Source organism: Pseudomonas sp. SG20056, assembly GCF_031764535.1.
Taxonomy (GTDB): domain Bacteria; phylum Pseudomonadota; class Gammaproteobacteria; order Pseudomonadales; family Pseudomonadaceae; genus Aquipseudomonas.
Genome location: NZ_CP134499.1, coordinates 448263 through 563605 on the forward strand (window position 1 = coordinate 448263; position 115343 = coordinate 563605).

The window sequence follows — 115343 nt, forward strand, 5'->3', positions numbered from 1 at the left end:
AAAATAATAGTGGTTTTCCGGTTTTCTTTTTTAAATCTTTCAGAAAGCTTTCTTGAGTTATTTGTAAAGAAATTCTTCCCGTCGTTCATCGCTATGAATAGTTCCGCTGGCTCAGATAAATCCACGCCAACTGCCTCCATGTTATTTTCATAGATTATTTTTTCTAGGCCAATTTGTTCTATCTGAAGGAATTTTGGAAATTTATTGTTAATTAATTCGGTGACTTCATAGTTTGTAGTGGCGGCGGTCTTTTTGTTTGTAAAGTATGAGACAGTTAACGCCACGAAAAGAGCTGTACCTATTGTGATGGATATTTTCAGGTATGGTTCTGCAATATTGAATCCAATTGGCGCCACAACCAGTGCTAAAAAAGCGACAACACCCCATAGTGCAATATTCTTTTTTAGCATCACTAATAATGAATCATGGCTGTCTTTTTTATTCACATGTCTCTCCTATAAGTTTTGTGGAGATAAATAAATATAACGTTTGGTTAAGGGGCGGGCTTTAGCCCGTCCCAGTGAGCGAAGCGAACGGTTTGAACCACTAATTAGGTGCTGCACTACGGTTCTTCTTTCGAACGTACAGGTAAGACGCAACAACCATGAGCAACGGAATTAGTGAGGTGATATAGCTTTGTGGAATATATAGGCTGCCTAGCTCTGCGATGATTGCTTTGGCAAGACTTTGATCCGATGCTAAATCAATTGTTGCGCTTAAATGAAGTGCTGAAAATGCCACGCCCAAGAGTAGAAACCACTTTTTCCAAAGTGTTAGAGCACTTGCCACTAGCCCGGAAAGTAGCGCCACAGTCCACATATTTGATACGGGCGCGATTTTGTCAGATACCTCAGCGTTGGCGCTGCATGCGAAGAACATAAGAAAGAGTGGGATGTGGCGACGATCCATGTGGCACCTAACTATTAATTATGCGACATACCAATGTCGCGTTTATCTGTCGTATAACGCCGCTTTGCCTGCTGCAGCCTGCTTGTATCCCGCACCGTATGTCGCAAGCCAGCAGGATTAGGCGAGGGTTAGACGACCACCTGGCCATTACTCAGCCACCATGCCCCTAACCCTATCCACCCCCATCTCCCCCTGTCTAGAACATTCTTCCACCACCATTTCGCGCCCACAAAAAAGCGGGCCGTAGCCCGCTTCTATAGTGAGGTGCAGCCTTGGCTTATTTAAGCCATTCAGCGACGCGCTCTGGGTTTTTGCTGATCCAGTCTTTGGCGGCGTCTTCCGGTTTGGCGCCTTCGCGGATGGCGAGCATCACGGCGCCGACTTCTTCACCGCTCCAGGAGAATTTCTTCAGGAAGGCAGCGGCTTCTGGGGCTTTGCTGTTGATGCTGGGGTTGGCGACGGTGTCGACGTGTTCGTCATCGCCGAAGACTTTTTTCGGGTCTTCGAGGAAGCGCAGGTTCCATTTGGCGAACATCCAGTGCGGGATCCAGCCGGTGACGACGATGGCTTGTTTGTTTTTCTCGGCGCGGGTCAGGGCGGTGGCCATGGCCGGGCCGGAGCTTGGCATCAGTTTGATGTCGGTGAGGGCGTATTCCTTGATGGCTTCTTCGGTGCGGCGCATGACGCCGGCGCCGGCGTCGATGCCGGTGATTTTGCCGTCGAAGTCCTTGGCGTAGGTTTGCAGGTCGGCGATGGTTTTGGCTTGTACGTAGTCCGGCACGATCAGGCCGATTTTCGCGCCAGCGTAGTTGGTGCCAAGCACTTCGACCTTGTCTTTGAGTTTTTCAAAGTATTCGCCGTGGGTGGCGGGCAGCCAGGCGGAGAGGGTGGCGTCGAGGTCGCCGCGTGCTACGCCTTGCCACATGATGGCCGGTTCTACGGGCTTGAGTGCAACGGTGTAGCCGAGTTTGCTCTGGAGGATTTCCCCGGCGACAAAGGTGGCGGCGACGCTGTCGTCCCAACCGTTGACGTAGCCGATGTTCAGGGTGGGTTTGTCAGCCGCCATGGCGGTGCTCATGCCGATGGCCAGAGCGGCGACGCCGAGGCTTTGCAGGCAGAGGTTCTTCAGGTTTCGCATAGGTTGTGCTCCGTCAGTGAGAGTGGCAGTTCAGTGAGTTACTGGCGCGTTCTTCTTGCGGGCCTAGCTGGGTGTTACAGGTTGCGTGGTATGGCTTGCTCGGGAGGGGTTGTGTGTTGCCCCTCTCTCTAACCCTCGGCTCTGGCATCCTGCGGCGCCCTACTTCCTGCATCTATGCAGTCGTTTCCCCAGTGGGGTGAGGGGTTGATCGGTGTTGCTCAGGTGCTGCGTGTTAAATCCGGGCTGCAACAAACCCGGCGATGGCCGTGTGGCCTCGCGGGTGTGGTGCTGATTCAGGTGCTTTAACTAGCCGCGCCGCCGGCAGATCACTGGGGCGGCGCGGTGTGGCTTACATGCCGAGGTGTTTCTTCACGGCTGCAACGCCGTTCTGGCCGTCATAGGTGGTAACGCCGGCCAGCCACTGGTCGAGGATCGCCGGGTTGGCTTTGATCCAGTCGGCCGCGACTTTGGTTGGGTTCTGTTTTTCCAGAACCTTTTCCATCAGCTGGCTTTCGATTTCCACGGTGAACTGCAGGTTGTTCAGCAGTTTGCCGACGTTGGCGCAGCGCGCTTCGTAATCCGGCGGTACTACGGTGTAGACCTTGGCGGCGCCGTAGTCGGGGCCGAAGACGTCATCGCCGCCTTCCAGGTAGGTGATGTCGAACTGGGTGTTCATCGGGTGCGGTGCCCAGCCGAGGAATACGGCAGGTTCTTTCTTTTTCACCGCGCGTTGCAGCTGAACGAGCATGCCGGCTTCGCTGGACTCGACCATCTTGAATTCGCCGAGGCCGAACTGGTTGCTCTTGATCATGCCGTCGATCAGCAGGTTGCCGTCGTTACCCGGCTCGATGCCGAAGATTTTGCCGCCCAGCTGGTCCTTGAACTTGGCGATGTCGGCAAAGCTTTTCAGCCCGGCTTCTGCGGCGTAGGTCGGCACGGCGAGGGTGTATTTGGCGCCTTCAAGGTTGGCCTTGGGCAGCACTTTGACGCCGCCATCCTTTGTGAAGGGTTCAATCACAGCGTCCATCGAGGGCGCCCAGTAACCGAGGAAGACGTCGATCTGGCCGCTTTTCACCCCGGTAAAGGCGATAGGTACGGAGGCCATGATCTTGCGGGTCTGGTAGCCCAGGCCTTCGCTGAGGGTCATGGCGACACCGGTGGTGGCGGCGATGTCGGCCCAGCCAATTTCGGCGAAGCGCACCATTTTGCAACTCTCCGGCTCTTGCGCCCAGGCGCTTTGCAGCATGGCCACGGAGAGCAGGCCGACACCTGCGAGCTGTTTAATCGTTTTCATCTGCGATTCCCTGTGATGGTTAAATTTAGATTACTGGCGTTGAAGCTTGCCGCTGAACCAACTGAACAGACTGCTGCGTTTGGCGGTTTGCGGGGTACCGAAACTTTCCGTGATGCGGTCGAGAATGATCGCCAGCAACACCACGGCCATGCCGCTTTCGAAACCGAGGCCGATGTCCAGGCGCTGGATACTCGCCAGTACGTCGTTGCCCAGGCCGCCTGCGCCAACCATCGAGGCGATAATCACCATCGACAGGGCCATCATGATGGTCTGGTTGACCCCGGCCATGATCGACGGCATGGCGTTGGGCAGCTGGACTTTGAACAGTAGCTGACGCGGGGTGCAGCCGAAGGATTGGCCGGCTTCGATGATCTCTTTATTTACCTGGCGGATGCCCAGGTTGGTCAGGCGCACCGCCGGTGGCATGGCGAAGATCACTGTGGCGATGATCCCCGGCACGCGGCCGAGGCCGAAGAGCATGGCGGCGGGAATCAGGTAGACGAACGCCGGCATGGTCTGCATGAAGTCGAGAATCGGCCGGATGATGGTCGCTACCCGCTCACTGCGCGCTGCCCAGATACCCAGCGGTATGCCGAGTAGCAGGCTGATCAGCGTGGCGGAGAAGGTCAGGCCGAGGGTGACCACGGTCTGTTCCCAGAAGCCGGTGAGCACGATCAGCACAAAGGCCACGGCGGTGAAGATGGCGAACTTGTAGCCGATACGCCACAGGCCGAGGCCGACGAAGATGGCAATCAGCAGCCAGGCCGGTGGCAGCATCAGCAGCCATTCGATGCCTTCGGAAAAGCCGTTGACCACGGCGCCGATGCTGTCGAAGCCATCGCTGTAGTTGTCCAGCAGGTGCTGCACCACATCATTGACCCAGCTGCCCAGGTCGAGCTGTTTCTCACTCATGGAACTCTCCCTGCAGGCGGGTCAGCAGGCGACCTTTGCTGATGGCGCCGCTGTAGCGGCCATTGCTGTCGACCACCGGGATCGGCCCTTCGTTGTCCACCAGGCGTTCAATCACCTGGTCCAGCGGCAGGTCTTCGGGGATCGGTTTGATTGGCTTGAGCACCTGGCCGTCGAGGCCGCAGGTGGTACCACCCTCGACCAGCAGGGCGATCCGCTCCAGGCTGATGGAGCCCTGGAAGGTGTTCTGCTCGTCGACGATAAAGGCGTAGTGCTTGTCCAGCGCCTGCAGCTCCTGGCAGACCGTCTGTGCGTCCGGCGCTTTGCCGTTGTGCACGTAGATCGGCACGCTGTCGGCCATCAATTGGCCGGCGGTGAGGTAGCGGTTGGTGTCGACGGTGTTGAAGAAGTTGCGCACGTAATCGTTGGCGGGGTTGTCGATCAGCTCCTGCGGGGTGCCGACCTGAACCAGTTTGCCGCCTTCCATGATGCCGATGCGGGTGCCGATGCGCATGGCTTCTTCGATGTCGTGGGAGACAAAGATGATGGTGCGGCGATCGGTTTTCTGCAGCTCCAGCAGCACGTCCTGCATCTCGCGGCGCTTGAGCGGGTCGAGGGCGGAAAACGCCTCGTCCATGATGATCATTGACGGGTCAACCGCCAGGGCGCGGGCCAGGCCGACGCGCTGTTGCATGCCGCCGGACAGCTCATGCGGCATCTTGTGCGCAAAGGTGTCCAGGCCGACCTGCTTGAGTACCTGCATGGCGCGCTGTTCGCGCTCCTTCTTGCTCTTGCCGGCCACTTCGAGGCCGAAGGCGGCGTTGTCCAGCACGCTGCGCGAAGGCATCAGGGCGAAGGACTGGAAGACCATGCTCATGTCGCGGCGGCGCAGATCGATCAGCTCCGCCTTGGGCATCTTGGCGACGTTCTGCCCGTCGATGTAGACATTGCCGCCGCTGGGTTCAACCAGGCGGTTGATCAGACGGATCAGGGTGGATTTGCCGGAGCCGGAGAGGCCCATCAGCACGAAAATTTCACCTTCCTCGACGCTGAAAGACACGTCGCTGACGCCGATTACCGCGCCTTTTTCCGCAAGAATTCGTTCCTTGCTCCAGCCCTGTTTGAGCAGGTCGATGGCTTCTTGTGGCTCTGCGCCGAACACCTTGTAGAGGTTTTCGACGACGATTTTTCCAGACTGCATGGGATGATTCCCCTTCAGTAGACATCCAGATCAGTGCTGCGGAACCGCGCCTACGCCAGCTGGCGTACGTACGGTGATGCCGACTGTTCTTGCCTGTGTGGGTTTACTGGGTTCCGGGGTCGGGGCCGTGCCTTGCCGCGCAACACATTCAGGGTGCTCAGGCACAACCGCTGTAACGCTCCAGTTGCCTTGTGGGCAATGGACGCTATGGGGGCGTACTGTCGAGTCAACCTTGCTGTGCCGTGCTGCAAACCGCGTTCCAAACCCTCTGGCAGTGTTACGAAGTCCCATCCTTGGGTTTTACACACCTCGACCCGAGGTGCGCGTACATCCGAAATTTCTTGTTGGGCTGGCACCCATCACGTGGTGAGCCAGCGCTTATATATTCTTCGGTCCGGGGCTGTGGGCGCCCGGTCTGTCGACCCTGCTAAGGCGACAGCGACGAAATCGGCTGACTCAACGATATAGTCTTCGGCCTGTCGCAATTGTCGGTTTGCGACTCTGACGTGTTGCGCGGCGACAGACTCTTTAAAAACCATAACAGACTTTTTTGCTCGGTTGCCAAGGCTGCAAGCCACAGCGGCCGTGGTTTGCAGCGTTTCAAATGGCCACAGGCACGATGAGCTGGGGGCTGCGCGCTGTTCGAAAAAAATGACAAATTAATTTCCATCAGCGAGGTTTTCGGTGGTTTTTATTGATTGACCGTTCAGTCTTGTTACGCCCACTAGCCAGGATTCGAGTACTTCTGGATTGGCTTTCAGCCACGCCTTGGCCTCGCGTCGCGGATTGGTGTTTTTGTTGAGAATCGCCTCCATCAGGTCGTTCTCCATCTCCAGGCTGAAGCGTATGTTCTTGAGCAGCCGGCCGAGATTCGGACATTGGCTGACAAGGCCCTTGCGCACGGTTGTATAGACCGTGGCGCCACCGAGGTTGGGGCCAAAGTAGTCATCGCCGCCGCTCAGGTAGCGCATGTTCAGCTGGTTGTTCATTGGGTGGGGTTCCCAGCCGAGGAACACCGCCCATTTGTTTAGATGCTCCGCCCGTTTTACGTGCAGGATCATCTCGGACTCGCTGGATTCCACCAGTTTGAAGTCGGCGAGGCCGAAGGCGTTCTTGTCGATTATTTGCTGGATCAGCTGATTGCCACCGTTACCCGGTTCGATTCCGTAAATCTTGCCGTCGAGCTGTTGGCTGAATTTGGCGATATCGGCGAAATTCTTGAGACCGGCATCGTAGGCGGCCTTATTGACTGCCAGGGTGTACTTGGCACCCTCCAGATTGACTGTCAGCAGCTCCACCGAGCCGTCGTCCAGGTAGGGACGGATATCCTTCTCTGAGCTGGGCAGCCAGGTGTCGAGAAACACGTCGACTTCATTGTCGTGCAGCGCCTTGAAGGTCTCTGGTAGCGATAGACGCTTGAGCTGCGAGCGATAGCCCAGCTCGCTGAGTACCAGGCGAGTTACTGCGTTAGTCGTGATCAGGTCAGTCCAGCCGACGTCGGCGAAGCGAATCAGCTTGCAGCTGGGTGGGTCTGCGGCCTGCGCCATCAGGGGTGTAGCCATGGCGGCCGCCAGCAGCCAGCGTCTATAGAGTTTCATCAAGCCTCTCCCGGTTGCGGTGACAGGGCGCGCCTGGAGCAGGCGCTTCATAGGGTGTCAGGGGCAGCGGGGGACATTGCGGCTGCCGATCCATGAGCGCCGCGATCATGCCGACAGATTTCCTTCACTGCCTATGCGTGAAGTCGTAACTGGAATGCTGGTGTCGTGATTTACTGCGGTGGCGCTTGAAAAGTGTGAACCCGTAGCACGGATGAAGTCCGCAGGAATTGGGCGGCTGGCTGCGCTGGAGTGGCGATGGCCAGCGCCACACGACTGGAGCGTCACCTAACCCACCCCAGGTAAACGCCACAGGCGATCCGTCGCGTGGCTGATCAGCTGACGGATTTAGGCATGGGCAAGTCGGTGTGGGGCGACTGCGCACTGGGGAAATCCTGATCATGGCCTGCACGTAGCATCAGTGCAGGAGAGAGTCGTGGCTATCAGCGTGTTTGACTTGTTCAAGATCGGCATCGGGCCGTCCAGTTCGCATACCGTCGGGCCGATGCGCGCGGCGGCGCTGTTCAGCGGTGCATTGGCCGAGCGGCGTTTGCTGGAGCGTACGGCGCGGCTGCAGGTACGCCTGTACGGTTCGCTGTCGGCCACCGGTGTCGGCCATGGCAGCGATCGCGCGGTGATCATGGGGCTGATGGGTGAGTGGCCGGATCAGGTCGACCCGAGCAGCATCGAGCCGCGTATCGCTGAGTTATTGGCCAGCGGCCAGTTGCAGCTTGGCGGGCGTGTCAGCATCGCCTTCGACTGGGCGCGCGACATGCTGCTGCTGGATGAAAATCTGCCCTATCACCCCAACGCCATGACCCTCAGTGCGTTTGCCGCCGATGGCAGCCTGCTGCACGAGAATACCTATTACTCGGTGGGCGGCGGTTTTGTGGTGGATGCCGAGCAGGCCGCCAGCGGCCAGCTGGATCAGGATCACACCGTATTGCCCTATGACTTCAACAGCGCCGAACAGCTGTTGCAGCTGTGCAAGGAGAACGGCCTACGCGTCTCCGAATTGATGATGGCCAACGAGAAGGCCTGGCGCAGCGAGGCGGAAATTCGCAGCGGCCTGATGCGCCTGTGGCAGGCCATGCGTGAGTGCGTCGAACAGGGGCTGCAGCACGAGGGCATTCTGCCCGGAGGGCTGAATGTGAAGCGCCGCGCCGCCAAGTTGCATCGCAGCCTGCAGGAAATGAGCAAACCCAATGTGATCGGCTCCACCCTCAGCGGTATGGAGTGGGTCAACCTGTTCGCCCTGGCGGTGAATGAAGAAAACGCCGCCGGCGGGCGCATGGTCACCGCGCCGACCAATGGCGCGGCCGGGATCATCCCTGCGGTGCTGCATTACTTTGTGCGCTTCAGCCCGGCGGTCAGCGAAGCCAATGTGGTGGATTACCTGCTGGCTGCTGCCGCCATCGGCATCCTATGCAAGAAGAACGCGTCTATCTCCGGGGCTGAAGTCGGCTGCCAGGGTGAAGTCGGGTCGGCCTGCGCGATGGCGGCGGCCGGGCTGGCGGAAATTCTTGGCGCGACGCCGGAGCAGGTGGAGAACGCTGCCGAGATCGGCCTGGAACATAACCTCGGCCTGACCTGCGATCCGGTCGGCGGCTTGGTGCAGGTGCCCTGTATCGAGCGCAACGCGATTGCCGCGGTGAAGGCGATCAATGCCGCACAGATGGCCTTGCGCGGTGACGGCCAGCACTTTATCTCGCTGGACCGAGTAATCCGCACCATGCGCGACACCGGCGCGGATATGCATGACAAGTACAAGGAAACCTCGCGCGGCGGGTTGGCCGTCAGCGCTGTTGAGTGCTGATGGGCGCGTTCGAACCGCCGTGCACATTTGTGGTGCGTGGCTGTTTGGCGCTGCGGCCAAGGGCAGTGCAAGGCTGCTGAATCTGGCTTGACCGTTGGTCCGTTACCGCGCGGTTTTTACCCTGCGTAGCGGGGTGACAAAGCACCTGCCTGGCAGTGCTACCGAAATGCTCAAGCGCCCGCCGAACGGGCGTTTGCGGTCGTAATCAGGATGCTTCTGTCGCTCCTGCCAACGCCTAGTGGCACTAGCGTTGGGCCGGCCCATCTATTTTTAATTGAACGCCCAATCAATTTAGGCACGGCCTTTGCGTTGTGTTGGTAGTCGATCTGGCGTTGTGCAGTCCCAGAACCATAAAAAGAGCCACCGCATAGAGGGGCTCACTACCGTGCTTTGCTTCGCGTGAGGGTTTACCTGATGTCACAGTTCACTCAAGGGGCACAACCCCAGAGCCGTGCTCCGCAGTCCATCGGCTTTCTCCTGCTCGACAACTTCACCCTGATTTCCCTGGCGTCTGCCGTCGAGCCGCTGCGGATGGCCAACCAGCTGTCCGGCAAGGAGTTGTACCGCTGGCACACCCTCAGCCAGAGTGGCCTGCCGGTCAGTGCCAGTGATGGCCTGCAGATCACCCCCGACGCCAGCCTGGTTACGGCGCCGCGTCTGGATGCGGTGATCGTTTGCGGCGGTGTGGACATTCAGCACAGCGTTACCCGCGAGCATGTGCAGTGGCTGCAAAGTCAGGCGCGCCACGGTGCGCAACTGGGCGCGGTATGTACCGGCAGCTGGGCGCTGGCCAAGGCCGGGCTGCTTGATGGTTTTGATTGCAGCGTGCATTGGGAATGTTTGGCCTCGATGCAGGAAGCCTTCCCGCGCGCAGGTGTCAGCACTCGCCTGTTCTCGATTGACCGCAACCGCCACACCAGCTCCGGCGGCACTGCGCCGATGGACATGATGCTGCATGTGATTGGCCGTGAGCATGGCCGCGAACTGGCGGCGGCGATTTCCGAGATGTTTATCTACGAACGCATTCGCAACGAGCAGGATCACCAGCGCGTGCCGCTCAAGCACATGCTCGGCACCAACCAGCCGAAGCTGCAGGAAATCGTCGCGTTGATGGAAGCCAACCTGGAAGAACCGATCGATCTCGATCAGCTGGCGCTGTATGTCGATGTGTCGCGTCGTCAGCTGGAGCGGCTGTTCCAGAAGTACCTGCACTGCTCACCGTCGCGCTACTACCTCAAACTGCGCCTGATCCGTGCACGCCAGCTGCTCAAGCAGACCAGCATGTCGATCATCGAAGTGGCTTCTGTCTGCGGCTTTGTTTCTACTCCGCACTTTTCCAAGTGCTACCGCGAATACTTCGGCATCCCGCCGCGTGACGAACGCGCCGGCCAGCAGGGCGGCAATGTGGTGGCGCTGCTGCCCATGCCGGAAGACCTCATGCGTCCTTCGCCGTCCTCGGCCATGGCCGCGTTGACGCGGGCGCAGGGGGAGTCAACCTTTGCCAGCGTCAGGCTTTAAGCCACGGCCACTATCTCCGTAGGAGGCGCTTTAGCGGCGAGCGGTTAATCGCTTGTCGCGGCTACGACTGCATGGATGCAGGGGTAGCGCCGCGCCCGCTCCCGGCGGGCTTGCGGCATTCACCACATCCCTGTGGATTGCGGAGCAGGATGCCAGAGCCGAAAGCCCCTCCCACGGGATTGGTAGCACCAAACAAAAACGCCGCACCGGCCTTGATGGCGAGTGCGGCGTTTTGCTCTGTGCGCGGTGGTCGATAGCGGTGCTTAGTACTCGATCGCCACATCCCCCTGCGGCACGCTGCAGCAGGACAGGATATAGCCCTCGGCGACGTCTTCGTCGGTGATCCCGCCGTTGTGTTCCATGCTCACTTCGCCTGAGGTTTTCATTACCTTGCAGGTGCCGCAGATGCCCATGCCGCAGGCCTTGGGGATATGCAGACCAAGCTTGGCGGCGGCAGCGTGCACGGTTTCGCCCGGGTCGACGCGGATGCTCTTGCCGGTGCTGGTGAATGCCACCTGATGCTGCTCGGCAGCGGGTACGGCTGGCGCGTCGGCGGCTTCGGCGGCCAGTTCCTTGACCTCGGCGCGCACTTCCGGCGGCGTCGCGCCGAAAGATTCTTCGTGGTAGCGGCTCATGTCGTAGCGATTGGCTTCGAGCAGGCGCTTGACCGCGTTCATATAGGGTGTCGGGCCGCAGCAGAAGATCTCCCGCTCCAGATAATCCGGGGCAATCAGCTCCAGCATCTTCTGGTTGAGGTAGCCACGATAACCGGCCCAGGCCTCGCCCAGGCCATGCTTCTCGCAGATCACGTGCAGGCTGAAGTTGTTGATCCGCGCGGCCATATGTTCCAGCTCGCGGTGGTAGATGATGTCTTTCGGTGAGCGCGCACTGTGCACGAATACCATGTCGACATTGGCGTTGGTGTCGTAGAACCAGCGCGCCATCGACATCACCGGCGTAATACCGACGCCGCCGCTGAGGTAGAGCACCTTCTCGGCGGGAAAGTCGATGGCGTTGAACAGCCCGACCGGGCCGTGCACCGGCAGCTCGTCGCCTTCATTGAGGTTGTCGTGCAGCCAGTTGGAGACCTTGCCGCCCGGCACCCGCTTGATGGTGATGGAGAAGCTGTAGGGCACCGAAGGGGAGCTGGAAATGGTGTAGGAGCGCATCACCGGTTGGCCGTCGATCTCCAGTTCCAGGGTGACGAACTGCCCCGGTTTGAAGAAGTACAGCACCGGTTGATCGGCCATAAAGCAGAAGGTGCGCACGTCCCAGGTCTCCTGGATGACTTTGACGCAGCGCACCATATGCCGACCATTGCTCCAGGTCTGCGTGGTAACCGGGTTGAGGAAGTCGTTCGTCGTCATGGACGTCTCTCCGCACGGCCGGACATCGGCCTTATATGGGGCGGATTGTGCGTACTGGCCGGCACGCTCATTTATCTGCCAGCGACATTTACATGCTTATCGCGACCTGCCGCGCGGGCCTTGGTTTGCCGCGTCGGAAACGGATGTGGCCATGTCGCCCATAGATAAGGTTTCGCTCACGTCGAGCGCCACACTCGCAGCCAGCCGAAGCAAAAGGTCACGAGCGAATTCCGCGTTCATTCAGGCGCCATCGGCAGGCGCAGAGCGGGGCAATGACGCCACCTTGCGTAGCAACCGATCAGCCACTTTTACGGCCGTCGCACTAGACGATGAGCCATTGAGGAGTTACCGATGGACGTCACTTCCACCCTGAGCCTGGGCGATCCGCTGGAGCCCGCACGCAAGGCCGCCGCAGAGATGCTGCAGACCCGCGAGCGCACCTTTTCCCTGCCACAGCCGTTCTATAGCGATGAGCGTCTGTTCAAGATCGATATGCAGGAGATCTTCCACAAGGAATGGCTGATCGCCGGCATGACCTGCGAAATCCCAGCCAAGGGCAACTTCCTCACCCTGCAGCTCGGCGACAACCCGATCATGGTGATTCGTGGCGCCGACGGTGTGGTGCATGCGTTCCATAACGTCTGCCGTCACCGCGGCTCGCGCCTGTGCACCAGTGAAAAGGGCAAGGTGGCCAAGCTGGTCTGCCCTTATCACCAGTGGACCTACGAGCTGGATGGTCGCCTGCTGTTCGCCGGCACTGAAATGGGCGCGGATTTCGATCTCAAGGACTACAGCCTCAAGCCGGTCAACTGCAAGGTGGCGGGCGGCTACATCTTTATCTCCCTGGCGGAAAACCCGCCGGCCATCGATGACTTCCTCAGCACCCTGGCTCACTACATGGAGCCTTACGACATGGAAAACACCAAGGTGGCGGTGCAGACCACCTTGATGGAAAAAGCCAACTGGAAGCTGGTGCTGGAGAACAACCGCGAGTGCTACCACTGCAACGGTTCGCACCCGGAGCTGCTCAACACCCTGCTGGAGTGGGATGACGTCACCGACCCGCGCGCCACTCAGGCGTTCAAGGATCAGGTGGCGGAGTGCACGGGCCGTTGGGACAAGGACAACATTCCTTATGCCCACGCCAGCTTTGGCCTGCGTAACCGTATCGTGCGCATGCCGCTGCTCAAGGGCACCGTGTCGATGACCATGGACGGCAAGCCGGGCTGCAACAAGCTTATGGGCCGCATTACCGACCCGGATCTGGGTTCGATGCGCATCCTGCACCTGCCGCACTCGTGGAATCACTGCATGGGCGATCACATGATCGTCTTCACCGTGTGGCCGATCAGCGCCCAGGAAACCATGGTCACCACCAAATGGCTGGTGCACAAGGATGCTGTGGAAGGTGTTGATTACGACGTGGCCCGCCTGCGTCAGGTGTGGGACGCCACCAACGATCAGGACCGTCGCCTGGCTGAAGAAAACCAGCGCGGTATCAATTCCACCGCTTACCAGCCCGGCCCGTACTCAAAGACCTACGAGTTCGGCGTGGTCAACTTTATCGACTGGTACAGCGAGCGCGTGCTGCACAACCTCGGCGCGGCGCCGGCGCCGTATCTGCGTCAGGTCGGCGCTGAGTAAGCCGGCATGACGTTTGGCCTGTGGCTGCTGCTCGGCCTGACTGCTTACGGTCTGCTGGCCGCGCGGCGCAGGCCTGTCACCTCTGCAACACACTGAGACCCACCTCAAGGGTCACCTTGGCCCCTGCCGGATACCCCCAGGCAGGGGCTTTTTTTATTGGGCTGTTTGCCGCTGGGCGGGCTGTCGCGGGCTTTGTCGGCGACATATCCGTCTGCGACCCGGCTTTGACGCTTTCGGCAATACCCCGGTCGTTTTTGCACCGGGTCGCCCGAGCCCCCAGGGATATGCTCAGTCCAAAGCGCCAACAACGGGTTTGGCGACATCGCTAAAAGGGGACTGCCTGATGAGCCCAGCCGAATTACACGCCGACAGCATCGTTATTGACGGGCTGATCATCGCCAAGTGGAACCGCGAGCTGTTCGAGGACATGCGCAAAGGCGGCCTGACCGCCGCCAACTGCACCGTATCGGTGTGGGAAGGCTTCCAGGCCACGGTGAACAACATCGCCGCCAGCCAGAAGCTGATCCGCGAAAACAGCGACCTGGTGATGCCGGTGCGCACCACCGCTGACATCCGCACCGCCAAGGCGCAGGGCAAGACCGGCATCCTTTTCGGCTTCCAGAACGCCCATGCGTTCGAAGACCAGATCGCTTACGTCGAGGTGTTCAAGCAGCTCGGCGTGGGCATTGTGCAGATGTGCTACAACACCCAGAACCTGGTCGGCACCGGCTGCTATGAGCGTGATGGCGGGCTGTCCGGTTTTGGTCGCGAGATCGTTGCCGAGATGAACCGCGTCGGCATCATGTGCGACCTCTCGCATGTGGGCTCGAAGACCAGCGAGGAAGTCATCCTCGAATCGAAAAAACCGGTCACCTATTCCCATTGCCTGCCGTCGGGGCTGAAAGAACACCCGCGCAACAAGTCCGATGCAGAACTGAAATTTATCGCCGACCACGGCGGCTTTGTCGGCGTGACCATGTTTGCGCCGTTCCTGGCCAAGGGCATCGACTCGACCATCGACGACTACGCCGAAGCCATCGAATACGTGATGAACATCGTCGGCGAAGACGCCATCGGTATCGGTACTGACTTCACCCAGGGCCACGGCCAGGACTTCTTCGAGTACCTGACCCACGACAAGGGTTACGCCCGCCGCCTGACCAGCTTCGGCAAGATCATCAACCCGCTGGGCATCCGCACTGTCGGCGAATTCCCCAACCTCACCGAGACCCTGCTCAAACGCGGCCATTCCGAGCGCGTGGTACGCAAGATCATGGGCGAGAACTGGGTACGGGTTCTGAAAGACGTCTGGGGCGAGTGATGAATACCTCCGGAGCCTACTGCGCCCACCGATAGCTGCGTCGCGTCCTCGCGACAAGCTCGCCGTACATGCGTACTGCTCTCGCTTGTCGCTGCGGGTCTCCTTGCTCTCGGCGTGCTCGCTACGGCCCCACAGGCATTCATCGGCACCTTTCAAATACGCAAGACAACGAATTCTGGAGCACTGAACACATGGCCACCCACGCACCCGAAATGCCTATCCAGGTCGACGACGAAACCGGCGTCTGGACCACTGACGCGCTGCCGATGCTCTATGTACCGCGGCATTTCTTCGTCAACAACCACATCGGTATCGAAGAGGTACTGGGTGCTGAGGCCTATGCCGAGATTCTCTACAAGGCCGGCTACAAATCCGCCTGGCACTGGTGCGAGAAAGAGGCCGAGTGCCATGGTCTGTCCGGCGTGGCGGTGTTCGAGCATTACATGAAGCGCCTGTCGCAACGCGGCTGGGGGCTGTTCGAGATTGAAGCCATCGACCTGGCTGCCGGCACCTGCTCGGTACGCCTCAAACACTCGGCCTTTGTCTACGTCTACGGCAAGTGCGGGCGCAAGGTCGATTATATGTTCACCGGCTGGTTTGCCGGCGCCATGGATCAGATTCTTCAGGCCCAGGGCAGCGCTATTCGCACCGTGGCCGAGCAGGTCTATGGCGGTTCCGAAGAGGGCCACGACGATGGCCTGTTTGTGGTCAAGCCACGCTAAAGACAACCCTGTGTGGGAGGGGTTTTAGCCGCGACGGGCATACCGCTATCGCCGCTGAAGCGCCTCCCACAATCCTTAGTTCCGTGAGGGTGCCGTAATGGCTTTCGAAGCAATGTTCCAGCCGATCCAAATCGGCAAGCTGACCATCCGCAACCGCGTGCTCAGCACCGCGCACGCTGAGGTGTACGCCACCGACGGCGGCATGACCACCGAACGGTATGTGCAGTACTACGAAGAGAAGGCCAAGGGCGGCATCGGCCTGGCGATCTGTGGTGGCTCCTCGGTGGTGGCCATCGACAGCCCGCAGCAGTGGTGGAGTTCGGTCAACCTTTCCACCGACCGGATCATTCCGCACTTCCAGAATCTTGCCGACGCCATGCACAAGCATGGCGCCAAGATCATGATCCAGATTACCCATATGGGCCGTCGCTCGCGCTGGGACGGCTTCCACTGGCCGACCCTGATGTCGCCGTCTGGTATCCGTGAACCCGTGCACCGTGCCACCTGCAAGACCATCGAGGTCGAGGAAATCTGGCGGGTGATCGGCAACTACGCACAAGCTGCACGCCGCGCCAAAGAGGGCGGGCTGGACGGCGTCGAGCTGTCCGCCGTGCACCAGCATATGATCGACCAGTTCTGGTCGCCGCGCGTGAACAAGCGTACCGACGAATGGGGCGGCACCTTCGAGGGCCGCATGAAATTCGGTCTGGAAGTGATCAAGGCTGTGCGCAAGGAAGTCGGTGACGACTTCTGCGTCGGCATGCGCATCTGCGGTGACGAATTCCACCCGGACGGCCTGTCGCATGAGGACATGAAGCAGATCGCCGCCTATTACGACGCCACCGGCATGATCGACTTTATCGGCGTCGTCGGCTCGGGCTGCGACACTCACAACACCCTGGCCAACGTCATTCCGAACATGAGCTACCCGCCGGAGCCGTTCCTGCACCTGGCGGCCGGGATCAAGGAAGTGGTCAAGGTACCGGTGCTGCACGCACAGAACATCAAGGACCCCAATCAGGCTACGCGTATTCTCGAAGGCGGCTATGTCGACATGGTCGGCATGACCCGCGCGCACATCGCCGACCCGCACCTGATCGCCAAGATCAAGATGGGCCAGGTCGACCAGATCAAGCAGTGCGTCGGTGCCAACTACTGCATCGACCGCCAGTATCAGGGCCTGGATGTACTGTGCATCCAGAACGCCGCAACCAGCCGCGAATACATGGGCCTGCCGCATATCATCGAGAAAACCAGCGGGCCGAAGCGCAAGGTGGTGATTGTTGGTGGCGGCCCGGCCGGGATGGAAGCCGCGCGGGTGGCAGCAGAGCGCGGCCACGACGTGACCCTGTTCGAGAAGAAAGACAGCCTCGGTGGGCAGATCAGCCTGGCCGCCAAGGCCCCGCAACGCGATCAGATGGCTGGTATCACCCGCTGGTTCCAGCTGGAGCTGGCGCGCCTGAATATCGACCTGCGCCTGGGCACCGGCGCGGACGAGGCGAGCATCATGGACTTGCGCCCGGATATCGTGGTGCTGGCCAACGGTGGTCATCCGTTCCTGGAGCAGAACGAGCATTGGGGCGCGGCTGAAGGCCTGGTGGTCAGCAGCTGGGACATCCTCGATGGCTCGGTCGCCCCAGGTAACAACGTGCTGGTCTACGACACCATTTGCGAGTTCACCGGCATGTCAGTGGCCGACTTTATTGCCGAGAAGGGCGCGAAAGTTGAAATCGTCACCGACGACATCAAGCCAGGTGTGGCTATCGGCGGCACCAGCTTCCCGACCTACTACCGCAGCCTGTACCCGAAAGAAGTGATCATGACCGGCGACCTGATGCTGGAGAAGGTCTACCGCGAAGGCGACAAGCTGGTGGCGGTGCTGGAGAACGAATACACCGGCGCGAAAGAGGAGCGGGTGGTCGATCAGGTGGTGGTGGAGAACGGCGTGCGTCCGGATGAGCGCCTGTACTACGCGCTCAAGGATGGCTCACGCAACAAGGGTCAGATCGATGTGGAAGCGCTGTTTGCCATTCAGCCGCAGCCTTGTTTATCCGAGGCGGGCGACGGTTATCTGCTGTTCCGCATCGGCGACTGCGTGGCCCAGCGCAACACTCACGCGGCGATCTATGACGCGCTGCGGTTGTGCAAGGACTTCTGATCTAAACGCTGAACCGGTGTGGGAGGGGCTTTAGCCGCGACAAGGTTAAAAGCATCGCGGCTAAAGCCCCTCCCACCAGCCCCACCTTCGGGATTGAGGATGTCCTCGATGTTAAACACCCTACTCCCCATTCTGCTCTTCGCAGCCCTGGCCCTTGCGGTTATTGGTGCGGCGAAGCGCTTGCTGATGTGGCGCCGTGGCCGCCCGGCCCAGGTCGACTGGCTCGGCGGGCTGTTGGCCATGCCGCGTCGCTATATGGTTGATCTGCACCATGTGGTGGCCCGCGATAAATACATCGCCAACACCCACGTGGCCACGGCGGGCGGCTTTGTCCTGGCGGCGGTGCTAGCGATTCTGGTGCACGGCTTCGGCCTGCAGAGTCGCATTCTCGGCTTCGCCCTGCTGGCGGCGACTACGTTGATGTTTGTCGGCGCGCTGTTTGTCGCCAAACGCCGCCTCGACCCGCCATCGCGTTTGTCGAAAGGCCCGTGGATGCGTCTGCCGAAAAGCCTGCTGATGTTTGCCGGCAGCTTCTTTATCGCCACGCTTCCTGTTGCCGGTATTCTGCCGGAAGGCTTTGGCGGCTGGATTCTCGCGCTGCTGCTCACCGTTGGCGTGGCCTGGGGTGTGTCCGAGCTGTTCTTTGGCATGACCTGGGGCGGGCCGATGAAGCACGCCTTTGCCGGTGCTTTGCACCTGGCCTGGCATCGCCGCCGTGAACGCTTTGGTGGCGGCCGTTCGACCGGCCTCAAAGCGCTGAATCTGGATGACCCGAAAGCCCCGCTGGGCGTGGAAAAGCCTACCGATTTCACCTGGAACCAGTTGCTCGGCTTCGATGCCTGCGTGCAGTGCGGCAAGTGCGAGGCGGCCTGCCCGGCCTTCGCCGCCGGCCAGCCGCTGAACCCGAAGAAGCTGATTCAGGACATGGTGGTCGGCCTGGCCGGTGGCAGCGATGCCAACTTTGCCGGTTCGCCTTACCCAGGCAAAGCTATTGGCGAGCATAGCGGCGGCCCGCATCTGCCCATCGTCAATCTGAATGGCAAGGCGCTGGTCGATGCCGAAACGCTGTGGTCGTGCACCACCTGCCGCGCCTGCGTTGAGGAGTGCCCGATGATGATCGAGCACGTCGACGCCATAGTCGATATGCGCCGCCATCTCACGCTGGAAAAAGGCGCCACGCCCAACAAGGGCGCTGAGGTGCTGGACAACCTGATCGCCACCGACAACCCCGGCGGTTTCGCACCGGGTGGCCGGTTGAACTGGGCGGCGGATTTGAACCTGCCGCTAATGAGCGACAAGCAAAATGTGGATGTGCTGTTCTGGGTCGGCGACGGCGCCTTCGACATGCGCAATCAGCGCACCCTGCGCGCCTTTGTCAAAGTGCTGAAAGCCGCCAAGGTCGACTTCGCCGTGCTAGGTCTGGAAGAGCGCGATAGTGGTGACGTGGCCCGTCGTCTGGGCGATGAAGCGACCTTCCAGCTGCTGGCCAAACGCAATATCGCCACCCTGGCCAAGTACCAGTTCAAACGCATCGTCACCTGCGACCCGCACAGTTTCCATGTGCTGAAAAACGAATACGGCGAGCTGGGCGGTCGCTATTCGGTGCTGCACCACAGCACCTATATGGATGAACTGATCAGCGGCCAGAAACTCAACCTCGGGCAGCACAAAGGCGGCTCGGTCACCTATCACGACCCGTGCTACCTGGGCCGCTACAACGGAGAGTACGAAGCACCGCGCAATGTGCTGAATGCCATCGGTATTGAAGTGAAAGAGATGCAGCGTTCGGGCTTCCGTTCCCGTTGCTGCGGCGGTGGCGGGGGCGCGCCGATCACCGATATCCCAGGCAAGCAGCGGATTCCCGATATGCGCATGGTCGATATCAAGGAAACCGCCGCCGAGCTGGTCGCAGTAGGTTGCCCGCAGTGCACCGCGATGCTCGAAGGTGTGGTCGGCCAGCGCCCCGAGGTCAAGGATATTGCCGAGCTGGTGGCCGATGTATTGATCGAGGGCGTGGTCGAGGTGAAGGTGTCTGCACCCGCCCCGCGTGAAGCAGCCGAGGTAAGCCCATGAGCGACATCATCCGCCGCGACCCACGGGCCGAATGGATTGCCCGCAACCGCCTGCACCCGCTGCATGCCGCCGCACAGCCGGTGATGGCCAGCTGGCTGAGCGCCGCTGGAGTGCTGCGTAAGAACCCGCATGCCGTGGGCTTTGTCGGCCCCAACGGGATTAAACGTATCGACCGCTCCGGCGCGCAGCAAGGCGGCGCGGGCAAGCGCTCGACGGCCAGTGCCGTGGTGCAATTGCCCCTGCATGTGATCGAGCAACCGGCGTTTTATATCGCCGTGGTGCCGGATATGCTCGGCGGCCGCCTGAGCGCGCATGACAAGGACCTGCTCGGCCTGGCGCACAAGCTGGCTGGCAGTGACGGCGCGGTGGTGGCGGTGATCTTTGGTGAGCATAAGGAAAGCGCCTTTGACAGCAACGGCGTGGATCGTCTGTTGCAGTTCGCTGGTGACGATTTTGACGGCTACGCCCCGGAAGCGCGGGTGTTGGCACTCGGCGCAGTAGAACGGCAATTGTCGCCGCGCCACTGGTTGCTGCCCGACAGTCGTAGCGGTGGCGGTGAGCTGGGCCGACGCCTGGCCGCCAAGCTTGGCGAACGTCCGGCCACGCGGGTTTGGCAGGTGGCCGATGGCATGGCCAGCGGACGTGCCGGTGCCGGACGGCAAGATTTGGTGCAACAAGCGCCACGCCTGATTCTGGCCGCCGTGGAGTGCGCCGAACCGGTCAGCGAAACCCGCCATGAAGTGCGGCTGCTGGCGCTCAGTGAAGCGCTGGTCAGCCACTTGCCCCGGATTCAGGATTTGGGCGCGGTGGCGGTCGACCCGGCGCAGATCCCCATGGCCGAGGCCGAATTTATTCTCTCTGGCGGCAACGGCGTGAAGGATTGGGCGCTGTTCCATCAGGCCGCTGCGGCGCTGGGCGCCACCGAGGGTGCCTCGCGGGTGGCAGTGGACGATGGCTTTATGGGCCGCGAACGCCAGGTCGGCGCGTCCGGCATCTGGGTCACGGCGCGGGTCTATGTGGCCGTGGGGATTTCCGGGGCGATCCAGCACCTGCAAGGCATTGGCGCTTGCGACAAGGTGGTGGCGATCAACCTCGACCCGACCTGCGACATGATCAAACGCGCCGATCTGTCGGTGATCGGCGAATCCGCCGCGATTCTGCAGGCATTGATCGAGCGGGTCGCCGCCCACCGCCAGGGAGCAGAACGCGATGCGGCATGAATCTAAGCACTATTGCGCGGCGGATATGGTGGGAGGGCGTTGTTATGACTGACTTGAATATCGTCGCCCTGGTTTCGGTTGGCGCGCATCCCACCTCGGGCCGGCCACGGCGTGCAGAGCAGGACGCCCGCGCGGTCGAGCTGGGCCTGCGTCTGGCTGGTGAGCGCTTGCAGGTGCTGCATGCCGGCGATCCGCAGCAGGAGGCGCTGCGCGCTTACCTGGGCATGGGCCTTGCGCAGATCAAGATTCTCGAACAACCGGCGCATAGCGATGCGCTGCCGGTGCTGGCCGACTACCTTGCCGACTCCAGCGCGCAGCTGGTGTTGACCGGCAGCCAGGCGGAAACCGGCGAAGGCTCCGGCATGCTGCCTTACATGCTGGCGGAACAGCTCGGCTGGCCGCTGGTGGTCGGGCTGGCGGCGGTGGAACAGGTCAGCAATGGTGTGGCCCAGGTGCTGCAAGCCCTGCCGCGCGGTCAGCGCCGGCGTTTGCAGGTGCGTTTGCCGTTTGTTGCCAGCGTGGATAACGCCGCGCCCACCGCCCGCCAAAGCGCCTTCGGCCCGGCACGCCGTGGCCTGTTGACGGCCGAAGAGGTGGGGTTGGTTACCGATCCGTTGTTTGCCAGCGCCCAGCTGCAGCCGGCCAAGCCCCGGCCCAAGCGGCTCAAGGTGATCAAGGCCAAGACCGGCGCCGAACGTATGAAGGCGGCGACGGCCAAGGCATCCGGCGGTGGGGGGCAGGTGCTCAAGGATGTCTCGCCGCAAGCGGGCGCGGAGGCTATCTTCAAATTGCTGTTGGAAGAAGGCGTGCTGCGCTAGCACGCCACCAAAGGAGGAATTGACCATGATGCACGCCGACCTGATCGATCAGGAGGACCTACGCGAACGCCTGGTGGCGCTGGGGCTGTCGATTCCGCCCGGTGTCACCGCCGAGCAGGCCTGCGAGCATGCCGTCAGCGGGCTCAGCCCGGAGCGCGCGCTGGCCCTGCGCAGGTTGGTGGAGGAGTTGCTCGGTGGCAGCGCGACGCTGTTGCCGAATGTGCGCGAGGCGATCTCGCGCACCTTGCTGCCAGCGCTGGTTCCCCGTCCTTCCTGATGGCTGGTGCTGATGCAGGCGTCAGTGGCCGTCTGCATCAGCCAGCCGCCTGAGCATCTTGCTTAGCTGGCCGTCATCGCCTGGCGAATATCCCCCGCCAGCTGGCGCACTCGCGCTTCGTCGGTGTCCCAGGAGCACATAAAGCGTGCGCCGCCGGCTCCGATAAAGGTGTAGAAGCGCCAGCCCTGGCCGCGCAGGATTTCCAGCGCCGCTTCTGACATCTGCAAAAACACGCCGTTGGCCTGCACCGGGAACATCAGGCTGACCCCTGGAATATCGTTGACCAGCTCGGCGAGCAGTTGCGCGCAGCGGTTGGCGTGCTGGGCGTATTTCAGCCAGGCATCGTTCTGCAGGATGCCGACCCAGGGTGCGGACAGGTAGCGCATCTTCGAGGCCAGCTGACCTGCCTGTTTGCAGCGGTAGTCGAAGTCTTCGGCCAAGGCTTTATTGAAGAACAGGATGGCCTCACCCACGGCCATGCCGTTCTTGGTGCCGCCAAAACACAGCACGTCTACACCGGCTTTCCAGGTCAGCTCGGCCGGGCTGCAGCCAAGAGAGGCGCAGGCGTTGGAAAAGCGCGCGCCGTCCATGTGCAGGTGCAGGCCCAGTTCTCCGCACACCGCGCTGATCGCCCGGACTTCGTCGGGGCTGTAAACGGTACCGACTTCCGTGGCCTGGGTCAGGGTGACCACGCGGGGTTTTGGGTAGTGGATGTCCTGGCGCTTGAGGGCGATGTCGCGGATTGCCTCGGGCGTCAGTTTGCCGCTCTCGGTTTTCGCCAGCAGCAGTTTGGAGCCGTTGGAGAAGAACTCCGGCGCGCCGCATTCGTCGGTTTCGACGTGGGCGGTCTCCGAGCAGATCACGCTGTGGTAGCTCTGACACAACGACGCCAGGGCCAGGGAGTTGGCCGCCGTGCCGTTGAAGGCGAAGAACACTTCGCAGTCGGTTTCAAACAGGCGGCGGAAATGGTCGGCGGCGCGCGCGGTCCATTCGTCGTCGCCGTAGGCGCGTTGGTGGCCCTGATTGGCTTCGGCCATGGCTGCCCAGGCTTCCGGGCAGATACCGGAGTAGTTGTCGCTGGCGAATTGTTGCGAGAGATCGGGCATGGGAGCTTCCTTGTGGGCGCTAACGCTAAGCCGTTTGGGATGCTTCTACTGTATCTGCGGTCACGCCCGCGTGCAGATACGGGGGCGACATCCTCTGCCATACAGGCGAAGCCGCAACGCTACCTGTGCGTTTGCGACGCATGCATGTCGCAAACGCAATCCCCCGTGGCGTGCCTAGGCATCTGACCGATCAGGGCCAGTCATACCATCGGCTCACAAGGGCTCAGCCCGCTATCGACACAGATGCGCTGCCCAGGCGCCGCAGGAGATCCGCGATGTTCAGCAAGCACGACCAGATTCAAGGCTACGACGACGAATTGCTCAGCGCCATCAACGCCGAGGAGCGCCGTCAGGAGCACCATATCGAGCTGATCGCCTCGGAAAACTACACCAGCCAGCGGGTCATGGAAGCGCAGGGCAGCGGCCTGACCAACAAGTACGCCGAAGGTTATCCGGGCAAGCGTTATTACGGCGGCTGCGAGCATGTCGACGTGGTTGAACAGCTGGCGATTGACCGCGCCAAGGCGCTATTCGGTGCCGATTATGCCAACGTCCAGCCGCACTCTGGCTCGTCGGCCAACAGCGCGGTGTACCTGGCGCTGATCAATGCCGGCGACACTATTCTCGGCATGAGCCTGGCCCATGGCGGCCACCTGACCCACGGCGCCAAGGTGTCGTCCTCGGGCAAGCTGTACAACGCCGTGCAGTACGGTATCGACACCGCCACCGGGCTGATCGATTACGACGAAGTCGAGCGCCTGGCCGTTGAGTGCCAGCCGAAGATGATCGTCGCCGGTTTCTCGGCCTACTCGAAAACCCTGGATTTCCCGCGTTTCCGCGCCATTGCCGACAAAGTCGGGGCGCTGCTGTTTGTCGATATGGCCCACGTCGCCGGCCTGGTCGCCGCCGGCCTGTACCCCAACCCGATTCCCTTTGCCGATGTGGTCACCACCACCACCCACAAGACCCTGCGCGGCCCGCGTGGCGGCTTGATCCTGGCCAAGGCCAATCCTGATATCGAGAAGAAGCTCAACGCTGCCGTGTTCCCCGGCGCTCAGGGCGGCCCGTTGATGCATGTGATTGCGGCCAAGGCGGTGTGCTTCAAGGAAGCCATGGAGCCTGGCTTCAAGGACTACCAAGCGCAGGTGATCAAGAACGCCCAGGCCATGGCCAAGGTGTTTATCCAGCGCGGCTACGACGTGGTCTCCGGCGGCACCGACAACCACCTGTTCCTGGTCAGCCTGATCCGTCAGGGCCTGACCGGCAAAGACGCCGATGCCGCCCTGGGCCGCGCCGGCATCACGGTCAACAAGAACGCCGTGCCGAATGACCCGCAGTCGCCGTTCGTCACCTCGGGCCTGCGTATCGGCACCCCGGCGATTACCACGCGCGGTTTCAAGGAAGCACAGAGCATCGAGCTGGCCGGTTGGATCTGCAACATCCTCGACCACCTCGGCGATGCCGATGTTGAGGCACAGGTGGCGACTCTGGCGGCAGGTTTGTGCGCCGATTACCCGGTTTATCGCTGAACGCAATGACCCTGTAGGAGCGGGCCATGCCCGCGATTCCACGGGGTCCGCGGGCATGGCCCGCTCCTACGGTTAAGTTTTCGTATCAGGAGTACCCACTGATGCAACGTTATTCCGGCTTCGGCCTTTTCAAGCACGCGTTCAGCCACCACGAAAACTGGCAGCGCATGTGGCGCAACCCAACGCCCAAGCCGGTGTACGACGTGATCATCGTCGGCGGTGGCGGTCACGGTCTGGCCACGGCCTATTACCTGGCCAAAGAGTTCGGCGTGAAGAACGTAGCGGTGATCGAGAAGGGCTGGCTGGGCGGCGGCAACACCGCGCGCAACACCACCATCGTGCGCTCCAACTACCTGTGGGATGAGTCGGCGCATCTCTATGAGCATGCGATGAAACTGTGGGAAGGCCTGTCCCAGGACCTCAACTACAACGTCATGTTCAGCCAGCGCGGTGTCTACAACCTGTGCCACACCCTGCAGGACATGCGCGACTCCGAACGTCGCGTCAGCGCCAACCGCCTCAACGGTGTGGATGGCGAACTGCTGGATGCCAAGCAGGTGGCCGCAGAGATTCCGTACCTCGATTGCAGCAAGAACACCCGTTACCCGGTGATGGGCTCCACCGTGCAGCGCCGTGGTGGCGTGGCCCGTCACGACGCCGTGGCCTGGGGTTATGCCCGCGCTGCCGATGCCTTGGGCGTGGACCTGATTCAGCAGACCGAGGTGATCGGTTTCCGCAAGGAAAACGGCGTGTGCATCGGCGTGGAAACCAATAAGGGCTTTATCGGCGGTAAGCGCGTTGGCGTGGTCACCGCCGGTAACTCCGGGCATATGGCCGGCCTGGCGGGCTTCCGCCTGCCGCTGGAATCCCATCCGCTGCAGGCGCTGGTGTCCGAGCCGATCAAGCCGATTATCGACAGCGTGATCATGTCCAACGCCGTGCACGGCTACATCAGCCAATCGGACAAAGGCGACCTGGTGATCGGCGCCGGTATCGACGGCTACAACGGCTACGGCCAGCGCGGCTCCTACGGCACCATCGAACACACCCTGCAGGCCATCGTCGAGATGTTCCCGGTGCTCTCGCGGGTACGCATGAACCGTCAGTGGGGCGGCATCGTCGACACCTCGCCGGACGCCTGCCCGATCATTTCCAAGACCCCGGTACCCAACCTGTTCTTCAACTGCGGCTGGGGCACCGGCGGCTTCAAGGCCACCCCGGGCTCGGGTCACGTGTTCGCCGCCAGCTTGGCCAAGGGCGAGATGCACCCACTGGCCAAGCCGTTTGCGATGGATCGTTTCCACACTGGCGCACTGATCGACGAGCACGGCGCTGCTGCCGTGGCTCACTAAGAGGGCTTACCCATGTTGCATATCTTCTGCCCTCACTGCGGCGAACTGCGCTCCGAAGAGGAATTCCACGCCAAGGGCCAGGCGCATATTCCGCGCCCGCTGGACCCAGCCGCCTGCACCGATGCCGAGTGGGGCGAATACCTGTTCTTCCGCGATAACCCGCGCGGCATTCACCACGAGCTGTGGGTGCATTCCGCCGGTTGCCGCAAGTACTTCAACGCCACCCGTCACACGGTGACCTACGAAATTCTCGAAACCTACAAGATCGGCGAGAAGCCCAGCGTCACCGCTGCCGGCACTGCCGAGAAAAAGGCCATCGACCAAGGAGTAACGGCATGAGCCAGGTCAATCGTCTTGCCAGCGGCGGCCGCGTTGACCGCAGCCAGCCCCTGACATTCAGCTTCAACGGGCAGAGCTATCAAGGCTTTGCCGGCGACACCCTGGCGGCCGCCTTGCTGGCCAATGGCGTGGATATCGTCGGCCGTAGCTTCAAGTACTCGCGGCCACGCGGCATCGTTGCCGCTGGCGCGGAAGAGCCGAACGCCGTGCTGCAGATCGGCAGCACCGAAGCGGCGCAGATCCCCAACGTGCGCGCTACCCAGCAGGCGCTGTATGCCGGCCTGGTCGCCAGCAGCACCAACGGCTGGCCGAGCGTCAACACCGACCTGATGGGCATTCTCGGCAAGGTCGGCGGCAAGATGATGCCGCCGGGGTTCTACTACAAGACCTTTATGTACCCGCAGAACCTCTGGCTGACCTACGAGAAATACATCCGTAAGGCCGCCGGTCTTGGCCGTGCGCCGACTGCGGTGGACCCGGACAGCTACGACTATATGAACCAGCACTGCGACGTGCTGGTGGTCGGCGCCGGCCCGGCAGGCCTGGCCGCTGCTTTGGCTGCCGCGCGCAGCGGTGCGCGGGTGATTCTCGCAGATGAGCAGGAAGAGTTCGGCGGCAGCCTGCTCAGCACCCGCGAAACCCTCGACGGCAAACCCGCCGCCGACTGGGCCGCGCAGGTGATTGCCGAGCTGTCCGGCATGCCTGAAGTCACCCTGTTGCCGCGCTCCACGGTCAACGGTTACCACGACCACAACTTTCTCACCATTCACCAGCGCCTGACCGATCACCTCGGCGAGGTCGCGCCGATGGGCATGGTGCGTCAGCGGATGCATCGTGTACGCGCCACACGTGTGGTGCTGGCCACTGGTGCTCATGAGCGGCCGCTGGTGTACGCCAACAACGACGTGCCGGGCAATATGCTCGCCGATGCGGTGTCCACCTACGTGCGCCGTTATGGCGTGGCGCCGGGCAAGCAGCTGGTGCTGTCGACCAACAATGATTACGCCTACCGCGTGGTGCTCGACTGGCTCGACGCCGGCCTGCAGGTGGTGGCGGTGGCCGATGCCCGCAGCAACCCACGCGGCACCTGGGTGGAAGAGGCGCGCAAGCGCGGTGTGCGCATCCTTACCGGCAGCGCCGTGGTGGAAGCCGCTGGCAGCAAGCGGGTCAGCGCTGCGCGCATCTGCGCCATCGATGTGCAAAGCCACAAGGTCAGCAGCCCCGGCGAAGTGCTCGACTGCGATTTGATCGTCAGCTCCGGCGGTTACAGCCCGGTGGTACACCTGGCGTCGCACCTGGGCGGCCGGCCGACCTGGCGTGAAGATATTCTGGCCTTTGTGCCGGGCGAGGGCGGCTTCCAGAAGCGTCTGTGCGCCGGTGCAGTGAACGGTGTGTTCAGCCTTGGTGATGCCCTGGCTGATGGTTTCGAGGCGGGTGTGTCGGCGGCTGCCGAAGCCGGCTTCAAGGCGGTCTCCGCGAGCCTGCCGCAGGTCGCGCCACGCCTGGAAGAACCGTCTTTGGCGCTGTTCCAGGTGCCGCACGACAAGCCGACGGCGCGTGCGCCCAAGCAGTTTGTCGACCTGCAGAACGACGTCACCGCGGCCGGTATCGAGCTGGCGACGCGCGAGGGCTTTGAGTCGGTCGAGCACGTCAAACGCTACACCGCGCTGGGCTTTGGCACCGACCAGGGCAAGCTGGGCAATATCAACGGTCTGGCGATTGCCGCCCGCTCGCTGGGCATCAGCATCCCGCAGATGGGCACCACCATGTTCCGCCCGAACTACACGCCGGTGACCTTCGGCGCGGTTGCCGGCCGTCACTGTGGCGCGCTGTTCGAGCCCAAGCGTTACACCGCGATGCAAAGCTGGCACCTGCAAAACGGTGCCGAGTTCGAGGATGTCGGCCAGTGGAAGCGCCCGTGGTACTTCCCCAAGGCGGGCGAAGACCTGCACGCCGCCGTGGCCCGCGAATGCCTGGCCGTGCGCAACGCGGTGGGTATTCTGGATGCCTCGACCCTCGGCAAGATCGACATTCAAGGCCCGGATGCCCGCGAGTTTCTCAACCGCGTTTACACCAACGCCTGGACCAAACTGGATGTGGGCAAGGCGCGCTACGGCCTGATGTGCAAGGAAGACGGCATGGTCTTCGACGACGGCGTGACCGCCTGCCTGGCCGACAATCACTTCCTGATGACCACCACCACCGGCGGTGCTGCACGTGTGATGGAATGGCTGGAAATCTACCACCAGACCGAGTGGCCGGAGCTGAAGGTGTACTTCACCTCGGTCACCGATCATTGGGCGACCATGACCCTGTCTGGCCCCAACAGCCGCAAGCTGCTGGCCGAGGTCACTGACATCGATCTGGACAATGATGCCTTCCCCTTTATGACCTGGAAGGAAGGCCTGGTCGGCGGTGTGCCGGCGCGGGTGTTCCGCATCTCCTTCACCGGTGAGCTGAGTTACGAAGTCAACGTGCAGGCCGACTACGCACTGGGCGTGTGGGAAAAAATCATCGAAGCCGGCAAGAAACATGGCCTGACGCCTTACGGCACCGAGACCATGCACGTACTGCGTGCTGAGAAGGGCTTCATCATCGTCGGTCAGGACACCGACGGCTCGGTCACCCCAGACGACCTCAATATGGGTTGGTGCGTAGGGCGAACCAAGCCGTTCTCGTGGATCGGCTGGCGCGGCATGAACCGCGAAGACAGCCTGCGCGAAGACCGCAAGCAATTGGTCGGGCTCAAACCCGTCGACCCGAACAAGGTGCTGCCGGAAGGCGCGCAACTGGTGTTCGACCCGAAACAGACCATCCCGATGCAGATGGTCGGCCATGTCACCTCCAGCTACATGAGCGCGGCTCTGGGCTATTCCTTCGCCATGGGTGTGGTCAAGGGCGGCCTCAAGCGTATGGGTGAGCGGGTGTTTGCACCGCTCGCCGATGGCAGCCTGATCGAAGCCGAAATCGTCAGCTCCGTGTTCTATGACCCGAAAGGGGATCGCCAGAATGTCTAATTTGATCAACGTTTATCAACAACGCCCGGCTGCGGCACATGCCGAGTCGCCGCTGTTCCACGCCGGCCTTGAACAGCTGGCGGGTAAAGGTTCGGCCAGCGCCGGGGTGACCGTGCGCGAGAAGAAGCTGCTCGGGCACCTGACCCTGCGTGGCGACGCCAAAGACCCGGCGTTTGCCGGCGGTGTACATAAGGCCCTGGGCCTGGAACTGCCGGTGGCACTGACCCTAGTGGCGGCCGGCGACACCTCGCTGCAATGGCTGGCGCCGGATGAGTGGCTGCTGATTGTGCCGAGCGGCAGCGAGTTCGCGGTCGAGCAGAAGCTGCGTGAAGCTTTGGACGGCCAGCATATTTCGATCGTCAACGTCAGTGGCGGGCAGACCCTGCTGGAACTGAGCGGGCCGAAGGTGCGTGAAGTGCTGATGAAGTCCACCAGCTATGACGTGCATCCAAGCAACTTCCCGGTGGGCAAGGCGGTGGGCACCCACTTCGCCAAGTCGCAACTGGTGATCCGCCACACCGGCGAAGACACCTGGGAACTGCTGATTCGCCGCAGTTTCTCCGATTACTTCTGGCTGTGGCTGCAGGACGCCAGCGCCGAGTATGGCCTGGCCATCAAGCCCTGAGTTGTAGGGTGGACGACGCGTTTTCGTCCACCAGAGGCCCGCAAAGGTGGATGGATAAAGCGCCATCCACCCTACGCCCAGATGGCAACAAACATCCTGTGGGAGGGGCTTTAGCCGCGACTGCTTTTCGCGGCTAAAGCGGAATGCCGCCCAGCCCCTCCCACGAGTTCTAACGAGGGCCCAATTATGAGCCGCACCCCAGACACCTGGATTCTCACTGCCCACTGCCCGAGTGTGCTCGGCACGGTGGATGCGGTGACGCGCTTTCTGTTCGAGCAGCGCTGCTACGTCACGGAGCACCATTCCTTCGATGATCGGCTGTCGGCGCGCTTCTTTATCCGTGTGGAGTTCCGCCAGCCGGATGACTTTGACGAGCAGGCCTTTCGTGCTGGCCTGAACGATCGCTTGAGCATATTCGGCATGCAGGTCGAACTGACCCCGCCGGGTTACCGCGCCAAGGTGGTGCTGATGGTCAGCAAGGCCGACCATTGCCTGAACGACCTGCTCTATCGCCAGCGTATCGGCCACCTGGCCATGGACGTGGTGGCGGTGGTGTCTAACCATCCAGACCTGGAACCGCTGGCGCGCTGGCACGACATTCCCTATTACCACTTCCCGCTCGACCCGAAAGACAAGCCGGCGCAGGAGCGCAAGGTGCTGCAGGTGATCGAGGACACGGGCGCCGAGCTGGTGGTGCTCGCCCGCTATATGCAGGTGCTCTCACCTGAGCTGTGCCGCCAGCTGGATGGCTGGGCGATCAATATCCACCATTCGCTGCTGCCCGGTTTCAAGGGCGCCAAGCCCTATCACCAGGCCTACGAGAAGGGCGTCAAGCTGGTCGGCGCCACTGCCCACTACATCAACAACGACCTCGACGAGGGGCCGATCATCACCCAGGGCGTAGAGCCAGTTGACCATGCCCACTACCCCGAAGACCTGATCGCCAAGGGCCGTGACATCGAGTGCCAGACCCTGGCCAAGGCCATCGGCTATCACCTTGAGCGTCGCGTCTTTCTCAATGACGGCCGCACGGTGGTGCTGCACGCCTGAACCGCAGTTTCTGAAATCTTCACTATGGGTGGACTGACCGACTGCCAAATCCTCGGGCCACCCGGCAACAGACTTAAACGCTCCAGTACAAGGCCGCGCGACCGTTGGCTGCGCCTTTGTATTCACAACAAGAAAGGAGAAATACGTATGTCTGGTAATCGTGGCGTCGTCTATCTCGGCGCTGGCAAGGTCGAAGTGCAGAAAATCGACTATCCGAAAATGCAGGACCCGCGCGGTCGCAAGATCGAACACGGGGTCATCCTGCGTGTGGTTTCCACCAATATCTGTGGTTCCGACCAGCACATGGTGCGTGGCCGTACCACGGCGCAAACCGGCCTGGTGCTGGGCCACGAGATCACCGGTGAGGTGATCGAGAAGGGCCGCGACGTGGAGAACCTGAAGATTGGTGATCTGGTCTCGGTGCCGTTCAACGTTGCTTGCGGTCGCTGCCGTTCGTGCAAGGAACAGCACACCGGTGTGTGTCTGTCGGTCAACCCGGCACGTGCCGGCGGTGCTTACGGTTATGTCGACATGGGCGACTGGACTGGTGGCCAGGCTGAGTACGCGATGGTGCCGTACGCCGATTTCAACCTGCTGAAGCTGCCGGACCGCGACCGTGCCATGGAGAAGATCCGCGACCTGACGTGTCTGTCCGACATCCTGCCCACCGGCTACCACGGCGCCGTGACGGCCGGCGTTGGCCCTGGCAGCAGCGTGTATATCGCCGGTGCTGGCCCTGTGGGTTTGGCGGCCGCCGCCTCGGCCCGTTTGCTCGGCGCTGCCGTGGTGATCGTGGGCGATGTTAATCCGGTGCGTCTGGCCCATGCCAAGGCTCAGGGCTTCGAGATTGCCGACCTGTCTCAGGACACTCCGCTGCACGAGCAGATCGCCGCGCTGCTGGGCGAGCCGGAAGTGGATTGCGCGGTGGATGCGGTGGGCTTCGAGGCCCGTGGCCATGGTCACGCAGGCGTGCAACACGAAGCGCCGGCCACAGTGCTCAACTCGCTGATGGGCGTGGTGCGGGTGGCCGGCAAGATCGGTATTCCTGGTCTGTATGTCACCGAAGATCCGGGCGCGGTGGATGCGGCGGCGAAGATTGGCTCCCTGAGCATTCGCTTTGGCCTCGGCTGGGCCAAGTCGCACAGTTTCCATACCGGCCAGACCCCGGTTATGAAGTACAACCGCCAGCTGATGCAGGCGATCATGTGGGACCGTATCAATATCGCCGAAGTGGTGGGCGTACAGGTCATCAGCCTGGACGACGCACCGCGCGGTTACGGCGAGTTCGATGCCGGCGTGCCGAAGAAATTCGTTATCGACCCGCACAAGATGTTCAGCGCCGCCTGATTGCCCTCAGGGATGCAGGCGGGCAGTCAGATTGCCCGCCTGTCGTTGTATGCACGGGTCCTCAACCGAGGCGCCTGCTCGCTTTCTGCCTGCCTTCTGCTCCGTCCATATAGAACCTGAAAAGTGGCTAAAGTAAGTGCACGGCACGGCTGCTCAGTGCCCACTTTCCAGGGCAGGATCTTATGCGGGCGATATGCGTCACTCTCTGTTGGCTTTGGATCAGCGGCCTGGCGTGGGCTTCGGACTGGTACCCCGTGGAGGTACTGGCCGATGGCGTATCGCAGCAGTACCAGCCGTTGTCGCAAGCGGCCAAACCCTGGCGGGTGTGCGCATTGTTGCCGCATGGCAAGGATCGCTACTGGTGGGGTGTGGCCTGGGGCCTGGATGAGGAGGCCGCGCGCCAAGGTGTGCGGCTAGGCATCTATGAGGCCGGGGGCTATGAAAATCCACAGGTGCAAGCGCAGCAATTGCGCACCTGTCAGCAGCGCAATGCCGATGCCTATGTGATTGCGGCGATCGATGCCCTGGCTCTCTGTGAGCCTATCGCTCAGTTGGTCGAACAGGGCAAGCCGGTTATCGATCTGGTCAATGGCATCGACTGTCCGGGGCTGAGCGCCAGCTCCAGCGTGGATTTTGCCGATATGACCGGCGCTGCTCTGGCCTATATCGATGACCATCGCTCGTCGGGGCCTTTCAGCCTGGGCTGGTTACCCGGGCCGCAAGGCGCTGGTTGGGTTCTGGATTCAGAAAAGAAGCTGCGCCAGGCCGAACAGAACAAACCGATGACCGTGCAACACGGTGGCTATGGCCCGGTGGATCGCGCCAGTCAGGCGCAACTGGTGCGCGAGCTGCTCAGGCAGCATCCGCGCCTCGACTTCCTGCTGGGCAATGCTGAAGCTGCCGGCTTTGCCGCGCAGCTGGTGCAGACCTCAGGGCAGAACTACCAGGCGCGGGTTCTGGCCACCTACACCACCGAACGAATTGTCGAGCAGATTCGTGATGGGTTTATTGTTGCCGCGCCCACCGACTCCCCGGTGCTGCAGGCGCGGATTGCCGTGGACCTGGCGGTGCGCGCGCTGGAAGGTCGCGCACATGCGCGGCGGGTCAGTCCGGTGATCGAGATGCTCGACCAGACCAGTCTGGAGCTGTTCGATATCAGCCGTCTGATGCCGCCGCCGGAGCACTGGATGATTCGCCGTGAGCTGCCGCAGTAGTTGAGCGGCAGCGGTGCCTGGTCAACCGGGCTGTTCGCCGCGAATCTGCGCTATCCGCGCATCCTTGTCTTGCCACATCGTCGTAACCCAGTGCTGCACAAACTGGCGGAATACCGGGTCGTTTTCGTAGTCACCCTGCCACAGTGCCGGGTCCAGTTCGCGGGTCTGGATATCGACGATCACCTTGTCCACCTGGCCACTGATCAGCTCCCAGAAGCCGGGCACATGCGTGCCTGGATAAACCACCGTCACATCCAGCACTTTATCCAGCTGCTCACCCAGCGCCGCCAGAACAAAGGCCACGCCACCGGCCTTGGGCTTGAGCAGATACTGATAGGGCGAGCCTTGCTGCGCCTGTTTGGCTGGGGTGCAGCGGGTACCTTCGAGGTAGTTGACCACGGTCACCGGCAAATCCTTGAACTTGTCACAGGCGCGCTTGGTGATCTCCAGATCCTGGCCCTTGAGCTCGGGGTGCTTGGTCAGAAACGCCTTGGAATAGCGGCGCATAAAGGGGTAATCCAGCGCCCAGAACGCCAGGCCGAGGAAGGGCACCCAGATCAGCTGCTGTTTTAGGAAGAATTTGAAGTAGGGCGTCTTGCGGTTGAAGGCCTGTACCAGCGCAGGAATATCGACCCATGACTGGTGGTTACTGATCACCAGGTAGGAGGTGCTCTGACGCAGGTCCGCACTGCCGCGAATATCCCAGTGCACCGGTAGCAGCGTGGCGAAAATCAGCTTGTTGAGCTCTGCCCAGGTTTCTGCCACCCACATCACCCCGCGCGAGCTGGCCGTTTTCAGCGCCTTGCCGGGCAGGACGAACTTGCCGAGGGCGATTAGCAGCAGCGGGCCGATCAGGATCAGCGTGTTGAGTAGCAGCAGAATAATGACGCTAAGACCGGTCAACAGGCGGCGCATGGCAACTCCTTCGGTGCGCTTGAGCGGCAATGATAAGCAGTCGTGCCAAGGCTTCCAAGCCGCTAATCTGCGACCGATGTCCTATGGCCATTAGTTGCTCCAAGTCAGCATAATGCTGGCGATTGTTCATCTACGCTTGTCTGACAATCGCCGGGTTAATTCCTCATCCGAGTGCAATCCATGTTGAAGTGCATCGCTGTGGCCGACGTACGTGTCGGTATGTATATCCACGAGTTCTGTGGCGCATGGATGGACCACCCCTTCTGGAAATCCAAGTTTCTTCTCAACTCTGAAAAAGACCTGCAGCGTATCAAGGCCAGCAGCATTGGCGAGCTGTGGATTGATGTCAGCAAGGGCCTGGATGTCGAGGTCGGTACCGTCAGTGTCAGCCCCGAAGAGGTCGCCGCCGAAGCCGAAGCCGCCCTTCTGGCTGCGGTACAGAGCCCGCCAGTCAACCTGGCGGTGTCGATGGAGGATGAGGTGCGGCGTGCGGCCAAGCTCTGCGAGCGTTCCAAAGCTGCGGTGGTCAGCATGTTTGGCGATGCGCGCATGGGCCAGGCCTTGCAGTTCGAGCAGGCCGGGGAGTTGGTCGAGGAGATTTCCGACTCGATCATGCGTCATCCCAATGCGCTGATCAGCCTGGCGCGGCTAAAAAATGCCGATGAATACACCTATATGCATTCGGTGGCGGTCTGCGCCTTGATGATTGCCCTAGCGCGTAATCTGGGCTTGAACGAAAGCCAGGTACGCGAGGCCGGGCTGGCCGGGCTGCTGCATGACATCGGCAAGATGGCGATTCCAAATGATGTACTGAACAAACCCGGCAAGCTGACCGACAACGAGTTCGCTACGGTGCGCAATCACCCCGAAGCCGGTTCACGCATGTTGATTGATAGCAAACAGGTCAGCGCGCTGGTGCTGGACGTGTGCCTGCATCATCACGAAAAGGTCGACGGTACGGGCTACCCGCATCGTCTGGAAGGCGAGCAGATCAGCCTGTATGCGCGCATGGGCGCGGTCTGCGACGTGTATGACGCGATTACCTCGGACCGCCCCTACAAGCGTGGCTGGGACCCTGCCGAGTCGATCCGCAAGATGGCTGAATGGAAAGGCCATTTCGACCCTGTGGTGTTCCAGGCCTTTGTCAAAACCGTGGGTATCTACCCGGTGGGTTCACTGGTGCGTCTGGAGAGTGGGCGCATCGGTGTGGTTTTGGAGCAGCAAGCCAAATCCCTGCTTATGCCCAGGGTCAAGGTGTTCTTCTCGGCCAGATCGAAAACCCCGATCCCGCAGGAAATCCTCGACCTGAGCAAGCTGGTTGGGCGCGACAAGATTGTCAGTCGCGAATCTGCCGAAGAGTGGGGCTTCCGCAATGTCGAGGAACTCTGGAGCGGTATTTCCCGCTAGGTTTTCGACCGCTAGCGCTGCTCGCGACCGGGTAACGGGCTGTGGTCCGGTCACTCATCTATGCTCATTACACATTACCGCCTGCAGGCGCGCTGCTTGGGCGTGCTTCTTGCTTGAAGTTTTGCTTTGGCGCGCCCCTGAAGTTGGCGCGCTCAACAGGTTGAGGTGTGTATGGCTGGAGTACTCAAACCGGGTGTGCGGTTACTGGAACGTTTCAGTTTCGCGCGCAAGTTTCAGTTGGTGTTTGTCTTGTTCGCCCTGCCGCTGGGCTTTTCTCTGTGGGTGATCTGCAGCAATTATCAGGATCGACTCAATTCCATCGACAACGAACTGGAAGGCATCAGTGCCCTGCAGGGTATGGCTGGCGTGCAGCAGGAGCTGATTGAGCAACGCACGTTGCTGTCACGCTGGAAGGGCACCGAGAAAGCCGCCGAAGCACTGCTGCGTGAACACGCCAATGGTCTTGGTCCCGCTCTGCAAGCACTGGAGCAGCCGCTTCAATCCGCGTTGTTGAGTGATCAGGCGCGCCAGCACTTGCAGAGTCTCAGCGCCGGCCAGGCCGAGCTGAGTGTCGATGTACTGGGTAAGCTGGCCTTGCCTGATGCCCTCGAACGTTACCAAAAGAACCTGTTGAGCCTGCTGGCCCTGCGCGAGCAGGTAGCCACCGACAGCGGGTTGATCCTTGATCCGCAGCTCGACACCTACCTGATGATGGAGCAGCTGACCTACACCTTGCCGCGTCTGCTCGAACAATTGGGCAGCTTTACCAGCCAGGGTTATGGCGCGGTGGTGTCGCAGCACTTCACCTTGCAGAGCCGGGTGCTGATCCGCGATCTGCGCCGTAGCCTGGATGAGTCGCGCAGCCAGCTGCTCAAGGCCCAGGCCACGCTCAAGCTGGAGGCACCGCGTGCCATGCGCCAGTTGCAGGGGCCCTATGATGAGGCACTGCAGGGTTACGAAGCCTTTCTCGCGGGCATTGACCGCGACATGTTCGAGGCCAGCCCCATGGCCCTGACCCCAGAGCAGTTTGTGCAACGCACCGATGCCCTGCAGGGCCAATTGCTCGGTCTGCAGGCAGCGTTGTACCAGCAGTTTTCAGCCAGCCTAGGTGATTACCGGCGCAAAGCCCTGAGCGCGATGATCGAAGTGGTCAGCGTGTTCAGCCTGCTGACCCTGCTGGCGCTGTATGTATTGTTCTGCCTCAACGCGTCGATACGTCGTAGCACCGCGGGCATCATTGAGGCCGCCGAAGGTCTGCGCGATGGTGATCTGCGTGTACGCATGCAGGTGCATGGCGAGGACGACCTGGCGAGTATCGCCATGGCGTTGAATACCGCCGTCAGCCAGTTGCGCGAGTCCATGCAGGGGGTCAATCAGCAGAGCCAGCAACTAGGCGGCACCGTGCAGATGCTCAACGGCGAGGCGCGCAATGCCCTGGAGTCGGTGGAGCAGCAGCAGGCGCAGATGAGCCAGATTGCCGCTGCCGCCACCGAAATGGCTGCCACCGCGCAAAGCGTGGCGCAGAGCTGCGAGCAGGCTGCGGTGGAAGCCAGTCAGACCCGTGAGATTGCCAACCAGAGTAACCAGCGCAGTGCGCGTACCAGTGAAAGCATGCGCCAGCTCAGCAGTCGCCTGGGTGACAGCGCCACCACGCTGCAACAGTTACGCAGCCAGACCGAGCAGATCACCCGCGTGGTGGACGTAATCAAGGGCATCGCCGAGCAGACGAACCTGCTCGCGCTCAACGCCGCCATCGAAGCCGCCCGCGCCGGCGATCAAGGCCGCGGCTTTGCCGTGGTGGCCGACGAAGTACGTTCGCTGTCGCAACGCACGCAGAACTCCACGGCGGAAATCGCCGAAACCGTGGCCAACCTGCATCGCGTGGTCGGCCAGTCTGTCACCCAGATGGAAGACGCCGTGCGCCAGGCCGAAGGCGATGTCGGCAGTGTGCTGGCCATGGGCGAAGACCTGAATGCCATCGTCGAATCGGTGCAACTTGTCACTGACCGCCTGGCGCAGATCGCCACAGCCGCCGAGCAGCAGGCGGCTACTGCCGATGAAGTCAGCGGCAATATCCAGCAGGTCGATCACGCGGCCAGTGCCCTGCTTGAAAGCGCTCAGGGGGTGAGCAACGCCGCTGAACAGTTGCGCCAGGGCAGCCAGGTGTTGGAGCAGAATACCGCGCGCTTCAAGCTCGACTGAGGGTCTGTCTATGATCTGCTGCGCGTCGGCCCTGCTGCGTTAAAAACAGGCTGGTGCGCCAGCCCGGTCGGAAGCCACTTGTGGCTAACGCGCTTCAGCGTGATCCCGAAGGGGCGAGTGAAGCGAGTAATGCTCATGTACAAAATTACACTCGCGTGCGAGCCCAGTCCGCTTCCTCGCTTGTTTTGACCAGCCGGAGGCTGTTACTAACGCAGCGCCTTGCAGGACTCTAGCTCGCAGATCTTTAAAAGGTTCTAAGGCTACGGCCTGTTTATAGGAGCAGGCCGCGCCCTTGACGCTGGCAGCGGCCTGCCGCAGGCTCCTCGCCGAGTTGCCACGAGCAGGACGCCCATGCCGCATATTCTGATTGTCGAAGACGAAGCCTCCATCGCCGATACCCTGATCTTCGCCCTGCAGAGCGAAGGTTTTACCACCACCTGGCTGAGCCTGGCCGAGCAGGCGCTGGCCGAACAGCAGCGCAGCCCGGCGGACCTGCTGATTCTCGATGTCGGCCTGCCGGATATCAGCGGCTTCGAGGCCTGCAAGCGGCTGCGGCGCTTCTCCGAGGTGCCGGTGATTTTTCTCACCGCGCGCAGCGAGGAGATTGATCGTGTGGTCGGTCTGGAAATCGGTGCTGACGATTACGTGGTCAAACCCTTTAGCCCGCGGGAAGTGGCGGCGCGGGTCAAGGCCATTCTCAAACGCATGGCCCCGCGTGAAGCTGTTGCTGTGGCGACGGCTCAGGGGCCTTTTCAGGTGGACAACGAGCGGGTGCAGATTCACTACCACGGCCAGTTGCTGAGCCTGACTCGCCACGAATTCCGTCTGCTGCAAAGCCTGCTGGCGCAGCCCGAGCGGGTGTTCTCCCGCGAGCAGTTGCTCGACGGCCTGGGCGTGGCTGCCGATGTCGGTTACGAACGCACCATCGATAGCCATATCAAAAGCCTGCGTGCCAAACTGCGCCAGGTGGCCGCTGAGGCTGAGCCGATTCAGACCCATCGCGGCCTGGGTTACAGCTACTCGCCGAGGCACGCCTGATGCCCTTGGGGATTCGCATCTTTCTGGTGTACTTCCTGTTTGTCGGGCTGGCCGGCTGGTTCGTACTGAGCACGGTGATGGACGAAATCCGCCCTGGCGTGCGCCAGAGCACCGAGGAAACCCTGGTCGACACCGCCAACCTGCTGGCCGAGATATTGCGTGATGAGGTCAAGGCTGGGCGCCTGCAACAAAGCCGCCTGCCCGCCTTGTTGCAAGCCTACGGCCAGCGCCAGCCTAAGGCGCAGATCTGGGGCGTGGAGAAAACCCAGGTCAACCACCGCATCTATGTCACCGACGCCAAGGGCATTGTCCTGCTCGACTCCAGCGGCGCGGCGGTGGGCCAGGATTACTCGCGCTGGAACGATGTACTGCGCACCCTGCGCGGCGAGTACGGCGCGCGCTCGACCAAGGAAGACCCAAACGATCCCGATTCCTCGGTGATGTACGTGGCCGCGCCGATTATGGACGGCGCGCAGATTATCGGTGTGGTCTCGGTGGCCAAGCCCAATCGCACCCTGCAGCCCTATATCGAACGCTCCGAACAGCGTCTGGCCTGGCTCGGCGGCGGGCTGATCGTGCTCGGTCTGCTGATCGGCGCGCTGTTGTCCTGGTGGCTCAGCGGCGCTTTGCGCAAGCTGACCCGCTATGCCCAGGCGGTCAGTGCCGGGCAACGTGCCGAGCTGCCCAGCGTGCGCGGCGGTGAGCTGGCGCAACTGGCCGAAGCTATCGAGCGCATGCGCACCGAGCTGGAAGGCAAGGCTTATGTCGAACGCTATGTGCACACCCTGACTCATGAGTTGAAAAGCCCACTGGCGGCGATTCGTGGCGCGGCGGAATTGCTCGATGGCGATATGCCGGCACCGCAACGCCAGCGCTTTGTCGCCAATATTGAACAGGAAAGCGCGCGCATGCAGCAACTGATTGAACGTCTGCTGCACCTGGCCCAGGTCGAACAGCGCCAGGGCCTGGAAGAGCAGGTGGCGGTGCCTTTGCGCGCGCTGGTCGACTCGCTGTTGCAGGCGCAGATGGCGCGTATCGAAGCCGCCGGCCTGCAGATTGAAAACCATATCGGCGCTGAATTAAGCGCGCGTGGTGAGGCCTTTTTGCTGCGTCAGGCGTTGGCCAATCTGCTGGATAACGCCCTGGATTTCACCCCGCCAGGTGGGCTGATCCGCTTTAACGCCGAGGCCCGTTCCGGGCAGGTCGAGCTGCGTCTGTTCAACCAGGGCGAGGCGATTCCCGATTACGCCCTGGCGCGCCTGAGTGAGCGTTTCTACTCCCTGCCGCGCCCCGGTAGCGGGCGTAAGAGCACCGGTTTGGGGCTGAATTTTGTCGAGGAAGTGATGCAGCTGCACGGCGGTGCATTGCACATCGGCAATGTCGAGGGCGGGGTAGAGGCGCGGCTCGGTCTGCCGCTATTTCAGGGCAACTGAAACGCTGCTTGGCACCGACCTTGCTGGCCTGCAATGGTTGCGCTGAACCCGCGCAGATGCTCTGATCGGGTCATCGGGTTGGCCCGCAACGGCCGCCTCGCGCACTATCCTCAATGCCAATAAGAAACAGAGCAGGAGCCCTGCATGAAAACAGTTGCCGAGATCCTTCGCGCCAAGCCACAGGCCGCCGTATACAGCGTCACTCCTAGCACTTCGGTGCTGGATGCAATCAAGTTGATGGCCGATAAAGGCATTGGTGCCTTGGTGGTGTTGGATGACAAAGGCCGCCTGGCCGGCATCGTCAGCGAGCGTGACTACGCGCGCAAAGTTGCACTGCTGGAGCGCTCCGCATTCAGTGCGATGATCAGCGAAATTATGACAGCAGATGTCATAACCGTCGGCCTGCGCGACACCTCGCAGCACTGCATGCAACTGATGACCGACCGCCATCTGCGCCATCTACCCGTATTGGCCGAAGGCGAGTTGATCGGCCTGCTGTCGATTGGTGACCTAGTCAAACATACCATCGCCGAACAGGCCAGCCTGATCCAGCAGCTGGAGCAGTACATTCGCGGCGAGTAAGGCCGCGTAGTGCCGTTAGCTCGCTTCGCGGCGCTGCGGCTGATCCTGATGCAGAAAGCGCGTGTAGATATCCCGCGGCGGTGCCAGTTGCAGTTGCGCCATGATCCGGCCCACTGCGCCGCGGTGGTAGCCGCCGTGGGTGACGATATGCGCGAGCATTTCCTCGCGGCTCATGCAGCCGGCATCACCATCGACGAAATTGAAGCTCAGACGCTCGGCCAACTGCTCGGCGCTTAGCCCCGCAACATAATCCAGATACCAGCGATCAGTGTCCTGCACCGCCTGATGCAGCGCATCCAGCGTGGGCGTTTCCGGGGTGTTGGTGGCGTTGTAGCTGTGGTTGATACCTTGCAAGTTGGCGACAAAGATCCGCTCGACCACGTGGATGTGATTGAGGATGCGCAAGGCGGCGTGCAGCTCGCTTTGCTGGGTAATGGGGTCAAGACGTTGCAGCTCAGCAAAGAGCTCCTGGTTGGCCCAGGCCTTGTACTGCAGCAGTGAGGTTAACAAGCTGGCGGTGCTCATAAAGGGCCTTCAATACGCGGGTTGGCTAAACAGGCTGATGGGTTGGTTACGGCTCGACCGGTGGATAGTGCTGTGCGCTTTGGGCGTGGCGCGCATACTGGCGGTTCAATAACTCTCAGGTGACGATTATGACCCTTGCCCTTACTCCACTGATTTCGCTGATCGCCGGTATTCTGATTCTGGTGATGCCGCGTTTGCTGAACTACATCGTGGCGATTTATCTGATTGTGATTGGTCTGGTCGGCATCTTCGGCACCGGCAATTTCAATCTGAGCTTTTAAGCGTTGAGCAGCCTCGGTTTTTCGGGGCTGCTCCGTCCCATCAGGCTGTAGTTGAGGCGCTATCCTGTTGCGCTTTGCTACCTGTATCGAGGGCCTTGAGCACCAGATACAGCAGCGGTCCGACTGATACAAAGATCGCAGTCAGAGCAAAGAATGGCAGCAGGTAGGCCAGCGACTTGCCCCGTGCGCGGCCGTCGCGGTACATCCAGATGCAGGCCAGTGCCGCGAGGATGTAGAGGTCGATCACCACTTGGGCGGTATCGGCGCTGGACATCAGCTGCATACCGAATTGCAGCAGCGATTGCTCCGCATGCAACATCACATAAAGCGTGTAGGCGCTGAACGCCAGCAAGGTGATCAGGGGCAGTGCGAGCTTTTTCATGGTGTCGTCCTTGGGTCGTTTTAAGTCGAAGCGTATGCGCTTTATGGCGTTATCACTCGGCCGCTCGAGTTGCTGAGGTACTGAGCTGTACTGCCGCCATCACGGCTTCAGCGTTCTCCAGCAGGCAGGAGTAATGCGCTTGCTCGGCGGAACGGATCACCGCGCTGGCCGTGCGCAGATGCTCCTGTAGATACATGGACATGGCAATGGGCGCCCAGTTATCCGCTTCGCCATGCCACAGGCTTACCGCCGCCGTGACGTTATCCAGCTCTGCAGCCCAGGGTTCGACATAGAGTTTTACGTCGCGCATATAGCCGCTAGTCCCATGTTTGAAACACGCGCGCTGAATATCCGCCAGCCATGCCTGGGTGTCGGCCTGGCGCAGCAGTTCGGGGTCTTTACCGCCAGCACCGGCGAACAGCAGGTTCAGCAACAGGCGTGGGCTGATCTTCACCAACAGCGCCTGATACCAGGCAAAGGCCCGGAACAGGCGCGGATAATGCTGCGCCCAAAGGAAGGTATAACGCCCCGCGCCCATGCCGACGCTATTGCTGGGAATTTCCAGCGGTGCGGCAGCCGATAACAGGTACACCGCAGCCACCCGCTCACCCAATAGTGCGGCGACCCGCAGCGCCAGGCAGGCGCCGATGGAAAAACCAAGCAGGCGAATCGGCTGGCCCGCCGAGCGATCACTGATCTGTTGCGCGAGCTGTTGCAGATAGGCCGCGCTGCTGAGTTCGCTCGGCAGATTGCGCTCCACCACCAGCAGCTTGATGCCATGCGCCAATGCCGCCTGGTGCAGCATCGCCGCCTCAACCGCCGCGCCCGGTACGCCATGGAAATAAAACAGTGGCTGCCCATCGGGACAGCCGTATGCAGTTGGATTCACGCCTTGTCCCCTAGTGTCAGCCGTTATGGTTAAACCGCATCTTCTTGTCGTAAGCAATGTGGCCTTGTGGCGTTACTCGCTAAACCGAGGTTCGCAGCGCACTTCGGACTTCACCGAGTTGGCGATAAAGCACTCCTCGTGGGCCTGGTGGTGCATCTGCTCAATCTGTTCGCGGCTGGGCATGCGCTCGCCAGAGAAGCTGACCGCAGGGCGCAGGGTGACCTGAGCGATAAACAGCTTGCCGGCAGCATTTTCCCGCATCAGCCCGCTGGCGCTGTCGCGGTAATCATCGACGCAGAAGCGACGCTTGGCGGCGATGGAGAGAAACCAGAGCATATGGCAGCTGGCGAGCGAGGCGACAAAGGCCTCTTCGGGGTCGACGGCGCTTGCATCCGACATCGGCAGCGGCACTACATGGGGTGAGGACGAGCCGGCGACCTCCAAACCACCATCAAAACGCAGCAGATGTTTGCGGCTGTAACGGTTGCCGAGAAAGTCCTGCTCACCGCGTTGCCAGATCACCTCAGCGACATATTCCGTCACGTCATTCTCCTGATGCAGTTGGGTTGAGGCTTACCACCAGCCGTTATCGTTAAGCAGCGTCTTCTTGTAGTAATCGATATTGGCACGCGTGGCGAATACCGCGCTGATACCGTAGCCCAGCGCATTGGCGATTTTGCTGTAGCCGAGATAGTCCAGACCGATGCCGAGGATGATCACTACCGCTGCGCAGACGATGAACAGTGCCAGACCCTTTTTCCACATGCCCTTGATGGCGTAGTAGATCGGCCCGAAGAAGAACGCCAGAAAGTTGAAGCTGAAGGCCTTGCGCCGCTCCTCGGCGGGAAGCTCCTTGAACTTGGACATCTTGATGCCGCCGGCATGGTGGATCGCGCTAAAGCGCTGCTTCCATTTATCCGAGATAGGTAGCGCGGCGATCTGTTCGTCAGACACCTGTGATTCTGCGTCGACGATGCTGGCTTGCGGGGTTGCGTAGGGGTTGTGCTGGGTCATGGCCGTTCATCCTTAATTGGCGATCAGCGGCACGCTACGCATTTCTTTAAATACTGTCCATTTGCGCCCTGGCGGTTTGTGTTGTTGCGCGATTATTTCTGCCTGACCGAGTGACCTCGGCCGATAAAGATCCCGGGGCAGCTGCCTGCCCCGGGATCAGGCGAATTACTCGTAGCGCCAGTAAAGGGTCACACCGGAGAAGCTGGAATAGCCCCGGACACCGATATGCCAGGTGCCGGCGGCTGGGTTTTCCTGGGTGCAGGTTTCCTGGTTGCCGTCGAGGTAGGGGCGGCAGGTCCATTGGCTGGTGCTGGGTTGGCTGCCCAGGCGGGTGAAAAGGTCGGCATCACCCGTGCCGCCGCTGATTCTTACCGTCAGACGCTGGGCGCCGCTTGGTACGACCACGTTGTAACGCACCCAGGCGTCCCGCGCGCCGGAGAGATTGGGGTAGGTCTGTTCTTCGCCATTGCCGCCACCTGTGGCATCACAGCCGCGTTGGGCGATCAGGTCGCTGGCCCGTTTGGCTTTGACAATACCGTAGCCGTAGTAGGGGTCGCGGCCTGCAGTGCCACGGTCTTCGGCGGTGCTGTTGACCACCTTGCGAATCTGCGCTGGGGTGCACTGGCGGTGCTGACTCCACACCAGGGCGTAGACTGCTGACACATGCGGTGTGGCCATCGATGTGCCGTTGTAGTTCGCATAGTTGTTGCCAGGCAAGGTGGAGCGCACGCCAACGCCGGGCGCGGCGACTTCTACCTGGTTGTTGTATTGCGAGAACGAGGCATGATTGCCGCTGCTGTCGACCGCCGCGACCGATACCACCGAGTCGTAGGAGGCGGGGTAGGAGAGGGTGCTCGTGCCACTGTTGCCGGCAGCTGCGACGACCAGCACACCATTCTGGTAAGCCGCATCCATGGCATTGCGCTCGGTTACCGACGAGGCGCCGCCGCCCAGGCTCATGCTGATCACCGTCGAGCCAGCCGCGCGGCACTGCTGGATGGCCATCACCAGATCAGAGCCATAGGCCCAGCTGCCACTGTTATTGAACACTTTGACGATATGCAGGCCGAGGTTGCCCGATGGGCTGACGCCGACCACGCCCAGATCGTTGCCACCCAGTGCGGCGATGGTGCCGGCAACGTGGGTGCCGTGGCCGTCGCCATCTTCGTACCAGTTGCCGCTGTCGACGCTGCCATAGCCGTCGTTACCGGTGATGCCGGCTGATGGCAGATCCTGATGGCCGAGGTCGTAACCGGAGTCGACGATGCACACTTTCATATTGGAAATGGCGTTATCCGGTAGCAGGTCGGCCTGCACCATGGGAATGCCATAGGGCACTTGTTCGGCCATCAGGTAACGGCGTGGGTCGAGCTCGATATAGTCGATGGCCGGGTTGGCTTGCAGCTGTTTGAGTTGTGCCGGGCTGAGGTGCGCCACGCTGGCGGCCTGGCTGTCCAGGTGCATCAGCGGTTGTACCTGTGCCTGGCTAAGCAGGCGCTGGGCGGCGCGGCTTTCGAACTGGCCGGCGCTCAGGGGGTGCGGCTGGTTGGACTGACTCATTGGTGAAGGCGTCAGCTCCTTGTATTTGATGATGTAGCGCGGTGACTGCTGATCATCGACGGCGATCTGCGCCTGGGCCGCGAAGCTGGGTTTTTCGTCGGCTTGGGCGTAAGCCCAGCCTGCGCTGAGCAACAGCAGTAAGGCAGTGGTGCGTTGGAATCCTTGCATGGTTATCTCCCAATTGTGTGCCGCGTAGTGCAGCTGCAAAAACCCTAGGAGACTGTGCCGAAAAGCCAAGGCCGTTCGTCGCTTTTTATTGAAAAATAATCAATTAAATCAAATACTTAAATCGATAGCGTGCCGCCCATTCAGATGCCGAGAAGGGGTAGTGAAGCGCACTGTTTGCTAGCTGTCTCCGAGCGCCGCTATACCGGCTCGGGGTCAGTGTTGTGATGCGCACAACGCGGGGTGAGTGCCTATACGTCAGTGCCTGGGCATACCTGCGGCTCCACAAAGACATACGCCAAGGCGCAGTGCATGCGCCTGTGTCGTACGTGTGTTCAGGGGGATGGGGTGTCCGCGCCGGCCAAACAGCCCGGCGGGCGCGGCGCTTATCTCAGTCGGCTATCCAGGCGTCTTGCCAATGGCTACCGATGCCGGGCTCGAACTGGGTCGAGGCGGCTGACCATTGCGTGCAATAGCCACTCTGAGGAAAGGGACGACACTGATACAGCTGTCCCGTCTTGGGTTGCAGCACCCGGGTGCCGGCCGTGTAACTGCGCAGACCGTCCGGGAAGGTGAAGTCGTAGCTGGCGCTGCCATCGTCTGCGACGAACATCATGTCGAAGGTTTTCTGCAGTACTTGCTCGCTACCAGCGACCTTGCCACTGACCACCAGTTGGTGATGGCCGGGTACAGGGCTGTCGACATTGATGCTCAAGGGCTGGCTGCCGTTGGCCAGTTCGGTTGCGGCAAAGCCTTTGGCGTTGCCGTCGTGGTCATAGACGTAGCTGCTGATCTGTAGCGCCCCCACGGCGGTGACGTTGAACTCGAGGCGCAGCTGGCCGCCACGGATGCGATAGCTGGGCTGCAGACCATCGACCAGCAGGTCGTGGTCCGGCGCAGGGGCCTTGTCGATCTGCACCTCGATGCGCTGGATGCCGCTGTCGGCGCGGGCAAACAGGCTGTTCTGGCCGTACACCGGCGAGATGGCACCGTCGCTGCCGCGCTGACCGGCCTTGAGCTGGCTCTGCTGCTGGTTGATGCGGCTGGCCAGCAGATAGGTCCACTGGTTGCGTGGGCCCTGTTCGCTGGTTTCAATCTGCAGGCGGGTCTGCAAGTCGCTGCGCTCGCCGCTGGCATCGAATACCCGGGTCATCGCCTGGTCGCCGACGTGCAGATCCACCGAGGGGTAGAGCATGCCTTTGGCTTGCCAGGCGGATGGATCGGGTGGCGTTGTCACATCGCCGAACTGCACATCCATCACGTTGTAGAAACTCATCGGCGTATCACCCACCTCCCACACCCCGAGGATCACCTGGTAACCCTCGCGCGGCGGTACATCGCAGTTATGGGTGACCTCCTGTGGCGGCTGTTGCATGCCGCCATCGACTACGCAGAACGGCACCAGCTCGAACGCGGCGCGGTTTAACGGCTGATTGGCCAGCCAGTCGGGGCGGGTGATGTAGTAGCGCCAGTTGCGTGTGGCGTGGTTGGCGGTAAAGCGCCAGGTGAAGTTCGTTAGGCCTGCGGTGATTGGGCGCTTGGCCCAGCGGCTGACGGTCTGTTCATTGAGGGGGGAGAACTGTGCCAGGCCGGCACTGGCAATCTGCCCATCGGCGGGGCCGTTTTGCGGGAAGCCGGAGTAGCCTTCGAGGCTTTGCGGTTCCCATTGCACGGCGCCGCATTGGCTGTTTTCACCCAGCTTGCACAGATAGCCGCGTGCTTCAGGTTGTTTGATATAGCCGTGGGCGAATACGTTGCTGCTACCGAGCATTAATAGTGCGCTGGCCGCGCAAGTCCATTGGCGCTTATTCATGACTGTCCCTTATCAGATTGGATAAATCTTGTTGAAGCCGCTACCAGTCGCCTTGTGAGCAACAAGTGAGTTAGCACTTTAGTGCAGAAAAATCTGGCTTCCAGTGGAATGGACGAACGGTCGCTGGTGTCTGCCGCCGAAGTCACTTGCACGTTGTGGCAGATCGATCTCCACACACTCTCCATCTGCCCTCCATAAAGCCACCATTTGCGCCGCCCAGACTCTGCCTACCTAAACCGTATCGGAGAGTTTCACCATGAGCCGCATTCTGGGTTTCAAGCTGGGCGCTATTGCCCTGCTGATTTTGTTATTGCTGGTCCCGCTATCGATGATCGGCGGGCTGGTGAGTGAGCGGCAGTATCAGCGCGCCGAGGTGCTGCAGGACATTGCGCGCAGTTCCAGCTACCGCCAGCAACTCACCGGGCCGATTCTGGTGATGCCTTACACCAAGGTGTGGAACCAGTGGAAAACCCACGCCAAGACCGGCGAGCGTTACCTGGAAGAGCAAAAGAGCCGCGGCCGTCTGTACTTCCTGCCGGAGCGCTTTGTGCTTAATGGCCATGTCTCCACCGAGGAGCGTGCGCGCGGCATCTACAAGGCGCTGCTGTACCGCAGCGACAACCAGATCAGTGGCGCATTCAAGCTGCCGGCGCGTCTGGGGCTGGGTGATGAGCTGGGGCTGTACCAGTTCGACCGGCCCTTCCTCTCGGTCGGCATCAGCGATATCCGTGGCATCAGCAATGACCTGCAGCTGCGCTTCAACGGCATGAACCTGAGCTTTGCCCCCGGTAGCGCCGAGGAGCGTTTCGGCGCCGGTGTGCATGCCCCGCTGCCGGCACTGGATACCCAGGGCGGGCAGACTCTGGAGTTCGCTTTCGATCTGAAATTGCAGGGCACCGAGCAGCTGAGCATCACCCCGGTAGGCCGTGACAGCCGGGTCGAGCTGACCTCCGGCTGGCCGCATCCGAGCTTTGTCGGCGAGTACCTGCCGAGCAGCCGTGAAGTGTCAGACAAGGGCTTCAAGGCGCACTGGCAGACCAGCTTCTTCGCCACCAACCTGGAAGAGGCGCTGGCCGACTGTGTACGCGGTGACAGCTGTAATGCGCTGACCGCCCGCAACTTCGGTGTGAGCTTTGTCGACCCGGTGGACCAGTACTTGAAGACCGAGCGGGCGATCAAATACGCGCTGCTGTTTATCGGCCTGACCTTTGCCGTGTTCTTCCTCTTTGAAGTGCTCAAACGTATGGCTGTGCACCCGGTGCAGTACGCCCTGGTGGGCATGTCGCTGGCACTGTTCTACCTGTTGTTGCTGTCGCTGTCCGAGCACCTGAGTTTTGCCCTGGCCTACGGTATTGCCGCGACCGCCTGTGTGCTGCTGATCGGCTTCTACGTCAGTTACGTGCTGCACAGCGCCCTGCGCGGGGTGGGCTTCGGCGCCCTGCTGGCGCTGCTCTACGGCATGTTGTTCGGTTTGCTCGGGGCTGAGGACTACGCCCTGCTGATGGGCTCGGTGCTGGTGTTCGGTGTGCTCGCCGGGGTGATGGTGCTGACCCGCAAACTCGACTGGTACGGCGTCGGTCGCTTGCCGCTGGTCAGCCCAGCCAGTCCAGCCAGCGACCTTTGAGGAATAACGGCGCAGGCCCCGCCTGCGCCGCTCTTTTACCTGTGCGGGAGTCGAACATGATGCGTTTATTGCTGCAGTTATCTGCTTGTTTCGCCCTGGGGTTGGCGGTGGCCTTTATGGTGCTGCTGGGCCTGATGTTCTGTGGCCAGTTTGACCTGATCAAAGGCTTGCAGTTGACCGGACAACCCCTGGCGCAATTGAGCCTGGTGCTATTGCCAGAAACCTTCTGGGAGAGCCTGACTGGCCTGTCCAACGCCGCGCAGAACCGCGAGGTGCAGTCCTTTCTCAGCCTGTGCACGGCGCTTGGCCAGGTGGGCCTGCTGCTGGCGTTTGGTTTTTTTCGTCTGTGGTATGTGCGATGAGCGGGCATATCGGTTTACGCGAAGAGTCGCGTGCCGGGCATCTGCTGGCGCGGCGGATTGCGCGGTTGTTCCGTGACGCCCAGCATGGGCCTTGTGACGCGTCGGGTTTAGACTGGCCGCTGGATTATCAAAAGGAGCTCAGGGATGAACCGCATAACTTTCGCCGCAGCACTGTGTTGCTTGTTAATGGTGGGCTCGGCGCGAGCCGATGACTGTCAACAACACTTACCTGCATTGCTCGAGCAGGCATACCCAGGCCATGTACAAGGTCAACTGCTGGGTGACGAGCGAGGTACTTATCGGATCAGTACCGAGCTGAGCATCTGCAAGGTCTGGCCGGCGCGCCCGCACCTGACCTTGTTAGCGGCATCGCTGGTGCGTGCCGAGGATGATGGATATGGCTACAGTGATCTTGAGGTACTAGTGCTGGACACTGCCAGCCAGGCTATTGTCGCGCGCCATGTTGAGCCGAACCTGCTGGACTGGGATGCGATATTTGTCGATGGATTGGAATTCGATACCGCTCCCTATCGTTTGCGCGAGGGCGATTTAGCTTTCGGTATCCGCATCAAACGTCGAAATATGTCGCGCCCCAATCCCTTCTATGAAACCTCGCTGAGTCTCTATGAGCTGCAGTCGCAGCGTCTGCGCCCGGTGCTGAGCGAGCTGGTGATTGATCGCTCGGGGGGAGAGTGGGATACCCATTGCGCAGGAGAGTTCAGTGATACCAAGGGCCTGCTGATCATCACCGAACGTCCGGGGAACATGGGTTATCACGACTTGCTGCTTAAGCAGAGCCGAGTCGAACGCCGCGTGGCTGAGGTGGCCGGGGAATGTGAAACGGTAGAAGAAAGCACGCGCCGAGTGCAGTTTCGCATCGAGTACGACGAGCAGCGTTACCTTCTACCAATCGAGTTTTCACCCGTCTAAAGGGGCGTGAAACCGCTTCGATATTGCGCAGCAGGGGGTACCCATGCTGCTCATAGCGTGCCCGCAACAGGCATGTACCTGCCTTACTCTTAGAACAAAGTTATTCCCGCTTTTTGGGGGGCTTTCCGGTGTAGTTCCAAGTGCCTGTTAAAGCGATAAAAAACGCTGCACTTATGGTGGTGTAAGACGGCTAATACCAATGTCTATCTGTCGGCCATAGTGGCCTGCTGCTAGCTTGAAGGTGCATGAGAATAACAATAACCGGAGGAGTTTATGACTTCTGATCAAGCTAACGCTGCAGCGTACTGGAAGGCGAATGTTCGGCTGATTACCTGGAGCCTGATTGTCTGGGCCCTGGTGTCTTACGGCTTCGCCATACTTCTTCGACCGATGCTGGCAGGTATTTCTGTCGGCGGTACCGACCTTGGCTTCTGGTTCGCCCAGCAAGGTTCGATCATCACCTTTATCGGGATCATTTTCTTCTACGCCTGGAAAATGAACAAACTCGATAAACAATTCGGTGTCGAGGAATAATCCATGAGCCAGTTTGTAATCAATATGCTGTTTGTGGGCGCTTCCTTCGCGCTCTACTTCGGCATCGCTGTCTGGGCACGTGCCGGCTCGACCAAGGAATTCTACGTCGCCGGCGGTGGTGTTCATCCCGTGACCAACGGTATGGCAACTGCAGCTGACTGGATGTCTGCGGCGTCGTTTATTTCCATGGCGGGCCTGATCGCTGCCGGTGGTTATGCCAACTCTACCTTCCTGATGGGCTGGACCGGTGGCTATGTGCTGCTCGCCATGCTGCTGGCGCCGTACCTGCGCAAATTCGGCAAGTTCACTGTGCCGGATTTTATCGGTGATCGCTTCTACAGCAACGGTGCACGTCTGGCTGCAGTGGTCTGCCTGATCATCATCTGCGTGACCTACGTGATCGGTCAGATGGCCGGTGCGGGCGTGGCGTTCTCGCGCTTCCTCGAAGTGAGCAACTCCACCGGTATCTGGATCGCGGCTGGCGTGGTGTTCTGCTACGCGGTGTTCGGCGGGATGAAGGGCATTACCTATACCCAGGTTGCCCAGTACGTGGTGTTGATCATTGCTTACACCATTCCGGCGGTATTCATCTCCCTGCAACTGACGGGCAATCCGATTCCGATGTTCGGCATGTTCAGCGAGCACACTGAGTCAGGCGTGCCGCTGCTGCAGAAACTCAATGAAGTCGTTGCGGGTCTGGGCTTTACCGATTACACCGCAGATGTCACCAACAAGCTGAACATGGTGCTGTTTACCATGTCGCTGATGATTGGTACGGCCGGTCTGCCGCACGTAATCATTCGCTTCTTCACCGTGCCGAAAGTCGCTGACGCACGTTGGTCGGCTGGCTGGACCCTGATCTTTATCGCCCTGCTGTACCTCACTGCTCCGGCTGTGGCGTCCATGGCACGTTTGAACCTGATGACCACCATCTATCCGCAGGGTGTCGAAGCGCCAGCGCTGGCGTATGAAGAGCGTCCTGAGTGGGTGAAGAACTGGGAAAAAACCGGTCTGATCACTTGGGAAGACAAGAACAGCGATGGTCGTGTTCAGCTGTACAACGATGCTGCTCCAGCCTTCACCCCAACTGCTGAAACCCGTGGCTGGAAAGGCAATGAGTTGACCGTTAACAACGACATTCTGGTACTGGCTAACCCGGAAATCGCCAACCTGCCGGGCTGGGTTATTGGCCTAATTGCAGCGGGTGCCATTGCCGCCGCGTTGTCGACGGCTGCCGGTTTGCTGCTGGCTATTTCCTCAGCCGTGAGTCATGACCTGATCAAGACGCTGATAAATCCGAAGATCAGCGAGAAGAACGAAATGCGCGCGGCGCGGATCTCCATGGCCATCGCGATCCTGTTGGCCACCTGGCTGGGGCTCAATCCGCCCGGCTTTGCGGCGCAGGTGGTGGCGCTGGCCTTCGGTATAGCCGCGGCCACGCTGTTCCCGGCGCTGATGATGGGGATCTTCTCCAAGCGGGTAAACGACAAGGGCGCGATTGCCGGCATGCTGGTCGGCCTGGTGTTCACCGTCGTTTACATCTTCCTGTACCTGGGTTGGTTCTTCATCCCTGGCACGGCGACCTTCGCCAACACTCCGGATAACTGGATGTTCGGCATCTCGCCGCTGTCCATTGGCACTGTGGGTGCTCTGATCAACTTCGCGGTTGCCTACGCCGTGTCGCTTGCGACCGTTGCGCCGCCGAAGGAGATTCAGGAGCTGGTGGAAAGCGTACGTACTCCCAAAGGTGCTGGTGGCGCGTTGAGCCACTGAGCATAATCCCCCGGATCATGTTTGATCAGGGTCTTACCAGCGGGCCTCCTTAGGAGGCCCGTTTTATTTCCAGCTATCCATGGCGCCCACACGTGGGTGCGTCGCGGCGCAACGTTACCAATTGCGCCAGGCTTTTATTATCGGGAGTCATTCAATGCTGTGGACAATACTTGCCATCGTGGTGTCAGGGCTGGGGGCGGCTGGTATTGCCATGCTGCTGCGCAAACTGACGCGCAACCGCTTGCCGAAGTGGATCATTCCGGCGTTTGGCGGTTTGGGCATGTTGAGCTACCAGATTTACTACGAGTATTCCTGGTTCGAGCACCAGCTGCAGCGTCAGCCAGCAGAGTCGGTGCTGGTAGCCAGCGAAAACGGCGAGGTGTTCTGGCGACCCTGGACGTTTTACTGGCCGATGACCACGGCGTTCACCGTGCTCGACAGCAAAAGCGTGCAGCGCCAGGACACCGAGGGTGGCGTGATCAGCGCCTTTAACCTGTACCGCTTCGAGAAGCAGCACATCGACCATGTCAGCCATCAGGCGCATTTGCTCAATTGCAGCACGGCAGAGCTGCTGCCCTTGGATGTAGAGAAAAAGCCGCTGCTGGATCAGTTGAAGGTCGTCGCTAAAGAGGATGTGCTCTACCGACAGGTTTGCCAGTAGCACCGCTGCATCGTCAATTCCCCTTGCTAATCATCGGCTAGCCCTGGCTTCGTTCAGGGCTAAGGGCGCCGGGTTTGGCTGCGCTGCAGCAACGGCAAGCAGCCAAGTAGGGCCGGTAAGCCGAGGCCAAGCCAGGCCACGGCATCCCAGCCGCCATCACCGAGCAGTGCACTGATCAGACCGATGGCGCTAAGCAGACTAATCAGCAGCGGCAGGGCGAAGGTCGATTGGCGCCAGTTCATGCTGTTGCCTCCGCGCGCTCACGTTGTACGGCTGGAGTGCGCCGGCGTACCCACCAGAGGTATAGGCCGCTGCCGAGCACGATAATGGTCAGCACATCCAGCACCGCCCAGAGCACTTTCATCGGCATGCCGCCGTAGTCGCCAAAGTGCAGCGGTTGCGACATCGACAGCGCATCCATATACCAGGGCCGCTGACCGATGGCGGTGACTTGCAGACTGCGCGCATCGATCAGCACCGGTGTCCACAGGTGCGCGGTGAGGTGCGTATTGCCCTTCATAAACACGCTGTAGTGATGCTCGCTGGAGAAGCGCGTGCCGGGGAAGGCGATAAAGTCCGGCTGCATCCCCGGCGTGGCTTGCGCGGCAATCGTCAGCACCTGATTGACTGGTGCACGCTCGGTTAACGGCGGCGCGTCGCGGTAAGGTGCGACCATCGCGGCCAGGGCTTCGGTGCGCCAGGCGCTGATTAGCAGATCGGCGCAGGCGCTGATCACCCCGGTCACGCCCACCACCAGCGCCCAGGTCAGGGTGACGATGCCGATCAGGTTGTGCAGGTCGAGCCAGCGTGTGCGGGTGGATTTCTCATGGCGCACTTCGGCGAATTTCAGCCGGCGCATAAACGGTGCGTAGAGCACCACGCCGGAGATGATCGCCACCACGAACAGTACGCCCATAAACGCCAGCAACAGCTTGCCCGGCAAACCGGCGAACATGTCCACGTGCAAACGCAGAATGACCATCAGCAGGCCGCCATTGGCCGCCGGCATTTCAACCGCCTCGCCGCTGCGGGCATCGAGCATAAAGGTGTGCGAAGAGTTCGGTTCGGTGCCAGCGGTGGCGGCGGTAATCGCCACCACGCCGTTGGGCTCGTCGTCCTCGAAGCCGAAGTACTGCACCACTTCGCCCGGTCGATGACGCTCGGCCGCTTCGACCAGCTGCTGCAGGCTTAGGTGTGGTGTGTCGGCGGGCAACTCGCGCAGCTCTGGCGCCTCACCGAGCAGGTGCTCCAGCTCGTGGTGGAAGATCAGCGGCAGCCCGGTGAGGGCCAGCATCAGCAGAAACAGGGTGCAGATCAGGCTGGTCCAGGTGTGCACGGCAGACCAGCGGCGGATGGTGGTGGCTTTCATCGGCATATCCAGAAATGCCTACGCCGCCCGGTATGGCGGCGCAGGGTTGCGACGGTGGTGCTTACCAGGCGTAGTTGAGGCTGGCGGTCACGCGGCGAGAATCGCCGGCATAGCAGTAAAAACCGTCGCAGGTGGCCAGGTATTCCTTGTCGAACAGGTTGCTGGCGTTAAGTGCCACGCTGGCGCCATTCAGGCTGCTGTCGAGGTGGCCGAGGTCGTAACGCACGGCGGCGTCGTAGACGGTGTAAGCGCTGGAATGGCCATCTGATGTGTCACGCACAAAGCCGATGCTGCCGACAGAAATGTTGTCGGTAGCGCTGACGTAGCGCGCGCCGAAGCCAACACCAAAGCCGGCCAGCGGACCTGCGGTCCAGTCATAGTCGGCCCAGATTGCCGCTTGATGCTCGGGGGTCAGCGGCAGCGCGCGGTTCTTGTCGCGAGGATCACCGACTTTGGTCATCTTGCTGTTGGCGTAGGTGTAAGAGGCGGTCAGCGTGAAGTTTGCGGTCACGTTGCCGATCGCTTCCAGCTCGAAACCACGAACTTGCACTTCCTCCAGGGGCTGGGTGGCCCCCAACGTGTTGGTGCTGACGATGTTCTGCCGTTTCAGGTCATAAGCCGCAGCGGTGAACAGCATGTCGCTGCCAGGCGGCTGATACTTGATCCCCAGTTCATACTGTTTGCCTGTGCTCGGCTGGAATGCTTTGCCTTCACTGCCACCCGCTTCTGCCTGAAAGGATTCGGCGTAGGAAATGTATGGGGTGAAGCCGGAATCGAACACGTAGCTCAGTGCTGCGTTACCGCTGAACTGGCTGTCGCGACGGCTGTCTTGGGCATCGTTGGCGTTGTAGAACACCGAGTCGGTATCCAGTTTGTCCCAGCGGCCGCCCAGGGTCAGACGCCAGGCGTCGAGAGCCATCTGATCCTGCAGATAGAGGCCGGTGCTTGTGCGCTTCTGGTTGTAGTTCTGAAAAGCCGTGTAGGCGACACCGCTGAAGTCTTGGCCGTAAATCGGGCGAATGATGTTGCTGCTGGGAGCCGTGCCGTACAGCCAGCGGTAATCGGTGTTGACGCGCAGATAGTCGACGCCGAGCAACAGTGTGTGGCCGATTGCGTCCGTGTTGAAATCAGCCTGGAAGTTGTTGTCCACAGCGAAGTGGCTGATGTTTTCGTCGTAAACGTTAGCACCACGCGCCACCGTGCCGTCATCGGCCACCGCAGTGGCCCAGCCGCCAGCGGTGATGATCTGGTTATCCAGTTCGAGCTTGCTATAGCGCAGGTTCTGATTGAACTGCCAGATGTCGTTGATGCGGTGCTCGAAGGCGTAACCCAGTGCGTAGAACGTCTTGTCGTAGAACTCCCAGTCAGGGTCGCCAAGGTTCTTGTTGTAGTCGACCTTGCCAGCTGGGGTGCTCAGCCGGGTGCCTTGCAGCGGCAGGAACTGGCTGGTGCCGCCGGTATCGTCACGGTTGAACTGGCCGAGGAAGGTCAGTTTGCTGTCGTCGGCAATGTTCCACGTCAGGCTGGGCGCGAGGTTGAAACGCTGGTCGTCCATGTGCTCGATAACGGTGCCACTGTCACGGCCAGTACCGCTGAGACGGTAGAGGAAGCGACCTTCATCGTCGATCTTGCCGGTGCTATCGAAGCTGATCTGCTTGTGGTTGTAGTTACCGACTTGCACCTGTACTTCATGGCTGCTTTCGGCCTGCGGGCGGCGGCTGACGGCATCCACCAGGCCGCCTGGCGGGGTCTGGCCATACACGGCCGAGGCCGGGCCGCGCAGTACGGCGACGCGTTCCAGGTTCCAGGTTTCCAGCTTGGCCATGGTGTAGCTGCCCTTGGGCAGTGGCAGGCCGTCGAGCATCTGGATGGGCTCGAAACCGCGAATCTTCATCCAGTCGGCGCGGCTGTCGCTGCCATAACTGCTGGCAACCACGCCAGGCATGTAGCGCACGGCATCATCCAGGTTCTGCACCTGGCGGTCCTGCATCTGCTCGCGGGTGGCCACCGAGATCGAGCGCGGTGCTTCCAGCAGGGGTGTGTCGGTCTTGCTACCGGCCGCGGTGCGTGAGGCCAGGTAGCCGGGCGCAGGGCCCCAGGCGCTTTCCACATTCTGTGCGGCGGTCACTGTAACGTCCGGCAAGGCCACAGCGGCTTGCGGCACGGGCGCCAGGCTGTAGCTGCCGGCGCTGTTCTGTTGTAGCTGCAGGCCGCTGCCTTGCAGCGCCTGGTGCAGGGCGTCGAGGGCGTCGTAATCACCTGTCACCGGGGCCGATTGCTTGCCTGCGGTCAGCGCCGGGTCGATGCTCAGGACGATGCCGGCCTGGCTGGCGATCTGCGTCAGGGTGCTGGCCAGGGGCGCAGCCGGCAGCTGGTAGCTATCCGCCAGGGCTGGTGTGCAGACGCTGGCGAGGCTGATGGCAGCCGCCAGCAGGCCGGGGCGAAACAGGGGCAGGGCGCGGGTCATTACGAAACTCTCCTAAGCGGGAATGCATCTCAATGACCTGTTGCCGAAGCAGAATGGAAAAGTGACAGGGCTGTTTGAAATTATTTTTTAGCGAGATTTTAAGGCGCTGCTGTCGATCCTTAACTGGGCGCCGGTTCTTTGTGGGAGGGGGGTGTCCGTCTTTTTTAGGCGGCCGCTTACTGCGCAGTAGGTACAACCTTGGCCCACCAGTTGCCAACGCGTTCGATTTTCACCGGCAAACTCGGCGGTAGTGCGGCCAGGGCCTTGTCGCTGTCGTGCAGGGGGAAGCTGCCGCTGATGCGCAGGTCGACCAGGCTCGGGTCGAGGCCCAGGTAGCCGCTGCGGTATTCGCCGAGGGCGTTGAGCAGGTCTTCCAGGCGCAGGTTGTCGGCCACCAGCATGCCGTGGCTCCAGGCCGCCGCGCTGAGTGGCGCAGGCAGCACGCTGCCAAGGCGCTGGCGTTGCATCAGCACTTGTTCGCCGCTGTGGATAATCCGTTCGCTGCTGCCTTCGGCCGGTTGTGCGGCGACGGCCGACTGCAGCACGGTCAGGCGTGTGCTGGTGCCTTCGCGGCGCACCAGAAAGCGTGTGCCGAGGGCGCGCAGGCTGCCGTGCTCAGTCAGCACCACAAAGGGGCGCGAGTCGCCGTGCGCGGTCTGCACGAGGATTTCACCGCTGTGCAGGCGCACCGCGCGCTGACTGTCGCTGAATTCGATGTCCACGGCGCTGGCGCTGTTCAGGCGCACCAGGCTGTGGTCGCTGAGCAGCAGTTCGCGCTGTTCGCCACGGCCAGTGTGTTCGTCGGCCAGGTAATCGCCAAGCGGGCGTTGCTGCGCCAACAGGCCGAGCGCCAGGGCGCTGCTCAGCAGCAGGCCGAGTGCGGTGCCGCCCACACGCCGTAGACCTTTGCTGCGTGCACTGTGCAGCAAGGCTTGCCGCGCCGGCGCTGCGGCGGCCGAAGCCAGGCGGATATCCAGGCCATTGAGCTGCTGCCAGACCCGCGCATGTTCGGGATGCGCCGCCAGCCATGCGGCGAACGCATGCTGTTGTTCCGCGCTGACCGTGCCTGAGTCCAGGCACAGTTGCCATTCGATGGCGGCATCCAGCACCTGGGCCGATACCGCGCTCATTGCGGCTCTCCGTACAGGGCGATGTAGCACTGGCGCAGCCCCTGAGCCAGATACTGGCGCACGCGAGAGACGGAAACGCCGAGGCGCTCGGCGATTTCCGCGTGGCCCATACCATCCAGACGGTTATGCAGAAAGGCAGCGCGGGCGTTGCTTGACAGCTGGCCGAGCAGGCGGTCGATCTCGCGCAGTGCGTCCAGGGCCAGCGCCTGTTCTTCGGCGCTGGGTTGCACGTCGTGCGGTTGCTGGCCGAGTTCTTCGAGGTAAGCCCGTTCCAGCGCGCTGCGGCGGAAGTGATCGATCAGCAGTCCCTTGGCGATGGTGGTCAGCAGCGCGCGCGGCTCGCGGGCCTGGTCCAGATCGCTGCGCCCGAGCAGGCGGACAAAGGTGTCCTGACTGAGGTCTTCGGCGCGTTCCGGGCTGTACAGGCTTTTGCGCAGCCAGCCGAGCAGCCAGTCACGGTGATCGCGATAGAACAGGCCGACAACTTGCTGGTGGGTGGAATCGCCGGCCGACACGCGGACCTCGCAATAGTAGATAGGAAACAAATCAAGAATTATTCGCATATGATGACAGCGCCGCCCCCTGCGCTGCAATCAGCCGATGCGCTGCCGCGATGGGTGGTTGCGCGTGCCCTGCCAGCGCCATGACATAGATGCAGATCAATAGCCGCTGACCGTCCGCGCGCTAGAGTGGCCGGCCTTGTTGGCTGAGCGTTTTATCCATGGCACCGACTCCGCGTTACCCCGAGCTGCTCTCGCCAGCCGGCACCCTGAAGAATATGCGCTATGCCTTCGCCTACGGCGCCGATGCGGTGTACGCCGGGCAGCCGCGCTACAGCCTGCGAGTGCGCAACAACGAGTTCGACCACGCCAACCTTGAGGCGGGCATTCGCGAGGCCCATGCCCAGGGAAAGCAATTCTATGTGGTGGTCAATATCGCGCCACATAACGCCAAGCTGAAGACCTTCCTGCGCGATCTGCTGCCGGTGGTGCTGATGGGGCCGGATGCGCTGATCATGTCCGACCCCGGTTTGATCATGCTGGTGCGTGAGCACTTCCCGCAGATGCCGATTCACCTGTCGGTGCAGGCCAATGCGGTGAACTGGGCCAGCGTGCAGTTCTGGAAGCAGCAGGGCCTCTCACGGGTGATCCTGTCGCGCGAGCTGTCGTTGGAGGAAATTGGCGAAATCCGCAGTGAAGTGCCGGGCATGGAGCTGGAAGTCTTCGTCCATGGCGCCTTGTGCATGGCCTATTCCGGGCGCTGCCTGCTGTCGGGCTATATCAACAAGCGTGACCCCAATCAGGGCAGCTGTACCAATGCCTGCCGCTGGCAATACGCCGCCAAGCCAGCGGTCGAGAGCGAATTGGGCGATGTGGTACAACTGGTCGAGCCGACTCTGGGCTTGGGCGCGCCGACCGAACAGCTGTTTCTGCTGGAAGACGCCAGCCGCCCTGGCGAGCAGATGGCCGCCTTCGAGGACGAACACGGCACCTACATCATGAACTCCAAGGACCTGCGCGCGGTGCAGCATGTCGAGCGCCTGGTGCGTATGGGCGTGCATTCGTTGAAGATCGAAGGGCGCACCAAGTCCCACTACTATGTGGCGCGCACCGCTCAGGTGTACCGCAAGGCGATTGATGATGCGCTGGCGGGCAAACCCTTCGACAAGAGCCTGATGGACACTCTGGAATCGCTCGCCCATCGCGGTTACACCGAGGGTTTTCTGCGCCGCCATGTGCACGATGAATATCAGAACTACGAGCGTGGCAGCTCGGTGTCGGATCAGCAGCAGTTTGTCGGTGAGCTGACCGGCGAGCGCCGTGGTGAGCTGGCCGAGGTGCGGGTAAAAAACCGCTTTGCTGTCGGCGATGGCCTGGAGCTGATGACGCCCCAGGGTAATCTGCGCTTTACCCTAGAACAGCTGGAGAACCCTCAAGGCCAGGCAGTAGCAGTTGCGCCCGGCGACGGCCATGTGCTGTATCTGCCGGTGCCGCCCGAGGTGCAGCTGCAATACGCTCTGCTGATGCGCGATTTGTAGACGCAACCCTTACATCGAGTGCGCGCGTTGGCGGCGGCGGCTGTTGAGTTGCTGCAGCAGTGCCGGCAGGTTGTCGAGCTGCTGCTGGCGCGCCTTGCTGAACAGAATCAGCGCCAGCTCGGCAGTCACTAAGGCATCAGCACTGGCATGGTGACGTTGCTGCACCTGCAGACCGAAATGCTGCGTCCAGTCGTCCAGCCCGGCGTGGGGCAGTTTGGCTTTGGGGCACAGAAGCGGGGCGATTTCGGCAACGTCAAAGAAAGCGTGCTGCAAGCGGTAGCCCAGGCTTTGCTTGAGCGCGCGAGCGAGCATGCGCTGGTCGAACTCGGCGTGGAAGGCTAGCAGCGGACTGTCGCCGACAAATTCCATAAAGCTCAGCAGGGCTTCTGCTGGATCCTCGCCATTGGCGATCTCATTGGGTGCGATGCCGTGGATCAGGGTGCTGGCGCTGGCCTGATGACCGTCGCGTTGCAGGGTGCATTCGAATTGCTGGCTAAGGTCGATGGCGCCGTTTTCGATCACTACCGCGCCGATCGACAGCACCTGATCGCGGCGCATATTCAGCCCGCTGGTTTCCAGATCGAGAATCACGAAGCGCTGTTGCTGCAGTGGGCGTTCATCCAATGCGCAGGGTTCGGCCAGTTGGCTGCGCCGCTCCAGCTGCAGTTGGGTCAGGGCCGGGCCGCGGCCGCTAAACCAGGTGAACTTGCTCATAGTTGGTACCTCACTGCCAGGCTGCTCTGTAGCCGCTGCGCCTGGCGGAAAGATTCACGCAGGATGCGCCGGTCGAGGTGGTTGAGGTTATCGGGATCGACGCGGTTGGAATAGGGCTGGCCATTGCGAGCCTGCAGCTGGTGCTGTTGCATGCGGGCCTGCTGAATGTAGTGGTAGGCCTCTTCATAAGCTGCGCCATCCTGGGCTTCGATCACTCCGTGCTGAATCAGTGCGCGCAGGCGTTCGAGGGTGTTGCAGGCCGGCACGCCATGAGCCAGGGCGAGCAGGCGGGCGCCGTCAACGAAGGGCGTCAGGCCTTGGACTTTGAGGTCCAGGGTGTCCTTTTCAGCCCCAGTGCGCGCCACCACGAAGTCGCGGAACATGCCGACGGGTGGCCGCTGGCGTAAAGCGTTTTCGGCCAGCATGCGCTGGAACAGGCTATTGCCAGCCACCTGCAGCAACAACCCCTGGCGCAGCTGCTCGCAGCCCTCAGTCTCGCCCCATACGGCGCGCAGATCGAAATAGATGCTCGAAGCCAGCAGGTTCTCCGGGGTGGCTTCTTGCACAAAGCTGCTGAAACGGCGTGACCACTCCTGACGCGACAGGCACAGCTCGGGGTTGCCGGCCATGATATTGCCCTTGCACAGGGTAAAGCCGCACTGCGCCAGACGCTGGTTGATCTCCTGGGCCAGCGGCAGCAGACGCGCGCGAATGGCGGCGGCCTCGGCTGCGTCAGCGGCTTCGAAGAGAATGCCGTTGTCCTGATCGGTATGCAGAGTTTGTTCGCTGCGCCCCTCGCTGCCGAATACCAGCCAGGTAAACGGCACGCCAGGGTCGCCCAGGTCTTCCAGAGTCAGCTCGATCACTCGGCAGACGGTGTGATCGTTGAGCAGGGTGATCAGCTGGGTGATCTGCGTCGAACTGGCGCCGTGGGCGAGCATGCTGTCGACCAGTTGCCGCACATCGCTGCGCAGCGCCGCCAGGGTCTCCACTCGCCCGGCATGGCGAATGGTGCGCGCCAGGTGCACCAGGTCGACGCGCTGCAGGCTGAACAGATCGCGCTCGGAAATTACCCCGCACAGCTGGCCATGCTCAACCAGGCAGACGTGGGCAATATGCCGTTCGGTCATGGCCAGCGCCGCATCGAAGGCGCTGGCATCCGGCGGCAGGTGGAAGGGTGATTGGGTCATCAGGCGGTCGATGGGCTGCGTCAGGTCGACGCCATCGGCCACCACGCGGCGCAGGTCGCGCAGGGTGAAGATGCCTAGCGGCTTCAGTTTGGGGTCAGCGATCACGATGCTGCCGACCTGCTGCTCGTGCATCAGCTTGACCGCATCGCGCAGCGGCATGTCCGGGGCGCAACTGATCGGGGTGCGCATGGCCAGTTGGCCGAGGCGGGTGTCGAGGGAATATTGCGCGCCGAGGGTTTCCACCGCGCGCATTTGCACCTGCTGATTGACCTGGTCGAGCAGGCTGCTGACCCCGCGCAGGGCAAAGTCGCGCAGGGGGTTGGACAGCGAGAACAGCTTGATAAATGCCGGCTTGTTCAGCAGCAGGCAGAAGGTGTCCTCAGCGGCCAGGTGTTCGGTGCGGGTGGCGCGTTCGCCGATCAGTGCGGCCAACGGGAAGCATTCGCCGGTGGTGATCTCGAAGGTGGTTTCCGTGCCGCGTCGCGCCGAATGCGGGCGCTCGCCATGCACGCGGCCCTGCTTGACGATGTAGAAGTGCTCAACCGGGCCGTCGGTCGGCTTGATGATGGTTTCGCCTTCGCCATAAAAGCGCAGCTGACAGTTCTCCACCAGATACGCCAGGTGGGCGGTGTCCATTTGGTTGAACGGCGGGAATTTCTGCAGAAAGGCCATGGTGCCATGGATGTTCTGCAGCACCGCCGTCTTGCCTGCCTGAGCAATTGCGTCCGGTGTACTCATGGGCGGCCTCACAGTTTTTTGAGTATCCATGGTCGGCTGGTGCGGCCGCCTGCGCCATTGGACGTAAGTCTAGATACCGTTTATCCCAGTAGCGTCAAAAAAACTTTCTTCATCAGATCAGTGACTTATGAATCTGTCTGAGTTGCTGCTGGCGTTTCGTCAGTAAGGCGTCAGAAAAATGCTTTTGCTGTGGCATAATGCGCGCCGATGTCAAAAAAATGCCTTTGCACAGCCTGTGCCTTGTTGTAACCCAGTCAATACAGGGACGTAGTCCGTGACCTTAGATGTAAAGACCAGCCGCGTAGTGGTAAGCGCGACTCGCCGCTTGATTTGTGAAAAAACCAGCCTGTTGTGTTCCGCCTTGTTGTTCAGCGCCTGGGTGCAGGGCCAGCCGGCCTATGACGCCCTGCTCGAGCGTGCGCGTAGCGGTGACTACCAGCCGGCCTTGAGTTTTTTGCGCGCGCAGCAGGCCAACTGGCAATCGCCGCGTTACCTGAATGATCACCTGCTGATTGCCGGCTGGGCCGGTGAGGACGCAGAAGTGGTTGCGCTGTATGAGCAGCAGGCAAGCGCACAGATGCTGTCGGCCGATGCCCTGGCCGTTGTCGCGCGTGCTTACCGCAACCTGCGCCAGTGGCCGGCCGCCCTGGCGGTTTATCAGCAGGGGTTGGCGCGCTTTGCCGAGCACCAGGGGCTGCTGCTCGGCCAGGTCATGACCCTGGCCGATGCCGGGCAACACGCTGCGGCGATTGCTCAGGGCCAGGCGCTGGTGAATCAGGCCACGGAGGATGCCGAACGCCGCCTGGTGCTCGGCTATGCCTACCTGAGCGCGGGTCAGCGCTATGCCGCGCTGCATGAAATCGACCGCGCCCATGATCTGGCTCCGGGGCGCGCCGATGTGGCGCGCGAGTACCTGCTGAGCCTGCAGCGTGCCGGCTTGCCACAGCAGGCCCTGGCCCTGAATCAGCGCTACTCGGGCCTGCTGGACGCGGCCCAGGTGCGTCAGTTGCAGGGCGATGTGCTCGCTGAGCAGGTGCGTCTGGCGGACATGGCCACGCGCAGCGAAGGCGAGCGCTTTCAGATCGCCGACCGCGCCCTGGCCGAGGCCGAGCAGTTATTGCAGCGTTGGGCCGAGCAGCCCGAGGCCGAGGCGGACAGCCGGCGCGTGCGCATCGACCGCCTGGGGGCGTTGCATGCACGGGTGCGGATGCGCGAGGTGCTGGCGCAGTACCAGCAGTTGCAAACTGAACAGGTCGAGCTGCCAGGCTATGCACTGCGTTGGGTGGCCTCCGCCATGCTCTATCTGCGTCAGCCCGAGCAGGCTGCCGAACTCTACCGCCAGGTCCTGGCCGGTGAAGACGACAAGCACCCGGAGTGGTTGGAAGATCAGCGCAGCCTGTTTTACGCCCTGGTGGAAAGCGAACAGCTGGACGCCGCGCAGCAACAGGCCGAGCAGTTGGCTGCGCAGCAGCCGCCACGCCTGTACCTGCTCGGCAACCCCGAGGCGGAACCCAATGCACGCTGGCTGGAAGCTCAGGCGTTGCGTGCCACTGCCTACCTGCAGGTGAATGACACCCCCGCCGCTGAGCAGGCCTACGCGCAACTGGCCGACAATGCGCCGAACAACAGTGCGCTGCGCACCGCGCGCGCCGGCCTGTACCTGGCGCGTGGCTGGCCGCGGCGCGCCGAGGATGAGTTGAAAGTGGTGGAAAGTACCGCCCCGCGCAACCTTGCCCTGGAGGTCGAGCAGGGCCTTGCGGCACTGGAGCTGCAGGAATGGCGACAGCTGGATCTGCTCGCCGATGATGTGATCCAGCGCTACCCGGAGAGTCTGCAGGCGCAACGGCTGCAGCGCTTGCGCCAGGTGCATCATATGGCTGAGCTGCAAGTCTCCGGCTACCGTGGTCTGGGCTCGGGTAGCAGTGTCTCCGGCGGCCATGACCTGGGCATCGACACCACCCTGTACAGCGCGCCCTTGCAGGATGACTGGCGGCTGTTTGTCGGCGGCGGTTATGCCACTGGTGATTTCGAGGAAGGGCGCGGCCAGCACCGCTGGATGCGCACCGGTGCCGAATGGCGGGTACGCAACCACACCGTCGAGGCCGAGATGTCGCGTCATGACTTCGGGCATGGCAGCTCGCTGGGGTTGCGCCTGAGCGGTAGCCACGATATCGACGATCACTGGCAGTACGGCTGGTCGGCGCAGCATCTTTCCAGCGATACGCCGTTGCGTGCGTTGAATGCCGATATCACGGCCGACAGCCTGAGTGGCTACCTGCGCTGGCGCGGTGATGAGCGACGCGAGTGGCGTGCGTCGGTCAATACCGCGCATTTCAGTGATGGCAACAACCGCTATGGCCTGCTGCTTGATGGCAGCCAGCGCTTCTACACCGCACCGACCTGGCAGGCCGACCTGGGCCTGGAACTGGGCGTAAGCGGCAACAGTGGCTCGGATGAAGTGCCGTACTTCAATCCCGAGGCCGAGTTCAGTGTGCTGCCTAGCGTAAAGCTGTCGCACACCCTGTATCGGCGTTACCAGACGGTCTGGAGTCAGCAGGCTGAACTGGGCGCGGGCAGCAACAGCCAGCGCGGCTACGGTACCGATGCCGTCGGCCTGATCAGTTACGGCCAGCGTCTGCGTTTCGCCGATCGCTTCGACGGCGGCCTGGCCATCTCCGCCCTGAGCCGCGCCTACGACGGTGAGCGCGAGCAGGAAGTGCGCGTGCTGTTCGACGTCAATTACCGCTTTTAAGGATTTCCCCCATGGGCTTTTTTTCCCGCTGCGGCCTGCTCGGGCTGGTCGCTTTGTTGCTCGGCGCTTGCGCCGTTTCCGCTCCGCCCTTCACTCCGCCGCAGCAGCGTATGCAGGCGGCAGGTGAAAGCCCGTGGCCGCAGGGCAAGGTGCTGGCGCTGGCCTATCACGACGTCGAGGATGCCGATGCCAGTCAGGCCTATATGTCGGTGCGCTCCGCCAACCTGATCGAACAGCTGGCCTGGCTCAAGGCCAACGGTTACCAGGCGGTGTCGGTGGATCAACTGCTGGCGGCCCGTCAGGGTGGCCCGGCGCTGCCGGATAAAGCCGTGCTGTTGAGTTTTGATGACGGTTACAGCAGCTTTTACACCCGCGTTCTGCCGATCCTCAAGGCCTATCAGTGGCCTGCCGTACTGGCCCCGGTGGGCGTCTGGATGGACACGCCGGCCGATCGTCCGGTGGATTTCGGCGGCCTGCCAGTGGCGCGTGAGCGTTTTGTAACCTGGGCGCAAATCCATGAAATTGCCGCCAGCGGTTTGGTGGAGATTGCTGCGCACACGGATGCGCTGCACTACGGCGCCTTGGCCAACCCCCAGGGTAATGTGCAGCCGGCCGCCGTGACGCGTTTGTACGACCCGCAGCAGAAACGCTATGAGAGCGACGCCGAGTACAGCGCGCGCATCGGCCAGGATGTGGCGCGCATCAGCGCCAAGATCGAGGCTGCCAGCGGCCGTGCGCCGCGCGTCTGGGTCTGGCCTTATGGTGCGGCCAGCGGCACGGCGTTAAAGATCGTCGGTGACAATGGCTACGAGCTGGCGCTGACCCTGGAAGATGGCCTGAGCGCCTTCGCCAGCCTGCAGCAGGGGCCGCGCTTTCTGCTCAATGGCGACCCGGACACCAGTCGCTTTGCCGCCGCTATCAGCGCGGTGGAAGAAGCAGAGCTGATGCGCGTGGCGCATGTTGACCTGGATTATGTCTACGACGCCGACCCACAGCAGATGGATGCCAACCTCGGCAAACTGGTGCAGCGGATTGCCGATCTGCGCATTACCACGGTGTTTCTGCAGGCCTATGCCGACCCCGAGGGCGATGGTCTGGTCAAGTCGCTGTACTTCCCCAACCGTCACCTGCCGGTGCGCGCCGACCTGTTCAACCGCATGGCCTGGCAGCTGCGCACCCGCGCCAAGGTCGAAGTGTTCGCCTGGATGCCGGTGCTCAGTTTTGACCTGGCTGCCAGCCTGCCACGGGTGCAGCGCTGGTCGGCGGATGGCGCGCCTGCGGTGGATGCCGAGCAGTACCGCCGCCTGTCGCCGTTCGATCCGATGGTGCGCCAGCAGATCGGCGAGATTTATGAAGACTTGGCGCGGCACGCCAACTTCTTCGGCGTGCTCTACCACGACGATGCACTGCTGTCGGATTTCGAAGATGCCAGCCCGGCGGCATTGGCGGCTTATCGCGCCGCTGGCCTGCCGGGTGATATCGCCCTGCTGCGTGGTGACGAGGACACCCTGCAACGCTGGACGCGCTTCAAGAGCCGCTACCTGATCGACTTTACCAACGAGCTGACGGCCAAGGTCCGTTCCATTCGTGGGCCGCAGGTGAAGACGGCGCGCAACATGTACGCCCAGCCGATCATCAACCCCTACAGCGAAACCTGGTTCGCGCAGAACCTCGACGACTTCCTCGCCAGCTACGACTGGACCGCGCCGATGGCCATGCCCTTTATGGAAGGCGTCGAGCAGGCGCAGGCCGATGCCTGGCTGGACAACCTGGTGCAGCAGATTGCTAAGCGCCCCGGCGCGTTGCAGCGCACGGTGTTCGAGTTGCAGGCGCGTGATTGGCGCAGTGGCAGTGCCGGACCGATCGACAGCCAGCTGCTTGCCCAGTGGATGCGCCGCCTGCAATGGAATGGCGTGCGCAACTACGGCTACTACCCCGACGACTTCATCAATGACCAGCCGCGTGTGCAGAGCATTCGTCCGGCGTTCTCCAATGCCTGGTATCCGTTGCCATGATTGATCGTATCTATGCCCTGCTGATTCTGCTGCTGGTGCTTGGCGCGCCGGTGGGCGTGGCGCTGAGCCTGACCGGAGATGTGCTGCTGGACTTCGTATTTTTCTACCCGCTGTTTATGTCAGCGCTGTGGATCACCGGTGGCTGTTATTTCTGGCTGCACTGGGAGCGCCACTGGCCCTGGTCCAATACCGGCGAGGTGATGCCGCCGGAACTGGCCGGCGAGCCGTTGGTGTCGATCCTGATCCCGTGCTTCAACGAAGGCGAGCACGCGCGTGAAACCATCGGCGCGGCGTTGGCACAACGCTATTCGTCGATTGAAGTGATCGCCATCAATGACGGCTCCAGCGACAACACCGGCGCCGTGCTCGACCAGCTGGCTGCCGAAGAGCCGCGTCTGCGCGTGCTGCACCTGGCGCAGAACCAGGGCAAGGCAGTGGCCCTGCGTATGGGTGCGCTGGCGGCGCGTAGCGAGTATCTGGTGTGCATCGACGGCGATGCCCTGCTGGATCAGGACGCTGCCGCCTATCTGGTGGCGCCGCTGATCGACAACCCACGGGTGGGCGCGGTGACCGGCAATCCGCGCATCCGCACCCGCTCGACCCTGGTCGGGCGCATCCAGGTCGGTGAGTTCTCTTCGATCATCGGCCTGATCAAGCGCACTCAGCGGGTCTACGGCCGGGTATTTACCGTCTCCGGGGTAATCGCCGCGTTTCGCCGCAGCGCGCTGGATCGCATCGGCTACTGGAGCGCCGACATGATCACCGAAGACATCGACGTCAGCTGGAAGCTGCAACTCGATCACTGGTCAATCTTCTACGAGCCACGTGCACTGTGCTGGATTCTGATGCCGGAAACCCTGCGCGGTTTGTGGAAGCAACGCCTGCGCTGGGCCCAGGGTGGTGCCGAAGTGCTGCTGAAAAACGTCGGCAGCATCTGGGTCTGGCGCTTTCGCTACATGTGGCCGCTGCTGATCGAGTTCTGCCTGTCGGCTGCCTGGGCCTTCACTTTTGCCCTGTCGATTCTGCTCTGGCTGACGGGTCAAGTGGTTGAGCTGCCGGCCAACCTGCAAGTCACTAGCATGATGCCGCCGGCCTTTACCGGGCTGGTGCTGGCCTGCGTGTGCCTGGTGCAGTTCAGCCTCAGCCTGCTGATCGAGCGCCGCTATGAAGAGGGATTGGCCCGCTCGCTGTTCTGGATCATCTGGTACCCGCTGGCGTTCTGGATGCTCACCCTATTTACCACCCTGGTCAGCTTTCCCAAGGTCATGCTCAAGCGCCGCCAGCAACGCGCGCGCTGGGTCAGCCCGGATCGTGGCATCAAACGGAGTGCCTCATGAGTCTGCTGATTCGTACGCAACAAAAATGGCTACCGCGCAGCATTGACGCCCTGCTGACGCTGATTGCTTGGGTAGGGTTCGGTTATCTGCTGGTGCAGGGGGTAGCTGCGGTAATCGCCAACGATCAGCAGGGTCCACGGTTGTCGCTGGGGACGGAATTTCTGCTGACCCTGGACACCCTGCTGATCTATTTGCTGGTGGCGCTGCTGATCGGCGCCGTGCTCCTGGTCTGGGCCAAATACAACGAGCAGCGCGCCAGCGGCTATGAGCGCCGCGGGCGCATGCCGGATGTGTGTGAGGTGGGCCTGTCAGAGAATTTCCAGGTGTCGCTGGCGATTCTCGACTGTCTGCAGAACCAGCAGGTGCTGATCCTGCACAATCATGAGCATGGCGCGTTGGCGGCCATCGAGTTTCCCGGGACGGCGTTGCGTCTGCCGGTACTGGCTAGCGATAAGTTACTTGAGCAGTTGCACGATGATGAGCGCGAAACCAAAGGTGTGCAGTTGAGCTAACCAGATTCTGCCAATAAAAAACCGCCCCGAAGGGCGGTTTTTTATGCGACTGCAGCTGCCGGTTACAGGCCGTTGGCGGCTTTGAACTCGCGGCGGCGGCGGTGCAGGACTGGCTCGGTGTAGCCGTTCGGCTGCTTGGCGCCTTCGACCACCAGTTCCAGGGCAGCCTGGAAGGCGATGTTGCTGTCGAAGTTCGGTGCCAGCGGACGGTACAGCGGGTCAGCGGCGTTCTGACGGTCAACCACCGGCGCCATGCGCTTGAGGCTGGCGACGATCTGCTCTTCAGTGGCGATGCCATGACGCAGCCAGTTGGCCAGCAGTTGGCTGGAGATGCGCAGGGTGGCGCGGTCTTCCATCAGGCCAACGTCGTTGATGTCCGGTACCTTGGAGCAGCCGACGCCTTGGTCGATCCAGCGCACTACATAACCGAGGATGCCCTGGGCGTTGTTGTCCAGTTCGTTCTGGATCTCCTCGGCCGACCAGTTGGTGTCCTTGGCCAGCGGGATGCTCAGGATGTCGTCCAGCGAGGCGCGCTCGCGCTTGGCCAGCTCGGCCTGGCGGGCGAACACGTCGACCTTGTGGTAGTGCAGCGCGTGCAGGGTGGCGGCAGTCGGCGATGGAACCCAGGCGGTGTTGGCACCGGCCAGTGGGTGCATGACTTTCTGCTCGACCATCGCGGCCATCAGGTCGGGCATGGCCCACATGCCTTTACCGATCTGCGCACGACCTTGCAGGCCAGTGGCCAGGCCGATATCGACGTTCCAGTTTTCGTAGGCGCTGATCCACTTCTCGGCTTTCATGGCGGCCTTACGCACTACGGCGCCGGCTTCCATGGAGGTGTGGATTTCGTCGCCGGTACGGTCGAGGAAGCCGGTGTTGATGAATACCACGCGCTCGCTGGCGGCCTTGATGCAGGCTTTCAGGTTGACGGTGGTACGGCGCTCTTCGTCCATGATGCCGACTTTCAGGGTGTTGCGAGTCAAGCCGAGGACGTCTTCAACGCGACCGAAGATTTCGGTGGTGAAGGCGACTTCTTCCGGGCCGTGCATTTTCGGCTTAACGATATAAACCGAACCGGTGCGGGTGTTCTTACGGCTGGTGTTGCCATTCAGGTTGTGGATGGCGATCAGGCTGGTGAACAGCGCGTCCTGGATGCCTTCCGGAATCTCGTTGCCCTGGGCATCGAGAATCGCCGGGTTGGTCATCAGGTGACCGACGTTGCGCACGAACAGCAGGCTGCGGCCGTGCAGGGTCAGCTCGCTACCGTCGGCCTTGGTGTAGACGCGGTCCGGGTTCATGGTGCGGGTGAAGGTCTGGCCACCTTTGGCGACTTCTTCTGCCAGATCGCCCTTCATCAGCCCGAGCCAGTTCTTGTAGACCACGACCTTGTCGTCGGCATCGACGGCAGCAACCGAGTCTTCGCAGTCCATGATGGTGGTCAGGGCCGCTTCCATCAGCACGTCTTTGACGCCGGCGGTGTCGGTGCTGCCGATCGGGCTGGAGGCGTCGATCTGGATTTCGAAGTGCAGGCCGTTGTGCTTGAGCAGGACGGCAACAGGCGCGTCAGCTGCGCCCTGGAAACCAACCAGTTGTGCGTCGTCACGCAGGCCGCTGTTGCTGCCGCCTTTGAGGCTGACAACCAGCTTGCCGGCTTCGATGCGGTAACCGGTGGAATCGACATGGGAGCCAGCAGCCAGCGGCGCGGCTTCATCGAGGAAGGCGCGAGCGAAGGCGATTACCTTGTCGCCACGCACCTTGTTGTAGCCGCGGCCTTTCTCGGCGCCGCCTTCTTCGCTGATCACGTCGGTGCCGTACAGTGCGTCGTACAGCGAGCCCCAGCGGGCGTTGGAGGCGTTCAGGGCGAAGCGCGCGTTCATCACCGGTACGACCAGCTGCGGGCCGGCCAGGCGGGCGATTTCTTCGTCGACGTTCTGTGTGGTGGCCTGGAAGTCCGCCGGTTCTGGCAGCAGGTAGCCGATTTCCTCAAGGAAGGCTTTATAGGCAGCGGCGTCATGGGCCTGGCCTGCGCGGGCCTGGTGCCAGCCGTCGATCTGCGCCTGAATCGCATCGCGTTTGGCGAGCAGCGCACGGTTTTTCGGGGCCAGGTCATTGATGACCGCTTCGGCACCCGCCCAGAACTTATCGGCAGCAATGCCGGTACCGGGGATGGCTTCGTTGTTCACGAAGTCGAACAGCACTTTGGCAACCTGCAGGCTGCCTACTTGAACGCGTTCAGTCATCACTTGCCTCACTCTGCTCAGCTCTACTCAATAGCCGCGTCGGACATGGGAAATACGTCATGTAGTCCGAGGCGCGGCATACTACATCAAGATCCGGGGAAAATCAGTGGGTGCGCGTCGCTCTGCGACCAAGAAGTGCTTTGCAGTCACTGTGTGTGGCGTATTGTCGCGGTAAACTTTGAATATTGTTTCATAAAAGTTAAAAAACAGTACACAGTTTATTGCGCATGTTTCTCGATCTACTGCTATAGGCGCGCCTGCCTATACTGCTGCTCCACCGTTTATGGAATGTGATCACCATGCATATACAGGCAGCCACTGCTGTGGATCTGGATGAACTGGCCGAGCTGTTTGGCGCGTATCTGCGCTTCTATGAGGTGCCCAAGCCTCAGTCGCAGGTGCGGGACTTTCTCGCCGCGCGCCTGCGCAACAAGGATTCGACCATCCTGCTGGCGCGAGATAATCAAGGTGTGGCGCAAGGCTTCGTCCAGCTCTATGCCTTTTTCTCTTCGTTGGCACTGCAGCCAGCCTGGCTGCTGAGTGACCTGTACGTCAGCGAGCAGGTGCGCCGCCAGGGTGTTGGCGAGGCGCTGATGAACGCCGCTCGCGCTCATGCCGAGTCCACCGGAGCCTGCGGTTTGCAGTTGGAGACGGCAAAGAGCAATCTGCCAGGACAAGCCCTCTACGAACGCTTGGGTTATGTGCGTGACGAGGTGTTTTTTACCTATTGGCTGGCGCTCAAATAAGCCTCGTATAAGGAGTTGTTTATGGATCATCTGGTATTGACGGTTATTGCCCAGGACCAGCCGGGGCTGGTCGAACGCATCGCCCAGTGCATCAGCGAGCACGGCGGTAACTGGCTGGAAAGCCGCATGTCACGCATGGCCGGACAGTTCGCCGGGATCCTGCGGGTGGATGTGCCGCTGGACGCGCATTCCGGCCTGGTCACGGCGCTGGAGGAATTGCAGGCCCATGGCATTCGTGTGCAGATCGCCGCAGGCGGCACCGAGCCGGTAACGGTTTGGCAGGCCATTCGCTTGGAGCTGGTGGGCAATGATCGTCCGGGCATCGTGCGCGATATCACCCGCCTGCTCAGCAGCCATGGGGTCAACCTGGAAAGCCTGAACACCGAAGTGGTGCCTGCGCCCATGAGCGGCGAGCTGCTGTTCCAGGCCCAGGCCGTGCTGGGTGTGCCGCAGAGCCTAAGCCTGGAGCAGTTGCAGACGCACCTGGAAACCCTGGCTGATGATCTGATGGTGGAGCTGAAGCTGCAGGTCGAAGACTAGCAGGCCGTTGAAACTACCTGCGTTGGCAATCCGGCGTTAAAAACAGGCTCGGCAAGCCGCTTGCGGCTAACGCGCTTTAGCGCGGCCCGGAGGGCAAGTGAAACGAGTAATGCTCATTTGCACCAGCAATCTCGCGTGCGAGCTCAGTCCGCTTCCTCGCCGTTTTGACCAGCCGGAGGCTGTTACTGGCGTAGCGCCTTGTCTTGCCTGCCTCGCCTACGTTTCAACAGCCAGCTAGAGCCGCTGTTTATCCACGATCCATGTGGATAACTCTGTGCGTAGCATGAGGAGCCCCGGAGCACTGCCTAGTGCCCCGGGGCTTTTTGCTAAGTGCTTATTTTTTAAGCACTTAGCAACTTGTTGTGCACAAAGGCCGGGGATGCTTCTGTGGATAAGCCGGGGGCAACTGGCTGCAGACCAGCTGCCTCGGGCGTTACAGAGTGCTGGTTGTTTTTTAGTCAAGTTGGCGTTTACGTAGACTTAGCCAGGCATCCACGCTGTAGATCGCCAGCCCCGTCCAGATGCAGATAAAGGCCAGCAGCTTGCTCGGGTCGAAATGCTCCCCGAACAGGAAGATCGCCTGCAGCAACACCAGTGTGGGAGCCAGGTACTGCAGGAAGCCCAGGGTGGTGTAGGGCAGGTGGCGAGCGGCGGCGTTGAAGCACACCAGCGGCACCAGAGTAATTGGGCCGGCGGCGATCAGCCAGAGCGCTTCCGGGGTGCTCCAGAAATCAGCCTGGGTGCTCATCGCAGCTGGGTGCAGGATTAACCAGCCGAGCGCCAGCGGGAGCAGTAGCCAGGTTTCCACCACCAGGCCGGGCAGGGCAGCCACCGGCGCTTGCTTGCGAATCAGCCCGTAGAAACCGAAGGTCAGCGCCAGTACCAGGGACACCCAGGGAATGCTGCCCACCTGCCACAGCTGCTGCAGCACACCCAGCGCTGCCAGGGCCACGGCCAGCCACTGCAGACGTCGCAAACGCTCGCCGAGGATCAGCATGCCCAGCAGCACGTTGACCAGCGGGTTGATGTAATAGCCCAGGCTGGCTTCGAGCATGCGCTCGTTATTTACCGCCCACACATACACCAGCCAGTTGCTGGCGATCAGCACACCGCTCAAGGCCAGTACGGCAAAGCGTTTGGGATTGTTGAGCAGCTCGCGTAGCCAGCCGGGGTGCTTCCACACCAGTAGCAACAGCGCGCCGAACAGCGCGGACCAGAGTGCGCGATGAACGATGATTTCCAGCGCTGGCACGCTCTGGATGGCTTTGAAATAGAGCGGGAACAGGCCCCAGATGATGTAGGCGGTCAGGCCGAGAATATACCCGCGACGCGGGTTGGCGGTGGCCATGCTGGGTCCTTGCTTAGGCTGCTAACGAGAGGGTTGCGATTCTAGTCGGCGTGGCAGGGACTTGTCTGGCCGTTCAACTTTGTTATTAACGCCACATGACTAATTAGCGTAAGCCTGGCTTTACAGGGCCTTGGCAACTGTTATGGCGTGTGGTCGTGCAACTCGGCTGTCGCGCTCTCCAGTTGCAGCGCCCCGCTGTAGCTGAGCAGGTTGCCAAGCAGGGGCAGACTGAAGCCGACGTAGAAGTGATAGCGGCCATTTTCAATACGTTTGTAGGCCTCGGTACGTGGCAGTAGCCATAGTGGAATGCGCACTCCGTGCAGCCAGGCCTTGAGCGGCCGCCAGTACCAGCCGCCTTGGCGAATATCTACCGCCAAGGCCAGTGTCAGTGCCCCGGTGGACTCCAGCCAGTAACCATCTGGCCAACTGCCACTGGGCTGAAAGCGTGAGTAGAGCACGGCGGAGTTGGCGAAGCAGCGGTTCCAGTGCAGGCAGTCATCTGTACCATGGATATCCACTTGAAATGCCACAGGTGTGTGCTCTGTTGGAATGCCCAAACGTGTCGCCAGGCGTGTCCCGACGATTCCGGCAAGATCGCGACCTAGTTGCAGATCGACCTGTCCATGCAGCTTGCCGCCCTGCTGGTGTAGCTGTTGCAGCAAAGGATTTAGTTGAACAAAGCCCGGACCAAACCAGCGTTCGACGATGGACATAGAGAACTCCTTTCTCGATTAGAGGTGTTGCCGGTTTAGAACAGCTTGAGCGGTTCTTCATCCAACGCCGACAGCTGCTCGCGCAGGATCAGTATCTGATCGCCCCAGTAACGCTCGCTGCCGAACCAGGGGAAGCTCATGGGGAAGGCCGGGTCGTCCCAGCGCCGTGCCAGCCAGGCGCTGTAATGCATCAGGCGCAGGGTGCGCAGGCCTTCGATCAGCGGCAGTTCACGCGGGTTGAAATCGTGAAACTCCTGATAGCCGTCCATCAACTCCGACAGTTGGCCGAGGCGTTCGTGGCGGTCGCCAGCCAACATCATCCACAAATCCTGCACTGCGGGGCCCATACGGCAGTCGTCGAGGTCGACCATATGGAAGGTCTCGTCGCGGCACAGCAGGTTGCCGGGGTGGCAGTCGCCATGCAGACGAATCGCCTGTACCGGGTAAGCGGCGAACAGCGCATCCAGACGCTTGAGCAAGTCGCGGGCCACCGATTCGTAGGCCGGCAGCAGGCTGCGTGGAATAAAGTTGCCATCGAGCAGGGTGGCCAGCGATGCATGGCCGAAGTTGCTTACCTGCAAGGCCTCACGGTGGGCAAACGGCTTGAGTGATCCGACCGCATGCAGGCGGCCGAGCAGTTGGCCGAGGCGATACAGTTGGTCGAGGTTGCCGGGCTCCGGCGCGCGGCCGCCACGGCGTGGGAACAGGGCGAAGCGAAAGCCCTGGTAACTGAACAGGGTTTCGCCGTCGCGTACCAGCGGCGCAACCACCGGTACTTCGCACTCGGCCAGCTCGAAGGTGAAGCTGTGCTCTTCGCGAATTGCTTCATCGGTCCAGCGATCAGGACGGTAGAACTTGGCGATCAGCGGCGTCTCGTCCTCGATGCCAACCTGATAGACGCGATTTTCATAGCTGTTCAGCGCCAGTACGCGGGCGTCGCTGAGGTAGCCGATGCTCTCCACGGCATCCAGCACCAGGTCGGGTGTGAGTGCGGCAAATGGATGGGACATGGGTAACTCCAGCAGGTGGGCCGCAAAGTGTAACCCTTAACCGCCGTTAGCCGCTCAGTCGCCAGGTTTCGGTGTGCGCGCCAGGCAGTAGACATCAACCCGCGCCGCGCCGGCCTTCTTTAATAGATGCGCCAGACTTTCGGCGGTTGCACCGGTGGTCAGCACATCATCGACCAGTGCCACATGCAGGCCGCTGACTGCACTGTTCGGCGCCAAGGCGAATGCTTTTCGCAGGTTGCGTTTACGGGTGGCCGCATCCAGCTGCTGTTGCGCCGGTGTGTCGATCACCCTCTGCAGCCAGTGTGCCTCTTGCGGCAGTTGTAGGCTGGCGCTCAGCCATTCAGCAAGCAGGCCGGCCTGGTTAAAACCGCGCTGACGTTGGCGTTTGTCCGCCAGGGGCACGGGCAGCAGCAGGTCGGGGCGCGGCAACCCTTCATCGAAAGCATGTTGCAGGTGGTGTGACAAAAGCTCACCGAGCAGACGTCCCAATGGCCACTTGGCCTGATGCTTGAACCGGGTAATCAGGCTGTCGATGGGGAAGGCGTAGCGCCAGGGCACTTCGACTTTGCTAAAACTCGGCGGCTTCTTCAGGCAGGCCCCGCATACCAAGCCTTGGCTGGGCAGCGGCAGAGCGCAGACCTGGCAATGCCCGCCAAGCCAGGGCAGCTCGGCTTCGCAGCTGGTGCAGATGGCCAGCGCGGCGTCTGCGGCTTCATCGCAGAGTAGGCAGGTTTGCTTGCTTTTTAACCAGTTGTAAACCGGGTGCTGTGAGTTGGGTTGACAGCGCATACGCCTTCCATAACTATGCCGAACATCCGTGTCGCGTCCGCTGAATCTAGCAGGACGCCGCCAACAATAAGGAATTACCGATGAGCGCCACTACCGCCGCCAACCTGCGTCACGACTGGACTCTTAGTGAGGTCAAGGCGCTCTTCGAGCAACCGTTCAACGACCTGCTGTTCCAGGCGCAGACCGTGCATCGCGCGCATTTCGACCAGAACCGCGTGCAGGTCTCGACCCTGCTGTCGATCAAGACCGGCGCCTGCCCGGAAGACTGCAAGTACTGCCCGCAGTCCGGCCACTACAACACCGGCCTGGAAAAGGAAAAGCTGCTGGAAGTGCAGAAAGTGCTGGAGGCCGCCGCCGAGGCCAAGGCCATTGGCTCCACCCGTTTCTGTATGGGCGCGGCGTGGAAGCACCCGTCGGCCAAAGACATGCCCTACGTGCTGAAAATGGTCGAGGGCGTTAAAGCGCTGGGCCTGGAAACCTGCATGACCCTGGGCAAGCTGGATAAAGAACAGACCCAGGCCCTGGCCGCTGCCGGCCTCGACTACTACAACCATAACCTCGACACCTCGCCGGAGTTCTACGGCAACATCATCACCACCCGCACTTACGCCGACCGCCTGGAAACCCTGGCCTATGTGCGTGATTCGGGGATGAAGATCTGCTCCGGTGGCATCCTCGGCATGGGCGAGTCGCTGGATGACCGCGCTGGCCTGTTGATTCAGCTGGCCAACCTGCCGGAGCACCCGGAGTCGGTGCCGATCAACATGCTGGTGAAAGTCAAAGGCACGCCGCTGGCTGATGAGCAGGATGTCGATCCGTTCGACTTTATCCGCATGCTCGCCGTGGCGCGGATCATGATGCCGCAGTCGCATGTGCGCCTGTCCGCTGGCCGCGAGGCGATGAATGAGCAGATGCAGGCCCTGGCGTTCTTCGCCGGCGCCAACTCGATTTTCTACGGTGAAAAACTGCTGACCACCGCCAACCCGCAAGCCAATCAGGATATGCAGCTGTTCGCCCGCCTCGGCATCAAGCCGGAAGAGCGCGAAGAGCATGCCGATGAAGTGCATCAGGCGGCCATTGAGCAGGCCCTGGTCGAACAGCGTGATTCCAAGCTGTTCTATAACGCCGCTTCGGCCTAAACCGCTGTTTATGCAGAAGCCTGTTTGCGGCGGTTCGGCCTCTCGGTGATCGCCGCAGATCGCTGATGGATCGGGTCTTCGCAAACGGGCATCTGCCAGGTCTGCCTATGCCTTTCGACTTATCCGCTCGCCTCGCCGAGCGCCGTACCGCCAACCTCTATCGTCAGCGCCCGCTGCTGGAATCACCGCAGGGGCCGCTGGTGCAGGTCGATGGCCGGCAATTGCTGGCCTTCTGTTCCAATGATTACCTCGGCCTGGCCAATCACCCGCAGGTGATCGAAGCCTGGCGCGCCGGGGCAGAGAAATGGGGAGTGGGCGGCGGCGCCTCGCATCTGGTGATCGGCCACAGCACACCGCATCACCAGCTCGAAGAAGCGTTGGCCGAGTTCACCGGGCGCCCTCGCGCGCTGCTGTTTTCCACCGGCTATATGGCCAACCTCGGTGCGGTCACCGCCCTGGTCGGACAGGGCGATAGCGTGCTGGAGGATCGGCTTAACCACGCCTCCCTGCTGGATGCCGGCCTGCTTAGCGGCGCGCGGTTTTCCCGTTACCTGCATAACGATGGCGTCAGTCTGGCCAATCGTTTGCGCAAGGTGAGCGGTAATACCCTGATCGTCACCGACGGTGTGTTCAGCATGGACGGTGATCTGGCCGATATGCCGTCGCTGTGTGCTGAGGCGCGCCGCGCGGGTGCCTGGGTGATGGTCGATGATGCCCACGGTTTCGGCCCGTTGGGCACCACCGGCGGTGGGATTGTCGAGCACTTCGGCCTGGGCCTGGACGATGTACAGGTGCTGGTTGGCACCCTGGGCAAGGCCTTCGGCACGGCCGGTGCGTTTGTCGCAGGTAGCGACGATCTAATCGAAGCCCTGGTGCAGTTCGCCCGCTCCTATATCTACACCACCAGCCAGCCGCCGGCGCTGGCCTGCGCCACCCTGAAAAGCCTGGAATTGCTGCGCAGCGAGCATTGGCGGCGTGAACACCTGAATGCCCTGATCAAGCGTTTCCGCGAAGGTGCGCAGGCCATTGGTCTGGAGCTGATGGACAGCGCCACGCCGATTCAGCCGATCCTGATCGGCGACAGTGGTCGCGCTCTGCAGCTGTCGCAGATGCTGCGCGAGCGTGGTTTGCTGGTCACCGCGATTCGTCCGCCCACCGTACCAGCGGGTAGCGCGCGGCTGCGCGTCACCTTGTCCGCAGCGCACAGCCTGGAACAGCTGGAGCTGCTGCTGGAGGCTTTGGCTGAATGCTGGCCGCTGCTGACGAGCGAGGCGGCCGTGCATGCGTGATCGACTGATTCTGCTACCCGGCTGGGGTCTGGGCACGGCGCCCTTGCAGCCGCTGGTCGAGGCCTTGCGTGGTATTGATCCGCGTCTGCATGTCGACATCGAGCCGTTGCCGATGCTGGGGTCCAGCGATCCGGCCGAGTGGCTGGATGAACTGGATGCCACCCTGCCTCAGGACACCTGGCTCGGCGGCTGGTCCCTAGGCGGCATGCTTGCCGCTGAGTTGGCGGCACGCCGTGGCGAACGCTGCAGCGGCTTGCTGACTCTGGCCAGCAACTTGCGTTTTGTTGCCGAACCAGGCTGGCCTGCGGCTATGCCCGCCGAGACCTTTGATGCGTTCCGCCAGGGCTGCGCCGTTGATGCGTCCACCACCCTGAAGCGTTTTACCCTGCTTTGCGCCCAAGGCGCGGTGGATGCTCGCGGCCTGTCGCGGCAGTTGCTCGGTGCCGCTCCGTTGGCGCAGTCCGCGACTCTGCTGGCCGGGCTGGATTTACTGGCGAACCTGGATGCGCGGGCGGCGCTGCAGGCCTTTGTCGGCCCGCAGTTGCATCTGTTTGCCGGCGCCGATGCGCTGGTCCCAGCCGGCGCCGCGCAGGCCTTGCTGGAGCTGTTGCCGGATGTCGAAGTCGGCCTGATTGATAACGCCAGCCACGCCTTTGCCCTGGAACGTCCGCATGAAGTTGCCGCGGCGATTCAGGCCTTTCTGCATGAGGCCTGTGATGACTGATCTGGCCCATGACCCACTCGGCGGCCTGCCGGATAAACGTCAGGTGGCGGCGTCGTTTTCCCGCGCAGCGCAGAGCTACGACAGTGTGGCGGCTCTGCAGCGCAACGTGGGCCTGCAGCTGCTGGCGCAGTTGCCGGCGGCGATCAGCCCGACGCGTTGGCTCGATCTGGGGTGCGGCACCGGCTATTTCAGCCGTGCGCTGAGCGAGCGTTTTCCGCTCAGTCAGGGCGTGGCTGTGGATATCGCCGAAGGCATGCTGCAGCACGCTCGGCCGTTGGGTGGCGCGCAGCATTTTATTGCCGGCGATGCCGAGCGCCTGCCGTTGCGCGAGGCGTCCTGCGACCTGCTGTTTTCCAGCCTGGCGCTGCAATGGTGCGCGGATTTTTCTGCGGTGCTCAGTGAGGCCGCACGGCTGCTGCGACCAGGTGGCGTGCTGGCGTTCAGCAGCCTGTGTGTCGGCACCCTGCAGGAGCTGCGCGACAGTTGGCAGGCGGTGGATGGCTTTGTCCACGTCAACCGCTTCCGCCGCTTTGAAGATTATCAGCGCCTGTGTGATGACAGCGGGCTGGCGCTGCTCAGCCTGCAAACCATGCCGGAAACCCTTTACTACCCTGATGTACGCAGCCTGACCCATGAGCTGAAAGCTCTGGGCGCGCACAACCTCAATCCAGGACGGCCCGGCGGTTTAACCGGACGGGCGCGCATGCTGGCATTGCTTAACGCCTATGAGCAGTTCCGTCAGCCACAAGGCCTGCCAGCGACCTATCAGGTGGTCTACGGCGTATTGCGCAAGGGTTGAGATAAGCCCCGCTTGCCCAGAGTTACTTCAGAACGTAGCCAATACCCCTCGTCAGAGATCGCTATGAGCCAAGCATTTTTCGTTACAGGCACCGACACCGAAATCGGCAAAACCACCATCGCCGCCGGGCTGCTGCACGCGGCACGAATGGCCGGGCTGTCGACTGCTGCGGCCAAACCGGTGGCATCCGGCTGTGTGCGCACAGCGGATGGTCTGCGCAACGACGACGCGCTGGCATTGCTCGGTGAATGCACCCTGACGCTGCGCTATGACGAGGTCAATCCGCTAGCCTTCGAGCCGGCGATTGCCCCGCATCTGGCGGCGCGCGAGGCAGGTGTATTGCTGGATGTTGCCGCGTTGCAGGGGCCGGTGCAGGCGATTCTAGACAAGCAGGCAGACTTTACCCTGGTCGAAGGGGCGGGCGGCTGGCGGGTGCCGTTGGCCGGGGATGCGGCGCTTTCTGATCTGGCGATTGCCCTGCAGTTACCGGTGATTCTGGTGGTCGGCGTGCGCCTGGGCTGCATCAATCAGGCGCTGCTCAGCGTCGAGGCCATCCTGCGTGACGGCCTGCCGTTGGCGGGCTGGGTGGCCAATCTAGTCGATCCGCACACCTCGCGGCTTGAGGACAATCTGGCAACCCTAGCCGAGCGTCTGCCGGCGCCTTGCTTGGGTTATCTGCCGCGCCTGGCCGAAGCTACGCCGGCTGCGGTTTCCGGCTATCTCAATCTCGATCTATTGCACCGCGCGCTATAAGCAGGCCAAGTGCCATAGCCTTTTGCTTGTACGTTTTTCGAGCAAATTCTGCTTCAATTGAAGCTGTTAGTGGTTTGCCATAGCGGGAGCTTGGGCATGGAAATTTCTGGAAGCGCCTTCAACTCGGGCATCAGCACCATTCAGTCCGGCCAGCGCCGGGTCGATCAGGCTGCGGCGGATATCGCCAGTAATGCGGTTACCCAGCCACAACAGCCGACCTCCACGCCGCCGGCCAATCAGGTCAACCCTGCGCCGAGTTCGGCCGAGCAGACACGTCCCGATCTGGCGGAAAGCCTGGTGGCCCTGCGCCAAGGTCAGAATGAGGCTGAAGCGGGTGCCAAGGTGGTGAAAACCGCCGATGAAGTGCTCGGTACCCTGATCGATACAACGGCCTGAGTCGCCCGCCCCGAGCGTACTCATGCCTGGCAATGAGGCAGCACTTGCGGGGCGAGGAGTCATTGCATGCAGATTGGCGGCGCAACGTCTTATCCTGCGCCTGCAGCAACTCTACTGCCGGCTCGGCCTCTTGCGTCCTATGTTTCCCCTGATGTGTCCCCCGATATCACTCGCGCCGCTCAGGCGCCGATAACCGCTGCCCAGCCATTGGCCGATGAGCAATCGGCCTCGTCGCGTGAAGAGGCGGACAAACCTGCCGACTCCTCGGCCAATCCCGATAAAGCCAAGAGCCGCGAAGGCGAAGCCAGCCCTCAGCAGCAACGTCTTGAGCAGCTGGAAATCGCCAAGTTGGTCAGCCGTGATCAGGAGGTGCGCACCCACGAGCAGGCGCATGCGGCCGTCGGTGGCCGCTATGCCGGTGCTCCGAGCTACACCTATGAGCGCGGCCCGGATGGTAAGCGCTACGCGGTGGGCGGTGAGGTGAGCATCGACACCAGTCCGATCCCGAATGACCCCGAAGCCACCCTGCGCAAGATGGAAGTTGTCATCCGGGCTGCACTGGCGCCCGCTGAGCCCTCTGCGCAGGATCGGCAAGTGGCCGCGCAAGCGCAGTTACAGATGGCCGAGGCCCGTGTCGAGCTGGCGCAACAGCAGCGCAGTGAGGTGGAGGCCGCCAGCGAAGCGCGTGCCGAGCAGCGTGAAAAAGAGGACGAAGAGACGCCTGAGGATGAGGAAAAATCCACTACGGCTGTCCAGCAGGATTTGCCTCCACCACCTAGTCTTGATTTGTACAGGCAGCTCAGCGGTTTGCAGACGCCGGCCCCGGTTGTCGATCTGGTGGCCTGAACGGCGCTTGGGGTGCTTGACATTAAATAGGCATAAACGTATGTTTCAAACGCTTGTTTGATTAGCTCGATTGCCAAGGGGCAGTCGAGCGCCGGGATTGCTCCCGAAAACGACCGAATATCCGGTCACCTACACACTAAGAATCCACCGCAGAGGTTAACCGCTATGCCTGATTACAAGGCCCCCTTGCGTGATATCCGTTTCGTACGCGACGAACTGCTCGGCTACGAAGCGCATTATCAGAGCCTGCCTGGCTGCCAGGACGCTACTCCGGACATGGTCGACGCCATCCTTGAAGAAGGCGCCAAGTTCTGTGAGCAAGTGCTGTCGCCACTGAATCGTGTAGGTGACACCGAAGGTTGCACCTGGTCCCCAGAAGGCGTGAAAACCCCTACTGGTTTTAAAGAGGCCTATCAGCAGTATGTTGAAGGCGGCTGGCCGAGCCTGGCGCACGACGTTGATCATGGCGGTCAAGGTCTGCCTGAGTCGCTGGGTCTGGTACTGAGCGAAATGGTCGGTTCTTCCAACTGGTCGTGGGGCATGTACCCAGGTCTGTCGCACGGCGCGATGAACACCATCTCCGAGCACGGCACCGACGAGCAGAAGCACACCTACCTGACCAAGCTGGTATCCGGCGAGTGGACTGGCACCATGTGCCTGACCGAGCCGCATTGCGGCACCGACCTGGGCATGCTGCGTACCAAGGCCGAGCCTCAGGCTGACGGTTCGTACAAGGTTTCCGGTACCAAGATCTTTATCTCCGCTGGCGAACACGACATGGCCGATAACATCGTCCACATCGTGCTGGCCCGCCTGCCCGACGCGCCGCAAGGCACCAAAGGCATCTCGCTGTTTATCGTGCCGAAATTCTCGGTCAACGCTGACGGCTCTGTTGGCGCACGTAATGCCGTTTCCTGTGGCTCGATTGAGCACAAGATGGGTATCCACGGTAACGCCACCTGCGTGATGAACTTTGACGGCGCCACCGGTTACCTGATCGGCCCAGCCAACAAAGGCCTGAACTGCATGTTCACCTTTATGAACACGGCGCGTCTGGGTACTGCTCTGCAAGGTCTGGCCCACGCCGAAGTCGGCTTCCAGGGCGGCCTGAAGTACGCTCGCGAGCGTCTGCAGATGCGTTCTTTGACTGGCCCGAAAGCGCCGGACAAAGCCGCTGACCCGATCATCGTCCACCCGGACGTGCGTCGCATGCTGCTGACCATGAAAGCCTTCGCTGAAGGTAATCGTGCGATGGTGTACTTCACTGCCAAGCAAGTGGACATCGTCAAATACAGCAAAGATGAAGCGGAGAAGAAAGCTGCAGACGAGCTGCTGGCCTTCCTGACGCCAATCGCCAAAGCCTTCATGACCGAAGTCGGCTTCGAAGCCGCCAACCACGGCATGCAGATCTACGGTGGCCACGGCTTTATCGCCGAGTGGGGCATGGAGCAGAACGTTCGCGACTGCCGTATTTCCATGATGTACGAAGGCACCACCGGCATTCAGGCCCTCGACCTGCTGGGTCGCAAGATCCTGATGACCCAGGGCGGTGCGCTGAAGAACTTCACCAAGATCGTGCACAAGTTCTGCCAGACCAACGAGTCCAACGACGCCATCAAAGGTCTCGTCGAGCCGTTGGCCAAGCTGAACAAAGAGTGGGGCGATATCACCATGAAGATCGGCATGGCCGCGATGAAAGATCGCGAAGAAGTCGGTGCCGCTTCGGTGGATTACCTGATGTACTCCGGCTACGCCTGCCTGGCTTACTTCTGGGCCGACATGGCGCGTCTGGCTGCCGAGAAGCTGGCTGCTGGTGCTGAAGACGAGGCTTTCTACAAGGCCAAGCTGCAGACTGCCAACTTCTACTTCGCACGCATCCTGCCGCGTACCCGTGCGCACGTTGAAGCCATGCTGTCTGGCGCCAACAACCTGATGGACATGGCCGAAGAAGACTTCGCGCTGGGCTACTAAGCCGCCGTCCTGTAAGGTCAAAGAAACCGCCACCCTTCGGGGTGGCGGTTTTTTTATGCCTGTTATTTAGGCGGCATGCGGCACAGTCGGCAGCTTGTCGATTTGCCTGTCAGGTTCCGTGCGCAACGTGCGCGTTACAGGCAAACTGCGCGGCGTTGTCCACTTTTTATCGCTGTGTGGAGCCCGTCTTGTCGCGTCTTGCTGCTGTGCGCTTCAGTCATTTTCTGCCTTCGCTGCTGCTTCTGTTTGGCGGCTTGCTGGTGGCGCGGCTGGCGGTGTTGAGCGAGTTTTTCACTTCGTTGTTCAATGTGCTGCCGACCCTGCTGCTGTTGCTTGGTGGGGCGTTCTGCCTGGTCTATGGCCGCCAGCGTGAGGTGTTTCTGCTGTTGGCGCTGTACCTCGGCTACTTCCTGCTCGATACCCAGGTTGATCATTTCCGTGCCACGGGGCAGGTACGCAGTGATGCGGCGCTGATCTTTCATCTGTGCAGCCTGTTGCTGCCACTGCTCTATAGCCTGTATGCCGCCTGGCAGGAACGTACTCATCTGCTGCAGGATCTGATTGCCCGGGCCGCTGTTCTGCTGGCAGTCGTTGCGGTGGCGGTGGGTCTGGCGCAGCGCTTTCCGGAAGCGCTGCTGCACTGGTTGTCGCGGGTGCGCTGGCCGGCGCTGCAGGTCGAATGGTTGGCGCTGGTGCAGTTGGCCTACCCGGTATTTATCCTCGGCCTGATTCTGCTAGTGGTGCAGTACCTGCGTGCGCCACGGCCGTTGCATGCCGCGCAGTTGCTGGGGCTGTGCGGCCTGCTGTGGATGCTGCCGAATACCTTTATTTTGCCCAATGCACTGAATGTGATGAGCAGCCAGATTATGCTGATTCTGGTCGCTGCCGTGGCGCACGAGGCCTATCAGATGGCCTTTCGCGACGAGCTCACCGGCCTGCCGGGGCGCCGCGCTTTGAATGAGCGCCTGCAGCGTCTGGGTCGCAGTTATGTGATCGCCATGGCCGACGTTGATCACTTCAAGAAATTCAACGACACCCATGGTCACGATGTTGGCGATCAGGTGCTGCGCCTGGTCGCCGCCCAGCTGCGCAAGATCGGCGGCGGGGGCAAGGCCTACCGTTATGGAGGTGAGGAGTTCACCCTGGTGTTCCCCGGCAAGACGCTTGACGAATGCCTGCCGCACCTTGAAGTGGTGCGCCAGGCCATCGAGGCCTACCGCATCCAGCTACGCGACAAACAGCAGCGCCCGCAGGACGACAAGCAGGGGCGGGCGCGGCGTGCTGGCAGCGCGGCCAATCAGGTGTCGGTGACCGTCAGCATGGGCGTGGCCGAGCGCGGGCTGGAGCAGCGCAGCCCGGAAGAGGTACTCAAGGCCGCCGACCAGGCGTTGTATAACGCCAAGAGCGCTGGGCGTAACTGTGTGCGCAGTCATGGTCAGCGGCGCGGTGCAGTCAAGCTGGAAGCTTCGCGCAACTGAGGCTGCCGGCTAATGGCAGTGTATTCAGCATCTGCACTGTGATTGTTGCGGCGCAGCATGGGCCTTAGCGTAGAGCACTAATCCACGCTCTAGCTGACGGAGATGCCAGCATGCCCGAGTACAAAGCCCCCCTGCGCGATATGCACTTTCTGATCGACGAGGTCTTCGACTTTCACGCCGGCTACGCCGCGATGGGCGCCAGCGATGCCACACCGGATATGGTCAGCGCAATCCTCGCCGAGGGTGCGAAGTTCTGCGAGCAGGTACTGGCCCCACTGAATCGCTCCGGTGATGAAGAAGAATGCCAGATCAACGACGGCGTGGTGACCACACCCAAGGGCTTCAAGGAAGCCTTTACCCAATACGTCGAGGGCGGCTGGAACGGCCTGGCGGCGGACCCGGCTTACGGCGGTCAGGGGCTGCCGCATTCCCTCGGGCTGCTGATCGGCGAAATGGTCGGCGCCAGCAACACCTCTTGGGGCATGTACCCCGGCCTGACCCACGGCGCGATGTCGGCGATCCACGCCCACGGCACTGAGGAGCAGAAGCAGACCTACCTGAGCAAGCTCACCGAAGGCAGCTGGACCGGCACCATGTGCCTGACCGAGGCGCACTGCGGCACCGACCTCGGCCTGATCAAGACCCGCGCCGTGCCCCAGGCCGATGGCAGCTATGCCGTGACCGGCAGCAAGATCTTTATCTCCGCCGGCGAGCACGATATGAGCGAGAACATCGTGCACCTAGTGCTGGCCAAGCTGCCCGATGCGCCGGCTGGCACCAAGGGCATCTCGCTGTTTATTGTGCCCAAGTTCCTGCCTAACGCTGAAGGTCAGGCAGGGGAGCGCAATGGCGTCAGCTGCGGCTCGATCGAGCACAAGATGGGTATCAAGGCCTCGGCCACCTGCGTGATGAACTTCGACAGCGCTACGGGCTACCTGATCGGCGAGGCCAACAAGGGCCTCAACTGCATGTTCACCATGATGAACCATGCACGCCTGGGCACTGGCATGCAGGGGCTGTGTCTGGGGGAAACCAGCTTCCAGGGCGCGATCAAGTACGCCACTGAGCGCCTGCAGATGCGCGCGCTGACCGGGCCGAAGGCGCCGGATAAAGCTGCCGACCCGATCATCGTGCATCCCGATGTGCGGCGCATGCTGCTGACCATGAAAGCGTTCAACGAAGGCAACCGCGCCCTGGCCTATTTCACCGCGCAGCTGATTGACCAGGCGCACCGCGGCGGCAGCGCCGAACAGCGTGAAGAGGCAGAGAACCTGCTGGCCTTCCTCACGCCGATCTGCAAAGCCTTTATGACCGAGACCGGCCTGGAGGTGACCAACCACGGTATGCAGGTGTTCGGCGGCCATGGGTTTATCCGCGAGTGGGGCATGGAGCAGTTGGTGCGCGACTGCCGCATTGCACCTATCTATGAAGGCACCAACGGCATCCAGGCCCTCGATCTGCTTGGGCGCAAGGTGCTCGGCAGCCAGGGCAAGCTGCTGCGCGGCTTTACCAAGATCGTCCACAAGTTCTGTGAGGCCCAGGCCGAGCATCCGCAGCTCAAGGGTTATGTCGCTCAGCTGGCGACGCTGAATCAGCAGTGGGGCACGCTGACCCAGAAGATCGGCATGGCCGCGATGAAGAACCCGGACGAAGTCGGCGCGGCGTCGATGGATTACCTGATGTATTCCGGTTACGTCATCCTGGCGTACTTCTGGCTGCGCATGGCCCTGGTTGCCGAGCAGAAGCTGGCGGCGGGCGCGGGTGATGCCGCGTTCTACCAGGCCAAGCTGGCGACCTGTGAGTTCTACTTCAAACGCCTGTTGCCGCGTACCGCCCCCCATCTGGCCGGTGCCGAGGCGGGTAGTGAGTGCCTGATGCGTTTGCCGGCTGAACATTTCGCCCTCTGACCAGCGGTTGTAACCCTGACAAAGCCCGCCACCCGGCGGGCTTTGTCGTTATTCAGGTATCAGGTGGCCTAGCAAACGACTGGTGACTTGTTGGTCACTACGCGACGCTATGTGTCTAAAAAGTTGTTCGGTTAGACTCCATGCACATCTTTACACCTGCTGCTTCGTCCGAGGATTTGCCCCATGGCTGACTACAAAGCTCCCCTGCGCGATATGCGCTTCGTGCTCAATGAAGTGTTTGAAGTTTCCAAGCTGTGGGCCCAGTTGCCGGCCCTGGCTGAAGTGGTCGATGAAGACACGGCTGCGGCGATTCTCGAAGAAGCCGGCAAGGTCACCGGCGGCGTGATCGCCCCGCTGAACCGCAGCGGCGACGAAGAAGGCTGTTCCTGGGCCAACGGTTCGGTGAAAACCCCAGCCGGCTTCCCAGATGCCTACAAAACCTACGCCGAAGGCGGCTGGGTGGGCGTCGGTGGTGACCCGGTATTTGGCGGCATGGGCATGCCCAAGGTGATCTCGGCTCAGGTCGAGGAAATGGTCAACTCGGCCAACCTGTCGTTCGGTCTGTACCCGATGTTGACCGCCGGCGCCTGCTTGTCGATCAACGCCCACGCCAGCGAAGAGCTGAAAGAGAAATACCTGCCGAACATGTACTCCGGTGTCTGGGCCGGTTCCATGTGCCTGACCGAGCCGCATGCCGGCACCGACCTGGGCATCATTCGCACCAAGGCCGAGCCGCAAGCTGACGGCAGTTTCAAGATCAGCGGTACCAAGATCTTTATCACTGGCGGTGAGCACGACCTGACCGAGAACATCATCCACCTGGTACTGGCCAAGCTGCCGGACGCACCGGCTGGCCCGAAAGGCATCTCGCTGTTCTTGGTGCCGAAAGTCATGGTCAATGCCGACGGTTCGCTGGGTGAGAAGAACTCGCTGTCCTGCGGCTCCATCGAACACAAGATGGGCATCAAGGCCTCGGCCACCTGCGTGATGAACTTCGACGGCGCCACCGGCTGGATCGTCGATGCGCCGAACAAGGGCCTGGCCGCTATGTTCACCATGATGAACTACGAGCGTCTGGGCGTTGGCATCCAGGGTCTGTCCCTGGGTGAGCGCAGCTACCAGAACGCCGTGGAATATGCCCGCGACCGTATCCAGAGCCGCGCGCCGACTGGCCCGGTGGCCAAGGACAAAGCTGCCGATCCGATCATCGTGCACCCGGACGTGCGCCGCATGCTGCTGACCATGAAAGCGCTGAACGAGGGCGGCCGCGCCTTCTCCAGCTACGTGGCCATGCAGCTGGACACTGCCAAGTTCAGCGAAGACGCCGCCACCCGCAAACGCGCGGAAGAGCTGGTTGCCCTGCTGACGCCGGTAGCCAAGGCCTTCCTCACCGATATGGCGCTGGAAACCACCACCCATGGCCAGCAGATCTTCGGCGGCCACGGCTATATCCGTGAGTGGGGCCAGGAGCAGTTGATCCGCGACTGCCGCATCACTCAGATCTACGAAGGCACCAACGGTATCCAGGCGCTCGATCTGGTCGGCCGTAAAGTGGTCGGCAGCGGCGGCGCGTTCTACAAACACTTCGCTGAAGAGATCAAAGCTTTCACCGACAGCGCCGACGCCTCGCTGGCCGAGTTCGTCAACCCGCTGAAAGATGCCATCGCCAACCTGGAACTGATGACCAGCGACCTGCTGGAACGCGCCAAGGCCAACCCGAACGAAGTCGGTGCCGCCTCGGTCGAGTACCTGCAGGTGTTCGGCTACACCGCCTACGCCTACATGTGGGCCCTGATGGCACGCACCGCGCTGGCCAAGCAGGATCAGGACGAGTTCTACGTGAGTAAACTGGGCACCGCGCGCTTCTTCTTCGCCCGCCTGCTGCCGCGTATCCACTCGCTGACTGCATCGGTTAAAGCCGGTAGTGAGAGTCTGTATCTGCTCGACGCCGCGCAGTTCTAACGGCGTTTGCTGTAAAGCAAAGCCCCGGCCAAGTGCCGGGGCTTTTGCGTTTAAGGGCTGGATTTTTCTGGCGCTAAAGCCAGTTGTCGCCTAGCCGATCAATGGCCTCCTGCCCGGCGCTGGTCGGCTCCAGTCGCGCCAGGTAGAGGCCGCTGCGGCCTTGGTTGGTCAGCCGCCAGGGGCCGGCTTCGTTTTGCACCAGCAAGCCTTGCCCGACGCTCAGGCTAATGGGGGCGTTGTCGGCCCTGGCGCACGTCAGGCCTGCGCCGCTGCAGCAGTAGATAAACAGCACGGCGCTGCTGCCGAGCCACTGCTGGCCCTGCAGCTCGCGGTAGTGCAGGCGGTGCTGCCAGCGGCTGCGACGGCTCATCAGATTGAAGTCCTGCACCGGACCATCCAGCAGTTTGGTCTGCACATCCAGCTCGCCGGGAAAGGCCACCACCGGGGTGTGGCTATCGAGCTCAAGGCTGACCTGCTCGGGCAGATTCAGGCGCAGGCCCGCGCCGCTGAGCAGGCCCAGGCTGCGGTCGATGCCGGGGTAATGAGAGAAGGGGCCGGCGCTATCCACCCGCGCACTGCTGATACGCCAGTCGAAATCGTCCAGGCCCGCGTCCGGCGGTGCGATGGCCAGTTCCAGGGTTACGCCCTTGCCATTCTTCCACGGCAGTTGGCGGGCGGTGCTGCTGTCGATAATTCGGATGCTCACGGTCATTACTCGTGTTGATCGTTTGTTTATGTATATACATTAAAGGTTTGCCGCTGTACAAATTCGCGGTGAGTCGAGCGCGACAGTTCGTCTGCTGTGATGCGGGCTGTTGCATAGCCTGCGCTGCCTGTCTCAGCTGTTTCTAGCGTTTCGCTCTAGAGCTGTCAGGTTCGCGTTGCAGCGCTATATTGCTTTCAGAGTGACGAACGGGGTTGACGACTGCAAAGGCGAATTTTATTGTATATACATATTATTCGAGGAGAGTCCCATGCCCACGTCCGCCCCGCATCTGCTTTGGCGCGAGCTCTGCCTCTTTGATGGCCTGACAACGCTGGCTGAGCCGATCAATCTGCTGGTGGCGGATGGCAAGGTCGCGGGGTTGTGGTCAACCAGCACGTTTCCTGAAGCGATGGCAGCAGGCGCGGTTGAGGCCGGTCGTGGTGGGGTGATGACTCCGGGGCTGGTGGATTGCCACACGCACTTGGTATACGCCGGCAGCCGTGCAGCTGAGTTCGAGCAGCGCCTCGAAGGTGCCAGCTATGCCGAGATCGCCAAGGCCGGCGGCGGTATTCTCAGTACCGTGCGCGCCACCCGTGCTGCCAGCGAGGACGAGCTGCTGGCGCAGAGTCTGCCGCGTTTGCAGGCGCTGCTGGACGACGGTGTGACCACCCTGGAAATCAAATCCGGTTACGGCCTGAGCACCGCTGATGAATTGAAGATGCTGCGCGTCGCCCGTCGCCTGGGTGAGTTGCTGCCGCTGCGCATCACCACTACCTTGCTCGGCGCCCATGCCTTGCCGCCGGAGTTCGCCGGCGACAGCGACGGCTATATCGCCCTGGTGTGCAACGAGATGATCCCGGCGGCTGTTGCCGAAGGCCTGGTCGATGCGGTGGATGTGTTCTGCGAAAACATCGCCTTTAGTCCGGTGCAGTGCGAGTTGGTGTTCCAGGCTGCGCAACGCCACGGCCTGCCGATCAAGGTGCACGCCGAACAGCTGTCCAATCAGGGTGCGAGCGCCCTGGCCGCGCGTTATCAGGGCCTGTCGGCCGACCATATCGAGTTTCTCGACGAGGCCGGGGTGCAGGCCATGGCCGCCGCCGGCACCGTGGCCACCCTGTTGCCGGGGGCCTTTTACACCCTGCGTGAAACCCAGTTGCCGCCCATCGCGCTGCTGCGTCAGTACAACGTGCCGATGGCCCTGGCCAGCGATGCCAACCCCGGCACTTCGCCGATCTGTTTTCCGACCCTGACCCTTAATCAGGCCTGCACCCTGTTCCGTTTAACCCCGCGCGAAGCCCTGGCCGGTATGACCGCCCACGCTGCCCGCGCCCTTGGCCGCCCGGACCTGGGCCGAGTCGAGGTCGGCGCCCCTGCCGATCTGTGCCTGTGGGATGTGCAGCAACCCGCCGAGCTGGCTTATGCAGTACAGCCGGGCCGGCTGCGTCAGCGCATCTTCAACGGCGCCATTAGTTACCGCAAAGAGGCCAATCGCCATGCACGCTGATCGCAACTCCATGGACCTCTGGCAAGGCCGCGTCGACCCGGAAGCCGACAGCCCGCGCTGGCACCAACGCATTCAGCCGCTGACTCCGGACAGCCAGCCCGGCGTCGCCTTGCTCGGTTTCGCCAGCGACGAAGGTGTGCGGCGCAATCATGGTCGCGTTGGCGCTGTGAATGGGCCGCTGGTCATGCGCAAGGCGTTGGCCAACCTGGCTTGGCATCGCCAGGGCCCGGCCTATGATGCCGGTGATGTGCTGTGCGCCGATGGCGATCTGGAAAGCGCCCAGGCGCGCCTAGCTCATAACGTCTGCGCACTGCTGGATGCCGGGCATCTGCCGGTCGTTCTAGGTGGAGGTCACGAGGTGGCTTTCGGCAGCTGGCAGGGCATCGCTGAGCACTTAGCTGGCGGCACGCCTCGCATTGGCATTATCAATTTCGACGCGCATTTCGACCTGCGCGACCCGGCCCATGCCCATTCCTCCGGCACGCCGTTCGCGCAGATCGCCGAGCAGTGCGCCGCCCGTGGCTGGCCGTTCGCCTATGCCTGCCTCGGCGTCAGCCGCGCCAGCAACACCCGCGCTTTGTTCCAGCGCGCCGCCGAATTGAACGTGCTGGTACGCGAAGACCGCGAGATTCGCGAAGGCAGTTTGCCGTCGCTTAGTGCCGAGTTACAGGCCTTTATCGCCGGTTGCGACGCGATCTACCTGACCATCGATATCGACGTGCTGCCTGCCTGCGAAGCCCCCGGCGTCAGCGCCCCGGCAGCGCGTGGCGTGCCGCTGGCGCTGCTTGAACCGCTGCTGGAAACCGTGCGCGACAGCGGCAAGTTGCGCCTGGCTGATCTGGCCGAACTTAACCCCGAATACGACATCGACGCGCGCACCGCCAAGGTTGCGGCGCGGCTGATCCACCTGTTGACCCTGACCGGCTAAACGCTATTTGGCCACTTCCCTGACAACAATAAATACAGAGGAATGCACAGATGACACCCTTCACCCCGCACCGCCAAGGCGGCAGCCCAGCACTCCGTTTGTCGCGTGTGGAGAGCTGTCATGTCTGAACAGCTCACGGCATTCGCCAGCGTGTCCAAAGGCCGTGCCTTGGCGCGATTGCTTGGCTATAGCCTGATCGGTCTGCTGATCTTCTTTGTGCCGTTCGAAATCAGCGGCCGCTCGACCATCCTCCTCGATCATGCTGCTACGGCCTTACAGAGCCATGCACGGCCGCTGGTGATCACTATTGCCATGCTGTTTATGCTCTACGGCGCGCTGCAGCCCTGGTTCAGCGGCAGCTGGCGCGGCGACCTGACGCGCATCGTATTCAGCGTGCTCAAGGTGTTCGGTCTGCTGATCGGCGTGGCCTATCTGCTGCGGGTCGGGCCTGAGGCGCTGTATCAGCCGGGCATGTTGCCGTTTCTGTTCGACAAACTGGTGCTCAGCCTGGCGCTGATCGTGCCGCTGGGGGCGCTGGCTCTGGTATTTCTGATCGGCTTCGGCCTGCTCGAACTGGTCGGCGTGCTGATGCAGCCGGTGATGCGACCGATCTGGCGTACGCCGGGCAAGTCGGCCATCGATGCGGTGGCCTCGTTCGTGGGCAGCTACTCGGTGGGTTTGTTGATCACCGACCGCATGTACCAGCAGGGCCACTACAGCGTGCGTGAGGCAGCGATTATCGCCACCGGTTTCTCCACCGTGTCGGCGCCTTTTATGGTGATCATCGCCAAGACCCTCGGCCTGATGGACATCTGGAACCTGTATTTCTGGAGCGCGATGCTGGTGACCTTTGCCGTTACCGCCGTCAGCGCGCGCATCTACCCGCTGTCACGTCTGCCCACTGAAAACCGTCCCGAGCCGCAGTTGCAAGCAGGCGAAGGCCGTATCGGCAGCGCCTGGCGTGCCGGGCTGAGCCAGGCGACCAATGCGCCCTCGCTGCTCCGCACTTTGCGCGAGACCTTTGTCGATGGCCTGCGCATGACTGCAGCCATCCTGCCGAGCATTCTAGCCGTCGGCCTGCTTGGCTTGCTCGCCGCCAAATACACCCCGCTGTTCGATGCCCTGGGCGTGCTGTTCTACCCGCTGACCTGGCTGTTTGGCCTGAATGAGCCGATGCAGGTGGCCCGCGCCATTTCTTCCGGTCTGGCGGAGATGTTCCTGCCAGCCATGTTGCTGAAAGACGCCGACGTGCTGGTCAAGTTTGTCACCGCCATCGTTTCGGTGAGTAGCGTGTTGTTTCTCTCGGCCTCGATTCCCTGCGTGCTGGCCACGCGAATTCCCCTGCGTCTGCGCGACCTGTTGCTGGTTTGGCTGCAGCGCACGTTCTTAAGCCTGTTGTTCAGCATTCCGCTGGGCTACCTGGCGCTCTACATGGGCTGGCTGTAAGCCGCCCGCATCTAACGATTTGTTGATAAGGAGCCTCTTATGAGCCTTTTCCGTGACACCGAAATCCGCGCCGCCCGTGGCACCACGCTGACCGCCAAGAGCTGGCTGACCGAAGCGCCGCTGCGCATGCTGATGAACAACCTCGATCCGGAAGTGGCCGAGAACCCCAAGGAGCTGGTGGTGTATGGCGGCATCGGCCGCGCCGCGCGCAACTGGGAGTGCTACGACAAGATCGTCGAAGTGCTGACCCGCCTGGAAGACAACCAGACTCTGCTGATTCAATCCGGCAAGCCGGTCGGGGTGTTCGAAACCCACAAGGACGCGCCGCGCGTGCTGTTGGCCAACTCCAACCTGGTGCCGCATTGGGCCACCTGGGAGCACTTCAACGAGCTGGATGCCAAGGGCCTGGCCATGTACGGCCAGATGACCGCCGGCAGCTGGATCTATATCGGCAGCCAGGGCATCGTTCAGGGTACCTATGAAACCTTTGTCGAGGCCGGTCGCCAGCATTACGGCGGTAACCTCAAGGGCCGTTGGGTACTGACTGCCGGCCTCGGCGGCATGGGCGGCGCGCAGCCACTAGCGGCGACCCTGGCCGGTGCCTGCTCGCTGAATATCGAGTGTCAGCAATCGCGTATCGATTTCCGCCTGAAGACCCGTTATGTCGACGAGCAGGCCAGCGATCTGGACGATGCCCTGGCGCGTATCGATAAGTACACTGGTGAAGGCAAGGCCATCTCCATCGCCCTCTGCGGCAACGCCGCCGAGATACTCCCGGAGCTAGTGCGCCGTGGCGTGCGCCCGGATATGGTCACTGACCAGACCAGCGCCCACGACCCGCGCCACGGCTACCTGCCGGCCGGCTGGAGCTGGGACGAATACGTGGCCCGCGGCAAAACCGAGGAGGCCGTGGTGGTTAAGGCCGCCAAGCAGTCCATGGCCGTGCACGTGCGCGCCATGCTGGCTTTCCAGCAGATGGGCGTGCCGACCTTCGACTACGGCAACAATATCCGCCAGATGGCCTTGCAGGAGGGCGTCGACAACGCCTTCGACTTCCCCGGTTTCGTCCCGGCCTATATCCGTCCGCTGTTCTGCCAGGGTATCGGCCCGTTCCGCTGGGTAGCGCTGTCCGGCGACCCTGAGGACATCTACAAGACCGACGCCAAGGTCAAGGAACTGATCCCGGACGACGCCCACCTGCACAACTGGCTGGACATGGCCCGCGAGCGCATCAGCTTCCAGGGCCTGCCGGCGCGTATCTGCTGGGTTGGCCTGAAGGACCGCGCGCGTCTGGCTCAGGCTTTCAACGACATGGTCGCCAGCGGTGAGCTGAAAGCGCCGATCGTGATCGGCCGCGACCATCTCGATTCTGGCTCGGTGGCCAGTCCCAACCGTGAAACCGAAGCCATGCAGGACGGCTCCGACGCCGTATCCGACTGGCCGCTGCTCAACGCCTTGCTGAATACCGCAGGCGGCGCGACCTGGGTGTCGCTGCACCACGGTGGCGGCGTCGGCATGGGCTACTCGCAGCATTCCGGGGTGGTCATAGTGGCCGACGGTACGCCAGAAGCCCGTGCTCGTCTCGGCCGCGTGCTGCGTAACGATCCTGGCACCGGGGTGATGCGCCACGCCGATGCCGGCTATCAAATTGCTGTCGATTGCGCCAAGGAGCAGAGCCTCGATCTGCCTATGATTGGCGCAACCCAAGGAGCCCATGCATGAGCCTGTTCACCCTATACCCCGGCCAGTTGACCCTGGCCCAATTGCGCGCCGCCTACCAGGCACCCCTGCGCGTGAGCCTGGCTGCGTCGGCCTACCCGGCTATCGAAGCCAGTGTGGCTTGCGTCAACGGCATCATTGCCGAAGGTCGTACCGCTTACGGCATCAACACCGGTTTCGGCCTGCTGGCCTCGACCCGCATCGCCAATGATGATCTGGAAAAACTCCAGCGTTCGCTGGTGTTGTCGCATGCCGCCGGCATCGGTGCGCCGCTGGATGACGCCATGGTGCGGCTGATCATGCTGCTCAAGGTCAACAGCCTGGCGCGCGGCTTCTCCGGTATTCGCCGGCAGGTGATCGAGGCGCTGATCGCGCTGATCAATGCCGAGGTCTATCCGCATATTCCGCTCAAGGGCTCGGTCGGTGCCTCCGGCGACCTGGCTCCGCTGGCGCATATGTCGCTGGTGCTGCTCGGTGAAAGCCAGGCGCGCTACAAGGGGCAATGGCTGCCGGCAACCGAGGCGCTGGCCATCGCCGGTCTGCAGCCGATGACCCTGGCGGCCAAGGAAGGTTTGGCGCTGCTCAATGGCACCCAGGTGTCCACCGCCTACGCTCTGCGCGGGTTGTTCGAGGCAGAGGATCTGTTTGCTGCGGCCACCGTCTGCGGCGGCCTGACTGTCGAGGCTGCTTTGGGCTCACGTGCGCCCTTTGATGCGCGAATTCATGCCGCCCGCGGGCAGCGTGGACAGATCGACGCGGCGGCGGTCTATCGTCATCTGCTCGGTGACAGCAGTGAAGTCGGTCGCTCCCATGAGGCTTGCGACAAAGTGCAGGACCCGTACTCGCTGCGCTGCCAGCCGCAGGTCATGGGCGCCTGCCTGACTCAACTGCGTCAGGCTGCCGAGGTGCTGGCGGTGGAAGCCAACGCGGTGTCGGATAACCCGCTGGTATTCGCCGCCGAAGGCGAGGTGATTTCCGGCGGTAACTTCCATGCTGAGCCAGTGGCCATGGCCGCTGACAATATTGCCCTGGCCATTGCCGAGATCGGTGCGCTGAGCGAGCGTCGCACCTCGCTGATGATGGACAAACACATGTCGCAATTGCCGCCGTTCCTGGTGGCCAATGGCGGGGTCAACTCCGGCTTTATGATCGCTCAGGTCACCGCTGCCGCCCTGGCCAGCGAGAACAAGGCGCTGGCCCATCCGCACAGCGTCGACAGCCTGCCAACCTCGGCGAATCAGGAAGACCATGTGTCCATGGCTCCGGCCGCCGGCAAACGTCTGTGGGAAATGGCCGCCAACACCCGTGGTGTACTGGCCATCGAATGGCTGGGCGCCTGCCAGGGCCTGGACTTCCGCGAAGGGCTGAAAAGCTCGCCACTCCTCGAACAGGCGCGTCAGGCCCTGCGCGCGCAGGTGCCGTATTACGTGGAAGACCGCTTCTTCGCTCCGGATATCGAGGCCGCCAATGCCCTGCTCGCCGATCGCGTGCTGACCCCGTTGTTGCCGAGCGGGGTATTGCCGTCGCTGGCGTAGCCCGGATGAAATCCGGGAACACTGGTGCGGATCTGCCCCGGATTGCATCCGGGCTACGTCGGGTATTGCGCAGTGGCTAGGGTGGACAACGCGAAGCTTGTCCACCGGCTTAGCGTGTTGCAATGGTGAGCAAGCAAAGCGTTGCCCACCCTACGTTGCGGCTTGTTGACGCGCTATTATCCGCGCACCGGGACCACCCCAAGGAGCCGCTGTGAGCAGTACAACCCCGCGCTACAAGGCGATTGAAGCGTTCCTGCTGGAGCGCATCCACAGCGGCGCTTATCCGGTTAATCATCAGATTCCGCCGGAAGAGCAGCTGGCGCGGGATTTTGGGGTCAGCCGGATGACGGCCAACAAGGCCATCCGCGACCTGGTGCAGAAGGGTTACCTGCTGCGCCAGGCTGGCCTGGGCACCTTTGTCACCGACCGCAAAGCCGAATCATCGCTGCATGAAGTGCTGAACATCGCCAACGAAGTGCGCGGCCGTGGGCATGCCTACAGCAACGACATCATTCGCTGTGAAGCGCTGGCGGCGGATGATGAGGTGGCTTTGCGGCTGGGTCTGCGCCTGGGCGCCGAGGTGTTTCACAGCATTCTGGTGCACCGCGAGGATGGTGTGCCGATCCAGCTGGAAGACCGTTTCGTCAATCCGCGCTGGGTGCCGCATTACCTGGGCAGTGATTTCTCTCGGCATACACCCAACGAGGTGTTGGTCAGCAGCTGCCCGATTTCCGATGTCGAGCATGTGGTCGAGGCGGTGCTGGTCGATCAGCAGGTAGCCGACTGGCTGGCTATCGAAGTAACCGCGCCGTGCCTGAGTGTGATCCGCCGAACCTGGTCCGATGAGCATCTGATCAGCTACGCCCGGCTGATCCATCCGGGCGATCGCTATAAGCTGCGTTCCTCGCACAAGCCGCGCCGCTAAACCCGATCAGTTGTTGATCTGTTGCTCGACCAGTTCGGGGTTATCGATAAAGCGGTTACGGGTGCCTTGCAGGCTGGCGACTTTGTCGTTGCGCGCCTTTTCTTCGGCGTCCGGCGGGTCCATCTGGTGCCACTGCTTGTACATCTGCACCTGGCCGACGATAGGCAGGTCGTACTCGGCATGCATATAGAAGATCGCCCGAGCCACATTGCCCTTGGCCTCGTCGCGCGGCTCGACCAGCTGGAAGCTGGTTTTCATGTCGCAGCCGATATCGGCGAACTTGCTCGGTACGCTGTCATCCAGATCGCCGAACTGCGCATTGCGCCGCACCAGCTCGACACGGGTTAGCGCCGGGTAAAGGTTGTGCAGGTCGGAGGCCATATAGACGTAGCGCGGATTCATGATCCCGCACTGGCGGTCAGTGACGCAGCGCAGCGCGCTTTTCAGCTGTTTGCTGCTGTAGATCGCGCTGGCCTTGAGCTGGCCGCTTTCTTCAGCGAACTCTTTACCGCAGTACAGTGTGCTGCCGCCCTGGCCGTAAAGTTGGCTCCAGAACAGTTGCACGGCGGCTTTGGGATCGGAAAGCTGGTTCTGCCCGTTGGCCAGGGTGGGTAGGCTGATGCTGGCTGCCAGGCAGCCGATGGCAATAAGCAATGAGCGCATGTGTGGCCCCAGTGACCGCCGTTGACGGGGTCTGTTGTTTTTGTAAGACAAGATCGAGTCTAACAAGACCTGTGTCACAAAATAAAGCCGAGCGTTTGCTCGGTTTTACTTGCCAAGGCGCTTTGTAGGCTATGGCTTACACGGCGTGCCGCAGATCGCCACTATGCCGAGTACCGGCCGGCGACTAATCTGCTGCCCATGGACGTCGCGCAGGAAGCGCACTTTAGCAACAAGGATACGTGGGACAGCTGCCAGGACGGCAAGCAGATCAAGGATGTCAGCAAACAGTCTGCAAAGACCCCGCAATGCGGGGTTTTCTTTTTTATGGCTTGCCATCCATGGCAGCCACCCTTTGGGCCATCGCTGCACGATGTTAAAAATTGCTCCAGGCAATTTTTTATGGCATTCGCCAAACCGCAGAACCCTTCTCGACCTACCGAACCTATTGCGTGACCACGCTGAATACCGCGCTCGCCCGAGCAATCCGCACCGACTCAACCACAACGTAGCAATTGGCAAACGCCAGGCTTTTGCCGACCTTCTGCACATCGCTTTCGATGGTTATCCAGTCGCCGAGTTTGGCGGTGCCGGCGTAGTCGATAGTCAGGCTGGTGGTGACTATGGGCGTGGGCGGTTCCTCGGCGAAAGCGCTGTTATAGCCCAGGGCCACATCGGCCAGGCTGCTGAGTACACCGCCATGCACCAAGCCGCGCGCATTGCAGTGTTTCTCCTCGGCGCGCAGACCAATCACCAGGCCCGTGGCGTTGCGCTGGTTGTAGATCGGCCCGAGCAAATCAAGGAAAGGGCTGCTTCTGAATAGCGGGCTAAAGCCTGCGGGGACCATGCTCATCAGCGAAACCTCCTTTGATCGGGGTTGTTCAGGCGGCCTGGCGCGGCGCCTGTAACTCAGCAAACCAGTTCAACGTTTCATCCCACAACGACTGCGCCGCTGGGCGGAAGTAGCCCATATGGCCAATGGCGCCGATGCTGGCGGCTGAATCGATGGTGCGCGCCTGATAGGGCGCGGCGCTGTAAGCCGCCATAAAGGCATCGCGCGAGGCGGGCGGGGCCCACAGGTCGTCCAGGGCATTGGCGGCAATGATCGGCGTGCTGACCTGAGCGAAACGCTCGGCGAGGCCTGGCATCTGCGGGTCCTCGAAGAAGTATCTCGGGTAGCGGCACCAGCGTTTCCACTGTTTGTACACGCCCAGCGGCAAATCTTCGCCCATGCCCAGCTTGCTCCAGGCCAGATAGCCTTTGTAACTGGTCATCAATGGGCCAATCAGCCGCCACATAGTCAGCACGCGCAGCTGCTCGGCCTTGGGCATCCAGCCGTGCCAACCGGCACCGGTGCCGAAGGTGTAGAAACCCTGGACCTGATCATGGTTGGGCAGCAGGCCAAAGGCATGCCCGCCAAAGGAATGGCCAACCATATACAGCGGTCGTTGTGGATGACGGTGCTGGTCGACGGCTGCAGCCAGATCGAGGTGCGCCCAGTCCAGATAATCCATGGCAAAGCCGCGCAGGCTGGCCGGTTTCGATTGGCCGATACCGCGGTAATCGAGGGTCAGGGTGCTGTAGCCGCGCTGCGCCGCGTACTCGGCAAAGCGTCGGTAGAAACCCTGGGGCACGCCTGTGGCGCCGGCAATCACCAGCTGTGCGACCGGCTCCGGGGCGTGATACAGCGTGGCGGTCAGCGGATAACCGTCGAGTGCTGGCAGCTGCACAGTTTCACTAAGAATGGCTGGGGTATTCATGGGCGGACTCCTCCCGGAAACTGTTCGCGGGTCAGGTTGAACAGGGCAGTGGCGGCGCGCTTCAGCGGCTCGCTGCTACCGGCCACGCGGGCTTGCAGCAGCCCGCCTTCATACAGCGCGACAAACAGCGCGGCGAGGTTATCCGCCTGCTCGCTGGGGTAGCCGTAGGCATGCAGTTGCTGGCTCAGCGCCTGGCGCACGGCGGCAAAACTGCGCTGCAGGGCTGCACGAATTTCCACATCTTCCGGGCCGCTTTCCAGGGCGATGGTGGCCAGCGGGCAACCGCGTTCGAACTTGCTGTTCTCTAACTGCTGCAGCGCGCCTTGCAACCAGTTATGCAGCGCCTTGAGCGGATCGGTTTGCTGAGCGAAAAGCTGGCTGAACAGGCTGTCGATATGACGGCTGATATGGTCGATAGCCGCCACCGCCAGCTCGTTCTTACCGCCAGGGAAGTGGTGATAGAGGCTGCCCTTTGGCGCGCCGGCAATTTCCAATAGCTCACTCAGGCCAACGCCATGCAGCCCCTTGCGTTGCAGGGAGTCGGCCATGGCGTGAATCAGCTTGTCGCGGGTCGAGATCTTTTTCATAGGCTGAATATATAGACCGGTCGGTCTATTTGCCAAGGTTTTTTCCTCCATAGCCAGCGGGTATGACGCGGTATCAGTTGGCTTTACCGCCAGTGCAGTCCCTGGCCTGTTGCCAGGGTGCGTCGGTGAGCATTCGCTGTGGCGCTTTTCCGCTACCATCTGCTTCTCTCCCGCATGCGATAAGGATTTCCCCCATGTCCATTTCCACGCTGATTTTCCTGGCGGTTGTCGCCGCGCTGATCTTTTACGTGATTGGCATCTACAACCAGCTGGTGGCCCTGCGTAACCGCTTTCAGAACGCCTTTGCGCAGATCGAGGTGCAGCTCAAGCGTCGCTATGACCTGATTCCTAATCTGGTGGAAACCGCCAAGGGCTATATGGCCCATGAGCGCGAAACCCTGGAGGCGGTGATTGCCGCACGCAATAACGCGGTAACCGGGCTCAAGGCTGCAGCGGCGCAGCCTGGCAATGCGCAGAGCATGGCGCAGCTGGGCGGTGCGGAAGGGTTGCTCAATAGCGCTCTGGGTCGCCTGAACGTGACGCTTGAGGCTTATCCCGACCTCAAGGCCTCGGCGAATATGCAGCAGCTCAGTGAAGAGCTGAGCAGCACCGAGAACAAGGTGGCCTTCGCCCGCCAGGCCTTCAACGATGCGGTGATGGCTTACAACACCTACAAGCAGGCATTCCCGCCAGTATTGCTGGCCGCCAGCTTTGGCCACGCTCAGGACGCCAGCCTGCTGGAGTTCGCCGACAGCGCGGCGATTCAGGAAGCGCCGAAGGTGTCGTTCTAAGTTAAGGGCTCGGCACGATGAATTTCTTCGAGCAACAGGATCGCGCCCGGCGTAACAGCGGGCGTCTGCTGATTCTGATGGCGTTGGCGGTGCTTAGTCTGATCACTCTGACCAGTCTGGTGCTGGGGCTGGTCTGGCAGCTCTTTGGTCAGAGTCACAGCTCACTGTGGCTGGCCAGTGATACGCCGAACAGCGTATTGCCCAGTTGGCCGCTGGTGGGTTGCGTCGCACTGGCGGTGATCGGCGTGGTGCTGTTGGGCAGTCTGTACAAACAGCTGCAGCTGAGCCGTGGCGGCCAAGCGATTGCCGAGCGGTTGGGTGGGCGCTTGATCAACCTGTCGCCACAGAACCTTGAAGAGCGCCGGCTGCTCAACGTGGTGGAGGAAATGGCCCTGGCTTCGGGTACCTCTGTGCCGCCTGTGTATGTGCTCGATGATGCCGGGATCAACGCCTTTGCTGCCGGCCTGACGCCGCAGGATGCGGTAATCGGGATAACCCGCGGCGCGATCTGCCAGCTCAGTCGCGATGAATTGCAGGGCGTGATTGCCCATGAATTCAGCCATATTTTCCATGGCGATATGCGCCTCAATACGCGCCTGGTGTCGGTGCTGCACGGCATTCTGCTGCTGGGGCTGATTGGCGGTTTTCTGCTGCGCAGCAGCGGGCGCGGTAGTCGTTCCAGCCGCGATAACTCGGTGGCGATCGTGCTCGCCATCGGCGTCACGCTATGGGTGCTGGGGTATGCCGGGACCTTTTTTGGCAACCTGATCAAGGCCGCCGTGAGCCGCCAGCGCGAGTTTCTCGCTGATGCTTCGGCAGTGCAGTACACCCGCAACCCCGACAGCATCGCCGGAGCCTTGAAGAAGATCGGCGGCAACCTGTATAGCTCGCAGCTGCAGGCCGGGCATGCCGCCGAATTCAGCCATATGTATTTTGCCGCCGGCATCAGCCAGGCGCTGGACGGCATGCTGGCCACCCATCCGCCCCTGGATCAGCGCATCCGCCGCATCACTCCCGGCTGGGATGGCCGTTATCCGCATGTGGCGGAAATCAGCGCGGCAACGCCGGCGGTGGCGGCCAGCGATTCAGCTGTGGAGATGCATGATCTGAGTGCTTTTGCACCGGGCTTGAGCGCGGCCTCTGCGAGTGAGGCGATTGGTGCCATTGGTGATCCGCAGGCAACCCATCTGCTGGCCGTGCGCAGCACCCTGGCGCATCTGGATCTTGCCCTGAGCGAGGCAGCGCACAGTTGCAGCGGCGCCCAGGCGTTGCTCTATGGCCTGCTGCTCGACCCCATCGAGACGCAAGCTGTGCAGCAATTACAGCTGTTGCAGCCGCGTATCGCCGTTGAGGTTGCCGCGCAGCTTGAGCCGCTGCGCGAGCCGCTGCGTCAGCTGGCACCGGGTATGCGTTTGCCGCTGCTGGACCTGGCCATGCCCGCCCTCAAGCAACTGGCGGCCGATCAGTTCGCCACGCTCAAGGCCAATCTGGCTCTGCTGATCCGCGCCGATGGCCGGGTTGCCTTGCTGGAATGGACGCTGCTGCGCATTGTCGAGCGCAATGTCGAAGGCGCGCACGCACAGACCAGCCGCTACCAGCTGCCGGAACTGGCGGCTGAAACCTGCGTGGTGCTGTCACTGCTGGCCCGTGCCGGTGGAGTGGATGAGTCAGCCGCGCAACTCGCGTTCAAGCATGCCAGCAGTGAGCTGCCGTTCCCGCTCGAGCAACTGCTGCCGGCCAGCGCCAGTAATTTATCGGCGCTTGAACCTGCGCTGCGGCGTTTGAGCTTGCTCTGGCCGTTGCAGAAACCACAGTTGCTCAAGGCCATGGCGCGCTGCATTGAGCATGACGGCACGATCAACGCCGCCGAGGCCGAGCTGATGCGCGCCGTAGCGGATATTCTCGATTGCCCGATGCCGCCTTTGCTGGCAGCGCGCGGCTGACCGTCTGGCAGCGCCGCTTGACCCTGCGGCGCTGCGGGTAGACTGTAAAATGGCGGCGCGCTGTCATGCTCTGGTCATCAAACCGGGCAATTCTGAACCTGCGCAATGGAATGCGCGGTCACTGTATCGCCGGCAAATAACAACCACCTTCAGGGCGTTCGCCCCTTCATTGCACTGCCTCCTGACCCCCGTCACGCCGTTGTTGAGCGGCAAGGAGAGAGCCATGAACCTGTTGCAACCTGTTATCGCCGGGCTGTTTGATCCGCATCTACAGCTCGAAGCCGAGCCTGATGCACTTGAGGCTGACCTGCGCGGCGCTACCATCCACGCGGAAATCGTCCACACCATCGCCGCCATCGACCAACTGACGGCACACTGGCAGCAGCCACCGGAACCGCCGCAGTTACGCTAAGCAGTCCCGCGCCAGGCGGTATGTCTATCGCCTGGCGCTTTAGCTATCCGCCGTCGCAAAAGCCTGCATCAGATCCTCACGAAACGCCCGCAGCGCATCACTGGGATGCTGGCCGCGATGGCTGGCCAGGAGAAACTGCACCTCAAAACCCAGCTCCTCGGCGAGCAATGCGTGCAGGCAGCCACTGGCCAACCAGGGGGCGGCGATATGTTCGGGCAGGTAGCCGATATGCCGGCCGGAGAGGATAAATGCCAGCGCGCCGTCGAGTTGCTCTGTCTGTGCCGAGCTGGGTGAGCTTTGAAACGGCTCGCGTACCTGTACAAAGCGGTAGGGGTGCTGCACCCGGTCGGCCTGCTGCAGGTCTGCCAGGCTGATCTGCGCGCGCCTGAACAGCGCATGCCCTTTGGCGCAGAACAGCACCTGGCGCTCACGAAACAGCGGCTGATAATCCAGCGCGGTCTGGTTGCCGGAGAAATAGCCGATGGCCAGGTGCAACTGGTCCTGCAGCAGACGGCGTTCCAGCTCGGCGGGCATGGCGGTCAGCAGTTCGATCTGCACCGCTTGGTTGCGCCCACGAAAGCGGTTAATGGCCTCGGCCACCTGCTCCAGCACATGGGGCGCCAGGCCTTCGGACAGGCCAATGCGCAGCTTGCCCAGGAGCTTGTCGGCCATGCCCTGGGCTTCGCCCTTGAAGGTATCGATGGCGCTGAACAATTTGCGTGTGGCGCTGAGCACCTGTTCGCCCTTGGGCGTCAGGCGAAAGCCGCCCTTGCCGCGCTCGCACAGGCGAAAGCCCAGACGGGTTTCCAGCTTGGCCATCTGCGTGCTGATGGTCGACTGGCCAATCCCCAGCTCGCCCTGGGCGGCACTGAAGCCGCCGCACTCTACCACGGTGACAAACAGGCGCAGTAGCTGCAGGTCAAGATCGCGTAACTGGCTGAGCATGCCGGCTCCAAACATTGCTGGTGGTCGATGTGCCAGTAGATCACTTGGTTTTTCTTCAATGCAACTCGCCTAGCGGGTCATCTTCTTTACAAACACCACGACAAACAGCGCCATGGTAAAGCTGCCGGCAAATGCCTCGAACGCCGCAATCGGGCGGGCCATGCCGTGGGGCGTGATGTCGCCGTAGCCGAGGGTGGTGAAGGTCACCACGCTGAAGTAGAGGCAGTCGCCGAGGTCATCCAGGTTAGCCAGCCAGCCGCGTTCCAGAGCCAGGCCCAGGGTTTGTCCGGCGTGCTGAACGCCGACCAGAAAGTACAGCAGGCCGCAGAAAACGATCAGCGCGATGGAGAACAGCACGACGTTGAGCGGCTTTTCGCCGTAGCCGCTGAACAAGTCGACCAGCCAGGACAGCAGGCGTCTGCCGCTATAGCGCGGCAGTTGCCGGCGGCGCATGACCATTTCGCGGTGGAAGAACATGCCGGCCTGTTCGAACAGCCCGGCTTTCTCCAGGTGTAGGCGCAGGTTGCGGTAGGTTTCCTCGGCTTCTTCAAAGCAGCGGCGGGCGGCGTCGCTATCGCCAAGGCGTTGGTGCGCGCTGCCCTGGCGTTCCTGGCGCAGGCGCCGATCCCAGATCACGTTGTCCAGGCGCGCGCCGTCGAGTTGCACGCCCAACAGGTTGCAGTCGCGCAGGTCACAGCAATGCAGGTTGGCGCCGCGCAGATCAGCTTTCATCAGCGAGCTGCCGCGCAGGTCAAGGCCAAACAGGTGGGCTTTCTGCAGGTCGGCGCGGTACAGGTCGCTATCGCGCAAGTCGTAGCCCGTGCGCTGGTGGTGGTTGACTAGGTCGATGCCGGCTAGCTGTGCGTACTTGAGCTGAAAACCGCGCATCGGGGCGCCACTTTGCGCGCGCTGGTGCAGGGCGGCGCAGAGCCCTTCGGCGTCACGTTTGTCCTGGTCGGCATCAAGCCAGAAGCGTTCATCGACCTGCAGCTCGCTCATCGCGCCGCTCTCTTGGGTGGTCTAGCAAGACTAGTCGGCTGCCGGCGCAGCGGGCGCGTTCATCCGCTTAAACATTGATAGATGGCAATGTCAGCGTAGGCCACTTCATATTTATTCAAAGCAAACCGCGCGGCAGGATGACGTCAGCCCACTAACCGCCGATGAGGTTGTTCGTCATGCGTTCGCTCATGCCCCTGTTACTGCTGTGTTGCGCCTTCGCCGCTCAGGCCGAAGAGAAAGCCCTGAACCTGTACAGCTGGTCCGCCTACCTGCCGGAGCAAGCCCTGCAACGCTTCAAGGATGAAACCGGGATCACGGTCAAATACGACATCTTCGACAGTGCCGAAGCCCTGGACAGCAAACTGCTCACCGGCGGCAGCGGTTATGACGTCGTCTTCCCGGCCTCCAGCGGCCTGGCGCGGGCGATTCAGGCCAAGGCCGTGCAACCGCTGGACCGCACGCAACTGCCGCATCTGCAGAATCTTGACCCGGCGCTGCTGGGCAAGCTCGCCAGTGCCGACCACGGTAATCAGTACGGCCTGCCGTACACCTGGGGCACGGTTGGCGTGGGTTTCAACCGCCAGGCGTTAGAGCAGCGTTTGCCCGGCGTGCCGCTGAATAGCCTGGACCTGCTGTTCAAGCCCGAGTACGCCAGCAAGCTCAAGGACTGCGGCATCGCGGTGATCGACTCGCCGCAGGAAGTGATCAGCATCGTCCTCAACTACCTCGGCAAAGACCCCTACAGCAGCGAGCGTGCCGATCTCGATGCAGTGGCGCAGCTGCTCACCCAGCTGCAACCCAACCTGCGTTACGTCGGCGCCGGCCGGCATATCAATGACCTGGCCAAGGGCGAAATCTGCCTGGCGCTGACCTACAACGGCGACGCCTACATGGCCGCGGCCAACGCGGCTGAGGCCAAGCAGCCGTTCGAGGTGCAGTACCGCATCCCGCGTGAAGGCACGCTGCTGTGGTTCGACACCATGGCCATTCCGGCCGATGCGCCGCACCCCAAGGCCGCCCACGCCTTTATCGATTACATGCTGCGCCCTGAGGCCATCGCCGAGCTGACCAACAGCGTGTTTTTCGCCAACGCCAACCAGGCCGCCACGGCGCTGGTCGACCCGGCGATTAGCGGCGATGCCGATATCTACCCCGGTGAAGCGGTGCGCGCCCGCCTGTTTGCCGAGCAATTGATGCCGCTGCGCCAACAGCGTGAGCGCACGCGCATCTGGACCACTTTCCGCAGTCAGTATTGAGGACAAGGCAATGGAAGCATTCAACGGCAACGACCTGGCCTTCACCCGCGACAGCCTCTACGGCACCTTCTCCGAGCCGACCTACGCCGGCGTCACCAGCTTTATGCGCCGGCGTTACAGCCGCGACCTAGCCGGCGTTGATCTGGTGGTCAGCGGCGTGCCCTTTGACACCGCCACCACCAACCGCCCCGGTACCCGCTTCGGCCCGCGCGCGATTCGCGCGGCCTCGATCACCAGCGCCTGGGAGCGGCATTACCCCTGGGAGTTCGACCCCTTCGACCACCTGGCGGTGATCGACTACGGCGACTGCAATTTCGATCACGCCCTGCCGCACAAGATTCCGGCGGCCATCGAGGCGCATGCCGAGCATATCGTCCAGGCCGGTTGCGCCATGCTCACCCTGGGCGGCGACCACTTCATCAGCTACCCGCTGCTCAAGGCTCATGCGCGTAAACACGGCGCGCTGTCATTGGTGCACTTCGATGCGCACAGCGATACCTGGCCGGATCTCGACGACAGCGAGCAAGGCGTCAGCCACGGCACCATGTTCTATCACGCCGCTCGCGAAGGGCTGGTCGATCCATCGCGCTCGGTGCAGATTGGCCTGCGTACCACCAATGACGACGTGATGGGCTTTCAGGTGCTGGATGCACGCCAGGTGCACCGCAGCACGCCGGAGCAGATCGCCGCGCAGATCCGCGCGCGGGTCGGTGATAACCCGGTGTACCTGACCTTTGATATCGACTGCCTCGACCCAGCCTTTGCCCCCGGCACCGGCACGCCGGTATGCGGTGGCCTGACTACCCATCAGGCGCTGGAAATTCTCCGTGGCCTGCGCGGGATCAATCTGGTGGGCATGGATGTGGTGGAAGTTTCGCCGCCTTACGATCACGCGGAAGTCACCGCTCTGGCCGGGGCCACCGTGGCGATGGAGTTGGTGTGTTTGTATGCCGCGCGGCATAAGTTGGGCGAAAAAACCTAGGGTAGAAATCGCTGTGTATGTCCACCCTTGGTATTCGTCTCGGCTACCCACGGTGGACCGGTGAGGCGTGATCCACCCCCAAGGTGTACAGCAAAATCCGGGCAAAAAAACGGGCCCAGCGGGCCCGTAAACTCACACTCAAATGTTAATCAGCGTTCAGTTGCTCGCTCAGGCCGATCGGCGGCGGCAGAAACAGCCGCGCATCCATCAGCTGCGGCGTACGCACGATGGGGGTGAAGTCCATGCGGTCGAGGATGTCGCGCTGGATATCCACCCCCGGCGCCACTTCGATCAGCTCCAGACCGTCCAGGGTCAGGCGGAACACGCAGCGTTCGGTGACATACAGCACCGGCTGGCCGCGTTCGGCGGCTTGGTGGCCGGCGAAGGTGCGGTGCTCGACTTCGGCGACGAACTTGCACAGCTCGCCATCCTTGATGATGCGCAGCTGGCCGTCCTCGATGCCGATATCCTGCGCCCCGGCGCTGAAGGTGCCGAGGAACACCACCTGCTTGGCGTTCTGGCTGATATTGATAAAACCGCCCGCTCCGGCCAGGCGTGAGCCGAACTTGGACACGTTGAGGTTGCCCGCCGCATCGGCCTGGGCCAGGCCGAGAAACGCAATATCCAGGCCGCCACCGTCGTAGAAATCGAACTGATAAGGTTGGTCGAGCAGCGCGCTGTGATTGCTCGCCGCGCCAAAATCCAGCCCCGAGGCGGGGATGCCGCCGATCACCCCGGGTTCGGCGGTCAGGGTCAGGCGCTCGATCACGCCTTCTTCGGCCGCAACCCCGGCCACACCTTCCGGCATGCCGATGCCCAGGTTGACCACCGCACCGGCTTTCAGCTCCAGTGCCGCGCGGCGGGCGATCAGTTTGCGCACATCCAGAGGCATGGCTTTCAGGCTGTCCATCGGCACCCGGGTTTCGCCGGCGAAGGCCGGGTTGTAGGCGGTGGCGAAGGTTTGCTGGTGGTTTACCGGCTCGGCCAGCACCACGCAGTCCACCAGAATCCCAGGGATCTTCACCTCGCGGGCATTCAACGAGCCGCGTTCGACAATGCGCTCAACTTGGGCAATCACCACCCCGCCCGAGTTGCGTGCGGCCATGGCGATGGCCAGGCTCTCGATGGTCAGCGCCTCGCGCTCGAAGCTCAGGTTGCCGTCGGCATCGCTGCTGGTGGCGCGCACCACCGCCACGTGAATGGGGAATGTCGGGTAGAACAGGTAGTCCTCGCCATCGATGGGCATTAGCCGCACCAGCTCGGTGGTGGTGCGCGCATTGAGCTTGCCGCCGCCGTGGCGCGGGTCGACATAGGTGCCCAAACCAACCCGCGACAGCTGCCCCGGCTTGCCGGCGGCGATATCGCGAAACAGCTGGGAGATCACCCCCTGCGGCAGGTTGTAGGCTTCGATGCGGTTATCCACCGCGAGCTTCTGCAGTCCTGGCACCAAGCCCCAGTGGCCGCCGATTACCCGCCGCACCAGGCCTTCATGAGCCAGGTGGTTAAGGCCGCGGCCCTTGCCATCCCCTTGGCCGGCGGCATACACCAGAGTCAGGTCGCGTGGAGCCTGTTCAGCAAGAAAGCGTTGCTCCAGGGCGATGGCGATCTGCTCGGCGAAACCGATGCCGACAAAGCCGCCGGTGGCCAGGTTGGCGTTATCCGGGATGCGCGCCACAGCGGCGGCGGCAGTCATGATCTTGCTCATAGCGGGTACTCGAAAGCGATTGAACAACATTGAGTACAGGCGGCATGGCGCACAGGAGCGCCATGCCAGGCCCGTCAGAAACTACCGAACAGCGTGCCCAGGGTGATGACGACCACCAGCGCCACCATCGGGAAAGCCACGGTGTTAACGAAGATAAATTTGTACGACTCACGGTGCGTGAGTTTGCAGATCGCCAGCAGCGAGATCACCGCGCCGTTGTGCGGCAGGGTGTCCATGCAGCCAGAGGCCATCGCCGCGACGCGGTGCAGCAGCTCGGGGCTGATGCCGGCGGCGTTGGCCATGGTCAGGTACTGCTCGCCGAGGGTCTTCAGCGCAATCGACATACCGCCAGACGCCGAACCGGTGATGCCGGCGAGGATGTTTACCGCCACCGCTTCGGAGATCAGCGGGTTATCGGAGACGCCCAGCACCAGGTCGCGAATGATCACAAAACCGGCCAGCGAGGCGATCACCGTGCCGTAACCCACTTCAGCAGCGGTGTTGAGGATGGGCAGCATGGAGCCGAAGGCGCCATCGTTGACGCTCTTTTTCAGGTCCATCCAGCGCTGCCAGTGCATGGCGATCAACAGCAGGATGGCCGCACTGAGGGCGACGATGATCGACCAGATACCGATCAGCGATTTGGCATCTTGCAGGCCGCCGAATTCCGGCTTGGCCAGGTAGCTGGTGTCGATGCTCGGCAGAATCTGCTTGGCCATCAGGAAGTTCAGGCCGATCACCACGAAGATCGGGAGCAGAGCCAGCCAGAAGCCGGGGATCGTGCGCTGGTCCTCGACGACCGGGTCATCGCGGTGCTCGCCGTAGCCTTCACCGGCAGCCATCAGCTTGCGCGACTGCGCGGTAAGCCACCAGGTACCGAGGCCGAACATGATCAGCCCGGCGATTACGCCCAGGCCCGGCGCAGCAAAGGCGTCGGTGCCGAAAAACGGGTTGGGGATGGCGTTCTGAATTGCCGGCGTGCCGGGCAGGGCGGTCATGGTGAAAGTAAACGAGCCGAGGGCGATGGCACCGGGGATCAGGCGCTTGGGAATGCCCGCTTCACGGAACAGCGCTGCGCCAATCGGGTACACCGCAAAGGCCACCACGAACAGCGACACGCCGCCGTAGGTGAGGATGCCGCACGCCAGCACAATGGCCAGGATCGCCCGCTCGCTGCCGACTTTGGCGACGATGCCCTGGGCGATGGCGCGGGCCGATCCCGAGTCGTCCATCAACTTGCCGAACAGCGCGCCCAGCAGAAACAGCGGAAAGAACTGGATCACGTAGCCGCCCATGGCCTTCATAAACACTTGGGTGTAGGTGGGCAGCAGCAGGTGAATGTCACCGGCAAACAGCAAGGCCAGCAACGCGAGCAGAGGGGCGAGGATCAGCACGTTGATGCCGCGGTAGGCGAGGTACATCAACAATGCGAGGGAAATCAGAATACCGAGGGTACCCATGGCTGGTTCCTTTTGTTGTTGTTTTAAGCACCGCTCTATGGCGACGCTGATGAGCTTGCTCGTTAAGCCAGGCAGCGAGACAAAGCGTTGAGCAGACTAGAGCGAAAGCTGTGCCAGACGGGGCTACGACTTTGGTCTAGGTGGGTGAAAGGCTTGTGGTTGAGGGGTTGCGTGGGGGTTTAGGAGGTTTGGCGGGGTTGTCGGAGGAGAAGGGTGTGTCTTTATTTCTGGAATTAGTCCATGGAGCTGGACGGTTGAGTTGGCTTTAGGTCCAGAATTTTGGATTTTTTACACCTGTAGGAGCGTTCGTATATTCCGTAGCCCGGATGAAATCCGGGAAATGCTCGGTTGTGCGGTACTTCCCGGATTACATCCGGGCTACAACTCTGACACGAGCATGGATCGTGGGAGGGGCTTTAGCCGCGACAACAGCGGTTAAAAGCTCGCCGCTAAAGCGCCTCCCACAGCACACGCACGGCTGGCTTTGCTTGTGTAGGAGCGGGCTTGCCCGCGATCTCTTGCTGACTCAAAAGCATCGCGGCCAAGGCCGCTCCTACGGGGAATTGCGTTCGCTTTAGGCGGCAGTGAGCTTGGCTTAGTCGTGCTTACCCAACCCATGCAGTGCCAGCTTGGCGTACAGCCCTGCGCGGGAAATCCCCAGGCGTTGCGCAGCCTGTTGGCGGTTGCCGGCTGTAGCCTGAAGGGCGTCGATCAGCGCCTGGCGTTCGGCCCGTGCCAGTTGCTCCGCCAATGTTTGCGTCACGCTGGTCGCTGGCTGCGGCGCAATGCTGTGCGCTGCGGGCGTTACCGGGTCGACCAGCAACGCCCGCACGGTTTGCGCATCCAGGCGCCCGTCGACATCCAATTGGGCGCGCTCCAGCAGGTTGCGCAGCTCGCGCACATTGCCACGCCAGGGCTGCGCGCTCAGCAGGGCGAGGGCGTCATCGCTGACTTCCAGCGGGGCCTGCGTCGAGCGGTTGGCAATATCGTCGAGCAGATGCTCCAGCAACGCCGGAATATCCTCGCGGCGCTCACGCAGCGGCGGCACGCGCAGGGCCAGCACGTTAAGGCGGTAGTAGAGGTCGTCACGGAACTGCCCGGCGGCGACCTTGGCTTCCAGATCGATATGTGTCGCTGCTATCACCCGTACATTCAACGGTTTGACCTGATTGGAGCCCAGCGGCTCGACCTCCTGCTCCTGCAAGACGCGCAGCAACTTGGCCTGCAACGGCAGCGGTAGATCGCCGATTTCATCGAGAAACAACGTGCCGCCGTTGGCCACCTCGAACTTGCCGATACGCGCCTTGCGATCCGCGCCGGTAAAGGCGCCGGGCGCGGTGCCGAACAGCTCGGCCTCGACCAGGGTTTCCGGGATGGCCGCGACGTTGACCGCGACAAACGGCCCGTTGGCCCGTGGCGACAGGTTGTGGATGCCCTGGGCCAGCAGCTCCTTGCCTGTGCCGGTTTCGCCGCGCAGCAGCACCGTGGCGTCTAGTTGTGCGGCGCGGCGAGCTTGGCGTTTGACTTCGCTGGCTGCGCTGCTGGCGCCGATAAACCCAGCAATGGTGTAACGCGCGCGGCGCGCCTTGGCCAATTCGTGCTGGGTGGCGACCAGCTGGTTCTGCAGGGTATTGAATTTGGCCATCAGCGGCTTGAGGTGACGGGCGCGGTCGAACAGCACAAAGCCCAGCGCGCCGACCAGGGTGCCGTCCTCATCGCGCAACGGAATACGGGTGACCACAAAGTGTTCGCTGCCGAAGGCCATCAGGTCGAGCATGCTCGGCTGGCCGCTTTCCACCACTTCGCGCAAGCGGCTGGCTGGCAGCACGTCTTCGATCTCTTTGCCGAGTACGCTGCGCGGGTCGCTGATGCCAACCTTTTCGGCGTACTTGTCGTTGATCCAGACAATCCGCGCCTGGCGGTTGACCGCGATGGTGCCCTCGCATTGCGCGTTTAGGTGGTCGAACAACAGCGGCATGGCCACGGCGCGGAAGCGCTCGGGCGAAACACCAATGATCAGGCCGTGTTGGTCGAGGTCGTCGCGGGCAATGGCCATGGGCGCAGTACATCCAGAATCAGGTGCGGCCGATTATGGGTGGCGCTGCGCGCAGGGGGCAACCGGCGGCGATCTGCACTCCGCCGGTAAGTGTCGAGCGCCATGTGCGCGATCAGCCGCAGATCTGCGTCACCGCGCCTGCAGCAGGTAATGACGCTTCTTGCCCAGGCTTAGCCGTCGACCCAGCTGCCAGGCTTGCAACGGCTGGTCCGGATTGCCCTGGCGTTCGCCATCCAGCAGCAAGCCGCCGCCGGCTGCCAGGCGGCGTACTGCGCTGCGTGAGGGCTGCAAGTTATGGCGCAGCAGCAGGTCGGTGAGGCTGAGACCGCCGGCCAGATCTTCCGCGCTAACGCTTAGCTGCGGTAGTTCGGCATGCGTATCCTGCGCCGTGAACAGCGCCAGAGCTGTGGCTTCGGCCTCGCGTGCAGCCTGCTCGCCATGGGCCAGGGCGGTGGCGGCGTTG

99 protein-coding genes (2 of these 99 cut by a window edge) are annotated in these 115343 nt (G+C 61.8%); 59 read left to right on the plus strand and 40 right to left on the minus strand.

All coding sequences use genetic code 11. From position 1 onward, the window contains the following. From RHP75_RS02185 to choX, 7 genes are all read right to left on the minus strand, one after another. Window positions 1–446: the 5' portion of a hypothetical protein gene (locus RHP75_RS02185; RefSeq protein ID WP_311090270.1), read on the minus strand. Its footprint begins 361 nt before the window's first position; 446 of the gene's 807 nt are visible here — the first part of the coding sequence; its start codon is at window positions 444–446; its stop codon lies off the left edge, out of view. 100 nt (window positions 447–546) lie between these two features. Further along, entirely contained in the window at window positions 547–909 is a 363-nt protein-coding gene (locus tag RHP75_RS02190) for a hypothetical protein (RefSeq protein WP_311090271.1), read from the minus strand. Window positions 910–1186: 277 nt separating this feature from the next. Further along, window positions 1187–2047 (minus strand): glycine betaine ABC transporter substrate-binding protein, encoded by an 861-nt coding sequence (locus RHP75_RS02195; protein WP_311090272.1) that lies wholly within the window; start codon window positions 2045–2047, stop codon window positions 1187–1189. A gap of 349 nt (window positions 2048–2396) precedes the next feature. After that, window positions 2397–3341, minus strand: a complete 945-nt coding sequence (locus RHP75_RS02200; protein WP_311090274.1) for a choline ABC transporter substrate-binding protein — start codon at window positions 3339–3341, stop codon at window positions 2397–2399. Between the two features lie 30 nt (window positions 3342–3371). Next, window positions 3372–4253, minus strand: a complete 882-nt coding sequence (locus RHP75_RS02205) for a proline/glycine betaine ABC transporter permease (protein ID WP_311090275.1) — start codon at window positions 4251–4253, stop codon at window positions 3372–3374. After that, window positions 4246–5451 carry a glycine betaine/L-proline ABC transporter ATP-binding protein gene (locus RHP75_RS02210; protein ID WP_311090276.1) on the minus strand — a complete coding sequence of 402 codons (1206 nt, stop codon included), beginning with the start codon at window positions 5449–5451 and terminating at the stop codon, window positions 4246–4248. Before RHP75_RS02210 ends, RHP75_RS02205 begins: the two co-directional genes overlap by 8 nt. Window positions 5452–6110: 659 nt before the next feature. Continuing rightward, window positions 6111–7049 (minus strand): choline ABC transporter substrate-binding protein, encoded by a 939-nt coding sequence (choX, locus tag RHP75_RS02215; RefSeq protein WP_311090278.1) that lies wholly within the window; start codon window positions 7047–7049, stop codon window positions 6111–6113. A gap of 433 nt (window positions 7050–7482) precedes the next feature. On the opposite strand from choX, the gene RHP75_RS02220 reads away from it, so the two are divergent. Then, window positions 7483–8862, plus strand: coding sequence for an L-serine ammonia-lyase (locus tag RHP75_RS02220; protein WP_311090280.1), 1380 nt, complete (start codon window positions 7483–7485; stop codon window positions 8860–8862). Window positions 8863–9276: 414 nt separating this feature from the next. After that, entirely contained in the window at window positions 9277–10380 is a 1104-nt protein-coding gene (locus RHP75_RS02225) for a GlxA family transcriptional regulator (RefSeq protein ID WP_311090282.1), read from the plus strand. A gap of 263 nt (window positions 10381–10643) precedes the next feature. Here RHP75_RS02225 and gbcB read toward each other — a convergent pair whose 3' ends face one another. Next, entirely contained in the window at window positions 10644–11747 is a 1104-nt protein-coding gene (gbcB, locus tag RHP75_RS02230) for a glycine-betaine demethylase subunit GbcB (protein WP_311090283.1), read from the minus strand. Window positions 11748–12098: 351 nt separating this feature from the next. On the opposite strand from gbcB, the gene gbcA reads away from it, so the two are divergent. From gbcA to RHP75_RS02270, 8 genes are all read left to right on the plus strand, one after another. Beyond that, window positions 12099–13391, plus strand: coding sequence for a glycine-betaine demethylase subunit GbcA (gene gbcA / locus RHP75_RS02235; protein ID WP_311090285.1), 1293 nt, complete (start codon window positions 12099–12101; stop codon window positions 13389–13391). A gap of 343 nt (window positions 13392–13734) precedes the next feature. After that, window positions 13735–14712 (plus strand): dipeptidase, encoded by a 978-nt coding sequence (locus tag RHP75_RS02240; protein ID WP_311090286.1) that lies wholly within the window; start codon window positions 13735–13737, stop codon window positions 14710–14712. A gap of 191 nt (window positions 14713–14903) precedes the next feature. Then, the gene (locus RHP75_RS02245) at window positions 14904–15434 is read left to right on the plus strand and encodes a DUF5943 domain-containing protein (protein ID WP_311090287.1); all 531 of its coding nucleotides are present in this window, start codon (window positions 14904–14906) and stop codon (window positions 15432–15434) included. A 97-nt stretch (window positions 15435–15531) separates the two neighbouring features. Beyond that, window positions 15532–17592 (plus strand): dimethylglycine demethylation protein DgcA, encoded by a 2061-nt coding sequence (gene dgcA, locus RHP75_RS02250; protein ID WP_311090288.1) that lies wholly within the window; start codon window positions 15532–15534, stop codon window positions 17590–17592. A 108-nt stretch (window positions 17593–17700) separates the two neighbouring features. Further along, window positions 17701–19665, plus strand: coding sequence for a dimethylglycine demethylation protein DgcB (gene dgcB / locus RHP75_RS02255; protein WP_311091851.1), 1965 nt, complete (start codon window positions 17701–17703; stop codon window positions 19663–19665). Next, window positions 19662–20885 carry an electron transfer flavoprotein subunit alpha/FixB family protein gene (locus RHP75_RS02260; RefSeq protein WP_311090289.1) on the plus strand — a complete coding sequence of 408 codons (1224 nt, stop codon included), beginning with the start codon at window positions 19662–19664 and terminating at the stop codon, window positions 20883–20885. Before dgcB ends, RHP75_RS02260 begins: the two co-directional genes overlap by 4 nt. A 44-nt stretch (window positions 20886–20929) precedes the next feature. Next, window positions 20930–21703, plus strand: a complete 774-nt coding sequence (locus tag RHP75_RS02265) for an electron transfer flavoprotein subunit beta (RefSeq protein WP_311090290.1) — start codon at window positions 20930–20932, stop codon at window positions 21701–21703. A gap of 25 nt (window positions 21704–21728) precedes the next feature. Continuing rightward, window positions 21729–21980 carry a hypothetical protein gene (locus tag RHP75_RS02270; protein WP_090254976.1) on the plus strand — a complete coding sequence of 84 codons (252 nt, stop codon included), beginning with the start codon at window positions 21729–21731 and terminating at the stop codon, window positions 21978–21980. Between the two features lie 62 nt (window positions 21981–22042). Here the strand turns inward: RHP75_RS02270 and RHP75_RS02275 are convergent, their stop codons facing one another. Continuing rightward, window positions 22043–23086: a low specificity L-threonine aldolase gene (locus RHP75_RS02275; protein ID WP_311090291.1), complete on the minus strand. Its 1044-nt coding sequence runs from the start codon at window positions 23084–23086 to the stop codon at window positions 22043–22045. A 275-nt stretch (window positions 23087–23361) separates the two neighbouring features. Between RHP75_RS02275 and glyA the strand changes: the two genes are divergently transcribed. The 8 genes from glyA to torT all read left to right on the plus strand — a co-directional run bounded on the left by glyA (window position 23362) and on the right by torT (window position 33559). After that, complete coding sequence (gene glyA / locus RHP75_RS02280; RefSeq protein WP_311090292.1) at window positions 23362–24615, plus strand: serine hydroxymethyltransferase; 1254 nt, start codon at window positions 23362–23364, stop codon at window positions 24613–24615. Between the two features lie 101 nt (window positions 24616–24716). Beyond that, a complete protein-coding gene (locus tag RHP75_RS02285) occupies window positions 24717–25967 on the plus strand; it encodes a sarcosine oxidase subunit beta family protein (RefSeq protein ID WP_233685358.1) in 1251 nt (416 codons plus the stop codon). Between the two features lie 12 nt (window positions 25968–25979). Next, window positions 25980–26306: a sarcosine oxidase subunit delta gene (locus tag RHP75_RS02290; protein WP_090379269.1), complete on the plus strand. Its 327-nt coding sequence runs from the start codon at window positions 25980–25982 to the stop codon at window positions 26304–26306. Next, window positions 26303–29323, plus strand: coding sequence for a sarcosine oxidase subunit alpha (locus tag RHP75_RS02295; RefSeq protein ID WP_311090293.1), 3021 nt, complete (start codon window positions 26303–26305; stop codon window positions 29321–29323). Before RHP75_RS02290 ends, RHP75_RS02295 begins: the two co-directional genes overlap by 4 nt. After that, window positions 29316–29948: a sarcosine oxidase subunit gamma family protein gene (locus RHP75_RS02300; protein ID WP_311090294.1), complete on the plus strand. Its 633-nt coding sequence runs from the start codon at window positions 29316–29318 to the stop codon at window positions 29946–29948. Before RHP75_RS02295 ends, RHP75_RS02300 begins: the two co-directional genes overlap by 8 nt. Window positions 29949–30134: 186 nt before the next feature. Continuing rightward, complete coding sequence (gene purU, locus RHP75_RS02305) at window positions 30135–30998, plus strand: formyltetrahydrofolate deformylase (protein WP_311090295.1); 864 nt, start codon at window positions 30135–30137, stop codon at window positions 30996–30998. A 147-nt stretch (window positions 30999–31145) separates the two neighbouring features. Beyond that, window positions 31146–32345 carry a formaldehyde dehydrogenase, glutathione-independent gene (gene fdhA, locus RHP75_RS02310; RefSeq protein WP_311090296.1) on the plus strand — a complete coding sequence of 400 codons (1200 nt, stop codon included), beginning with the start codon at window positions 31146–31148 and terminating at the stop codon, window positions 32343–32345. Window positions 32346–32599: 254 nt separating this feature from the next. Beyond that, window positions 32600–33559 carry a TMAO reductase system periplasmic protein TorT gene (gene torT, locus RHP75_RS02315; protein WP_311090298.1) on the plus strand — a complete coding sequence of 320 codons (960 nt, stop codon included), beginning with the start codon at window positions 32600–32602 and terminating at the stop codon, window positions 33557–33559. A 21-nt stretch (window positions 33560–33580) separates the two neighbouring features. On the opposite strand, the gene RHP75_RS02320 is transcribed toward torT, so the two are convergent. Then, a complete protein-coding gene (locus RHP75_RS02320; RefSeq protein WP_311090299.1) occupies window positions 33581–34474 on the minus strand; it encodes an acyltransferase in 894 nt (297 codons plus the stop codon). A 180-nt stretch (window positions 34475–34654) separates the two neighbouring features. On the opposite strand from RHP75_RS02320, the gene RHP75_RS02325 reads away from it, so the two are divergent. The 5 genes from RHP75_RS02325 to RHP75_RS02345 all read left to right on the plus strand — a co-directional run bounded on the left by RHP75_RS02325 (window position 34655) and on the right by RHP75_RS02345 (window position 41136). After that, window positions 34655–35881 carry an HD-GYP domain-containing protein gene (locus tag RHP75_RS02325; RefSeq protein WP_311090300.1) on the plus strand — a complete coding sequence of 409 codons (1227 nt, stop codon included), beginning with the start codon at window positions 34655–34657 and terminating at the stop codon, window positions 35879–35881. 171 nt (window positions 35882–36052) lie between these two features. Then, window positions 36053–38083, plus strand: coding sequence for a methyl-accepting chemotaxis protein (locus RHP75_RS02330; protein ID WP_311090301.1), 2031 nt, complete (start codon window positions 36053–36055; stop codon window positions 38081–38083). Between the two features lie 351 nt (window positions 38084–38434). Further along, entirely contained in the window at window positions 38435–39121 is a 687-nt protein-coding gene (gene creB / locus RHP75_RS02335) for a two-component system response regulator CreB (RefSeq protein WP_311090302.1), read from the plus strand. Beyond that, entirely contained in the window at window positions 39121–40554 is a 1434-nt protein-coding gene (creC, locus tag RHP75_RS02340) for a two-component system sensor histidine kinase CreC (protein ID WP_311090303.1), read from the plus strand. Before creB ends, creC begins: the two co-directional genes overlap by 1 nt. 144 nt (window positions 40555–40698) lie before the next feature. Next, window positions 40699–41136, plus strand: a complete 438-nt coding sequence (locus RHP75_RS02345) for a CBS domain-containing protein (RefSeq protein ID WP_311090304.1) — start codon at window positions 40699–40701, stop codon at window positions 41134–41136. Between the two features lie 15 nt (window positions 41137–41151). Here RHP75_RS02345 and RHP75_RS02350 read toward each other — a convergent pair whose 3' ends face one another. Further along, window positions 41152–41661 carry a DinB family protein gene (locus tag RHP75_RS02350; protein WP_311090305.1) on the minus strand — a complete coding sequence of 170 codons (510 nt, stop codon included), beginning with the start codon at window positions 41659–41661 and terminating at the stop codon, window positions 41152–41154. Between the two features lie 128 nt (window positions 41662–41789). Between RHP75_RS02350 and RHP75_RS02355 the strand changes: the two genes are divergently transcribed. Further along, window positions 41790–41942, plus strand: coding sequence for a DUF3096 domain-containing protein (locus tag RHP75_RS02355; RefSeq protein ID WP_275962302.1), 153 nt, complete (start codon window positions 41790–41792; stop codon window positions 41940–41942). 40 nt (window positions 41943–41982) lie between these two features. On the opposite strand, the gene RHP75_RS02360 is transcribed toward RHP75_RS02355, so the two are convergent. The 6 genes from RHP75_RS02360 to gbpA form a co-directional block, all read right to left on the minus strand. After that, a complete protein-coding gene (locus RHP75_RS02360; RefSeq protein WP_311090306.1) occupies window positions 41983–42324 on the minus strand; it encodes a DUF2834 domain-containing protein in 342 nt (113 codons plus the stop codon). Window positions 42325–42376: 52 nt separating this feature from the next. Continuing rightward, a complete protein-coding gene (locus tag RHP75_RS02365) occupies window positions 42377–43213 on the minus strand; it encodes an alpha/beta hydrolase (protein ID WP_311090307.1) in 837 nt (278 codons plus the stop codon). A gap of 72 nt (window positions 43214–43285) precedes the next feature. Next, a complete protein-coding gene (locus RHP75_RS02370; protein ID WP_311090308.1) occupies window positions 43286–43756 on the minus strand; it encodes an OsmC family protein in 471 nt (156 codons plus the stop codon). 30 nt (window positions 43757–43786) lie between these two features. Then, complete coding sequence (locus tag RHP75_RS02375; protein WP_311090309.1) at window positions 43787–44227, minus strand: DUF2628 domain-containing protein; 441 nt, start codon at window positions 44225–44227, stop codon at window positions 43787–43789. 165 nt (window positions 44228–44392) lie between these two features. Continuing rightward, the gene (locus RHP75_RS02380; RefSeq protein WP_311090310.1) at window positions 44393–45955 is read right to left on the minus strand and encodes a S8 family serine peptidase; all 1563 of its coding nucleotides are present in this window, start codon (window positions 45953–45955) and stop codon (window positions 44393–44395) included. Between the two features lie 388 nt (window positions 45956–46343). After that, window positions 46344–47765 (minus strand): N-acetylglucosamine-binding protein GbpA, encoded by a 1422-nt coding sequence (gbpA, locus tag RHP75_RS02385; protein WP_311090311.1) that lies wholly within the window; start codon window positions 47763–47765, stop codon window positions 46344–46346. Window positions 47766–48021: 256 nt separating this feature from the next. Between gbpA and creD the strand changes: the two genes are divergently transcribed. The 6 genes from creD to RHP75_RS02415 all read left to right on the plus strand — a co-directional run bounded on the left by creD (window position 48022) and on the right by RHP75_RS02415 (window position 53649). Then, the gene (gene creD / locus RHP75_RS02390) at window positions 48022–49389 is read left to right on the plus strand and encodes a cell envelope integrity protein CreD (protein ID WP_311090312.1); all 1368 of its coding nucleotides are present in this window, start codon (window positions 48022–48024) and stop codon (window positions 49387–49389) included. 56 nt (window positions 49390–49445) lie between these two features. Then, window positions 49446–49751, plus strand: coding sequence for a hypothetical protein (locus RHP75_RS02395; protein WP_311090314.1), 306 nt, complete (start codon window positions 49446–49448; stop codon window positions 49749–49751). A 144-nt stretch (window positions 49752–49895) separates the two neighbouring features. After that, entirely contained in the window at window positions 49896–50681 is a 786-nt protein-coding gene (locus RHP75_RS02400; RefSeq protein WP_311090315.1) for a hypothetical protein, read from the plus strand. Window positions 50682–50954: 273 nt separating this feature from the next. Further along, window positions 50955–51215 carry a DUF4212 domain-containing protein gene (locus tag RHP75_RS02405; protein WP_160089562.1) on the plus strand — a complete coding sequence of 87 codons (261 nt, stop codon included), beginning with the start codon at window positions 50955–50957 and terminating at the stop codon, window positions 51213–51215. Window positions 51216–51218: 3 nt separating this feature from the next. Further along, window positions 51219–52988: a sodium:solute symporter family protein gene (locus tag RHP75_RS02410; RefSeq protein WP_311090316.1), complete on the plus strand. Its 1770-nt coding sequence runs from the start codon at window positions 51219–51221 to the stop codon at window positions 52986–52988. Between the two features lie 154 nt (window positions 52989–53142). Continuing rightward, the gene (locus RHP75_RS02415; RefSeq protein WP_311090317.1) at window positions 53143–53649 is read left to right on the plus strand and encodes a hypothetical protein; all 507 of its coding nucleotides are present in this window, start codon (window positions 53143–53145) and stop codon (window positions 53647–53649) included. A gap of 59 nt (window positions 53650–53708) precedes the next feature. On the opposite strand, the gene RHP75_RS02420 is transcribed toward RHP75_RS02415, so the two are convergent. The 5 genes from RHP75_RS02420 to RHP75_RS02440 all read right to left on the minus strand — a co-directional run bounded on the left by RHP75_RS02420 (window position 53709) and on the right by RHP75_RS02440 (window position 59130). Continuing rightward, the gene (locus RHP75_RS02420) at window positions 53709–53891 is read right to left on the minus strand and encodes a hypothetical protein (protein WP_311090318.1); all 183 of its coding nucleotides are present in this window, start codon (window positions 53889–53891) and stop codon (window positions 53709–53711) included. Next, on the minus strand, window positions 53888–55018 hold the full coding sequence (locus tag RHP75_RS02425) for a PepSY-associated TM helix domain-containing protein (protein WP_311090320.1): 1131 nt from the start codon (window positions 55016–55018) through the stop codon (window positions 53888–53890). The genes RHP75_RS02420 and RHP75_RS02425 overlap by 4 nt, the downstream gene beginning before the upstream one ends. A gap of 61 nt (window positions 55019–55079) precedes the next feature. Beyond that, the gene (locus RHP75_RS02430; protein WP_311090321.1) at window positions 55080–57485 is read right to left on the minus strand and encodes a TonB-dependent siderophore receptor; all 2406 of its coding nucleotides are present in this window, start codon (window positions 57483–57485) and stop codon (window positions 55080–55082) included. Between the two features lie 176 nt (window positions 57486–57661). Continuing rightward, on the minus strand, window positions 57662–58615 hold the full coding sequence (locus tag RHP75_RS02435) for a FecR family protein (protein ID WP_311090322.1): 954 nt from the start codon (window positions 58613–58615) through the stop codon (window positions 57662–57664). Continuing rightward, a complete protein-coding gene (locus RHP75_RS02440; protein ID WP_311090323.1) occupies window positions 58612–59130 on the minus strand; it encodes an RNA polymerase sigma factor in 519 nt (172 codons plus the stop codon). Before RHP75_RS02440 ends, RHP75_RS02435 begins: the two co-directional genes overlap by 4 nt. A 206-nt stretch (window positions 59131–59336) precedes the next feature. Here RHP75_RS02440 and yegQ point away from each other — a divergent pair, with 206 nt between their 5' ends. Continuing rightward, window positions 59337–60653, plus strand: a complete 1317-nt coding sequence (yegQ, locus tag RHP75_RS02445) for a tRNA 5-hydroxyuridine modification protein YegQ (protein ID WP_311090324.1) — start codon at window positions 59337–59339, stop codon at window positions 60651–60653. Window positions 60654–60662: 9 nt separating this feature from the next. On the opposite strand, the gene RHP75_RS02450 is transcribed toward yegQ, so the two are convergent. Continuing rightward, window positions 60663–61367: a 3'-5' exonuclease gene (locus tag RHP75_RS02450; protein WP_311090325.1), complete on the minus strand. Its 705-nt coding sequence runs from the start codon at window positions 61365–61367 to the stop codon at window positions 60663–60665. Next, window positions 61364–63295: a putative nucleotidyltransferase substrate binding domain-containing protein gene (locus tag RHP75_RS02455; RefSeq protein WP_311090326.1), complete on the minus strand. Its 1932-nt coding sequence runs from the start codon at window positions 63293–63295 to the stop codon at window positions 61364–61366. Before RHP75_RS02455 ends, RHP75_RS02450 begins: the two co-directional genes overlap by 4 nt. A gap of 304 nt (window positions 63296–63599) precedes the next feature. Between RHP75_RS02455 and pgaA the strand changes: the two genes are divergently transcribed. Genes pgaA through pgaD form a run of 4 tightly spaced genes read left to right on the plus strand, consistent with a single transcriptional unit; the run spans window position 63600 to window position 69911 of the window. Continuing rightward, the gene (gene pgaA / locus RHP75_RS02460) at window positions 63600–66047 is read left to right on the plus strand and encodes a poly-beta-1,6 N-acetyl-D-glucosamine export porin PgaA (protein ID WP_409079716.1); all 2448 of its coding nucleotides are present in this window, start codon (window positions 63600–63602) and stop codon (window positions 66045–66047) included. Between the two features lie 11 nt (window positions 66048–66058). Further along, complete coding sequence (gene pgaB / locus RHP75_RS02465; RefSeq protein ID WP_311090328.1) at window positions 66059–68062, plus strand: poly-beta-1,6-N-acetyl-D-glucosamine N-deacetylase PgaB; 2004 nt, start codon at window positions 66059–66061, stop codon at window positions 68060–68062. Next, on the plus strand, window positions 68059–69399 hold the full coding sequence (gene pgaC / locus RHP75_RS02470) for a poly-beta-1,6-N-acetyl-D-glucosamine synthase (protein ID WP_311090329.1): 1341 nt from the start codon (window positions 68059–68061) through the stop codon (window positions 69397–69399). The genes pgaB and pgaC overlap by 4 nt, the downstream gene beginning before the upstream one ends. Next, window positions 69396–69911, plus strand: a complete 516-nt coding sequence (pgaD, locus tag RHP75_RS02475) for a poly-beta-1,6-N-acetyl-D-glucosamine biosynthesis protein PgaD (RefSeq protein WP_311090330.1) — start codon at window positions 69396–69398, stop codon at window positions 69909–69911. The genes pgaC and pgaD overlap by 4 nt, the downstream gene beginning before the upstream one ends. A gap of 62 nt (window positions 69912–69973) precedes the next feature. Here the strand turns inward: pgaD and RHP75_RS02480 are convergent, their stop codons facing one another. Beyond that, entirely contained in the window at window positions 69974–72151 is a 2178-nt protein-coding gene (locus RHP75_RS02480) for a malate synthase G (RefSeq protein WP_311090331.1), read from the minus strand. A gap of 299 nt (window positions 72152–72450) precedes the next feature. Between RHP75_RS02480 and RHP75_RS02485 the strand changes: the two genes are divergently transcribed. Together RHP75_RS02485 and RHP75_RS02490 are read left to right on the plus strand one after the other, a co-directional pair. Beyond that, complete coding sequence (locus RHP75_RS02485; RefSeq protein ID WP_311090332.1) at window positions 72451–72897, plus strand: GNAT family N-acetyltransferase; 447 nt, start codon at window positions 72451–72453, stop codon at window positions 72895–72897. Between the two features lie 21 nt (window positions 72898–72918). Continuing rightward, complete coding sequence (locus RHP75_RS02490; protein WP_090255057.1) at window positions 72919–73437, plus strand: glycine cleavage system protein R; 519 nt, start codon at window positions 72919–72921, stop codon at window positions 73435–73437. A 454-nt stretch (window positions 73438–73891) separates the two neighbouring features. Here the strand turns inward: RHP75_RS02490 and rarD are convergent, their stop codons facing one another. The 4 genes from rarD to RHP75_RS02510 all read right to left on the minus strand — a co-directional run bounded on the left by rarD (window position 73892) and on the right by RHP75_RS02510 (window position 77297). Further along, on the minus strand, window positions 73892–74785 hold the full coding sequence (gene rarD, locus RHP75_RS02495) for an EamA family transporter RarD (protein WP_311090333.1): 894 nt from the start codon (window positions 74783–74785) through the stop codon (window positions 73892–73894). Between the two features lie 140 nt (window positions 74786–74925). After that, the gene (locus RHP75_RS02500) at window positions 74926–75498 is read right to left on the minus strand and encodes a DUF4166 domain-containing protein (protein WP_311090334.1); all 573 of its coding nucleotides are present in this window, start codon (window positions 75496–75498) and stop codon (window positions 74926–74928) included. A 35-nt stretch (window positions 75499–75533) separates the two neighbouring features. After that, window positions 75534–76508: a serine/threonine protein kinase gene (locus RHP75_RS02505; protein ID WP_311090335.1), complete on the minus strand. Its 975-nt coding sequence runs from the start codon at window positions 76506–76508 to the stop codon at window positions 75534–75536. A gap of 54 nt (window positions 76509–76562) precedes the next feature. Beyond that, complete coding sequence (locus RHP75_RS02510; RefSeq protein ID WP_311090336.1) at window positions 76563–77297, minus strand: ComF family protein; 735 nt, start codon at window positions 77295–77297, stop codon at window positions 76563–76565. 80 nt (window positions 77298–77377) lie between these two features. Between RHP75_RS02510 and bioB the strand changes: the two genes are divergently transcribed. From bioB to RHP75_RS02565, 11 genes are all read left to right on the plus strand, one after another. Then, entirely contained in the window at window positions 77378–78436 is a 1059-nt protein-coding gene (gene bioB / locus RHP75_RS02515; RefSeq protein WP_311090337.1) for a biotin synthase BioB, read from the plus strand. A gap of 107 nt (window positions 78437–78543) precedes the next feature. Next, window positions 78544–79725 carry an 8-amino-7-oxononanoate synthase gene (gene bioF, locus RHP75_RS02520; RefSeq protein ID WP_311090338.1) on the plus strand — a complete coding sequence of 394 codons (1182 nt, stop codon included), beginning with the start codon at window positions 78544–78546 and terminating at the stop codon, window positions 79723–79725. Then, the gene (locus RHP75_RS02525; RefSeq protein WP_311090339.1) at window positions 79718–80449 is read left to right on the plus strand and encodes an alpha/beta fold hydrolase; all 732 of its coding nucleotides are present in this window, start codon (window positions 79718–79720) and stop codon (window positions 80447–80449) included. The genes bioF and RHP75_RS02525 overlap by 8 nt, the downstream gene beginning before the upstream one ends. Next, window positions 80442–81248: a malonyl-ACP O-methyltransferase BioC gene (bioC, locus tag RHP75_RS02530; protein WP_311090340.1), complete on the plus strand. Its 807-nt coding sequence runs from the start codon at window positions 80442–80444 to the stop codon at window positions 81246–81248. Before RHP75_RS02525 ends, bioC begins: the two co-directional genes overlap by 8 nt. Before the next feature lie 63 nt (window positions 81249–81311). Continuing rightward, the gene (bioD, locus tag RHP75_RS02535) at window positions 81312–82001 is read left to right on the plus strand and encodes a dethiobiotin synthase (RefSeq protein WP_311090341.1); all 690 of its coding nucleotides are present in this window, start codon (window positions 81312–81314) and stop codon (window positions 81999–82001) included. A 96-nt stretch (window positions 82002–82097) separates the two neighbouring features. Then, the gene (locus RHP75_RS02540) at window positions 82098–82397 is read left to right on the plus strand and encodes a hypothetical protein (protein ID WP_160014726.1); all 300 of its coding nucleotides are present in this window, start codon (window positions 82098–82100) and stop codon (window positions 82395–82397) included. Window positions 82398–82550: 153 nt separating this feature from the next. Then, a complete protein-coding gene (locus RHP75_RS02545) occupies window positions 82551–83243 on the plus strand; it encodes a putative metalloprotease CJM1_0395 family protein (protein WP_311090342.1) in 693 nt (230 codons plus the stop codon). Between the two features lie 165 nt (window positions 83244–83408). Beyond that, entirely contained in the window at window positions 83409–85214 is a 1806-nt protein-coding gene (locus RHP75_RS02550) for a phenylacyl-CoA dehydrogenase (protein ID WP_311090343.1), read from the plus strand. 188 nt (window positions 85215–85402) lie between these two features. Next, complete coding sequence (locus tag RHP75_RS02555) at window positions 85403–86692, plus strand: GGDEF domain-containing protein (protein WP_311090344.1); 1290 nt, start codon at window positions 85403–85405, stop codon at window positions 86690–86692. 110 nt (window positions 86693–86802) lie between these two features. Next, the gene (locus RHP75_RS02560; RefSeq protein WP_311090345.1) at window positions 86803–88599 is read left to right on the plus strand and encodes an acyl-CoA dehydrogenase C-terminal domain-containing protein; all 1797 of its coding nucleotides are present in this window, start codon (window positions 86803–86805) and stop codon (window positions 88597–88599) included. Window positions 88600–88782: 183 nt separating this feature from the next. Next, on the plus strand, window positions 88783–90561 hold the full coding sequence (locus RHP75_RS02565; protein WP_311090346.1) for an acyl-CoA dehydrogenase C-terminal domain-containing protein: 1779 nt from the start codon (window positions 88783–88785) through the stop codon (window positions 90559–90561). Between the two features lie 73 nt (window positions 90562–90634). Here the strand turns inward: RHP75_RS02565 and RHP75_RS02570 are convergent, their stop codons facing one another. Then, complete coding sequence (locus RHP75_RS02570) at window positions 90635–91267, minus strand: HutD family protein (protein ID WP_311090347.1); 633 nt, start codon at window positions 91265–91267, stop codon at window positions 90635–90637. A gap of 268 nt (window positions 91268–91535) precedes the next feature. On the opposite strand from RHP75_RS02570, the gene hutI reads away from it, so the two are divergent. The 6 genes from hutI to hutC all read left to right on the plus strand — a co-directional run bounded on the left by hutI (window position 91536) and on the right by hutC (window position 99324). Then, window positions 91536–92771 carry an imidazolonepropionase gene (gene hutI, locus RHP75_RS02575; protein ID WP_311090348.1) on the plus strand — a complete coding sequence of 412 codons (1236 nt, stop codon included), beginning with the start codon at window positions 91536–91538 and terminating at the stop codon, window positions 92769–92771. Beyond that, on the plus strand, window positions 92761–93699 hold the full coding sequence (gene hutG, locus RHP75_RS02580) for a formimidoylglutamase (protein WP_311090349.1): 939 nt from the start codon (window positions 92761–92763) through the stop codon (window positions 93697–93699). The genes hutI and hutG overlap by 11 nt, the downstream gene beginning before the upstream one ends. 120 nt (window positions 93700–93819) lie before the next feature. Beyond that, complete coding sequence (locus tag RHP75_RS02585) at window positions 93820–95145, plus strand: YjiH family protein (protein WP_311090350.1); 1326 nt, start codon at window positions 93820–93822, stop codon at window positions 95143–95145. A gap of 39 nt (window positions 95146–95184) precedes the next feature. Then, window positions 95185–96867, plus strand: a complete 1683-nt coding sequence (gene hutU, locus RHP75_RS02590; protein ID WP_311090351.1) for a urocanate hydratase — start codon at window positions 95185–95187, stop codon at window positions 96865–96867. Next, window positions 96864–98399: a histidine ammonia-lyase gene (gene hutH / locus RHP75_RS02595; protein ID WP_311090352.1), complete on the plus strand. Its 1536-nt coding sequence runs from the start codon at window positions 96864–96866 to the stop codon at window positions 98397–98399. The genes hutU and hutH overlap by 4 nt, the downstream gene beginning before the upstream one ends. Before the next feature lie 211 nt (window positions 98400–98610). Further along, on the plus strand, window positions 98611–99324 hold the full coding sequence (gene hutC, locus RHP75_RS02600) for a histidine utilization repressor (protein ID WP_311090353.1): 714 nt from the start codon (window positions 98611–98613) through the stop codon (window positions 99322–99324). 6 nt (window positions 99325–99330) lie between these two features. Here the strand turns inward: hutC and RHP75_RS02605 are convergent, their stop codons facing one another. From RHP75_RS02605 to RHP75_RS02620, 4 genes are all read right to left on the minus strand, one after another. Next, window positions 99331–99987, minus strand: coding sequence for an endonuclease (locus RHP75_RS02605; RefSeq protein ID WP_311090354.1), 657 nt, complete (start codon window positions 99985–99987; stop codon window positions 99331–99333). 442 nt (window positions 99988–100429) lie between these two features. Further along, window positions 100430–100837 (minus strand): PaaI family thioesterase, encoded by a 408-nt coding sequence (locus RHP75_RS02610; RefSeq protein WP_311090355.1) that lies wholly within the window; start codon window positions 100835–100837, stop codon window positions 100430–100432. A 28-nt stretch (window positions 100838–100865) separates the two neighbouring features. Further along, window positions 100866–101744, minus strand: coding sequence for an alpha/beta fold hydrolase (locus RHP75_RS02615; RefSeq protein WP_311090356.1), 879 nt, complete (start codon window positions 101742–101744; stop codon window positions 100866–100868). Then, on the minus strand, window positions 101741–102331 hold the full coding sequence (locus tag RHP75_RS02620) for a TetR/AcrR family transcriptional regulator (protein WP_311090357.1): 591 nt from the start codon (window positions 102329–102331) through the stop codon (window positions 101741–101743). Before RHP75_RS02620 ends, RHP75_RS02615 begins: the two co-directional genes overlap by 4 nt. A 194-nt stretch (window positions 102332–102525) precedes the next feature. On the opposite strand from RHP75_RS02620, the gene RHP75_RS02625 reads away from it, so the two are divergent. The 3 genes from RHP75_RS02625 to RHP75_RS02635 all read left to right on the plus strand — a co-directional run bounded on the left by RHP75_RS02625 (window position 102526) and on the right by RHP75_RS02635 (window position 105477). Beyond that, window positions 102526–103122 (plus strand): LemA family protein, encoded by a 597-nt coding sequence (locus tag RHP75_RS02625; protein ID WP_311090358.1) that lies wholly within the window; start codon window positions 102526–102528, stop codon window positions 103120–103122. Window positions 103123–103139: 17 nt separating this feature from the next. Beyond that, entirely contained in the window at window positions 103140–105065 is a 1926-nt protein-coding gene (locus RHP75_RS02630) for a M48 family metallopeptidase (RefSeq protein ID WP_311090359.1), read from the plus strand. Between the two features lie 223 nt (window positions 105066–105288). Beyond that, entirely contained in the window at window positions 105289–105477 is a 189-nt protein-coding gene (locus RHP75_RS02635) for a hypothetical protein (protein WP_311090360.1), read from the plus strand. 39 nt (window positions 105478–105516) lie between these two features. Here the strand turns inward: RHP75_RS02635 and RHP75_RS02640 are convergent, their stop codons facing one another. Then, window positions 105517–106422: a LysR family transcriptional regulator gene (locus tag RHP75_RS02640; protein WP_311090361.1), complete on the minus strand. Its 906-nt coding sequence runs from the start codon at window positions 106420–106422 to the stop codon at window positions 105517–105519. Window positions 106423–106491: 69 nt separating this feature from the next. Beyond that, on the minus strand, window positions 106492–107421 hold the full coding sequence (locus RHP75_RS02645) for an ion channel (RefSeq protein ID WP_311090362.1): 930 nt from the start codon (window positions 107419–107421) through the stop codon (window positions 106492–106494). 176 nt (window positions 107422–107597) lie between these two features. Here RHP75_RS02645 and RHP75_RS02650 point away from each other — a divergent pair, with 176 nt between their 5' ends. After that, window positions 107598–108677 carry a polyamine ABC transporter substrate-binding protein gene (locus RHP75_RS02650; RefSeq protein ID WP_311090363.1) on the plus strand — a complete coding sequence of 360 codons (1080 nt, stop codon included), beginning with the start codon at window positions 107598–107600 and terminating at the stop codon, window positions 108675–108677. 10 nt (window positions 108678–108687) lie between these two features. Further along, window positions 108688–109659, plus strand: coding sequence for an agmatinase (gene speB, locus RHP75_RS02655; protein ID WP_311090364.1), 972 nt, complete (start codon window positions 108688–108690; stop codon window positions 109657–109659). Window positions 109660–109804: 145 nt separating this feature from the next. Here speB and RHP75_RS02660 read toward each other — a convergent pair whose 3' ends face one another. The 4 genes from RHP75_RS02660 to tyrS form a co-directional block, all read right to left on the minus strand. Continuing rightward, the gene (locus RHP75_RS02660) at window positions 109805–111364 is read right to left on the minus strand and encodes an acyl CoA:acetate/3-ketoacid CoA transferase (protein WP_311090365.1); all 1560 of its coding nucleotides are present in this window, start codon (window positions 111362–111364) and stop codon (window positions 109805–109807) included. A 74-nt stretch (window positions 111365–111438) separates the two neighbouring features. Then, window positions 111439–112824 (minus strand): GntP family permease, encoded by a 1386-nt coding sequence (locus RHP75_RS02665; RefSeq protein WP_311090366.1) that lies wholly within the window; start codon window positions 112822–112824, stop codon window positions 111439–111441. A 595-nt stretch (window positions 112825–113419) separates the two neighbouring features. Then, window positions 113420–114880 (minus strand): sigma 54-interacting transcriptional regulator, encoded by a 1461-nt coding sequence (locus tag RHP75_RS02670; RefSeq protein ID WP_311090367.1) that lies wholly within the window; start codon window positions 114878–114880, stop codon window positions 113420–113422. Between the two features lie 129 nt (window positions 114881–115009). Then, window positions 115010–115343: the final stretch of a tyrosine--tRNA ligase gene (gene tyrS / locus RHP75_RS02675; RefSeq protein WP_311090368.1), read on the minus strand. 908 nt of this gene lie beyond the right edge of the window; the window shows 334 of its 1242 coding nt (coding positions 909–1242); the start codon falls outside the window, past its right edge; the stop codon is at window positions 115010–115012.

Bases quoted from the DNA above. Each gene is read 5' to 3' on its own strand.
- RHP75_RS02400 (WP_311090315.1), top strand. From the start codon at position 49,896: ATGAACCGCATAACTTTCGCCGCAGCACTGTGTTGCTTGTTAATGGTG.
- RHP75_RS02325 (WP_311090300.1), top strand. From the start codon at position 34,655: ATGTTGAAGTGCATCGCTGTGGCCGACGTACGTGTCGGTATGTATATC.
- creC (WP_311090303.1), top strand. From the start codon at position 39,121: ATGCCCTTGGGGATTCGCATCTTTCTGGTGTACTTCCTGTTTGTCGGG.
- RHP75_RS02450 (WP_311090325.1), bottom strand. From the start codon at position 61,367: ATGAGCAAGTTCACCTGGTTTAGCGGCCGCGGCCCGGCCCTGACCCAA.
- bioF (WP_311090338.1), top strand. From the start codon at position 78,544: ATGCCTTTCGACTTATCCGCTCGCCTCGCCGAGCGCCGTACCGCCAAC.
- RHP75_RS02270 (WP_090254976.1), top strand. From the start codon at position 21,729: ATGATGCACGCCGACCTGATCGATCAGGAGGACCTACGCGAACGCCTG.
- pgaD (WP_311090330.1), top strand. From the start codon at position 69,396: ATGAGTCTGCTGATTCGTACGCAACAAAAATGGCTACCGCGCAGCATT.
- RHP75_RS02275 (WP_311090291.1), bottom strand. From the start codon at position 23,086: ATGCCCGATCTCTCGCAACAATTCGCCAGCGACAACTACTCCGGTATC.
- RHP75_RS02245 (WP_311090287.1), top strand. From the start codon at position 14,904: ATGGCCACCCACGCACCCGAAATGCCTATCCAGGTCGACGACGAAACC.
- RHP75_RS02260 (WP_311090289.1), top strand. From the start codon at position 19,662: ATGAGCGACATCATCCGCCGCGACCCACGGGCCGAATGGATTGCCCGC.
- purU (WP_311090295.1), top strand. From the start codon at position 30,135: ATGAGCCGCACCCCAGACACCTGGATTCTCACTGCCCACTGCCCGAGT.
- pgaB (WP_311090328.1), top strand. From the start codon at position 66,059: ATGGGCTTTTTTTCCCGCTGCGGCCTGCTCGGGCTGGTCGCTTTGTTG.
- rarD (WP_311090333.1), bottom strand. From the start codon at position 74,785: ATGGCCACCGCCAACCCGCGTCGCGGGTATATTCTCGGCCTGACCGCC.
- RHP75_RS02550 (WP_311090343.1), top strand. From the start codon at position 83,409: ATGCCTGATTACAAGGCCCCCTTGCGTGATATCCGTTTCGTACGCGAC.
- RHP75_RS02635 (WP_311090360.1), top strand. From the start codon at position 105,289: ATGAACCTGTTGCAACCTGTTATCGCCGGGCTGTTTGATCCGCATCTA.
- RHP75_RS02425 (WP_311090320.1), bottom strand. From the start codon at position 55,018: ATGAAAGCCACCACCATCCGCCGCTGGTCTGCCGTGCACACCTGGACC.
- bioD (WP_311090341.1), top strand. From the start codon at position 81,312: ATGAGCCAAGCATTTTTCGTTACAGGCACCGACACCGAAATCGGCAAA.
- RHP75_RS02415 (WP_311090317.1), top strand. From the start codon at position 53,143: ATGCTGTGGACAATACTTGCCATCGTGGTGTCAGGGCTGGGGGCGGCT.
- hutI (WP_311090348.1), top strand. From the start codon at position 91,536: ATGCCCACGTCCGCCCCGCATCTGCTTTGGCGCGAGCTCTGCCTCTTT.
- speB (WP_311090364.1), top strand. From the start codon at position 108,688: ATGGAAGCATTCAACGGCAACGACCTGGCCTTCACCCGCGACAGCCTC.
- RHP75_RS02300 (WP_311090294.1), top strand. From the start codon at position 29,316: ATGTCTAATTTGATCAACGTTTATCAACAACGCCCGGCTGCGGCACAT.
- RHP75_RS02620 (WP_311090357.1), bottom strand. From the start codon at position 102,331: ATGAAAAAGATCTCGACCCGCGACAAGCTGATTCACGCCATGGCCGAC.
- RHP75_RS02410 (WP_311090316.1), top strand. From the start codon at position 51,219: ATGAGCCAGTTTGTAATCAATATGCTGTTTGTGGGCGCTTCCTTCGCG.
- RHP75_RS02295 (WP_311090293.1), top strand. From the start codon at position 26,303: ATGAGCCAGGTCAATCGTCTTGCCAGCGGCGGCCGCGTTGACCGCAGC.
- RHP75_RS02360 (WP_311090306.1), bottom strand. From the start codon at position 42,324: ATGAAAAAGCTCGCACTGCCCCTGATCACCTTGCTGGCGTTCAGCGCC.
- RHP75_RS02420 (WP_311090318.1), bottom strand. From the start codon at position 53,891: ATGAACTGGCGCCAATCGACCTTCGCCCTGCCGCTGCTGATTAGTCTG.
- yegQ (WP_311090324.1), top strand. From the start codon at position 59,337: ATGGCACCGACTCCGCGTTACCCCGAGCTGCTCTCGCCAGCCGGCACC.
- hutH (WP_311090352.1), top strand. From the start codon at position 96,864: ATGAGCCTGTTCACCCTATACCCCGGCCAGTTGACCCTGGCCCAATTG.
- glyA (WP_311090292.1), top strand. From the start codon at position 23,362: ATGTTCAGCAAGCACGACCAGATTCAAGGCTACGACGACGAATTGCTC.
- RHP75_RS02405 (WP_160089562.1), top strand. From the start codon at position 50,955: ATGACTTCTGATCAAGCTAACGCTGCAGCGTACTGGAAGGCGAATGTT.
- creB (WP_311090302.1), top strand. From the start codon at position 38,435: ATGCCGCATATTCTGATTGTCGAAGACGAAGCCTCCATCGCCGATACC.
- RHP75_RS02565 (WP_311090346.1), top strand. From the start codon at position 88,783: ATGGCTGACTACAAAGCTCCCCTGCGCGATATGCGCTTCGTGCTCAAT.
- RHP75_RS02540 (WP_160014726.1), top strand. From the start codon at position 82,098: ATGGAAATTTCTGGAAGCGCCTTCAACTCGGGCATCAGCACCATTCAG.
- RHP75_RS02320 (WP_311090299.1), bottom strand. From the start codon at position 34,474: ATGCGCCGCCTGTTGACCGGTCTTAGCGTCATTATTCTGCTGCTACTC.
- dgcA (WP_311090288.1), top strand. From the start codon at position 15,532: ATGGCTTTCGAAGCAATGTTCCAGCCGATCCAAATCGGCAAGCTGACC.
- hutG (WP_311090349.1), top strand. From the start codon at position 92,761: ATGCACGCTGATCGCAACTCCATGGACCTCTGGCAAGGCCGCGTCGAC.
- RHP75_RS02640 (WP_311090361.1), bottom strand. From the start codon at position 106,422: ATGCTCAGCCAGTTACGCGATCTTGACCTGCAGCTACTGCGCCTGTTT.
- RHP75_RS02660 (WP_311090365.1), bottom strand. From the start codon at position 111,364: ATGAGCAAGATCATGACTGCCGCCGCCGCTGTGGCGCGCATCCCGGAT.
- RHP75_RS02200 (WP_311090274.1), bottom strand. From the start codon at position 3,341: ATGAAAACGATTAAACAGCTCGCAGGTGTCGGCCTGCTCTCCGTGGCC.
- choX (WP_311090278.1), bottom strand. From the start codon at position 7,049: ATGAAACTCTATAGACGCTGGCTGCTGGCGGCCGCCATGGCTACACCC.
- RHP75_RS02350 (WP_311090305.1), bottom strand. From the start codon at position 41,661: ATGAGCACCGCCAGCTTGTTAACCTCACTGCTGCAGTACAAGGCCTGG.
- RHP75_RS02525 (WP_311090339.1), top strand. From the start codon at position 79,718: ATGCGTGATCGACTGATTCTGCTACCCGGCTGGGGTCTGGGCACGGCG.
- RHP75_RS02435 (WP_311090322.1), bottom strand. From the start codon at position 58,615: ATGAGCGCGGTATCGGCCCAGGTGCTGGATGCCGCCATCGAATGGCAA.
- gbcA (WP_311090285.1), top strand. From the start codon at position 12,099: ATGGACGTCACTTCCACCCTGAGCCTGGGCGATCCGCTGGAGCCCGCA.
- RHP75_RS02285 (WP_233685358.1), top strand. From the start codon at position 24,717: ATGCAACGTTATTCCGGCTTCGGCCTTTTCAAGCACGCGTTCAGCCAC.
- RHP75_RS02265 (WP_311090290.1), top strand. From the start codon at position 20,930: ATGACTGACTTGAATATCGTCGCCCTGGTTTCGGTTGGCGCGCATCCC.
- RHP75_RS02240 (WP_311090286.1), top strand. From the start codon at position 13,735: ATGAGCCCAGCCGAATTACACGCCGACAGCATCGTTATTGACGGGCTG.
- RHP75_RS02330 (WP_311090301.1), top strand. From the start codon at position 36,053: ATGGCTGGAGTACTCAAACCGGGTGTGCGGTTACTGGAACGTTTCAGT.
- RHP75_RS02670 (WP_311090367.1), bottom strand. From the start codon at position 114,880: ATGGCCATTGCCCGCGACGACCTCGACCAACACGGCCTGATCATTGGT.
- RHP75_RS02500 (WP_311090334.1), bottom strand. From the start codon at position 75,498: ATGTCCATCGTCGAACGCTGGTTTGGTCCGGGCTTTGTTCAACTAAAT.
- gbpA (WP_311090311.1), bottom strand. From the start codon at position 47,765: ATGAATAAGCGCCAATGGACTTGCGCGGCCAGCGCACTATTAATGCTC.
- RHP75_RS02190 (WP_311090271.1), bottom strand. From the start codon at position 909: ATGGATCGTCGCCACATCCCACTCTTTCTTATGTTCTTCGCATGCAGC.
- bioC (WP_311090340.1), top strand. From the start codon at position 80,442: ATGACTGATCTGGCCCATGACCCACTCGGCGGCCTGCCGGATAAACGT.
- RHP75_RS02210 (WP_311090276.1), bottom strand. From the start codon at position 5,451: ATGCAGTCTGGAAAAATCGTCGTCGAAAACCTCTACAAGGTGTTCGGC.
- RHP75_RS02645 (WP_311090362.1), bottom strand. From the start codon at position 107,421: ATGAGCGAGCTGCAGGTCGATGAACGCTTCTGGCTTGATGCCGACCAG.
- RHP75_RS02490 (WP_090255057.1), top strand. From the start codon at position 72,919: ATGGATCATCTGGTATTGACGGTTATTGCCCAGGACCAGCCGGGGCTG.
- RHP75_RS02355 (WP_275962302.1), top strand. From the start codon at position 41,790: ATGACCCTTGCCCTTACTCCACTGATTTCGCTGATCGCCGGTATTCTG.
- RHP75_RS02480 (WP_311090331.1), bottom strand. From the start codon at position 72,151: ATGACTGAACGCGTTCAAGTAGGCAGCCTGCAGGTTGCCAAAGTGCTG.
- RHP75_RS02430 (WP_311090321.1), bottom strand. From the start codon at position 57,485: ATGACCCGCGCCCTGCCCCTGTTTCGCCCCGGCCTGCTGGCGGCTGCC.
- RHP75_RS02510 (WP_311090336.1), bottom strand. From the start codon at position 77,297: ATGCGCTGTCAACCCAACTCACAGCACCCGGTTTACAACTGGTTAAAA.
- RHP75_RS02205 (WP_311090275.1), bottom strand. From the start codon at position 4,253: ATGAGTGAGAAACAGCTCGACCTGGGCAGCTGGGTCAATGATGTGGTG.
- RHP75_RS02380 (WP_311090310.1), bottom strand. From the start codon at position 45,955: ATGCAAGGATTCCAACGCACCACTGCCTTACTGCTGTTGCTCAGCGCA.
- RHP75_RS02395 (WP_311090314.1), top strand. From the start codon at position 49,446: ATGATGCGTTTATTGCTGCAGTTATCTGCTTGTTTCGCCCTGGGGTTG.
- RHP75_RS02625 (WP_311090358.1), top strand. From the start codon at position 102,526: ATGTCCATTTCCACGCTGATTTTCCTGGCGGTTGTCGCCGCGCTGATC.
- RHP75_RS02615 (WP_311090356.1), bottom strand. From the start codon at position 101,744: ATGAATACCCCAGCCATTCTTAGTGAAACTGTGCAGCTGCCAGCACTC.
- gbcB (WP_311090283.1), bottom strand. From the start codon at position 11,747: ATGACGACGAACGACTTCCTCAACCCGGTTACCACGCAGACCTGGAGC.
- fdhA (WP_311090296.1), top strand. From the start codon at position 31,146: ATGTCTGGTAATCGTGGCGTCGTCTATCTCGGCGCTGGCAAGGTCGAA.
- creD (WP_311090312.1), top strand. From the start codon at position 48,022: ATGAGCCGCATTCTGGGTTTCAAGCTGGGCGCTATTGCCCTGCTGATT.
- RHP75_RS02605 (WP_311090354.1), bottom strand. From the start codon at position 99,987: ATGCGCTCATTGCTTATTGCCATCGGCTGCCTGGCAGCCAGCATCAGC.
- RHP75_RS02195 (WP_311090272.1), bottom strand. From the start codon at position 2,047: ATGCGAAACCTGAAGAACCTCTGCCTGCAAAGCCTCGGCGTCGCCGCT.
- RHP75_RS02610 (WP_311090355.1), bottom strand. From the start codon at position 100,837: ATGAGCATGGTCCCCGCAGGCTTTAGCCCGCTATTCAGAAGCAGCCCT.
- hutU (WP_311090351.1), top strand. From the start codon at position 95,185: ATGAGCCTTTTCCGTGACACCGAAATCCGCGCCGCCCGTGGCACCACG.
- RHP75_RS02650 (WP_311090363.1), top strand. From the start codon at position 107,598: ATGCGTTCGCTCATGCCCCTGTTACTGCTGTGTTGCGCCTTCGCCGCT.
- RHP75_RS02630 (WP_311090359.1), top strand. From the start codon at position 103,140: ATGAATTTCTTCGAGCAACAGGATCGCGCCCGGCGTAACAGCGGGCGT.
- bioB (WP_311090337.1), top strand. From the start codon at position 77,378: ATGAGCGCCACTACCGCCGCCAACCTGCGTCACGACTGGACTCTTAGT.
- RHP75_RS02585 (WP_311090350.1), top strand. From the start codon at position 93,820: ATGTCTGAACAGCTCACGGCATTCGCCAGCGTGTCCAAAGGCCGTGCC.
- RHP75_RS02345 (WP_311090304.1), top strand. From the start codon at position 40,699: ATGAAAACAGTTGCCGAGATCCTTCGCGCCAAGCCACAGGCCGCCGTA.
- pgaC (WP_311090329.1), top strand. From the start codon at position 68,059: ATGATTGATCGTATCTATGCCCTGCTGATTCTGCTGCTGGTGCTTGGC.
- RHP75_RS02290 (WP_090379269.1), top strand. From the start codon at position 25,980: ATGTTGCATATCTTCTGCCCTCACTGCGGCGAACTGCGCTCCGAAGAG.
- RHP75_RS02375 (WP_311090309.1), bottom strand. From the start codon at position 44,227: ATGACCCAGCACAACCCCTACGCAACCCCGCAAGCCAGCATCGTCGAC.
- RHP75_RS02505 (WP_311090335.1), bottom strand. From the start codon at position 76,508: ATGTCCCATCCATTTGCCGCACTCACACCCGACCTGGTGCTGGATGCC.
- dgcB (WP_311091851.1), top strand. From the start codon at position 17,701: ATGTTAAACACCCTACTCCCCATTCTGCTCTTCGCAGCCCTGGCCCTT.
- RHP75_RS02560 (WP_311090345.1), top strand. From the start codon at position 86,803: ATGCCCGAGTACAAAGCCCCCCTGCGCGATATGCACTTTCTGATCGAC.
- RHP75_RS02225 (WP_311090282.1), top strand. From the start codon at position 9,277: ATGTCACAGTTCACTCAAGGGGCACAACCCCAGAGCCGTGCTCCGCAG.
- RHP75_RS02455 (WP_311090326.1), bottom strand. From the start codon at position 63,295: ATGAGTACACCGGACGCAATTGCTCAGGCAGGCAAGACGGCGGTGCTG.
- RHP75_RS02485 (WP_311090332.1), top strand. From the start codon at position 72,451: ATGCATATACAGGCAGCCACTGCTGTGGATCTGGATGAACTGGCCGAG.
- RHP75_RS02665 (WP_311090366.1), bottom strand. From the start codon at position 112,824: ATGGGTACCCTCGGTATTCTGATTTCCCTCGCATTGTTGATGTACCTC.